We start from the raw sequence: 113,334 nt of genomic DNA, 5'->3' as shown, positions 1-113,334 counted from the left end.
GACCATCGGCCACAGCACCAGTGCAGCGGAGGAAATCGCCAAGGCGCTGCCAGGTGTGGAGCTGGTCAAGGGCTTCAACACCCTGTTCGCCCAAGTGCTGGCCAGCGGTCCCACATTTGCCAACGAGCAGCAAGGCAGCGTGTTCCTGGCCAGCGATAGCGCACGAGCCAAACAAACCGCCGTTGCTCTTGCGCAAAGCCTGGGTTGGAAAACCGTGGATGCCGGCGGTTTGGTAAACGCGCGTTATCTGGAAGCGTTGGCCGGGTTGAACATCTACCTCGGCTATGGCGCAGGGCTCGGCACGCAGATCGCGCCGGTCTGGCTCAATCGTTAATTCCCACTTACCCAATGCCTGGCGCCACGGCCGAAACAGCTGTGGCCCCGGGCAACCCACACTCCCCGTATTGGAAAACACCCATGACCGCCGCTAGCCGCACCCTCCCCTATGCCGCCCTGGTACTACGCCTAATCCTTGGCGTGATGTTTCTCGCTCATGGCCTGACCAAGCTGCTGGTGTTCACCCCGGCCGGCACAGCAGGTTTCTTTGAGTCCGTTGGCTTCTCCGGCTTTCTTGCCTATCCGGTCATTGCCTTTGAAGTGGTCGGCGGCCTGTTCCTGATCCTTGGTGTACTCGCTCGCTGGGTAGCGGCCCTAGCCACCGTGCAACTGCTGGTGGCAGCAAGCGTGCACTTCGGTAATGGCTGGAGCTTCACCAACGCCAATGGTGGCTGGGAATACCCGGTCTTTCTGGCATTCACTGCACTGGCCTTGGCGCTGCTGGATGACGGAGCCTTCGCCTTGAAACGTTCAGCACGTAACTAACCGCTCGCTGCTTTCGGCCAGGTTGCCTTTGCCGGGTTCTCGCCAAACTTGGCAAGGGTAAAATCCAGAAAGCTTTTCAGCCTTGGTGTCATGCCCCGGTCCGGCGTACGCAGCACATGAAAGGGTCGAGTGGGCATGGGATATCGAGGCAGTTGGACGATCTATCCGCTTGGCTTTCAAGTCTTAAATAAACAAGGTAATCCCCCGGCTTAGCCGAGGGACTCCTTGAGGTTGACCGTGTGATGCGGTCATCAGGAACCTTCTATCTCGACCAAGAGATAGGGGTACCCAATGAGAGATTACCAAAGCCTTGCTCACACGAAGTGGGACTGTAAGTACCACGTTGTATTCATCCCGAAGAGGCGTAAGAAGGCGATCTTCGGAGCGATCCGCAAGCACCTGGGGGGAGGTGCTACATGAGTTGGCGAGGCAGCGTGAGTGCCGGATCGTGGAGGGTCACTTGATGCCAGAGCCGAGCCCGAACGATAATTTCAAGATGGAGCCGGACTAATGCGACGCGTCGTTCAGCCGACGCGTATCCGGACTTTCAATCCGTAATTCACTAACCCACCGACTTCAGTCGGTGGTTGTTTAGTGCTACCACCGGCGTAGACGAACTGATGATTGATGCGCGCATCTACGACCCGACGGCGCGTTGCCGTTCGTATCAACTGGCAGCGGAATCGATTGGAGATCTGCTCACTCACTGACAGCGTGCGCGCCGGTGACCTTCAGGTCACCCGTGCGGAACACACGTGCCAGGTAGTCAAGGGTTCAGAGGATATCGTCCACCACGCCGCCATCGACCCGCAGCGCAGCGCCGCTGGTGGCTGACGCCTGGGTGGAGCAGATATAGACGACCATATTGGCGACCTCATCGACCGTGGCCGCACGTTGAATCAACGAGGTGGGACGGTGGGTCATGACGAATTCGGCAGCGACGGCCTCCAAGGATTTGCCGGAGCGGGCAGACTCTCCTTTGAGCAGCTCAGCCAAGCCATCAGACAGTGTCGGGCCTGGCAGCACGCTGTTAACGGTTACGCCGCTGCCGGCCACACGTTTGGCCAAGCCACGCGACAACGCCAGTTGCGCCGTCTTGGTTACGCCGTAATGAACCATATCGGCCGGGATATTTCGGGCTGACTCCGAGGAGATAAACACCACCCTACCCCAACCTCGTTGGACCATGGCTGGAACCAACGCGCGGCTCAGGCGAACACCGGACATTACGTTAGTTTGCCAATAGTCTTCCCAGCAGTCGTCATCGGCCTCGAAGAAATCGGCCAAACCATAGATGCCGGCGTTGTTGACCAGAATGTCGATGGTGGGAAGCGCAGCTGTAAGAACGCCAACGCCGTCGGCATTGCCCAGATCAGCCGCGACTCCGCTGAAGGTGGCCTGCGGTACCGCTTCGCTCAAACGTGCCAGGGCTTTTTCGACCGAGCTGTCACTCCGCCCGTTGATGATCACGATAGCGCCGGTGAGCGCCAGGCCATGGGCAATGGCGAAGCCGATGCCGCCTGTGGAGGCAGTAACCAAAGCGGTCTTGCCGGCAAGATTGATGTGCATGCGTATTGACCCTCTAGCGCCAGGTAGTACCCGGCAGGTTAGATCGGTTGCTGAATAGTCAGCGGTCTTGTCCGCCGGCTACTGACTGGCGGTGTCAGGTCCGGGTAAACCCATCAAACGGATTCATGTACACCGCGCCAAAGGCATCCAGGTGCTTGCGCGTCGGCGCGTCTGGGTTGCCATAAACTAGCAGGCTGGTGATTTTCACCAGCTCGAGAAACTTTTCGCCGAACGGCGCGAAGGTTTCTTCAATATGGTTAACGACAGCATCGGCACGGTAACGCTCGATAATGTGCACCTCAGTGCGAGCCTCGTTGACGCTGTATTCGTACATCAAGGTGCCAGGCTCTTCGCTCGTAGCGGCGACAATCTTGGCAACCAGCGTTTTAAATTCAGGGAAGTCTTCCGGAGCCAGGCTTAGGGTAAAAATGCTGATGACTTCGTCTTTCATGGGGCGTCCTCACAGAAGTAAATGACCAACCCCATGCGATAGATGCAGAGGGTTGCTGAGTCAGCAGCCATGCTAAGGTAGAGCAGCAAGCTGATAAACAACCTTGAAATCACAGATAGGTAGCGTAATTTGCTACCAACTCTTGCGCCTAGGAAAACGGCAATGACCTCCGAAGATTCCTTCAGCGGCATCCATATTTTTCTCGCCACCGCCCGCTCTGCGACCTTCACAGAGGCAGCCGAGCGCCTGGGGCTGTCCAAGTCGGCCGTAGGTAAGGCGATTGCACGGCTGGAGGCACGGGTGGGTACCAGCCTGTTTTATCGCTCGACCCGCCGCTTGTCCCTGTCTCCGGATGGCGAGGCCTACTTCACCGTGTGGTCCAATGCGCTGGAGGAGATCAAGGCCACCGAGAGCAACCTCGGCAACAAGTTAGGCGTGCCCACAGGGCGCTTGCGGGTGGACATGCCGGTCGCGTTCGGTAAACAGGTGGTACTGCCGGTGCTACTGGAGATGAGCAAACGCTTCCCGCAGTTGCAACTGACCTTGACCTTTAGCGACCAACTGGTGGACCTGACGGAAGAAGGTATCGACCTGGCCATTCGTTTTGGCAGCGTCGACAACGTCCCCGGCCTGGTGGCCAGACGCCTGACGTCACACCGCTGGGTAACCTGTGCAGCGCCGGGTTATCTGGAAGAATATGGTACGCCGTTGACGCTCGAGGACATGGGCCAGCACCGCAGCATCGTCGGCTATCGCCGCGGCAGCCTAATGCCCTGGAAAATGGCCCAGGCCGGGCAATCCTTGAAGTTCTCGCCACCACCGACCTATCAGTTTGACGATGCCGAAGCGATGATTGAAGCCACGCGAGCCGGCCTCGGTATTTGCCAGATGCCGCTCTGTCTATTTGAAAAGGACATCGCCCAGCAGGTTGTTGTTACGGTACTCGAGCCCTTTGAACCGGCGCCTGTCGAGGTCCACGCACTATGGTCGAAGAGCAATCATCTGCGGCCCAAAATTCGTTACCTGGTCGACGAGTTATTGAAGCTGTATGGCCACAGCTAACGGCAGAACGGACAGCTACTGCGCGACCTTGGCGCGGGGTTGATCAACGCCAGCCCCATTAACTCAGGGTGCCACTCAGCAGCCATAGCGATGAGCGCGGACTGATCTGTAACAAAGCCAGGGAGCCCCCAAATACTAGAGCCCGCCGACCAGGGATCTACTCACCAACCTGCGTTCTGGCCAGGCGCAGGGGGCAATATTGGCACCTTGATGTGTAGCTCAGCGCTCCGGCTGGCAGCGGCCTGAAGAGTCGACAAGTGACCGCCAATTATCCCGGTTTTCGAGATAGTTATTCACCAATATCTGAGTTTATCTCCAAAATCGAATCTATAAACTTTGAGCCATCCCCAGCCAATCAGTGCGCTGTGGGTAGGCAGGTCAGTGAGCGGCGCACACGCTTTGCAACGCCGATCAGTCCACCTCTTGCTGCTGCGGCCCCAATATCTAAGCAGGATTTCAACCATGAGTCTGGCCTATCCAGTGTTGTTCGTGTCCCACGGAGCACCAACCTTTGCCATCGAACCCGGCCAGGCCGGGGCACGCCTGGCTGAGCTAGGCCGAGCGCTGCCACGGCCTAGCGCCATCGTAATCGTCTCTCCTCACTGGATGACCCGTGGGAGCGTGCGTGTAGGCAGCAGCAAGGCGCCGGAAACCATTCACGACTTCGGAGGCTTTCCGCAAGCACTGTATCGCCTGCAATACCCTGCAACCGGCAATCCTGCATTGGCCGAGCAAATCTGCAACCTGCTTTCCCGCAATGGGATTGCCGCAACTACCGAATCGAATCGAGGCCTGGACCACGGCGCCTGGGTGCCGTTGCTGCACCTATTGCCCACTGCGGATATCCCGGTGGTCCAAGTGTCCATGCCCCACCCGCTCAATCCATTGGGTGCCTGGCAGCTTGGCCAGGCACTCAAGCCGCTGCGCGATCAGGGCGTGCTGATCATTGGCTCCGGCAGTCTGACCCATAACCTTTATGAGTTCCGTAGCAACTACGGCGACCCGGCTGAGTACGTAGCGCGTTTTTCCGACTGGATCCGTGACGCCCTGCAAGCCGGTGACCTGCCAGCGCTGCTCGCCTACCGCCGCAATGCCCCGGAGGCCGAGCGTGCGCACCCCAGTGAAGAACATTTGTTGCCGCTATTTCTGGCGCTCGGTGCCGCAGGCGAGCACTACGCCGTGGATGTGCTAGAGGGCGGTGTCGCCGACGGCGTACTGGCTATGGACAGCTACCTGTTCAAAAGCCCAACCGCCACTCAGGAGATTACTCAAGCATGAACCTGCCACTAGCCATTTCAGAACTGCAGCAAGAACCGCAATCCGGCCTTGTCTATCGTCGGGTAATCCGTGCTGCTGCCCCTCGTGCACGTCTCCTGCTATTGCATGGTGTAGGCGGTAATGAAACCAATCTGGCAGGCCTTTCCGGCTTTATCCCAGAAGGAATTGAAATATTGCTGGTACGCAGCCGCCTGCAAATCGCAGCTGAGGGCTTTGCCTGGTTTCAGGTAAATTTCACCAACGAAGGCCCGGTGATCGTTGAAGAGCAAGCGGAAACCAGCCGCCAGAAACTAGTGGAGCTTGTAACTGCCTTACCACAAATGCCTACAGTGATAGCTGGCTTTAGCCAGGGCGGTATTCTCAGTGCAAGCGTCGGGCTTAGCGCCCCTCATTGCGTGCTAGGCTTTGGCTTGTTCAGCGGCAGAATTCTCCCTGAGCTGGCACCACACATTGCCAGCGCTCAAGCATTGAGTTCGCTATCGGCGTTTATTGCTCATGGCTATGGTGATAACAAGCTCCCCGTGTCTTGGGCACAAAAAGCGGATGCCTGGTTGCACCAACTGAACGTGCATCATGAAACATACCTGTACGACATGGGCCACGAAATCACCAATGAAGAAGTGGAAGATTTCATTCAGTGGCTGAAGCCTGTATTGAACATCGCCTGAGCGACCTTGATGGTGAACTCCCGCAGTAAACTTACGGAAGTGGATCTACTTCTTAAAGCGTTAGCCAGCCCCCAGCGCCGGTTGATCCTTGAGTGGCTCCGTGACCCAGAGAAACACTTTCCGCAGCAGGAACATGCATTCCTGCTCGGTGTGTGTGCCGGCCAGATTGAGCGCAAGTGCAAGTTGGCCCAATCGACCGTGTCCGATCACTTGCGCACGCTGCATCGCACAGGATTGATTACTTGCCAAAAGCTCGGCCCGATCCATTTTTTTCAAACGCTGCGAATACACCATCGAAATGCTGGTGAAAACATTGAAAGCGATGCTGTAAAGGGGATTTGAGAGCTCTGCCATGACTATTCGCGAGGACACATTTGCATCCATCGATCTCAATTTATTGGTGGTTTTTATGTGTATTTACAAGGAACAAAGTATAACGTTAGCAGCCAAGAGTCTTGGCGTAACACAGCCAGCCGTAAGCAATTCGCTGGTCAAGCTACGTGACAAATTTAATGATCCGCTCTTTACTCGTTCGGGCAGGGGTATTGTGGCAACACCGAAAGCGAAAAAAATTGCTTCTGAATTATGTCCAGCGATGAGACTGATTACAGCCACACTAGCATCGAACTTTAGATAATCCTCTTTGCAGCAGAGCACTATTGGCCTGCTCTAACCTCTCATGACTGGCGGTGTCAGGTGGACTGACAGATGACTGGAGTCTATGTCGCTGGTGGCATCATGTTATGCCGACGCAAGCTGAACATTCCTGTCTGTAATTGAGCAATCATCTGATGGCGAACTCTCATGGTTTACCGTCGCCCTTTCGATACGTATCAATAACACCAGCCACATCAAGGCCAAAGCCCAGCATTGGGTGTAATTGCTCCGCGGAAACAAAGCAGCCATCACCGGAAGTGCTGAATGGCTTGAGGCGGTCAACTGCCCGGCAGTGCAATTGGACGAGGCAAACTCGACAAAGCCTCCGCCTCCAGGCCTGGCACCATCGGCCGCAGTTGCCCGGGGAAAAAGCCGGTGCTGTCCACATAGAGCAGTACCGACTTGGCATCGCGCCAACCGACATAGCCCATCAACGCCTTCTGGTCCCAGCCACTGCGCGTGGCCCAGGTGGCAAAGCCACGGCGTAGGGAGTGGCTGCTATACAACTCGGCGGGCAATCCGGCCGCTTTCAGTACCGCCCGCAGCAGCGGGATGACGCTGTGCGGGTGCAGGCCCTGCTCGCGCAGGTGACCCCAGCGGTCAATGCCGCGGAACACCGGACCGCGGGCGATGCCGGCGACACAGATCCAGTCGTTGTAGGCCTGCACCGGGCAGAGGCGGGCCAGCGCCGGCGCACTGTAGGTCTGTCCCTGGTTGTCACGGTCGCCCTTGCTCCACGGCAGGAACAGCTGCATGCCCTCCCCCGGCCGTACCTGGATGTGCTCGACCTGCAGGCGGCACAGTTCGTCGCTGCGAAAGGCGCGCCAGAAGCCGATCAGCAGCAATGCGCGATTACGCCAGCAGCGCAACAGCTGCGGCAGGTCGCCCTCGTCCAGTGCTTTCTCGCCCGCCCGCTCCAGCCACGCCACGCACTGCTCCAGTTCGCGCAGCTGCAGCGGTTCGGCCTGCTTCTCCGGCTTCGGGTGCAAGGTACGAATGCCCTTGAGGATCTGACGAACCAGCGGGGTCTTGGTCGGATCCGGGAAGCCCTGGCTGACATGCCACTGCGCCAAGGCCGCCAGGCGCAGCTTGAGGGTGTTGCTGGACAACGTGGCGGCGTGATCGACCAAGTAACGCACGATGGCATCGCTGGTCGCCGGCAGAAAGCCGCCCCAGGCGACCTCGAAGTGCTCGAGCGCTTGCCGGTAGCTGCGCCGGGTGTTGGGGCGGGTACCGGCCTGCAGGTACCGCTCGATCTCGTGGCTCATCGACGCACATCCCCTTGATGTACTGGTGAGCGACTGCCAAACGACGAAAAAATCGCCTCACCTTGGATAATTAAAGATTATCCGACCTTATTTATTGGATAGTGGAAATATAATACGTTGGACGTATCATATATTACTGATCAGATGCCGTTGATCGACGAGCCCACCCTAGACCCCAGTAGATTGGCGTTGAAGGCTCAGGAGGCGGCCGCAGGCTTTGTTGCCAGCGGCACCGCCGAAAACACGGTACGGAGCTATCGCAGCGCCCTCGCCTACTGGTCGGCTTGGCTGCACCTGCGCTACGGCGTTGCGATGGGCGATGCGCCTGTACAGTCGACTGTAGTCATTCAGTTCGTGGTGGATCACCTGGCGCGCCCACTGGCAAATGGTGCATGGACCTATCTGCTACCGCCGACCATCGATGCCGCGTTAGTCGCGGCACGTGTGAAGGCAAAGCCGGGACCTCTGAGCTACAACACGGTATGTCATCGGCTTTCGGCACTGGGCAGGTGGCATCGCTTCAACAACTGGGAAAGCCCAACTGAAGCACTGGCAGTGAAAACGCTGCTGCGAGATGCGCGAAAAGCCCAGGCGCGCCAGGGGGTAGTTGTCCGCAAAAAGACGGCAGCTGTGGTGGAGGCTCTGGAGGCCATGTTGGCGACCTGTACGGATGGCATTCGCGGTACTCGTGATAGCGCCCTCCTCCTGATGGCGTGGAGTGGCGGCGGGCGTCGTCGATCCGAGGTGACCGGCCTGCAGGTCGACGATGTGCGCAAACTGGATGAAGACACTTGGCTCTATACGCTGGGCGTCACCAAAACAGACACCACGGGATCCCGTCGCGAAAAACCTCTGCTGGGTCGCGCTGCACACGCGTTGACGGCTTGGCTCATCGCCGCGCCCGCCGATACCGGTCCGCTTTTTCGGCGCCTCTACAAGGGCGGCAAAGTCAGCCCGTTCGGACTATCGTCTGATCAGGTAGCACGGATCGTTCAGCGCCGCGCCAAATTGGCTGGCCTCGACGGCGACTGGGCCGCGCACAGCTTACGCTCGGGCTTTGTAACGGAAGCGGGTCGCCAGGGGGCCCCATTGGGTGAAGTGATGGCCATGACTGAACATCGCAGTGTCGAAACCGTTATGGGCTACTTCCAAGCCGGAGTGCTGCTGAGCAGCCGCGCCTCGATGTTGCTTCAACCCCTGCCCGCCCCATCAGGCCCAACCAACCAGCCTGACTAGCGGTCGACGCACCGCGTCGGAAAATGCCGCGCACGCGTGTCCTATTGAGAGGTGGAGCTCCTGGTTATGAGTCCATTGCACGGTAGCGGAATTGATGCGCAACCCCAGCTGGGCACTCGCAACTCCGGGTGTAACCAATACATGACCGCATGGCGACGCCCAAGCAGCCAGCATCTCAGCATGCTTCGTCTACTCGGGTAGTTAAGCAAACAGCTGGCGGCCCTGCGCTAGACAGCGAAGGCTCCGTCGCAGGGGCAAGATAGTCAAGTGCTTACCAGTCGCTGTGGCCTGCGCTCGCCTTATGAATACGCCTGGTCGGCAGGTGCGCTTCAAATACCCACACTGAAAGTCTTACCAGACTCGACCCTGTGCTTGCTGCACAAGTCGCGAAGCTTTTTTTCCGAACCGTCAGGATGAATTTGTACGAGCACGCCATCCTTCGCCATTATCAGTGAATGCCCTGCGGCAACCGCACGCAGATACGCAGCATTAGTGGCGACGGCGGCCAGCTTAGGAATCATTGCCTCTAGTCGGTCTATTTCATCATCACTGAGTTCGCTCATGCTCTGTTCTCTGTTCTCTGCTCCTGCCAGCCTGATGTCGATGCTGCCCGTAGAAAAGATATCCATGAGCGACCCTACGCCCCGATCACAGGTAAGTCGATCCCATTTTTGACGCACACAGTGAAGCCTCGACTTAGCCGCTCAGCACTCCACAGCGTACGTGCAAATTCGAGTCGATGTGACAGCAGCCTTGATGTGAACAAACCATCGTAGCCGTAGCAAGATGAGTGCATTCGCTTCTAAGCATCTGAGCCCTCTTCAGGTGGACAAAAAATGCCGTCAGCCCTTGGAAGGCTAGACCGCCAGCTGTCACCGGGCATGATCCGGCACATGTACAGATCGAACAGCGGCGCGGTAAAAGCGGCGCCGTTGTGGGGCGGCGACCAGATCATCCCTTTGCTAATCAGGGAGTTGCGAATTGAGGTGAGAGATCGGCTTGTACGGCCCAGGGATGCCGCAATGTCGCCCGAACGATGAGGCCCCTCCCCAAGCGAAGCCATGGCGCGCAAATAAATGTGTTCTGCCACGGTCATTCGGTCGAGTCTTACCCTAAAAAAACCTTCGTCCAGAGCAGCAATAACGTGCCCGGACGCCTTCTGGACGTCTGCAAGCGTGATGTGGTTATTCTGCCCTGCGTCCCAGACATGACTGCCCCACTCTTGAATGAAATAAGGGTAGCCGCGTGTGAGGTGAGCAACCATGTCGGCCGCTTCTGAGTCTACAGTCACGCCCTCGGCCTCCGCTGGTTTTACAAAGGCCAGACGCGTCTGGTGTGGCTCCAGCGAACCGACCTCTAGGTAGTCGAAGAGGCGCTTCGCGTGGTTTTTCACATGTCCAGCAGGGTGTCGGAGTTGTGGGAGGCCTGCACCGACGAGGGCAACCGGCAAGATCAATCGCGAGACGCGATGCAGCGCTGCGATAAGCGCGGCGAGCTGTTCTTCTGCTACGTTTTGCAGCTCATCCACGAAAATAACAAGGACGGTGTGAGCTGCTTTGGCGGCTTCACCGAGTTTAGTCAGCAGGGTTGTAAATTCCTCCTCGAGATCACCTTTGCCCGCCAGAGCTGCCTCGGCTTCGTAGTCAATACCGACCTTGAGATCGCTGAACTTCGGCTCCAAAGCCTTGGCAAAACCGGCTAAGGCTCGCAGTCCAGTTATCGCTGCGTTCTTGGCAGGTACGATACAGCTCAGCCGCAGCAAGGCGAGACGGAGCTGTGGCGCGAGTATCGCTGGCAGAGAGCGATACTCGGATGACTCAACGTAGACGGCGAGATTGCCCGAGGCTTCGGCATCTCGCAGCATCTGGTTCAACAGTACTGTTTTGCCGACACCCCGCACCCCAACCAGGATTACGCTTTTGGCAGGTCGGCCCACGCGAATTCCCCCGATCGACTGACGGACCCGCTCGCGCAGTTGATCGCGACCTGCCAGCTCAGGTGGAGGCGTACCAGCGCCAGGGGAGTACGGATTGCAGACGGGGTCCATATGCACCCGCGTTAATAGGAATAGCGAACAGCGGGAATGGGCCGATAAACAGCTAAATCCAAGCTTTTCACCCCGCCATCACCTGCATACCCGAGACTCGGCAAATGTTGGTCCAGCTGGAGTTACCTATCAAGCCAAGCTGCCTCCGTCATTGAAAAAAATCATCGCGAGCGACCCGTCCGAAATTGCCTAAGTCTTCGTCGACGTCGATGAACATGGTATTCACCATCCGCGCGCTCTTCAGGTCGGCCATTGTTCTGAAAAAAAGGGTTCGCAGAGATGGACCTCATAACGCTCACCATCATGAACCGAGCCGAATCCCCAACTGCCCTGAAGGGTCCCAAATTGCAACCCATATCCTTCAACACGCGTACTATCGCCGCAAACATCACAAAGGACGTCACTGACGCATTCGAACTGTTCCGCCGCTGTGATTTTCATTGAGAGGCTCCTTTGGGTCCAGTGAATCAGCTTGCTGCAGCGAGCCTGCGACCCGCCAGCATCACTCCGGTAACCGCCTGTACGGTCAGGCGTCGCCAACGCCTGGCACAGGCGGACCACAATGAGCCCGGATCCCGCCCTATCTCGCCATGCGTACCTTTCGGCATGGCCTGTTGTACGGTCGGCAGATCGAGTTAATGGCGGACGCCATTTTGTGCAGCATTTGCGGCGCAGATAAGACCGCACTTGGGGCAGTGCTGATCGGCGACAGACGATCCAAGCTATCCGTTCTGGACGAACTAGCAAATTGCATGTGCGCGATGCGCGCCACTGATGCCATGGCGCTGACGTGGGCGTCTTTAGCACTCCTTCAAGGCTTGCTCCAGTCAGCGACCCCTCCTTCAAACAAGACGCATCGAAGAGCAGTAAATTTGTTGCTTTGCTGCAGCCAAGGTGTGGCGGCAGTCTCTTTGAGAGTAGGTATGGCCCGAGGCCGTCTTAAAGTCGTAACCCATGACTCGCTCGTCCTGATCATAGACCCTAACGAGCTCTATGAGCATCTCCATCGTCCAATTACCGGATCCATTCAGCCGCGATGGCAACACCACCTGAACTGCCTCAATCAGTGTTCCTTCAGCGCGTTTCACTAGCATCTGCTCGAACTCATCCTCCGTTGGAATCAAGAGCATCGTCCTCCATGCGGCTGCCTTCTGGCGGCGGTTAATCATCACGTAAAACCAAGGGCGATGATCATCGAGCTCGACGAATCGCCACATCTGGGAGTCGTCTCCAAACAGCGCTGGATACATGATTTCAGCGCGCTTGTACGTAATAAACATCAGCACACCCTCTTTTAAGCTGTATATAGCATAGCTCCAGAAGCACTAAAAAGGCTTCATCGTTCCTTTTGCGAGACAGCAAATGGAACTGAATGAAGCGCTTGGTTTGGTGATCAGGAATCTACGTATTTCGAAGGATATGCCTCAGGAAGGGCTTGGGCCTAGTCAGAGCTATATCAGTGCGATCGAGCGCGGCAAATGGAAACCATCGATTGAAAAGGTTGAGCAGATTGCTGAGATCATTGGCATTCATCCCCTAACGCTTCTGTTCCTGGCTTATCAAAGGCAAACACCCGAACTAAAACCCGAAGACTTACTGAAAAAAATCCATCGAGAAATCACGAGCTTGAAGGGTTGCCTGAGACTTGAGTAGGTTCGACATGGAATCGAATCGGCAACCGATCCCAAAAAGCATTTGATCGCAACGTCGCCAGTTGCTCTGCTGCCCGGCGCGCGGGCTTTCTTGCTCGCAATCAACAGCGAGCATGAATTCAGTCGCGAATAGCCACTGCATGAATTCGAGTGATAGACCTCGCCCATCGCAACAAACATCGATGACACGTGCTTAGCGTGACGCAAGCCTTGAAGAGTCACGCCTCCACTGATCCGGCAAGGCTACTCCCCAAGGGACCTTCGGCAGGCGTTCCATGCTGTTCCGGAGGGCCTGTGCACATGCGATGTCTAACCCTTCGAGGGCGCCTGAGATAGCGACACGCCGACCATCTGCTCTTGATATGGGAAGTGTTCGGTACCGCCGTTCTGAATGGTAAGGTGTGATGTCGGCCATTTTGCCGCAGGGAACAGGGTATTGAACGGAACATTCTTTCCCGATTGCGGCGGGTGCTCCAGCAGGCAGATCTGCCCAAGGGACGCTCTGACGCCTACGAACACTTTTCACCGTAACAGTGATCCTACTGTCGGGCTAAATACCTCTAGCTTCCGCAAACGGCCAGAAGCGGACGGTACAACCCGGATTGCGACTTCAACACAGTTCCTGCCAGAATGTCGTTCGGCTCGACCTGCATCGCGTCTAGCGCCTTTAAACGTTGGGGGCGGGTGTTAGCCGGAAACGAACCGAGGTCAGCCAACTGTTGCCGACGCTAGAGCGCAAATACGTTGGTAAGAGTTCGCGTCGCTCGATCCTGCAAGCATCCCACAACGAGGTGACATGGGATGGTCGGCGTATCCAGTGTGAACAAGCTCGCCCGGTTTGAGGTGAGCAGTACGATCGGATCAACCACAATGTTGCAGATACAGAAGCCGCGCACTCTTATCGAGTGCGCAGAAATAACGGGCAAAACAGGCGCAGCAGCCCCAGCCGGTAGCTCAGCGTTATGGCCGTTGCTACGGCGGCGACCGGCAACAGGGTGAGCCAGACCAGCACCGCCATCGACGGATGGTCAGCCTTGAAGCAGCACACAGCCGATACCATCAGCGCCAGCCAGCCCAGGCTGCGTAGATAGTCCGGCGCAACCTCGTCGGCGCTGAACACCTGGCGCCAGTGCGCCGGCAGGGACAACGCCAACCAACTGGTCGCCAAGCCCATGCTGGCGGCGGCACCCAGCAACCACAGACCTGCATTACTCATAGGCCACCCCACCGATGCGAGTCCGGTCCGCGACCTCAACCGGCCTTGCCAGACGACGCGCGGTGAGTAGCGCTATCAGCGCGCAGGCCAACAGGCTCAGATCGACGCCGGCCACGGCCCAGTAGGGTTCAAGCAGCATCCTTTTGACCAGGTGGTCCCCCGTGGTGATCCAGTTGAGCAGCACCGCAGCGACGCAGAGCAGCGCCAGGCCGGATTGTGCCGCGCCTGGGCCACTGGTGCACTACGCAACAGCGCATGCAGCAAACTCAGCAGCCAGGCACCCCAGAACACCCACTTTTCCCATTCGCCACGGCCAGGCATGGGCTCAGGCAGCAGCCGGTTGGCCGCCAGCATGGCGACCGCTGCCAGCAGCATGCCGGTAACCGTGGTGACTGCCATGGCGTCAACCAACCGACAGCCCTGCAGCCCGAGTCGGGCGTGCTCCTGCTTGCGTATCTCGACGAAGAACACAAAACCGCTGGCGATGCACACACAGCCGAGCAGACCGCCCGCCACGTACAGCCAGCGCAGCGCCCAGTGTTCGAAGTGCTGCAGGTGCAAGCCGGTGAGAAATTGATTGACGGAACCAACCGGGTCACTCGGCGGGTCGTTGCGCAGTAGCTCGCCGGTACTGGCCTTGAAGTGAATGCCCTCCCCGACCAGCGCCACACGATCACTGCCGGCGCGGTAGATGCTGACGTAGCCGTTGGCGTCATTTAGATGCTCGATAGTCAGCAGCCCGACCTCTCCCGGCATATCGCGCGTAGCCCAGATGCGCTTGGCCTCGGCCACCATGGCATTGGCGGAGGCCATCTTCGCGGGCACACCGGCCTCATCATGGGGCAAGCCGGTATGCGCCGCCTCGATCACCTCATGCCGATTATGCAGCGGTTTGAGCAAGGTCCCGGAGACCGGGAAGTAGTACATCGACGCGAAGATCACCAACCGGTGAAGGCAAAAAAGAAGTGGAACGGCAACGCCACCACGCCAGTCATGTTATGCAGGTCCAGCGCGCTGCGCTGGGTCCGCTTGCGCGGACGGAAGGTGAAAAACTCCTTGAAGATCTTACGATTGATCATCCGCTGGGTCCTTTGGCTGGTTGGGGATACCAAACTCGCCACCAATGCTCAGCACGGGATCTCGGTGGGTGGTGTAGGCATAGAGCGAGACCATGGGCATGGTTTCCGGCGCCGGCAGGTCGCCGATTACCCGCCCTTTGGTTGCCGCCATATCCACCGGATGCGGTTTGAGATCGGCAAATACCTGTTTCAGCAGGTTGTTGTAGGACGGCATAGGCTGCGGCTCGAAGCGCGTATCGGGGATCGCCCAACGATCGATCTCGCGGTCGAACACCGACAGTGCACCGAAAAAGAAGACGACCATCAGCACGAAGCCCAGCACCAAACCGAACCAGGTGTGTACCCAGGCCATGGATTGGCGAAAGTTGTTCAGCATGGCTCTGCTCCTATCCGATGATCATGCGCTGCAGCTGCCAGGCAACAGCCAGCATCAAGACGCTGCCGAGCGCCAGTACCATCGAGACCCGCCACAGACTGGCTGCGGAAACAGCGCGAGATACAGGACGAAGGCCAGCATCATCATCGCCTGCTCGGCGGCATGGTAATCGACCCCAACCCCATTCAGCGCCGCCACGCCCTAGACGAATGCATAGCAGCCGAAGATCGCGGCCAGAACACGAGATACCACCACAACAGGAGCCATTACTGACAGGCTCACCAGCTGTAGCTCAGCTTGGCGGTGAGTTCTCGGCCCGGATTGTAGTAATCCGCAGTTCCGGAGCCCACGACATGCTGCTCATCCAAAAGATTACTGACATTGACCGCCAGATCCGTGTCCTTGGCAATCTGGTAATTGAAGGCTGCATCAAACAAGGTCGTCGCCTCGCTCTCGCCGGTGTCATTGAAATACCTTGAACTGAACCGTCAGCCCAAGCGAAAGAGCAGGATTGCGCTGTTCTGGAAATCCAGCCAAGCTCTTCTGAGGAAACGAATAGCTGCGGAGTCGTGGGTATGCCGTTCTCTCCAAAGCAGCCATCGCTTAGCACCCAAGCATGCAAAAAGATCAGCATAGACGCTCGCAGGTATGACGCAGGAGGGGCAAGGCGCAAATATATAAACTGCTTTATATCAATAATATACAGGTCTTATGTCCTGATTTTCCTTAATCTCGGCATAATCCTTACATTAACTAGCAGGAAATTAAATGTTAAAAGCCCTGCGTGCATCTAGCATGTGGAGTTTTTCTCCTTGCAGCCAGCCGGCAACGATAGGCATGCGCATTTAATAGCTCATTGTGAGTATCCGAATAGACGCTTGCCAAGGACACCATCTTGAACATACGAATGTTCTTGAAGTTGAAGATGGCGATCTAGCAACGGAAAATCTTTCCTAGGGAAACCCCCTAAAAAACGGTACAAGGTTTCATAGCCTGCCCTGTTGATATATGGAAAAATCGCTGCCTTATGCAGGTCTCTTGGGATCAGCATCCCGCCCCTTCTTTTCTCACACAGTTTAGTAAATATCAAAAACCTTGAGTAGGGGATAATCTCCAGTAGTGATGCGGTTAAGACCAAACTACCAAATCTACTTGATGGATCGGCCGTGGACGCCCCCAATAATATACTCTGCTCAAAAGAGCTTGCGTCGGGTGCTCGTGCATCTTTCCTCGTTTGCAAGTGGATTCTAGCGATTCCGCCTCTACTACCACGAAAGGGACATTGAAGGAAAATATTGAATAGCCTATAAAATAAATCGTGCAATGTAGGTTGTTGATTGTCTCTACTGATCAGAGCATGCTCAATCTTTGTGAAGGTACTTGAGCAAAAACGAAAGAATAGAGTTTCCTCTATGGAGGCATTGTTTGATATCGAATTGCAGCTTTGGACAAACGCATCCCATGCCCTTGAGTAACGCGGTGTATCAACTAGTCTCACCAACTCTCGATCATGGGCAGCGCAGACACAAGAATAAATGTAACACCAGTCCTTCCGCCATATAGGCAAACGACCATTCGCCACATCATCGCGTAAGCAATCAGGGCAAAAAAAACGGCGATACCTCCATTCGACTAATTTATCGCCTCGAAGGCAAAAAAAATTTCGTAATAGTTCAGGGGTAATGTCCCCGGCTACACAACTTAATCGCTGGCTGGCGGATAAGAATTCTGAGTCTGGGTCCGAATATTTGATCTCCACACCCTCCCACCAATACGCTGGGCGTTCTGTTGATGATAATCGAGGGAAGCCAGCGGCGTTTGGATTAATGCTGCATCGAAACAACCAAGATGAAAGTGTTTCTTCAGAACTTGGTGTTGGCAAGCCAGAGAAACTCACTACTAATAGCCCCAAGGATTCTTGTTTGCTCGCCGCAGCATATCAACATCCACCTTCTCCCCCCCCATTTTTATGGCATAACAGGCAGCCGCCCTTATCAATTCGAGTGTTTTGTCCATGCGCCCATTCGACATAGATAAAATAGTGCCTACCATCTCCTCAGAGTACAAATGTGATGGCTGTTTTAGCGGTAGGGACTCCTCTACCTCCAAGAGGAATGACCTGAACTCCTCACTCTCTATCCAGTCATCAAGAGCAACTTCGTGAAAACGTCTCTTAAATTCATAATTGGATTTAAGTGCGTTGCGCGCACTAGCAGTGCCAAAGCAAAATAGTTTCAATCCATATTCAGGGCCGAGCAGCTTTTTAAGAATAGACATGTTAAAACGCTGCTCTTGCTTCGAGCGTAGCAGTGCATCATGAAACTCGTCGATCACCAGCCCCCAAATTTGCCTCAGCCTAATAACCTCTCTAATCTCGCTTGGCAGGTCAGAGCTACTTCGGCGACTTGAGCCAGAGCCAACTGGTATTCCGAGCGCTAAAGCTATCTCATCTTTAAGGCTTTTTTTGGTATCTATTTCTGGGGATGCAGCCAAGGAGACAAAAATCAACCCTGCACTCCTTTTTACATGGTTTGGAATCTTAGATATTATAGCCGTCTTTCCAGAGCCACCTGGGCCAACCACAAGCAAAGCAGGCGCACTCATACGATCTGGTACATCCGCGATATTATTCATCATGCGAAAAACAGCTGCACTAGAGTTATTGTTCACCCATATTTCTTGATGAATTAAGGCTATTCGCGTATCAATATTAGAAGACAAATATTTTCTGATGTCCGACCGGACGTGCTCATCACTCATGACTCATCCCCAGGTCGAAATTTTTTTGGAGAGGCTGAATAATTTGGCTTGATATGTTCCCTGTCAGCGTTAAAGCTACTACTTCTAGGATTTGGATTTGCCTCAGTATAGACTTTTTCAGCGGCCTCTCGGCGTCTTTCCTTCTGCGTTAACTTTTTACTTTCCTCTTCAATTTTTTGCTTCCCTCTGTAGGCTTTTAACCCGCCATCACTATCTATGGCTCCGATGCGGACTGGGTGACGATAGAGCTTGCCGGCACGATATTCCTCATAGGTAGGAGCCTCAACGGTTACGTCAGACAGGTGTATTGGGCAAAATTGGCCATCCAATTTCACCCATACAACATTCATATCGTACGGGTCATATTTGACTATGACATTTCTAGTCCCCACATGAGACCCCAATATAGGATCCCAATAAACTTGGCCATGCAAATTAATGCCACCAGGATTAATTTTTCGGTCTTCTTGAGGCATGAACCAAATCTTTAATTGCTCGGAATTCAAGCCTGCCGGGGGGTAAGGAAGCCCTCCGTTGGGCGCGAAATAGTTTGTCCACGCTTGTCGCGGGCTACACTTTAATGCGCTATGAACTGTTGAGTGATAGACAACTACTTCGCGAGAGAACCAGCGAAAAAAATCAGAGAAGGTCATGGTTGCATTTCTTTCGCTGTTAAGTCCTCTGCGCGCAACAGAATTTGACATTGTAGTCCCCGGCAAGAAATGCACCTTAGTAGTCATGAACGTGCCTATCAGCCGTTCAACATGACCGCCAAAATGTTTTCTTCCTACAGGTCGGTATTCGGGGGAAATCCCAAAAGATTCACACCCTACTTTAAATTTTGGGCTGGTGAACTCTGCGGCATTGTCCATATGAAGGACTTCAGGCTTTCCATAGTAGGGGTAGTCTTCTGGATCCAAGCCAACACTTGCCGAAAAGTTTACTTTAGGAAGGACAGAATGACTAAGAGCGCAAGCCACTGAAACAGTAGACGGGACGTAAAGGCTAAGATAGTAACCAAGAATAACCCTGGTATAGACATCAATTACAATTGTCAGCCACGGGCGTCCAATAATATTTATGCGATCATCAGCCAACAGAATTATATCGACGAGGGTGTGATCCATCTGTACCCATTGCAGCGGCCTTTCAAGATTTTTTTTACCCGGGCGAGCTGAAAATTCTTGCGTCGCGGCATCAGGACCTTCTTTAATTCTCATTCTTGTTTTTTCTGAGAGGATTAAGCGTACACGCCTCAATACCGTATCTTTGGAAGGGCATGAAAAACCTTGCTCCTTACATGCAACATCCACCTCGCTCCACACTTTGCTGTAGCTGGCTCCTTTCGACTTGAATTTTTTAGCAGCCTTGAAAATTATGACCTCAACCGACTCATCCAGTCTCGTAACGCCTTTCTTGACACCCCGTGTCTGCGCAATTAAAGATAGTGGGCCTACGTCAGCGTCAAAAATTTTAGCCAAACGATAGAAGTAACTCTTTGATACACCCAGTAAAGAACAGTACTTAGTGACTACCCCTCCCTCAACCTTCCACTTTCTGATAATTTCAAAACGCTCAGCTGCCAATGAAAGTTGATCAACGGTGTAATCATTGACATTCAAACCCTCCCCATGATCACTACCATTAATTGCCGTAACACTAGGGATTCGCTGAATGTCGCGCGCCGACACCAGTATTACTTCACCAGAGTCGACAATTGTTACCCTTATCGTTTTGTCACTAAATACCTGTTTGACTTTCGCAACTTTTCCCTTGGCGACAATGAGTTCCCCAGGGGTTAGCTGATTTGCCATGGATGTACTCTCCACAACGCTAATCTAGGCGAAGTCTGCCGAGCGGCGACTTACATCAGTCTCTATCAACGATCGAAATTGGCTGCCGAACACGATACGACGTCACGTTCAAAAAATAGACTATTGCTAGCTTTTCTGCCGCGTCAGTCTATTTTTTAAAAGTTAATCAAGGTATGTGATTGATTATTAGAGATAAATGATATTCTTTTTTTTGATCGGGCATCACACGTAATTGTCGATGGCACGACGTCGTTCGTTTTCATCACGCACGTCATAGTTCGCAGTGGTTTGAATGTTCGTGTGGTGCGCGAGCTTTTGCGCCAGGGATAGATCGTGCTCTTCGATGACCCGGGTAATAAATGAGCGGCGAAAATCATGCGGCATGATCTTCACGCCGACTTGCAGGCCGCGTTGCTGGGCTATGTAGTAGATCGCGTGCTTGCTGATGCGCTCACGGGTTATGTGGCTGCCACGACGAATCCGGTTAAACAGAAACGTATCGTCATTCTGACCGACAGGCAGTTGCGAACGCCTCAGTGCCAGCCAAGCATTGAGCTTGTCGAATGCCCAACTGGGGGCGTACTTGACCAGTTCCTTGTTGCCTTTACCTAGCACACGCAGGCTGCGTTCAGCGAAATCGATCTGGTTCAGGTCGAGGTTCACTGATTCAGACTTACGCATGCCAGAGCCATAGAGAATCGCAATAATGGCTGCATCCCGCTGGCCCTGTGGCCTGGGGTCAGCAGTACAGACATCCATTATTTCGCGAATCAGACTGCGCTTAAGGTTACGCCCTTGGATCATGCGGGTGCCGCTGCTGGGTTTAACCGAGCGGATTTTCAATAGCTGATCCTGGTCGATCAAGCTCAATCGCCAGGCCTCGTTCATCACCCCGCGTAAGGCATTGACGTACAAGGATGATGTGTTCGGTGCGTAACCATCTTCACGTAGCGCTGCTACCAGTGCGGTTATATGCCCAGGCTGGAGCAGATGCCATGGGACCTGACGAAGGTCTAGCTCGTCGAAGCCCAAGCGGTATATGGCATCCTGCAGCACATACTTCATGGTCAATTGGCTGGAAGGGGCGAGCCTGGCGAGGTATTGAATCAGAGGATTATTCAGGTCGGCCAGGGCATCCCCTGCCCCATTTATAGGCTCTACAACAGGTTCAACTGACGATTGTGGCGCTGACGGTGTTGCGCTATCGCGGTGATCAACCAATCTAAAATAGTCCTGAATTAATTTAACTCAACTAAATAGTCATTTAGTTGAGTTATTTTCAACATGCGCAGTGAAATTGTCAGTCGCCCCGCTTCAGTCGCGATCCAACAAGTGAAAGCTTGGCAAGGCGATGTGCCAGCGAATAGCCGCCAAGCGAGTGAGCAACACGGTAAGCATGGCGACGCTGGTATCCAGCCAGTGTGGTGTGCCGAGTTCGCGCATGATGATAAACACCAGCGCGCCGGCAATGCAGGCGGTGGCGTAGATTTCCTTCTGGAAGATCAGCGGAATCTCATTGCAGATCACATCACGCATAACCCCGCCGGCCACCCCAGTCATCACGCCCATGATGATCGCCGTGCTATGGGGGACGCCGTGCTGCATGGCGACTTCGGTACCGATCACGGTAAACACCGCCAGCCCAAAGGCATCGGCTAACAACAGGCCTTTTTCGTGGATCGGCTGGGTCAGGCGCACCCAGATGACAGTGCCAACCGCCGCCAGCGAAGCGACGACTATATACAGGTCATTACGAATCCAGCTGACGGGATGATTATCCAGGATCAAGTCACGCAAAGTGCCGCCACCCAGGGCGGTGATGACGGCAATCACCAATACGCCAAACAGGTCCATGGACTTGCGCCCTGCCATCAATGCACCGGTGATGGCGAATACGGCGACACCAAACAAATCAGCCAGGTAAAACAATTGCGCCATGCTGACCTCAGGACAATACGGGAGTACGCATGGTGACGAACTCCTCGGCTGCAGTTGGGTGCACACCGATGGTGTCATCAAAGATTTGCTTGGTGGCACCGGCTTTTAGCGCTACCGCCAGGCCCTGGACAATTTCACCTGCCTCCGGGCCGACCATATGGCAGCCGAGTACGCGGTCTGTTTGTGCATCGACCACCAGTTTCATCAGCGTGCGTTCCTGGCTTTCGGTCAGGGTCAGTTTCATCGGCCGGAAACGGCTCTCGAAAACCTGGACGCTGTAGCCCTCCTCCTTCGCCTGCTCTTCGCTCAGCCCGACCGTGCCAATGTTTGGAAGGCTGAATACCGCAGTCGGGATCGTCTGATAATCAACCTTGCGGTACTCCTCGGGTTTGAACAAGCGTCTGGCTACCGCCATACCTTCGGCCAGAGCAACTGGCGTGAGCTGAACGCGACCAATCACATCGCCGATGGCGAGGATCGATGGCGTGCTGCTCTGGTACTGCTCATCCACCTTGATATAGCCACGTTTATCGAGTTCAACATGGGTGTTTTCCAAACCCAGGTTATCCAGCATGGGACGGCGGCCGGTGGCGTAGAAAATACAATCAGCCTCGAGAACGCGACCATCTTTGAGCGTAGCCAGCAGACTGCCATCGGCTTGTTTGTCGATCCGTGCGATATCGCTGTTGAACTGCAGATCTACCCCGCTCTTGCTCAGTTCCTCCTGCAGGTGGTTACGCACGGCCATGTCGAACCCGCGCAGGAACAAGTCCCCGCGATAAAGCAGTGACGTCTGTGCGCCGAGGCCGTTGAAGATAGACGCGAACTCCACGGCAATGTAGCCACCGCCGATGACCAGCACGCGCTTGGGCAACTGCTCCAGAAAGAACGCTTCATTCGAGCCGATCGCATGCTCATGCCCAGGCACTTCGGGAATATGCGGCCAACCGCCGGTGGCGATCAGGATGTGCTTGGTGCTGTAACGCTTACCGTCCAACTCGACAGTGTGGTCGTCAATAATCCGCGCATGGCCTTCAAGCAAGGTCACGCCACTGTTTACCAGCAGGTTACGGTAGATGCCATTAAGCCGATCAATTTCGCGGTTCTTATTGCTGATCAGCGTGGGCCAGTCAAATTTGGCCTCTCCGAGCGACCAACCAAAACCCTGTGCCTGCTCGAAGTCATCGGCAAAATGGGCCCCATAGACCAGCAGCTTTTTGGGCACGCAGCCGACGTTGACGCAGGTACCACCGAGATAGCGGCTTTCTGCAACGGCCACACGTGCGCCGTAACCGGCAGAAAATCGCGCTGCACGCACACCACCGGAACCGGCACCAATCACAAACAAGTCGAAGTCATAGGTCATTTCAGCCTCCAAAGCAGGCGCTAAGCATACCCCAAGCGGCGCGAGCGCCTAAACTTGAAGGGTGTGAACAAGAGGAGAACAGTGATGCGCCCTACGCTTACCCATGTGGCGTTACATGTGCCTGACTTGGACGCCTGTGTGGCCTTTTATGAGCAGTTCTGCGCGATGCGGGTTATTCATCGCCGCGCGGGGAAAGGCGCATCGATTGTCTGGATGGCCGAGCCAGGCAAGGAACACAGTTTTATTTTCGTGATTATGCCGGGGGGGCATGACCGTCAACTGGCGGCCGATGATTACAGCCATTTTGGCTTTGCCCTAGAAAGTCGCGCCCAGGTCGATCGCATTGCTGAGCAGGCACGACTCGCCGGGTGTTTGGTCTGGGAGCCGCGTGATGAGCCCTACCCCGTTGGCTATTACTGCGGCGTGCGTGATCCTGCGGGGCATTACGTGGAATTCAGTTACGGCCAGCCTTTGGGACCAGGTTCCGAGGATATGCCACTGGCCTGAACGCACACAGCCACCCGAAGGTGGCTGTGGAGCAACGGCGGCAGGCGTGAATCAGTAAGCCTTACCGGTTTTGTAGAGGTTCTCGAAGCAAAAGTTGGTCGCGTCGATGTAGCCTTCTGCACCGCCGCAATCGAAGCGCTTGCCCTTGAACTTATAGGCGATCACGCACCCGTTCTGGGCCTGCTTCATCAGCGCGTCGGTGATTTGAATCTCCCCGCCTTTGCCTGGCTCGGTCTGCTCAATCAGCTCGAAGATATCCGGAGTAAGGATATAGCGACCAATGATCGCCAGGTTCGACGGCGCATCTTCCGGCTTGGGCTTCTCGACCATGCTGTTAACCCGGTAGATGTCATCGCGAATCATCTCGCCGGAAATCACGCCATATTTATGGGTTTCTTCGGGCGGTACTTCCTGGATGGCGACAATCGAGCAGCGGAACTGCTTGTACAGCTTAACCATCTGGGTCAGCACCGCATCGCCGTCCAAGTTCAGGCACAGGTCATCGGCGAGCACCACCGCGAAAGGTTCATCACCGATCAGCGGGCGACCACAAAGAATGGCATGGCCCAGGCCTTTCATCTCCACCTGACGGGTGTAAGAGAAGCTGCATTCGTCGATCAGACGACGGATGCCGACTAGGTATTTCTCTTTGTCGGTGTCGCGAATCTGGTGTTCGAGTTCGTAGCTGATATCAAAGTGATCTTCCAGCGCGCGCTTACCGCGGCCAGTAATCATGGCAATTTCCGTCAAGCCGGCTTCCAGCGCCTCTTCAACGCCATACTGGATCAACGGTTTGTTCACGATCGGCAGCATTTCCTTGGGCATAGCCTTGGTGGCTGGCAGAAAACGGGTGCCGTAACCGGCTGCTGGGAACAAACATTTCTTGATCATGGGGAACCTTGAGCAATGATGTGAAAAGTGCGCACGCAGTCTATCAGGCTGCACTGACCTTACAATGCCCCTGCGCAAGCCTCTCACACGTGACAAGGTTTAACCTGAATGCCAGGCAGAAAAGCCAGCGACCACTACTGCTTGAGTCGCCCCGAGTTTGGTAAACCCGTTAAACAACGGCTTGCGACGGTCAGTCACTGCCAGCGGCCTGGCTGACCGTAGCTTCCTGAACCATGGCCATGGCAACCTGGGAAGTAGCCGCGCCAATCGGCACGCAGAGGCCCTGTTCATTCGGCGGCACGCTGATGCGCTGGGTCATGCGGTACAAGGCGAAGAGGCCGATACACGCATGCACGACTGTCAAATACCAGAAGAAGCCATTAGGCCCCAGCAGGCCCATAACGGCGGCGGCCAGGCTAGGCCCAAGCGCGGCGCCAACCCCATAAGTCAGCACCAGGTTACTACTGGCCGCAACCATTTGCTGGGGCTCAAGCGCATCATTGGTATGGGCTACACACAGGGAATACATGGGCAAGGCCAGGCCGCCGAACACGAACACAACGGCCAACAGCCCTGGCACCGAAAGCCTTGCCACGGCGACTGCCAGCAAGGCGGTAAGTGCGGCTAAGAATGTAACTACGAAGAGGACTTTGCGCCGGTCAAACGTGTCGGACAGTTTGCCGATTGGCCACTGCAGGCTTACGCCACCAATGAATATAAGCCCCATAAACAAAGAAATACGGCTTAGCTCAAGGCCTATTTGCTGGGCATAGATCACTCCCATTCCGAGCATCGCCCCCGTCGACATGCCCGTGCCAAAGCAACCAAGAATACCCAAGGGTGAACTGCGATAGAGGCGCAACAGGCTCATGTGCTCCGGCGCAGCAAAACTAGGTGCAGGGGTAGCGCTAAGCAAAATAGGCAGCAGCGCTAAGGAAACCAGCACTGAAATCAGAATGAATAGTTCAAACCCAGCAGGGTCGGCCAGGTTAAGTAGCAGTTGACCACAGGCCATGGCGCCTGTGGTGATGACCATATACAGCGACAGCAGCTGACCGCGAGTGGCATTGCTCGCGCTGTCATTGAGCCAACTCTCAGCAACAATAAATAAACCAGCGATACAGAAGCCCGTAACCAGGCGCATGACGAACCACGACCACGCTTCAATGAGTACCGGGTGAATTAACACCATGCTCGATGCAAGCGATGCCAGCGCAGCAAATACGCGGATGTGCCCAACCTGCGCGACAATTCTTGGGGTTAGCATTGAGCCAACGAGGAATCCGACAAAATAGCCCGTCATCAGGATCCCGGTGAGCTGCGTAGAAAACCCCTCTAACGAGGCGCGCAAGCTGATCAGCGAGCTTTGCAGACCGTTTCCCAGCATCAACAAACCCATGCTGAACAGCAGTGCTCCTGTTGTCCTGATCGTTGCACTCATCACTCGCCTCCCCTGGTCTAATCCGCTACAGCCTTACAAAAACGTCATAAACCCGGTTGTAAAGCGTCGAGCTGTCGCCCCGTCTACATCCACTGGCAACTGCAAGGCAGCGTGAGGTCGCTCAGGCCAGATTGATCCTGAAAGGTGCCCGACGACTTGGCCCACAAGTGCGCTCGCCATTGCTCTGCAAGGTACTCGCACAGTTCTGCGACCAAGTAATCGAGCTATCCATCACAGCCGGCCGGTTTAACGCTCAGACCTGTCAGCTGTAATGCAGTCTGTGAGGGTTTAAGACTGTTGCGCCAACGGATAGAGAAACTCGTCAAACTGGCTTAAGCGTGGGAACTCAATAGGCTGGTCCTGGCCGATCGTCTCTAACCGCTGTTGATAGGCGCTTAGAAATTTCTGGCGCTCCTCGTGGCTGATATAAGGCACGTGCCAGGCTACGAATGGTTGCAGCACATCCATGCCCACATAGGCCAATGTGCCGCGTAACAGCGGGCGCAACATGTCCTCTAGAGGGCCGTGAATGGCACCATCGCCAAACATGTGCTCGCGGCCGCCCAAGGTCAGGCTGACCAGCACCCGCTTGCCACTCAGGCCGCCCTGATCGTAGAAGCGCTTGCCGCCGTAACAGACGCCGGACACCAGTACTCGGTCAATCCAGCCTTTAAGAATGGCCGGCACCGAGAACCAATACAGTGGAAAGTTGAGAATCAGCGTATCGGCCCACAACAGCTTATCTAGCTCGCTCTGGATATCCGCAGCCAGGCAGCCTTTCTTGACGCCCAGACGTTGCTCTAGGGCATACACCAGGTAGTCCGAATTCTCACGCTCGACGAAGTCAGCGGCGCTGGCAACCGGATTCCAGTTCATCGCATAGAGGTCGGATACCTGCACCTCATGCCCCTGCCCTTGCAGGGTTTCCAGCGCCAGGTCACGCATGGCCGTGGTGAAGGATTGTGGCTCGGGGTGGGCGTGAACGATCAGTACTTTCATAACAATTCCTAGGGTAACTAAAGCTGTGGTTCAAGCGGCTTATTCGCGCCGCGCTGGTGGAGCAGGCGGTCCAGCCAGTCGGGGTCCATTTCCGGCTCGGATGAGAACAGCAGGCCGGTGTAGTCCTGATGCGGCGGGGTGAAGATGGCGTCGCGCAGACCAGCATCGACCACCCTGCCGCGTTGCATCACCAGCACCTCGTCGGCGATGGCTCTGACCGTGGCGACATCATGGGTAATAAACAGGTAGGAAACCCCCAACTGGCGCTGAACGCGGTCCAGCAGCTTGAGGATGCCTTCGGCCACCAACTGATCCAGCGCCGAGGTCACTTCGTCGCAGATGATCAGTTGCGGCTCAGCCGCTAGTGCGCGGGCGATGCAGATACGTTGTTTCTGCCCGCCTGACAGTTCGGTTGGCCGGCGCTGCATGTAAACGTCGGGATCCAGCTCGATCATCTCCAGCAACTCGGCCACACGTTGGCGCAGGGCCTTGCCCTTGAGGCCAAGGTAGAACGCCAAAGGCCGACCAATGATGTCGACAATCCGTTGTTTCGGGTTCAGCGCCGTATCGGGGATCTGGTAGATCATCTGAATACTGCGCAATTGCTCCTTACTGCGCTGCTGGAAACTGCGCGGCAACTCGGCACCATCAAGCAGCACTGAGCCTGCTGTAGGCGTCAACAGCCCGGTAATCAAGCGTGCCGTGGTGCTTTTGCCACTGCCCGATTCGCCGATCACCGCCAGCGTCTGCCCGCGATACAGGCTCAATGACACATCATTCAGCACCGGCTGCTGGCCATAGCTGGCCGAGGCGTTACGCACCTCCAGCAAAGGCGTTTGATTTTCGGGACGCGCCTTGGGCTCGGTGCGAAAACAGCGAACTGCCCACAGCGACTTGGTGTAATCCTGCTGTGGCTCGGCGAGCATTTTCCGCGTCGCGCCTTCCTCCACCAACTTGCCGTGGCGCAGCACCATGATGCGGTCAGCCATCTGTGCGACCACCGCCAGATCGTGGGTGATATAGATGGCCGCCGTACCGAAATGCGCCACCGCGTTGCGAATTGCTGCCAGCACCTCGATTTGCGTGGTGACATCGAGCGCCGTGGTCGGCTCATCGAAAATGATCAAATCCGGATGGCAGGCCATCGCCATAGCGGTCATCGCCCGCTGCAGCTGACCACCGGAAACCTGATGCGGATAACTGCGGGCAATCCGCTGCGGGTCTGGCAGCCCCAGTACACGGTACAACTCCAGTGCTTCGGCTTCGGCTTGCGCAGGCTTAATCCCGCCGTTTTTAACCGCCGTTTCGACATGCTGATCAATCAGCCGTTGCGCCGGATTAAACGAGGCGGCGGCACTTTGCGCGACGTAGGCGATGCGCAGGCCGCGCAACGTGCGCAACTGCTCGGCCGAGCTCTTCACCAGGTCCTGACCGTCGAAGTGAATCGAGCCACGGCTGATGCGGCAACCATCACGGGTATAGCCCATAGCGGCCAAGCCAAGGGTCGATTTACCCGCGCCCGACTCACCAATCAGCCCCAGCACCTCACCCCGGTGCAGGCTCAGGTCGATACCCTGAACCAAGGGCAGCCAGCCTTCGTCGCACTGCGCTTCGATGTGTAGATCGCGTATGTCCAGCAGCAACTCGCCGGTTGGTTTATTTAGGCTCATATCCATCATCCTTTGAGTCCGCTGGATTTGTGCAGCATCCAATCGACAACGAAATTGACCCCGACCGTCAGCACTGCAACCGCCAGTGCGGGCAACAGCGGCGTGACATTGCCAAAGGTGATGAGCACCGCGTTATCGCGGACCATGCTGCCCCAGTCGGCCGTCGGCGGTTGAATGCCCAGGCCGAGGAAGGACAAGGCGCTGATGAACAAGAAGACAAAGCAAAAACGCAGACCAAATTCGGCGATCAGCGGCGCCGCGGTATTCGGCAAGACCTCGCGGGTCGCCAACCACCACAGGCCCTCACCACGCAACCGCGCAGCCTCGACGAAATCCTGAACCACCACGTTCATTGCCACCGCACGGGTCAACCGGAACACCCGAGTGGCGTCCAGCAAGGCAATCACCAGCACCAAGGAGGTGGCGGTGGTACCCACCACACTGAGGATCAGCAAGGCAAAGATCAGTTGCGGAATGGCCATCAGAATGTCCACCAGGCGCGACAATCCCTGGTCCACCCAACCGCTTTTCAGCGCCGCGACCAACCCTGCCAGGCCGCCGATCAAGAAGGCCAACAGCGTGGCCGCGAAGGCAATGCCCACGGTGTTGCGCGCCCCGTAGATCAGTCGGCTAAACATGTCCCGACCAAGGTTGTCGGTGCCCAGGAGAAATTGCCCGCCCCACGGAGCGAAGCCATCGCCGACGATCTCGGTTTCGCCGTACGGCGCCAGCAGCGGTGCCAGAACAGCCAGCAGCACGTAGACGACTATTACAAGAAAACCGAATTGCGCACTCAGTGGCGCTCGGTACAGCTCTTTGAACAAACGCGTCATGTCCTACCCCTTTGGATGCATCAGGCGAGGGTTGCTCGCAATGGCAAGCACATCGGCCAGCGTATTGAGTACTACGTAGGTCGCCGCAAAAATCAGACTGCAGGCCTGAACCACGGGGATATCGCGCTTGGCGACCGAGTCCACCAGCAACTGACCGAGCCCCGGGTAGACGAAGACCACTTCCACCACCACTACCCCCACCACCAGGTAAGCCAGGTTCAGCGCCACCACGTTGACTATCGGTGCAAGTGCGTTGGGCAAGGCGTGGCGAAAGATGATCCGCGCCTGGCTGATACCTTTGAGCCGCGCCATCTCGATATAGGGGCTGGCTAGCAAGTTGATTAGCGCCGCGCGGGTCATGCGCATCATCTGCGCAATCACCACCAGGCTCAGGGTCGCCACCGGCAGCACCGATCGTTCGAACACCTCAGCGAAGGACGCATCCGGTGCCAGGTTGGAGATACTTGGGAACCAGCCGAGCTTCACCGAAAAAATCATAATGAGGATGTAAGCGACGAAGAACTCGGGGAAGGACACCGCACTCAAGGCTGAGGTATTCAGCGCGCGATCGAACCAGGAGTTGCGGTACAACGCCGCGAGCATGCCGAGCAGCAGCGCCAGCGGCACCGAGACCAGTGCGGCCAGGGCTGCGAGGGTTAGGGTATTGCCCAGGCGTGCGCCGACCAGCTCGGATATTGGCCGCTGGTTGGCCAGGGAAACACCCAAGTCCCCTTGCAGGAAGTTGCCAATCCATTGCATGAAGCGCATCAACGGCGGTTGATCCAACCCCAGTTGTGCGCGGAAGGCCGCGACAGTTTCATCCGTGGCTGCCTGGCCGAGCATAGCCTGGGCAATATCCCCAGGGAGCAAGCCAACCGCCAGAAAGATGATTACCGATACTGCGAACAGCGACAGCAAGCCCAAAGCCAGGCGCTGCACTAGCAGCAATAAAATACTTTTCACCACATCAATCCTCTGCAAACGTTGTGGCTGCAAGCGGCCTGCGTGGTGAGCGTAATGAATCGTTATTGGGGTGCACTGATAGCGCATTAGCGCTTTTCAGTCTCTCCAACGAGTTCATCAGCAACCCCACAGACCGCTAGATGCAGCAGACGTACAGCGTTTAGGCCTGCCACCAACGCTCGATCAGCCGCAGCCCGTCCAGCTCACCGTACGGCGCGGTTTCAGGACCGTGGGCAACTCGCTTGGAGCGCGCCGCCACCGAGTTGGCGAACAATGGGATCAAGGCACCGCCCTCATCCCTGCAAAGCTGCTGCATCTCGTTGTACATCTCACGGCGCAGCGGCTCGTTGAGCTCGCCCCGGGCGCTATTCAACAATTCATTGAAACGCTCGTGTTCCCAATGGGTTTCGTTCCAGCTGGCGCCCTTGGCATAGCCGATGCTGAACATACGGTCGGCGGTCAGGCTGCTGTACCAAAAGGAAGTGGTGAAGGGTTGCTTGTTCCACACGTTGGAGAAGAAGCCGTCGGCCGGTTCGCGCGCCACATCGATGTTGATGCCGGCCGCCCGGGCCTGCTCTTTAAACAGCACCGAAGCGTCCACCGCGCCTGAATAAGCGGCATCGGAAGCTTGCAAGCGTACGTTGAGGGATTCCATGCCAGCCTTGCGCAGGTAGAAACGCGCTTTATCTGGGTCGTATGTGCGCTGCTCCAGCGTGGTATTCAGGAATCGATGACCGGGCTGCAGCGGGTGGTCATTACCGACCGAGCCGTAGCCACGCAACACGGAGCCGAGCATGGCTTCACGGTCGATGGCGTGCTTCATCGCCATGCGAATATTGTTGTCACCAAACTCCTTGCTGTCGCACAGCATCGGGAAGGTGTAATGCTGGGCACCCTTGGTTTCCTCAATCACCATATTGGGATTGAGTTTGAGCAAGTTGATGGTCTTCAGGTCGACCTTGTTGATTACATCAACTTCACCGGTAATCAGCGCGTTGATCCGCGCGGCGCCATCGGAAATACTGATCAGTTCGGCACTGTCGAAATGCGCGCGGCCCGGCTTCCAGTAGCCCGGGTTACGCTCCAGGGCCATGCGCACACCTGGCTCAAACGACTTGATTCGATAGCCGCCGGTACCGCTGCCGGCGCGCCAGTCGGCAACCCCGTCTTGGCTCGGCATGATGACCAGGTGATAGTCCGCCATCACGAAAGGGAAATCAGCGTTGCCCGAGCGCAGCTCAAACTCCACGCTGTTGCTGTCTTGTGCCTTAACCGCGAGAACATCGCCGAGCACGGTTTTTGCCGCCGAAGTCGACTTATCACCCAGGTGGTGTTGAACCGACGCCACTACGTCTTCGGCAGTCAGGGTCTTGCCGTTATGAAACTGCACGCCCTGGCGCAACTTGAACGTCCACACGCGCGCATCCGGGGACGCCTCCCAGCTCTCTGCCAGCTCAGGGATAGCATTGCCGTCCACCCCGATCTCCACCAGGCTGTTGTACACCGCGGAGAAGCCAACAAAGGTAAAGGTGTCACTCCATGAGCCAGGATCCATGGAATCCGAGGTGCTACCACCGGCCAAACCGAGCCGCAACACGCCACCAGGCTTGGGGGTGCCCTCCTGCGCCCAGGCATTCAGGGGGAAGCCAAAAGACAATGCCGCGCCGGCTATGCCTGCCATGCCAGCCAACTTGAGAAAGTCGCGGCGCGGCAGGTGGCCGTCGATAATTGTTTGAGTCAGATTATTTTTCTTATTGTTCATGGCGTTGCCCCTTTCAAGGATTGGAAACTTTCAGCCGGTATGTGCACAGCGCTTCAGTGGGAAATGCTTACCCTTTAAATGTTAGCGTAACGATCACATTAACAATTTTATAACGCAAAAATTGCCCACATGCCAATGCTTTTCAGAGGTCGAAAATTTTTCCTGGGTTGAGGATTCCGCGAGGATCCAGAGTGCGCTTGAGTAAACGCATCAGATCAAGTTCAGCCGGCTGCCGACTAATCGGTAACCAGGCTTTTTTCTCCAAGCCGATACCATGCTCGGCGGATACTGCACCGGCGAAGGCTTGCACGCAGGTATAAACCACCCGTTCTACCTCGGCGTGGCTCGGCCCAGGCTCATGCATGCCCACGGTCAGGTGCAAATTGCCATCTGCCAGATGCCCGAAGACCAAAAGTGTCGCCCGCTCATCCAACTCGGCCAGATCAACCTTCAAGCGGCAGACAAAGGCTTCCATATCGCGGATGGCCAAACTGACATCGAAGCCCTGGGTCCGGTCGAAAAATAATTCCTCTGGCTCGCTTGCCTCACGGATCGCCCAGAGCGCTTCACGCTCATTCAGCGACTGGGCGATGACCGCGTCGGTTAGCAGGTCATCATCGAAAGCAACAGCCAGCGCCTGCTCGAAGCGCTCGCGCAAATCGTGCTCATCACGTCCCTGCCACTCCACCAACAAATAGAAGGGCCACGCCTCGGCGAAAGGCGAACGATGCGCGGAATGCCCCCCGGTATTGAGCGCGAAGAACTCACTCCACATCACCTCAAACGCGCAAAGTGCGCCGTTGGCCGCGCGATCCAGGTGCTTTAACAAGGCCGTTACCTGAGCAAAATCGCGCACGGCGATCATCGCGCAGGTTCGCGCCGTCGGCAGCTCTTCCAGGCGCAACACCGCACGCGTGATCACCCCCAACGTGCCTTCGCTGCCGACAAATAACTGCTTGAGGTCATAGCCGGTGTTGTTCTTCAAGTAACCGCCGAGGGAGGAAATTACTGTGCCGTCGGCCAGCACCGCCTCCAACCCCAGCACGCGCTCGCGCATCATGCCGTAGCGCAACACGCTGAAGCCGCCGGCATTGGTCGCCAGCATGCCTCCAATGCTGCAACTGCCTCTGGCCCCCAGGTCCACGGGAAATAACAGCCCCGACTCGACCGCCCGCTCCTGAACCGTCTGCAAGATGGCGCCCGCTTCCACGGTCATGCTCCGGCCAACCTCATCCACCGCCTCAATCCGCTGCATGCGCTCCAGCGACAGCATCATGTGCTCCGCAGTGCTAGCGGTCGCTTCTGCCAAGCCCGTATTACCGCCCAACGGGATAACTGGTTGACCGGCCGCATGACACAGGCGCAGGCAGGCTGAAAGCTCAGCCACAGTTGCCGGGCGCAATATGGCTTGCGCCTGCATGGGCTGACGATGCCAGTAGCTACTCTGCCGACTACGCACAGCCTCGCCCTGCAGAACACCCTGCTCACCCACTATTACGCGTAACGAATTCAACAGGTCAGTCATTACCAGAGCCTCGTTAAATGGCTGCATTGATTTTTATAAGGGCTACTCGTACAAAGCGTTTACTAATTGTTACTTGGATATTAACCATTTATCTGTTCAGCTTGACCGATCGTACGGCACGCTCAGCCCAACCGTTTGGACGCTGTTTCTGCGCCGACTTCCACCCATTACGGAGCTCGCCATGAGCCAGTCCACCCGGCTGATCACTGCTTCTTACATCCTCTCTTTCGTTGCGGCCAACGCACCACAGAAGCTGCGCACCGAGACCATCGCAAAATGGGTAAAGACCCATCCAACTCGCGTACGCAATCTGGTTGCACTGATGGTCAAGGCCAACATTCTCAAGTCTTACCGGGGTGCCCGTGGCGGACTGACCCTGGCTCGGCCGCCGCAGGAAATAACCCTCAGCGAGGTCTACGATGCGGTACAAGAAAGCTCGCTGATTGCCGAGAAAATCGACAACCCATTTTCTGGTATGGAAGACCACTGCAAAGTCCATTCGGTATTCCTCAACCTTTTTGCATTGATGGAAAACAACATCCGTCAGGACCTGCAGGGAATCACCGCTGATCAACTATTTGTCGCTTTCGACCCGCCCCTTGAGGCCAGAGACTGATCTTTACTCGTCGAGCTCAAACGGTTGAAGCCAAGTGAAGTCGCTAGCGAGCGCGACTTCACTTGGCAAGCCGCACTAAAGCAGCTCAACGGTATGCGGTATTCCAGACTTTTTAACCCTCTCTCAGCACTGCACGGCCTTGATCTCGACGAACTCGGCCAGCCCCTCTTCGCCCCACTCGCGACCATTACCCGACTGTTTGTAGCCACCGAAGGGCGCGTGGTAGTTGAAGGCGGCGCCGTTGATGAAACATTGGCCCGCACGCAACTGCCGCGCCAGACCCAAGGCACGCGCTGGGGTACCGGCCCAGACACCGCTGGACAGGCCGAACGGAGAGTCATTGGCCAGCTGCACCGCTTGCGCTTCGTCCGCATAGGGGATTAGGCAGAGCACCGGACCGAAGATTTCTTCCTGGGCGATGCGCATGCGGTTGTCGACATCGGCGAACAGCGTCGGCAGCTGATAAAAGCCGCGTTCGAAGCCACTCGGCACGGCGCTGCCACCATGGAGCAGCCGCGCGCCTTCCTCCTGGCCGATACGGATGTAGTCGCGCACCGTGCGCAACTGACCGGCCGAGCACATCGGCCCGAGGAAGCTCTGCGGGTCCAGCGGGTCGCCCAGGCGCAAGGCCTCGGTTTCGGCCACGGCCAGTTCCAGGGCCTCGGCGTAGCGGCTGGCTGGCAGCAACATGCGCGTCAGCGCGGTGCAGGTCTGCCCGGAGTTGATCATCACGTCCTGTACACCGTGGCGCACGGCGGCGGCCAGGTCCGCGTCCTCGGCGATCAGCAGCGGCGACTTGCCGCCCAATTCCAGACACACGCGCTTAACCGACGGCGCGGCGGCCTGGGCCACGCGTACACCCGCACCGGTGGAGCCGGTGAACGACACCATGTCCACTTCAGGGTGCTTGGCCAATGCCTCGCCGACCTTGGAGCCAGGGCCGCTGACCAGGTTGAACACCCCTGCCGGCAAGCCGATGGACTGAATGATCTGCGCCAGCAGGAAGGCGTGCAGCGGCGTCTCCTGACTGGGCTTGACCACCACGGTGCAGCCAGCCGCCAGCGCTGGCGCGAGCTTGCCGATCAATTGATGCAGCGGGTAGTTCCAGGGGTTGATAAAGGCACACACGCCCACTGGCTCACGCATCACCAAGGAGTTGCCGACCTCACGCACCTCATCCATCAAGGCCGCGACTTCGACGTAGTGGCGCAAGCCGTCGAGGGGGCCGTCGACCTGGATCGACCGGCACCATTGCACCGGCATGCCCAGTTCGCTGGTAATCAATGCCGCCATCTCATCGCCGCGGGCTTCGAGCTGATCGGCCAGGGACTGGATATAACCGGCACGCACCGTGGACGGGGTCGCCGCCCAAGCTGGGAAGGCTCGGCGCGCAGCCTGCACCGCACGCTCAACATCACGTTCATCACCCAGCGGCACCAGGCCGGCTACCTGCTCGGTCGCCGGGTTGAGCACTTCAGCCAAACCACTACCTGCAGGCGCCACCCAGGCACCATCGATAAACAACTGCGTGTGCTTATGCATGGCACGGCTCCTCAAGCTGTTGCTCGATCAGTTCACCAGCGCAACGGGCAATGCGCCCACAGGCGTCCTGCAGCGCCGCACTGCCGAGCACCAGGCCCAGACGGATATGCCCAGCGGCGCTAGGGCCGAAGGCTTCACCGGCGAGCACCGAAACGCCATGACGGTCGAGCAGGCGGTCGGCGAAGGCCTGGGCAGACAAACCAGTGGCGCGGATATCGACCATCACGAACATGCCGCCGTCGGGCTTCAGGGCGCGCAGCCCGGGTTTGCCGGCAAGGCATTCGCAGACCAGATCGCGACGCTGCCGATAGGCTTCACGCATCGCTTCCAGCTCGGGCATTTGCGCCTCCAGGGCGACGCAGGCGGCATCCTGAATAAAGTCCGGTGAGCCATACAGCATGCACAGCGCCAGGTTGCCGAGGTGCTCAGCCAATGCTGGCGGCGCCACCACCCAACCCACCCGCCAGCCGGTCATGGCGTGGGACTTGGACAGGCTGTTGATGGTTGCGGTGCGTTCGGCCATGCCCGGCAGGCTGCCGGGGCTGACATGCTCACCCTCATAGAGCAACTCGCTGTAGACCTCATCGGAGATCAGCCACAGGTCGTGCTTGACGCACAGCTCGGCCAAGGCCTCCCAGGTGGCACGCGGGATGCTCGCCCCGGACGGGTTGTGCGGGCTGTTCAGTACCAGGGCGCGGGTGCGCGGGGTGATGGCTGCGGCAACATCCTCGGCCTGCACGCGAAAGCCGTTCTCCGGACGCACGGGTAGCGGAATGACCTTGGCGCCACAGGCACCAAACACGGCCTCGTAGGTCACGTACATCGGCTCGGCGACTATTACTTCATCGCCGGCTTCGAGCACACACTGGGCCACAGAAAACAGCGCGCACTGGCCTCCGGCCAGCACCACCACCTGGTCGGCGTCGACCGCCTGACCGCTGCGCAGGCTGTGGCGCTTGGCGATGCTCTCGCGCAGAGCACGCTTACCGGTGACCTCGCTGTAGTGGGTATTGCCGGCCAGCAGGCTGTCGATGGCGGCCTGCACCACCGACTGCGGGGTGTCAAAATCGGGATCACCGACCGACAGCAGCAGCACGTCCTCACCACGCGCCTGGCGAGCCAGGGCGCGGTAGTGGATATCCCAGGCGGCAGCGCCGTCACCGGCGATACGTTGAGTCAGGTTGGAAAAGCGCATAGAAATCTCCTTGCCCGCCTTATTGGGCGCAGGCGTGCTTGAGCTCGATCAGGGTCACGCCGGGATGGCTAAAGCCTGCCGCCAGCTGTTCTTGCAGCTGATCCAGGCTTTGCGGCTGGCGCACCTGGCAACCGAAGGCACCGGCCAGGGCGGCGAAGTCCGGGTTACGCGGCAATACGCCGATCGGTTCGATGTCCAGATCGAGCATGTCGTCGCGAATCTGCCCCAGGGCATCGTTGTTCCACAGCAGCACCACCAGCGGGGTGTCCAACTCTTCCACAGCGGTGGCCAGTTCCTGCGCGGTGTAGAGGAAGCCGCCATCACCGACCAGCACCAGGCCCGGACGCTCGGGAGCGCCCAGCTTGGCACCGATACCGGCTGGCAGGCCGTAGCCGAGGGTGCCGTAACCGGTGGGGTGCAACCAGCTGCGCGGCGCACGGCTGGCAAACAGGTAGTTACCGCTGTAGGCCAGCTGGGTCATATCGGTGCTGATCACCGCGTTATCCGGCAGCACGGCAGCGATGCGCGCCAGAATCGCCTGATGGATGCGCTGCAACGGCCCCTGGCCGTCCTCGACGGCAGCCCGTAGCCCGGCCACGGCGGCAATCGCCTGAGCCGGGTCGCGCGCCTGCTGCGGCAAGCCTGCCAGCAGCGCCTCGACGGTCTGCCGCGCATCGCCCTTGAGCGCCACGCTGCACGGGTAGAAGTCGTTGAACTTACGCGGATCGATATCCACCCGCAGCAGCTCGCCAGTCAGCGGCAGGCGCTCGCGCCAAAAATCGGTGTCGGCCATTTCCGTACCGACGGCCAACACCACGTCGGCTTGCTCGATCAGCTGCCAACCGGGCTCGACACATAGGGTTGCGCCGGCATGCAGCGGCGCTTGCGGAGGCAACAGACCCTTGCCGGCGACACTGGTAAACAACGGCGCCGCCAGGCGCTCGCTGAGTGCGGCCAGTGCGGCCCCCGCTTCCAGGGCACCGCCACCGGCGATGATCATCGGCCGTTTGGCACCCGCCAGTTTAGCGGCGGCCTGTTGCAGCGCCTCGGCGCTCGGCAGACCGCGACCTGGACGGCGCACCACCTCGGCACTCCAATCGCGGGCGATTGGTTCGGCGAGGACATCCAGCGGCACCGAAATGTGCACCGGGCGCGGGCGTTCGCTGTCGAACACCGCGAAGGCGCGGGCGATCAGTTGTGGCAGGTCCTCGGCGCTGGTGGCCACGGCCGAGAAGGCGGTGATCGGCGCAGTCATCGCACGCTGGTCCTGGGTTTCGTGCAGGCACCCCCAGCCCTTGCCGAGGCTGGCGCTGTGGTTGACGCTGGAAATTACCAACATCGGGATCGAGTCGGCATGGGCCTGGCCAATCGCGGTGGCGGCGTTGGTCACGCCGGGACCGGTGATGACGAAGCACACACCGGGCTTGCCGGTCACTCGTGCATAGCCGTCAGCCATAAAGCCGGCGCCCTGCTCGTGACGGGTCAGTACGTGACGAATGCCGCTACCCGGCAGGCCGCGATAGAGTTCCAGGGTGTGTACCCCGGGAATACCGAATACGGTGTCGACGCCGTAATTGGCCAGCAGGCGCACCAGCGCCTGGCCACCGGTCAAAGCTTTGGTTGTGGTCATGGGGTGTTCCTTAACAATTAGCGGCGGGTTGGCCGAGGCGAATCAGTGCATCCACGGCAACCGCGCCCTGGGCATTCACCAACAATGGGTTGACGTCCAGCTCCAGCAGCTGTTCGGCGTGCTCGCAGGCGTAATCCGCAACCGCGCGAATCGCTTGCACCAGAGCATCCAGATCGACCGCCGGGCGGCCGCGGAAACCTTGCAGCAGCGGTGCGCTACGCAGGCTCAGCAACGCCTCGCGGATCGCCGCATCGGTGGTCGGCAGCAACAGGCTGCGGCTGTCCTTGAGCAGCTCGACGAGAATCCCGCCGGCACCAAGCACCAGGGCCAAACCGAAGCCATTCTCGCGCTTGATGCCGACAATCAGCTCGGCCAACGGTGCCGGCGCCATACGTTCCAGCAGCACTTGCTCAAAGGCCACATCGGGGGCATAACGCTTCACGCTGTCACGCATGCGATCGAGCGCGGTTTGCAGCGCCTCGGCGCTGCCCAGATTAAGCGCTACGCCACCGGCCTCGGTCTTGTGCGGCAAATCGGCGCTGACCACCTTGAGCACCAGCGGATAACCCAATGCCTGCGCCGTTTCCACGGCCTGCTGCGGGGTGCTCAACTGGCCCTGCGGCAACGGCAGACCAAAGGCGCTCAAGGCCTGTTTGGCTTGCCACTCGTCGAGTAACTGGCCGTTGTCGGACAAGGCCTGCGGGCAGATCGGCGTCAGCGCCGACTCACCGCGCGCCAGCAAGGCCGTGCGGCGCTGCTGGTAATGGGCGATACGGCCCCAGGCTGCGAGGCCATCTTCGACCCCTTGCAGCGCCGCCACGCCCTGCGCATGCAGGCGCTCACGGGCACTGGCCGGAAGTAGCTCGGGAAAGGCCGAGGCGACAAAACCGCTCTTGCCGTGGCGCGCCAGTGCGGCGCAATACAGCTCTAGTAACAGGTCGCACTGCGGGCGTTCACCCGAGGCTTCATCGGGGTAATCAAGCACTAACAGGGCGGCATCGGCCGGGCTGCGCAAGACGCTGTCAAGCATGCTGTCGAGGGCTTCACGATCACCCCAGATGGCGGTGGTGAAATCCAGCGGATTGACGATGTTGGCGTAGTTCGGCAGCACCTGTACCAGCTCACTGCGCTGCTGGTCGTCCAACGGCGGCAGGCTCAGGCCGTTGCGTTCGGCGTAGTCGGCGATCAGCCCGGCATCACCACCGGAACAGGCCAGCGCGGCCAGGCTTGACCCGCTCGGCAACTGGCCACAGGCCGCCGCTTTTAGGGTTTCAACGAAGCTTACCGGGCCGCTGACGCGGATCACCCCAAGGCGCTCGAACAACGCGTCATACAGCGCATCGGAGCCGGCCAGGGAGCTGGTGTGGCTGAGGGCCAACTCGGCACCGATCTGCGACACACCGGTCTTCAGGGCGATGATTGGGATGCCTTTTTCCAGGGCTTTGTGCGCCGCCTGGGCGAAACCGGGGACGTTTTTCAGCCCTTCCAGGTGCAGACCGATAGCGGTGACGCGCGGCTCGTCGAGCAGCACGTCCATCAACTCGGCAACACCGATTTGCGCCTGATTGCCCACCGAGGCCATATAGGCGACTGGCAGTGAACGGTCGCTCATCGACAGGTTGTAGGCGAAGTTGCCGCTCTGGGTCAGCACCGCGACGCCCTTCTCCACCAACTGGCCGCCATGGGCCACTGGCCACAGCGCCGCGCCGTGCAGGTAGTCGAGCAGGCCATAGCAGTTTGGCCCGAGCAGGGCCATGTCACCGGCAGCCTCGAGCAACTGGACTTGCAGCGCTTCACCTTCGGCGCCGGTTTCAGCAAAGCCGGAGGCGTAACAGATCGCGCCGCCGGCACCCTTGGCGGCCAGCTCGGCCACGGCCTGTACGGTCAATTCCTTGTTGGTGGCGATAAATACCGCATCCGGGCCACAGGGCAGCTCGGCGATGCTGGCCACACAGGGCACGCCTTCGAGTTCGGCGTGCTGCGGGTTGACCAGCCACAACTCACCGACATAGCCGCCTTCGGCGCAGCGCTTGAGCGCGCGGGCCATGCTGCGGCCGCCGATAAAGGCCAGATGGCGCGGCGCCAGCAGGCGTTTGAGGTTATCTCTTTGGCTCATGACGACCTCCTTAGCGCAGCAGCGGCCGCAACAGTTCACGGGAAATGATGTGACGCTGGATCTCCGAGGTGCCTTCCCAGACGCGCTCGATCCGCGCATTGCGCCAGATGCGCTCCACTGGGCCCTCATCCATCAACCCCATACCGCCGAAGATCTGTACTGCTTCGTCGGCCACCTTGCCCAGCACTTCGCTGGCAAACAACTTGGCCATGCCGGCGTCGGCATCGGTCATGCTGCCCTGATCCATCTTCCAGGCGACATTCAGCGCCAACAACTCTGCAGCGCGAATCTGCGTGGCCATATCAGCCAACTTGAACGACACGCCCTGATAGGTGCCGATCGGCTTGCCGAACTGCTGGCGGTCGGCTGCCCATTGCAGCGACAGGTCCATGGCGCGCTGGGCCTGGCCAACACAGTTGGCGGCGACCATCACGCGGCCGGCCGTGAGCCAGGCGTTGGCCACTTCCCAGCCCTTGTCGACTTCACCGAGAACCTTGCTCGCCGGTACGCGGCAGTCATCGAAGAAAATCTCATAGGTGTGATAACCGCGGTTGCTCACGCACTTTGGCCCACGGCGAATGGTCATCCCGGGGGTGTCGCGGTCGACCAGGAAGGAGGTCACGGCGTTACGCTTCTTGCCGTTTTTCTCGTAGCTGTCAGTGACCGCGAAGACGATCGCATAGTCAGCGTGGCCGGCGTGGCTGATGAAGTGCTTGCTGCCATTCAGGACGAAGTCATCACCGTCGCGCAGCGCACGGGTCTTGATCGCATTGGCATCGGAGCCGGCACCTGGCTCGGTGAGGGCGAAGCAATCGATCTTCTCGCCGCGCACGGTGGGCAGCAGGTAGTCCTCGATCTGCTGGCCCTTGCACGCCATGAGAATTTTCGACGGGCGCGCAACGAATACATGCAGCGCCCATGAGCACTTGGACAATTCACGCTCGATCAACGCCTGGGAGAAATAGTCGAGGCCGCCGCCGCCCACTTCCTCAGGCATGTTAAAGGCATACAGACCGGCCTCGATCGCCTTGTTGCGAATCTGCGCGGCCAACTCGGGGGAGACTGCATCGGCGCGGTCTACCGCTTCCTCATGGGGCAGCAATTCTTTTTCGACGAAGCTGCGCGCGGTGTCGATCAGCATTTCGTGTTCGTGGGTCAGTTGAAAATTCATGATGATGTCCTGTGACGAAAGGCGGCTGAATCAGCGGCCAACAAAGAGGGGGGCACGTTTCTCGATGGCGGCGCGCAAGGCTTCATCACCATCTTCACTGCGACCGCAGAGCAGGCCGGCTTGGCGCTCGGCTTCGAGCTGCTCGGGCAGGCTGCGCTGGGCGCCGGCCTCGATCAGGATCTTGGTCTGGGTGAAGGCGAAGGTCGGCCCGCTGGCCAAGCGTGCTGCCAGCTCACCGGCCGCTGCCTGCAACTGCTCATCGGCACACACTTCACCGACCAGGCCGACAGCCAGGGCACGCTCGGCGCCCCACAGTTCGTCGAGGAACAACAGACGTTTGGCCTGCTCGCTGCCGATCAAGCGTGGCAGGTGCCAGCTGGCCCCGGCATCGGGGGCGTAGGCCATGCTGGTGTAGCCGGCTTTAAAGCGCGCGGACTGTGCGGCCAGGCGGAAATCACAGCACAGGGTCAGGTCCATGCCGGCCCCAACGGCAGTGCCGTTAACGGCGGCAATGGTCGGCTTGGGAAAAGCATGCAGGCGAGTCATCAGGGCGTGGGCGGCTTCGGTCCAGCCGTAGCTCTCCAGATCGCCACGTGCCTCGGCCGCGGCCCACTCGGCCAGATCAGCGCCGGCACAGAAGCTTCTGCCGCTGCCGGTCAACAGCAGCACGCGCACGGCGCTGTCAGCGCTGAGCTCATCGAGCAGTGCGTGCAGGGCCTTGAGCGTGGGGATGTCCAACGCGTTGCGTTGCTCGGGGCGATTCAAGGTGATGAAGGCGATACCACCTTCCACGTGGGTCAACAGGCTCGATGCAGTACTCATGAAAATCCTCGGTTTTTATTCTGGCGAGAAATGCGGAAAGGTCTTCCTCTGCGGCCCCAATACTAAACACTTGTTCAGTAGCCTGGCAATCGACATCGCGGATATCAAAAAATACCTAACTATATGAATTTAAAGACTTTATTTTTTCTATTCGCGGTGCGTTACAACTTTGCACAAGCCTTTACAGCAAAAAAGGCCTGACCGTTGCCGGTCAGGCCTTTGCGGTAGTGCTTTACCAAACGCGGGCTTAGCTAGCGGCACCCACCAGAGGCTTGTCGGAGGCTAGCGGCGTCTCCTGCTCAGACTCTTGGTTGACCAGTGGCAAGATCTTGATGCAGAAGATGCCGTAGATCAGCGCAATGATCGGGTTGATCCAGTTGAACAGTGCAAACGGCGCATACGATAGGGTGGCGACCCCCAGTGTCGCGGCCATGTACACGGCGCAGGCGTTCCAGGGGATCAACGCAGAGGTCACGGTACCGCCATCTTCGATAGTGCGTGACAGGTTGACCGCAGCCAGGCCACGCAGACGGTACTCTTCTTTCCACATCTGCCCAGGCAGAACCAGGGACAGGTATTGGTCACCGGTCAGCACGTTAACGCCGATGCTGGTGGCCAACGTTGCGCCAATCAACGCGCCGACCGAGTGCACGCCGCGCACGATCAGGCTCAGCAGGAAGCGGATAAAGCCGATGCGCTCAAGCACGGCGGTCATCATCATCGAGCAGAACACCAGGAAGGCCATAAACACCATGCCGGCCATGCCGCCACGGCTCAGCAGGCTGTCGACCACCTCGTTGCCGCTGTTGGAAACGAAGCCGGTGGCCATCACAGTCCACAGTGCTTTAACCACCATCAACGCGCCGGTCTGGCCGCTATCAGCCATAAAGCGCTCGATCACCGGAGCCTGGAACAGCACCGCAAACACACAGGCCAGGATGCTGCACAGCATGATCGCCGGGAAAGCCGGCGCTTTACGTACCGACAAGACCAGCAAGGCGACTAATGGAATCAGGTTGTACCAGGCGATATTGAACGAGCTGGCCAATTGCGCCTTGAGTGCGCCGACATTCGACACCGCTTCGCCTTGCAAATCGGCGTTCAGTGCCAGGATGGAAAACACCACCAGGGCGATCATAAAGCTCGGCACTGAGACCCAGGCCATGTGGCGAATATGCGCGAACAGATCGGTACCCACCACGGCTGGAGCCAGGTTGGTGGTTTCCGAGAGCGGCGACATCTTGTCACCAAAGTAAGCACCGGCCACCACTGCACCGGCGGTAATTTCCGCCGACAGACCAAAGCCATGAGCCGTGCCCATCAGGCCAACGCCGATGGTAGCGGCGGTGGTCCAGGAGGAGCCGATGCACAGCGAAACGATGGCGCAAATCAGGCACGCCATCGGATAGAAGAATCCCGGTGACAGCAGGCTAAGGCCGGCATACAACAGGGTTGGCACAGTGCCGGCGATGATAAAGGAGCCGATCAATACGCCGATCGACAGGAAGATAAAGATGGCACCTACCGTCTTGGCGTTGGTGGCGACGATCTCGCGTTCCAGCTCTTCCCAGGTGACACCATTTTTCATGCCGACCAACGCGGCGAAGCAGCCAACCATGATCAGGGCGAGTTGCAGTGGGCCGGACATCGGATCGTCGAACAGGCTCAGCGAGCCGGCGATTAACGCCAGCAGGACGGCGCCGACCAGCAGCGCGTCGAGGGCGGATAGTTTGCGGAGCTTCATTATTGTTGTCTCCCAGTAACCAAAGTTTGACCAGGTCAGCGCCCGGTCCCCACTCGATTATTGGCAAGCGATGTAAGCTTCCGTTGAACATAGGGAAAGATCATGTAAAAAGTAGTAACAGCGCTGTTACAGCTCTACCAACAGGTGGTGCAACGCCTGTTGAGTTGCACTGAGAAGCTCACGCAGCGGTGCCAACTGCTCCTGACATAGTTGTTGCGCCTGCGCATCAGCGGTCTGTTCGAGGCGATGCAGCAAGGCCGCCAGTGAGCGCCCACCGAGTGATTCGCAGGCACCGGCCAGACGATGGGCCAAGCCCGAAATTTCCGGATAATCCAACGCCTGCATGGCCTCCAACAGCAGCGGCCCCTGTTGCTCCAAACTCGTTTGCAGCAGGCGTAGCAGCTGGCTGAGCTTACTCGCGCCCAAGGCTTCACGGTGGGCGTGCAGAATATGCGCATCGAACAACAGTGCCTCGTCTGTTATTGCTGGTGCATTCCTCTGCGGCACGCCGGCCAAGGCTTGGCGCAAGGCCGGCAGTTGAATCGGTTTGGCAATGACCCCTTGCATGCCGGCATCTAGGTAGCGCTGCACCATGGCGGGTTGCAAGCTGGCGGTGAAGGCGAATATCGGCGTTTGCCGGTTGGCCCCCTGAGGATCCAGACGGATGCGCCGACAGAGTTCCACGCCGCCCATCCCCGGCAACTGCACATCGAGCAGGATAAGATCGAAACGCGTCGTCTGGCATTGCTGCAGCGCCGGCGCGGCATCCTCGGCCAGGCTCACCCGATGCCCCTCACGCAGCAGCAGGCCTTGAGCCACCTCGCGGTTTAGCTCAACGTCCTCGACCACCAGCACATGGCTCGGCTTAACCACAGCACTAGGGACTGCCGCGCTAACACGCGCACCCGACGGCTGCGCCTGTTGCAGCCAGATATCAAACCAGAAGCGACTGCCCTGCTCTTCACGGCTGTACAGCTGGATCTCGCCGCCCATCGCCTGAACCAGGCGTTTGCAGATCGACAAACCAAGCCCGGCTCCGCCGTAACGTCGCGACACCGACTCATCAGCTTGCACGAAACGTTCGAAAATTCGCGCCTGCACGCTTTCAGGAATGCCGATGCCGTCATCCTGCACCTCGATGCGCAGGCTCTGATGACCTTCAGACTGCTGCAACAGCGCCACGCGCAACTCGACAGTGCCGTCTTGGGTGAACTTGATGGCATTGGCCAAGAGGTTGGTCAGCACCTGACGTAAAAACTGCTCAGGCCCGTAAAAGTGCTCGCCGAGCTGTGGATCCAGTCGCTGCAACAGGAGCGTGGCATTCGCCTGCGCGCGGGGCTCAAGCAGCGTAAGCACCTCGCCGATCAGTTGCCGCAGGGAAAAATTCACCATTTCGGCCCTGGCTTCACCCTCCTCCAGCTTGGCGAAGTCGAGAAGATCATTGAGCAATGCCAGTAGGCCATCGCCCGCTCGATGCAGCGCATGCAAGCGCCGCCGGGACATTTCGTCCAGTGGCGCATCGCCGAGCAACTCAGCCATGCCGAGAATGCCGTTGAGTGGCGTGCGTAACTCATGGCTCATGGTGGCCAGGAAACGCGACTTGGCCAGGTTCGCCGCTTCCGCCTCCTCCTTGGCGCTGTACAAACTGGCGGTGCGCCGCTCGACCATTTTTTGCAGCTCATCCTTCTTGTCTTCCAGCACCAGACGGTCGGCCTCGCGCTGACGCATATCCGCAACAATTGCCTGACGCATCTCGTCCAGGGCGTGGGCCACCGCATCCAACTCGTCCTCCGGGGCGCCGGGGCGCTTTTCCAAGCGCAGGGGCACCGTCCACTCACCACCGGCGAGGCGCTGCGAGAACCCCGCCATCGCCAGTAGATGACGGGTCACCAGGCGGTGAAACAACCAGGACAGGGTTATCGCCAAGCCGCAGATGAATAAGCCCATCCACAACAAGTTAGACAAGCCACTGGCATACAGGCGGCGGTGCACCGCCGCCAGATCGACGCCTACCTCAAGGTAGCCGAGCGCACGCTGCTCGGCGTCTGCCAAGTGGTAAGCAAGATCAAAGCGCTGAATTCGCGCGGCCTCGGCAGGCAGTTGTTGGCCGTGCAGCAGGTCAAAATCAGCGCTGCGCAGGCGTACCCAGGCGATGTCGGGGAAATCCACCAGCCCGCGCAGTTGCACGTCCAGCTGCGGCTGATTCAAATCCCATAGATTGCGCTCGATGCTCGCCAGGTAGCCGCGCTGAATCAGCTCAAGGCGCGAGGTGATGCCCTGCATTTCGCGGCGGTATTCGAAGTACAGTTGCAGCGCGCTGGCCAACAAGGTGAAGCACAGGCTGAAGAGCAAAATAAAACGCAGCAAACGCCGCGACAATTCGCCCGATTGAGCCACCTTCCATGACTTCATGGTTGCTTATCCGCCTGTGCCTGCGAGGCGCGATAGGCCTGCTCGCTTTCGTGCAACCAGCGCTCGACGCTATTCGCCGATTTCAAACGCTGCAACTGCAGGTCTATATCGGCCATGCGCGTGACCAGTGGCGAGCGTTTCGACACGGCGAAATACAGATGATCCACGGCCAGGGTCAGCGGCAGCACATCAATATCGGCAGCGCCGGGCAGGTATTCGAGAAACAACTTGCCGGTGCGCGGCTCATGGGCGATGAAGTCAATCCGCCCACGGATCAGCTTGCCGAAGTTCTGCTGATTGCTCGCCACCCACTCGATATTGCCTTTGTCCGCCACAAAACGGTCGAAGGCCTGCCCGTAACTTTCACCGAACAGCAAGCCGCCACGGTAGCGCGCCAAGTCTTCTAGACGGGTCACTGCAAGGGGCTTGCGGCGGTTGTAAAACACCGAGACTTCTTCACGCAACAACGGCACCGTGCTGAACACCAGGCTACGTTCGCGCTCTGCCGAACGGTAAGCAATCACCAGGTCGACTCGGCCCTCAGCCGCATCCGTCAGACAGCGATTCCAGTTGCCCAGCACCACCATTTGTAATGGCAAGCCAAGCGCGCCGATGACCTCGCGTACCGCCCGCGGTGCGACGCCCTGTATCTCACCGTTGGCATCGCTCCAGGAAATCGGCGGGTACACCGGGTAGTCGCAATAACGCACAGCAACAGGCGCTGCCAGACCAGCCGCCACTAAACTCAGCCCGGCACACAACACCAGGATTTGCCCTATCAGACGCATGGCCGGCTACTGACCACGGTACTAAACAGGTAACCGACGCCATGGATGGTGATAATCAGCTGCGGGTCGGCCGGGTCGTCGTGTAGCTTGCGCCGTAAACGGCCGACGAGCACGTCGATCGAGCGGTCATTCGGCAGCCATTCACGGTTACGGATTTGATCCATTAACTGGTCACGGCTGAGGGTATGCCCGGCGTTGCGCAGCAGCACGTTGAGTAGCTGGAATTCACCTTGGGTCAGGAGGCACTCGCCTCCGTCTTCGGCGATTAATCGACGGCGGTCAATGTCCAGCACCCAGCCGGCAAAATACTTCAACTGCCGGGTTTCCGCCTGCGCCGTTGTCGCCTGAACGTGGCGCACACGGCGCACCAGATTCTTAGCCTTCGACACCAGCTCACGCGGGTTGAACGGTTTGACCACATAATCGTCGGCACCGCACTCCAGCCCGACGATACGGTCAATTTCATCATCGCGGCCGGTGATCAGGATAATTCCGACCTCGGAGCGCACGCGTAACTCGCGCGTCAGCGTCAAGCCATCCTTGCCCGGCAAGCGAATGTCCAGCATGACCAGGTCTACCGGGTACTCCAGCAGCATGGTCTCTGCCTGCTCTGCCGTCTCGGCACTGTGTACCTGATAACCATCACGCAGCAGATAGGAAGTCAGTAATTCGCGGATCACTGGATCGTCATCGACGATCAGCACACAGGGTGTTGCCGTCATTACAGCGCCCTCACCACGCCATGGGCGCAGCCAACTCTTGTATTTATATGGGGTGAAACGGTTACTGGTTTTGCAGGCCAATGTAGCTACTACTGAACAGATGATCAATAGAGCGTAATGGGTTAGCTCACGCGGCGAAATCCGTTGACCTGCAGGCCATCGACCCAGGCCTCACAGATCTGCACACCTTGAGCGGCAGTAAAGGTCGTGGAGTTGAGGCCGTACTCCAGCCAGAGCCCATCAAGCAACGCGCTGAGACCGATGGCCGCAAGATCAGCATCGAAGTCCTGCCAGCCCTCACTTTCAGCCAGCTCGGATAAAACTTGGCCGAGTATGGCCCGGTATTCACCGTAGGACTGCTCATGCGCCAAATTAATCACCTCGGACGTACGCACCGCCCCCCAGAACGCCAACCAGGCGTCCAGCAGTTCTGGGGCCAGCACTTCTGGGGAAAATGACGCGCTAAAAAAGGCAGACAAGCGCGCCCTGGGGTTGACCGCGCTGGCCTCAATGGCATCGCGCAACAAACGCATCACCCGCCCTGTGACCGTCAAATAGGCTTCGGCCACCAGTTCTTCCTTGCCCTGATAGTGGTGATTGATCAGGCCAACCGACACTCCCGCCTCGGCACATATTTTACGAACCGAGGCCCCCTGAAAACCGTGGCGCTTAAGGCACACCAGCGTCGCCTCGACTAAGTTGGCCTTGCGCTGTTCAGGTTCCAGGCGAGAGAAACGTGTTCCCAAGGTCATGCCGACGACTCCATTTTTGACTTAGGTAGTGTTGAACGAATGTACAGCAAGATCGATGACTTACCTACCCGATCGGGGTATGGCGATGCGCAAGCCAGGCTTGGATAGTGGAGCCAGCCCTCACGACGGGTCTGACAATAACAATAAAGGTGGAACTGATATGCATATACCTCTGGCAGCAGTACTCAGTGCGGCTATGGCCGTGGTGCCGCTGACTCAGGCCGCTGAGCCGGATGGCAGCGACACCCTGCGGGTATACAACTGGTCGGATTATATTGGCGAGAATACCCTCGCCGAGTTTCAAAAAGACACTGGCATCCGGGTGATCTACGACACCTTCGACTCCTACGAAACGGTGCAGGGCAAGCTGCTGTCGGGGCGTTCGGGTTACGACCTGGTGTTGCTAAACGCCGCCCTAGTGCCGCCTTTAATCCAAGCCGGGGTCTTCCAGGTGCTGGATAAGGATCAACTGCCAAACTGGAAAAACCTCGACCAGAGCGTGCTGAAAAGTATCCAGGCCTACGACGCTGGCGTGCAGTATTCGGCGCCCTACACCTGGGGCAGCAACGGCATCACCTACAACGTCAAGATGATTCGCGAGCGCATGCCCGACGCACCGATCGGTTCGCTGGCGATGATTTTCGACCCTCAGATCGTTTCGCGCTTCGCCGATTGCGGGGTCACCCTGCCTGACGCGCCGACTGAAGTGATTCCGCTGGTGCTCACCTACCTCGGCCGCGACCCCAATAGCGCCAAGCCAGAAGACCTAAAGGCGGCCGAAGCGCAGTTGCTCGCGGTGCGTCCGTATATCAAGAAATTCGACTCGGTAGGCTACCTCAGCGCCTTGCCCAACGGTAATCAGTGCATGGCCATGACCTGGTCCGGCGATTACGCCACTGCTAAGGCAAGGGCCGAGGAAGCCGGGATCGACATCGAGTTGGACTACTTCATTCCCGATGAAGGCTCATTGATCTGGTTCGACAACTTTTATATCCCCAGCGATGCGCCGCAGGTGAATAACGCGCACCGATTTATCGAGTACCTGCTGCAACCCAAGGTAGCAGCCAAGATCACCGACTACGTGAATTTCGCCAACAGCAATCAGGCCGCCACCGCCTTGGTAAGAGCTGAGATTCGCGACGACCCGGCGATCTATCCGAACGCCACGACGCGCGAACGGCTATTCGCGCAGAAGAGCCAGCCAATGAAAAGCATGCGTTTGATCAGCCGCACGTGGAACACGGTGAAGACTGGCAAATAGCCTGCGGCCCTGGTGCCCAATCTCGCCCGCGCAGCGGTTAACTGCCGTGGGCGCAACCATGACTGAATAAACGCTTTACAGATAGGAATGAGCCATGAGCACTCCCACCCCGACTTTTTTTGCGCAGTTCGATGAGCAACAGCTGGTCGCGGCCGACAAGGCCCACTACATGCACGGCTATCACGTGTTCGACGAGCACCGCGAGCAGGGTTCGTTGAATATTGCCGCCGGCGAAGGTGCCTACATCTACGATACGGCCGGCAACCGTTACCTGGACGCAGTGGGCGGCATGTGGTGCACCAATATCGGCCTGGGCCGCGAGGAAATGGCCCAGGCCATCGCCGATCAGGTACGCCAGCTGGCCTACTCAAACCCCTTCTCCGACATGGCCAGCACCCCCGCCATTCGCCTGTGCGAGAAACTCGCCAGCCTGGCCCCCGGCGACCTCGACCATGTGTTTCTCACCACCGGCGGCTCCACTGCGGTGGACACTGCCTACCGGCTGATCCAGTTCTACCAGAACAGCCGCGGCAAGCCGGAGAAGAAACATGTGATATCGCGGGTCAACGCCTACCACGGCTCCACCTACCTGACCATGTCGATCGGCAACAAAGCTGCCGACCGCGCGCCGGAGTTCGACTTCCTTGGCGTCGCCGACAAAATCCACCACATTTCCAATCCCAACCCCTACCGTGCCCCCGATGGCATGAACGAAGAGCAGTTCTTGGAGTTTTTGCTAACTGAATTCGAAGACAAGATTCTCAGCATCGGCGCCGACAAGGTAGCGGCCTTCTTCGCCGAACCGATCATGGGTTCGGGCGGTGTGATCATCCCGCCGCGAGGCTACCTGCGTGGCATGTCGGCGATCTGCAAACGCTACGACGTGCTTTATGTCTCGGATGAAGTGGTCACCTCGTTCGGCCGACTGGGCAAGTTCTTCGCGTCCGAGGAACTCTTCGGTGTGCAGCCGGACATCATCACCACCGCCAAGGGCCTGACTTCCGGCTACCTGCCGCTGGGCGCCTGCATTTTTTCCGAACGCATCTGGCAGGTGATCGGCGAGCCGGGCAGCGGCCGCTGCTTCACCCATGGCTTTACTTACAGCGGCCATCCAGTGAGCTGTATTGCCGCGCTAAAGAACATCGAAATCATCGAGCGCGAAGGATTGCTGGCCCGTGTTGAGGACGTCGGTGCCTACCTGGAGCAGCGCCTGCAAAGCCTTGCCGAGCTGCCGCTAGTCGGCAATGTTCGCTGCATGCGGCTGATGGCCTGCGTCGAATTTGTTGCCAACAAACAAACCAAGGCGCTGTTTCCCGAGGCGCTGAACATCGGTGAGAAAATCCACTTACGCGCGCAACGCAAGGGCCTACTGGTACGGCCTATTGTGCACCTCAACGTGATGTCGCCGCCGCTGACCATCAGTTATGCCCAGGTCGATGAAATAGTCGAGACCCTGCGCAGCTGTATTCTCGAGACCGCCGCTGAGTTGCAGAGCAACGGTCAGTACGACGGCCGTTGATGCTGGCCAGCAACCCATCCTAGGTGCGCGCGCAGGATTTTGCGTGTACCTGGCACGGCCCGTAAACTGGCCGCCATGAACTCATCGCCCTGCTCTACTCATTTGTCGCTAAGCGCCCTACACGCCTGGCATTCCGGACTGGCACGTGCCTTCGCCAGCGCCCGCGAAACCGCACTGATGCCGCACCTGGCTGAGGCGTTGAATGAGTTGACCCCCATCGAGTCGATGCTCTTTATTCTCGAACGCAAGGGGCAGCCTCCGCATCTGTTGTACCAGCGCGGCATCCCCGCGCAGTACCGCGAAACGCTGCTCGAGCGTTACTTCGCGCGCGGCTACATGCTGGACCCCTTTTGCCTGGCAATAGACAACGGCCTCGCCGAAGGCTTCTACCACCTCTCAGAGATAGCCCCGGACGACTTTTTCAACAGCGCCTATTACAAAACCTACTACCTGAAGAACGGCGCGCTGGAGGACAGCTACTACATCGTCGACCTTGATGCGCAGCGCAAGATTTCCCTAAGCCTTTACCAGGGTTGCAGTGGAACGCGTTTTAGCCCTGAACAACTGCAACTACTGCGCGCCGTGCAACCCTTGGTACGCGAGCTGATGCTGCAGTTCGCCAGCGCCGGGGGACTCGACCGCACCCTCGATGAAGACGTCGCCGCCCCACCACCAGCGCCCCCCTTGAACCTGCACATCCAAGCGGCGTTTGCCAGCTTCGGCAGTGAACAACTGACCGAACGTGAGCGCGAGATCGCCCACCTGATCCTGCGTGGTCACTCGGTCAAGTCCACCGCGCGCGAGTTGAACATCTCCCCGGAAACCGTACGCATGCACCGCAAGAACCTGTACATGAAATTGCAAATCGGCTCCCAGGCGGAACTGTTTTCCCTGTTTATCAGCTGGCTTGGCGACTGCACCGGCCAGGGACAGCCCCCAGCAACTTAGTTAATCGCCCTTAGCTTGGCTCATCGGCACCATCGCCGGTCCACTGTTCGTAAAACGCGGGCAGCTCTGACGCCTTACCGGTGAAGTTAGGTGCGCGCTTGTCGAGAAAGGCTGCCACACCTTCTTTACCGTCACCGATGCTGGTGTAAAACATTGCCAGTGACTCGATGCGATGGGCCTCAAACGGGTCGGTCTGAGCACTGTTGCGGTAGAGCATCTGCCGGCTAAGTGCGATGGCAACGGGCGAGCGCCCCTGGACCAGGCGCCGAGCAAATACCTCAGCCTCTTGCAGCAGTGTGTCGGCGCTGTGAATCGAGCGAACCAGGCCACCACGCAGGGCTTCATTAGCGTCAAATATGTCGGCGGTGTAGATCCACTCCAGCGCCTGCTGCAAGCCAACGATGCGCGGTAGAAACCAGCTTGAACAAGCTTCTGGGACGATCCCAAGACGCCCGAAAACGAAACCAAAGCGCGCTTTTTCCGAGGCCAGACGAAAATCCATCGCCAGGCTCATAGTCGCCCCGATACCCACGGCGGGGCCGTTGATCGCGCCGACCACGGGCTTGCGACAGGCGCGAATGGCCAAGGTCACTTGACCGCCGGTATCGCGAACCCCGTTTTGAATTTCCGCCGATTCCATACGTTCATGCATATCGCGCAGGCTGGGCGAGAGGCTTTCATCCAGGCCAAACACATTGCCCTCTACCGAGAGGTCCATGCCGGCGCAAAAAGCCCGCCCCGCCCCCGTCACCAACACCACGCGCACCTCATCATCCAAGCTCGCGCGCTTAAAGGCATGCTCCAACTCATTCGCCATCTCGACGGTAAACGCATTCATTAGTTCAGGGCGGTTGAGTGTCAGCTTCAACAAACCGTCGTCGACCTGCCAGTCCAGCGTTGCATAGTTCATCGAATCATCCTTTGCTCGGCGTTAAGCGTAACGCCCTGTAGGTGTGGGCATGCCTCAAGCAACGAGGCAGCACGTCATCCGGCTGCGCCATGAGCCGCCAAGGCAACCGTGGCTGGACTGGCAGCCTGCAGTGGTTGTTTGATCACGCCGGCGAGCATGCCAAAAACCATGCCCTCGATCAGCGCTTGCTTTTCCGCAGGCTCCAAGGCGGCTTGTGATAACCAGCTCGGCAGATTATTGAGCCACGCGATCACTCCCTGCACCGCTGGCCTGAGCAGCCGAGTCGGGCCCGTGGGTTCCACTTCAAGCACGCGTGCCAAGAGGCTGTCCTCATAGCGTTGGCGCATCTGCTGGATCTGCTCATGGTGTGGCGCGCCAAGGCAACGCAACTCCTGCTCGGCCAGCAAAAATTGCAAACCGCGGCGCTCATGCAAGGCGATGTGCGCACTCAGTAAACCCCGCAAACGCTCGGCGGCACTGCCCCGAGACGTGCTAAAGACCGCTTCCAGCAGATCGTCATACAGCTCTTCGATCAGCTCGAAGAGCAGACGCTCTTTGCTTTCAAAGTGGTGATACAGGGAACCGCAGCCAATCTCCACGTGCAGAGCCAACTCGCGCATGCTGACCCGGGAAAAGCCGCGCTCGGCAAACAGCTCAAGCGCTTTGTAGCGAATCTGCTCAAGCCGCGTCAGCGCAGATTCACGGGTGGATGGCCGCAATGCCACGGAGGCGTTGCTGCCTAGGTGCCGGCTATTCATTACAGCCCTGTCTCGCTTTAAACCTGTGGCACGCTCGGCAGCCATCAAACGCGCTCGAAGATTGCGGCAATGCCCTGCCCGCCGCCGATGCACATGGTCGCCAAGGCATAGCGGCCCTGGGTGCGATGCAGCTCATGGATGGCCTTGGTGACGATGATCGCACCGGTGGCGCCCACCGGATGACCGAGGGAGATGCCGGAGCCGTTGGGGTTGACCTTGGCCGGATCGAACTCAAGTTCGCGGGCCACTGCACAGGCCTGGGCGGCAAACGCTTCATTGGACTCAATTACATCCAGATCGGCGATGCTCAGCCCGGCCCGCTTAAGCGCCAGGCGCGTCGCCGGGATTGGACCCAAGCCCATAAACTCTGGCTCGACACCGGCATGCGCATAACTGACCAGACGCGCCAGTGGGCGCAGATTATCGCTTTGCAGCGCCGCACCTGTGGCCAACAGCAACGCCGCCGCGCCGTCATTCAGCCCAGAGGCGTTGCCCGCCGTCACGCTGCCGCCTTCCTTGAAGGCAGGTTTCATACGCGTCAGTTGTTCAAGTGAAAAGTCATTGCGCACATGCTCATCAACTTCGAACACCTGAGTGCCTTTGCGGGTTTTGATTTCAAGCGGCACGATCTGACCGAGGAAATGCCCCTGAGCGATCGCCTGGGTGGCACGCCGCTGGCTCTCAAGGGCCAAGCTGTCCTGCGCCTCACGGCTGATACCGTAGCGTTCGGCAACATTTTCCGCGGTGATGCCCATATGAATGCGGTGCAAGGGGTCATGCAGAATGCCCAACATGTAATCAACGGCCTGCATATCGCCAAGGCGCCCACCCCAGCGAGCGCCGGGCAGCAGGTAGGGGCCGCGACTCATGCTTTCAACACCGCCGGCAACGGCGATATCAGTTTCGCCCAACAGCAGGCTTTGGGCCGCCGAGATGATCGCCTGCAAACCCGAGCCACACAGGCGATTGACGTTGAACGCGGGGGTTTCCTGTGGGATGCCGGCGTTAAGGGCGGCAACACGCGAGATGTAACTGTCCTGCGGCTCGCTCGGAATCACGTTGCCCATCACCACATGACCAACGCGCTCGGCTGCGCAACCGCTTCTCTGCAAGGCAGCCCGCACCGCCGTTGTGGCCAGCACGGACAGCGGAGTGTCTTTAAGCGTACCGCCGAAGGAGCCGATTGCGGTTCTGACGGCACTGACGATGTAAACTTCGGGGTTGGGCATGGGGCACTCCGGCAGCATGGTCGCGCCCAGCGCGGCCACATTCGACTAACAAACCACGACCAGGAACAGCTCGGCATCGAGCCGCCCTGGCGTAAACAGCCCGTTAGTCTAAAGAGGCGTCCCGTGTGGGCCTATGCCAAAAATAGCCGATGTGGCTGACGTTTTTTGCCACCCCGCATGGGTGGAATCGCAACGGATCAAGGCCATGCAAGAGAAAGATTCGGTGTCTGTTTATTTCGTCCAGGCGGCGCTGTACAGCCTGCGCGATCAACCCGCGCGCATGGATGCGCTCTTGGCGCAGGCCGGGATCCCCAAACGATTGCTAGCCGAGCGTGCGGCGCGGGTACCGGCTACGGCATTTGCCAAGTTGTGGCTGATCGTCATCGAGGAGCTGGACGATGAGTTCTTCGGCTACGACTCCCACGGTATGCCCGTCGGCAGTTTTGCCTTGATCTGCCGCGGCCTGATCCAGGCCTCAACCATTGGCCAGGCGCTGCACCAATGCCTGGCCAGCTGGCGGCTGTTTCTTAGGGATATCCAAGGCAGCCTGTCGCTGCGCGGCAATAACGCGGTGATCACCCTGCACAATCGCCAAGAGGCTCCATTCCTGCGCAGCATCATCGAAGAAACCTTCCTGACGGTGGTCATCAGCCTCATGTGCTGGCTGGCCGGGCGACGCATACCGATTAGCCGCGCGCAATTCGGCCACCCTCGCCCCGGCCATGATGACGATCACCTACTCTGGGGGCCGGACCTGACATTCGAGGCCGGGCAAACCGAAATCGAGTTCGATGCCGACTACCTGAAACTGCCCGTCATGCAGAACCTGGACTCACTAAAAACCTTCCTGCGTACGGCCCCGCAATGGGTGATCATCCGTTTCAGTAATCGCCAAGGCCTAAGCGCACAGGTGCATAGACGCCTGCATAACTGCCATTACCCGCAATGGCCGAGCCTGGTCGAGCTGGCTCGCGAAGATAACCTGAGCGTCACCAGCTTTCGTCGCCAACTGCAGCGGGAAGGCTTTTCCTTTCAAGGAATCAAAGATGAAGTGCGTCGCAGCATCGCCTTTGACTGCTTGCGTAATACTGACCTGAGCATCGCCGCAATTGCCGAGAAGGTTGGCTTCAGGGAAACAAGTGCATTTCACCGAGCGTTCAAACAGTGGACTGGCGAAAGCCCAGGCGCCTATCGCTTGAAGCAGCGTCCGGGCAAGTAAACATCCGCCGAAGCGAAATATATCTACATCACAGCCAGAGCCTCGCCAGACGACAGCCCCGCGGAACACGCGGGCACAAAAAAACCGGCGACGAGGCCGGTTTTTCTGTGTTTCGGGTTAACTCGGGTAACCCCAGTTAACGTTATTGGTGCCCGAAGCCGGAATCGAACCGGCACGAGGTTACCCTCGAGGGATTTTAAGTCCCTTGCGTCTACCGATTTCGCCATTCGGGCGGTAGCGCTGCGTTGTGAGGCTTGGACTATATACAGCCCTTAAGCGCCTCGCAAGGCTTCAAACTTAAATGAAAAAGCCTCGTAAATCAGTGATCTACGAGGCTCTTCTAATTGGAGGCTGAGGTCGGAATCGAACCGGCGTTCACGGATTTGCAATCCGGTGCATAACCACTCTGCTACTCAGCCTTGAAACTAAACGAATCGTATTAAACGTTTCGTGGAAAACTGGAGCGGGAAACGAGACTCGAACTCGCGACCCCGACCTTGGCAAGGTCGTGCTCTACCAACTGAGCTATTCCCGCTTGTCGTACTGACGGGCGACATTCTATAGCTTCGCAGCTTGCCGTCAACCCCTTGATTCAAAAAAGCTTATTTCTTTTCGGAGGTGATTCGCAGGTGTGGCCACGCAGCCAGTAAGTACTGCGCCATCGACCAGAGGGTCAGTACGGCTGAAATGAACAGCAGCACATAGCCCAGCACGACCCAGGCGGTAAATGCCGGCGGATTGGCCAGCAGTATCACCAGTGCCAGCATCTGCGCAGCCGTTTTCCATTTAGCCAGATTGGATACCGCCACATGTGCCCGGGCGCCCAGTTCTGCCATCCATTCACGCAACGCCGACACCACGATTTCACGGCCGATAATAATCGCCGCCGGTAACGTCAGCCAAAGGTTGGAGTGCTCATCTACCAGCAAAACCAGGGCCACCGCGACCATTAGCTTGTCGGCAACCGGATCAAGAAACGCACCAAACGGCGTGCTCTGCTCCCAGCGGCGGGCCAGGTAGCCGTCTAACCAATCGGTGACTGCCGCTATTGAGAACACCGCACTGGCCGCCCAGTAGCTCCAGCTGAAAGGCAGGTAAAACAACACAATAAATACCGGTATTAGCAATACGCGGAGCACGGTAAGCAGGTTAGGGATATTCATTGGCACAACTTAGCGGTAAAGAGAGCCGGCATTCTACTCACTGTGCAGTGCGGCATAAATCGACTCGGCGAGTTTTTTACTGATTCCAGGTGCTTTGGCGATTTCTTCGATGCTGGCGCGGGACAATTCCTGCAAACCGCCAAAGTGATTGAGCAGCTCGCGGCGGCGCTTGGGCCCTACCCCGGCAACCCCCTCAAGGGTTGACGTGCGCCGAGTTTTATCGCGGCGGGCGCGGTGCCCGGTAATGGCAAAGCGGTGCGACTCATCGCGAATCTGCTGAATCAGATGCAGAGCCGGCGAGTTGCCGGGCAATGTGAATTCATGCGCCGCATCATTTAAATACAGGGTTTCCAGGCCTGGCTTACGGGTCGTGCCCTTGGCTACGCCAAGTAGAATCAGCTCAGGCACGGCCAGCTCTTCAAGCACCTCGCGGGCCATGGCTAGCTGCCCCTTACCACCGTCAACCAACAGGATGTCTGGCAACTTGCCCTCGCCCTCCTTGATCTTGCTGAAACGCCGAGTCAGCGCCTGGTGCATGGCAGCGTAGTCATCACCAGGCGTCACGCCTTCGATGTTGTAACGGCGATAATCGGATTTCAGCGGGCCTTCCGGGCCGAACACCACGCAGGAGGCAACGGTTGCTTCGCCGCTGGAATGACTGATATCGAAGCACTCCAAGCGCTGCGGCACCTCATCCATGTCCAGCGCCTGGGCCAAAGCATCAAAGCGCGCAGCCACATGTTGTCGGTTGGCCAGGCGCGCCGCCAGGGCTTGCTCGGCATTGGTCACAGCCAGCTGCTGCCAGCGTGCACGCGTACCGCGCACGCGATAGCTGATGCTCAGTTCGCGGCCGCGCAGCTCATCAATGGCGGCGATCAGCGTGGGGAAGTCTTCGTGCTGAGCATTGACGATCAATTCGCTCGGTAGATCGCGCTCCTGGCTGCTCAGGTAGTACTGTGCGAGGAACGCCAGCAACACGCTACTGCCCTCCTCCTCGATAGCCACCTGCGGAAAGAAGTTTTTGCTGCCAAGCACCCGACCGCCACGCACACTGATTAGATGCACGCATGCGCCGCCTGGGTTGACCATGGCCGCAACGACGTCAACATCGCCCGTGCCGCCTTCCATGCTCTGCTGATCCTGCACCCGGCGTAGTAGCGAAATTTGGTCACGCAAATCGGCAGCGCGCTCAAAGTCGAGGGCCGTGGCGGCAGCTTGCATGCCGCTGGACAACTCATCGGTCAGGGCATTGCTGCGCCCTTCCAGAAACATCACCGAGTGGCGAACGTCATCGGCGTATTCGGCAGGCTCTACGAGGCCAACACAGGGGCCTTTGCAGCGCTTGATCTGGTACTGCAGACAAGGCCGGGTACGATTTTTGTAGAAGCTGTCTTCGCATTGACGCACAAGAAAGGTCTTCTGCAGCAGATTGAGACTTTCGCGAATAGCCCCGGCACTGGGATAAGGGCCAAAGTAGCGGCCCTTCTGCTTTTTCGCGCCACGGTGAATGCTCAGCCGCGGGAAGTCACCATCAGAAAGAAACACATAAGGATAGGACTTATCGTCGCGCAGCAGAATGTTGTACGGCGGCCGCCATTCCTTGATCAGGGTCTGCTCAAGCAGAAGCGCTTCGGTCTCGTTGGCGGTGATGGTGGTTTCGATTTGCGCAATTTTACCCACCAGCGCGGCAGTTTTCGGCGCTAAGCCGCTCTGCCGAAAGTAGCTGGCGAGGCGTTTTTTTAGGTTCTTGGCCTTGCCCACATAAAGCAGCTTGGCGTCCACGTCGAACATGCGGTACACGCCAGGGCGACCGCTGCAGGTGGAAAGAAATGCGCTGGAGTCGAAGGTCGCGCCCGTGCCGTCAGTTACTGGCATCAATCATGCCGTGGCGCACGGCCAGCAGGGCCAGCTCTACATCGCTGGTGATCGACAGTTTTTCGAAGATGCGATAACGGTAGGTGTTCACGGTTTTCGGCGACAGGCACAGCTTGTCAGAGATCACCTGAACCTTCTGGCAGCCGGCAATCATCAGCGCAATCTGAATCTCGCGCTCGGACAACAGATCAAACGGCGAGTTACTGCTCTGCGGCTGGAACGACTTGAGCGCCAGTTGCTGGGCAATCTGCGGGCTTATGTAGCGCTGACCACCGAAGACCATGCGAATGGCCTGAACCATCTCTTCGAGTGCGGCGCCCTTGGTCAGGTAGCCCGCAGCGCCGGCTTGCAGTAACCGCGTGGGGAACGGGTCTTCTTCGCAGGCCGTGACAGCAACAATTTTAAGATCGGGATGGCTACGAATCAGCTTGCGCGTGGCTTCAAGACCACCAATACCCGGCATCTTGATGTCCATCAGGACAACGTCTGGCTTGAGCTCGCGGGTTTTTTTCAGGGATTCTTCGCCGGACTCGGCTTGCCCCACCACGTGCAAGCCATCGATATCAGCCAGCATGCGGGTGATACCGGTACGCACCAGGTCGTGGTCATCAACAACGAGTACCCTGATCAAGCGTCACCCCAGTCGTACCAGCTGCTAATACAGCAGGCTAAGTTGGAAAACAGGTCGTTTACTAAAACGCAGCTTGGCGCATAACCGTCAAAATGCAAGCGTCAACATGGTCGGCGCATGTAGATCCATTTGCCGCTTGGCAACGGTATCGCCAGCCCTAGAACCCACGCAATACTACTGGAGTGCATCTAGCCAGAGCCAGCATACCCTGCTAACCCCGGAAGTAGACCCAAGCTCTACGGCAATCCGGAGAACGCGTTAACGCATGCTTGACCAGAGTGGCCAGGCAAAAAAAAGAGCCTAGGTTTGGCCTAGGCTCTTTTTCACTGATTTGGTGGAGGGCCAGGGATTCGAACCCTGGGAACGCTACTAACGTTCGCCGGTTTTCAAGACCGGTGCATTCAACCACTCTGCCAACCCTCCAATACTGCACCGAATGTGAGCGCCTTTATATGATGACTAGGAGAAGAGTCTCCCCATCAACTGATCATCAAAGATCCCCTATTCAGTCGCAAACACCATGTTTCTGACATTTGCGGGCGGCATCTTACCCGAACGCAACACGCTGTCAAACTCTGTGTGTTGGCGCATGGCATCGCTCTGCTATGATCGGGGCTGACTTTGGTCCCGGACCATCAGCCATTTAAGGAGTGTCGCCATGAACGAACACAATTATGCACTTGACCACACACAGGTTGAGCAGCAAGAAGTTAGCCGCGTCCTGCGCAACACTTACGGGCTGCTGGCCATTACCTTGGCTTTCAGTGGGCTGGTGGCTTACGTCGCCCAGCGCGCCAATGTGCCTTACCCGAATATCTTCGTGGTACTGATCGGCTTTTACGGCCTGTTCTTCCTCACTGCAAAACTGCGTAACTCAGCCTGGGGCCTGGTTTCGACGCTCGCCTTGACCGGCTTTATGGGCTACACCCTTGGGCCGATTCTTAATCGCTACATGGGCATGGCCAATGGCGCGGAAGTCGTCAGTTCTGCCTTCTCCATGACCGCGCTCGTATTCTGCGGCTTGTCGGCGTATGTGCTGACTACGCGCAAGGACATGAGCTTCCTCAGCGGCTTTATCACTGCCGGTTTCTTTGTATTGCTGGGGGCGATGGTTGCTGGCTTCTTCTTTCAGATCAGCGGCCTGCAGTTGGCGATCAGCGCTGGTTTCGTGCTGTTTTCTTCGGCCTGCATCCTGTTCCAGACCAGCGCGATCATTCATGGTGGCGAGCGTAACTACATTATGGCGACCATCAGCCTGTATGTATCGATCTACAACCTGTTCATCAGTTTGCTGCAGATTTTCGGCATCATGGGCGACGATTAATCCCTAAAGCTGTGAAAAGCCCGCCCCGGCGGGCTTTTTTATGCCTGTAACGCGCATCTTGGCGGCCCAGGCTTTATCATTTCGAAAACTGCTTTCTCAGGTTTGCCATGAAGTTCGCCATCGCCCTCTTCTCACCGCCTCACGCCCCGTCTTCACGTCGCGCCTTGCGCTTTGCTCAGGCGGCTTTGGCGGGCGGGCATGAGATTGTGCGTTTGTTTTTCTATCAGGACGGCGTACACAGCGCCTCGAGCAATGTGGTCTGCGCGCAGGATGAAGTGGACCTGCCGCGTGAGTGGCGTGAGTTCGTGCAAACGCAGCAGCTGGATGGCGTGGTGTGTATCGCTGCAGCCCTGCGCCGTGGCGTACTCAACGCCGATGAAGCACAGCGTTACTCGCGCTCAGCGGCCAATCTGGACGCGCCGTGGGAGCTTTCCGGCCTGGGTCAATTGCACGAGGCGACGCAATTATCCGATCGTTTAGTGTGTTTCGGAGGGCCATAAGATGAGTAAGTCACTGTTGATCATCAGCCGTCAGGCGCCCTGGTCTGGCCCCTCCGCTCGCGAAGCACTGGATATAGCGTTGGCCGGCGGTGCCTTCGACCTGCCCATTGGCATGCTGTTTCTCGATGATGGGGTGTTCCAACTGAGCGGCGCGCAACAATCTGCCCGTTTGCAGCAAAAAGACCTCAGCGCCAACTTGCAGGCGTTGCCGATGTTTGGCGTGGAAGCGCTGTATGTTTCGCAGCGCTGCTTAGCCGAGCGCGGCTTACAAGCACCATCCAGCAATCTTGCCGTCGCTCCCCTTAACGATGCCGAACTAAGCACCTTGATTGACCGTTACGACCAGGTGATTACGCTCTGATGGCTACCTTGCATGTACTCTCGCACTCTCCTTTCACTGATAACCGACTGAGCAGCTGCCTGCGCCTGCTCGGCAGCCAGGATGCACTGCTGCTATGTGGTGACGCGGTATACGCCCTACAAGCGGGCAGCGCGCAGCGCCAAGCGCTTGAACTGATGCCTGAGGCCATTACCCTGTATGCCCTGGATGAAGACGTGCAAGCCCGCGCCATTGATCGGCCTGCACGCCTTAGCCTGGTTGACTATCCAGGCTTCGTGGCACTCAGCTGCCAGTACGACAAGGTCAACACCTGGCTATGAGCTCATTGACTATTGAGGGCCGCAGCCTAGCGCTGGACAAAGACGGCTACCTGATCGAACTGGCCGATTGGTCCGAAACCACAGCTGAGGCGCTGGCACAGCGCGAGGGCATTACGCTGAGCGCCGAACACTGGGAAATCTTGCGGCTGGTGCGCAGTTTTTACGCCGAGTTCCAGCTATCACCCGCCAATCGCCCACTGGTGAAATTTATTGCCAGCAAACTCGGCCCCGAGAAAGGCAATAGCCTCAACCTTAACCGCCTGTTCAATGGCGCTCCTGCCAAACTCGCCGCCAAGCTGGCGGGCCTGCCCAAACCGACCAATTGCCTATGAACCTCGTGACCCCGCCAGAACACCCCTTCGCCCAATTCGTACGCATCCTCGGTAAAGGCAAACGCGGCGCACGCAACCTGACCCGCGAGGAAGCCCGTGAAGCCATGGGGATGCTGCTCGATGGCCAGGCTGAAGAAAGCCAGCTGGGTGCCTTTCTGATGCTGCTGCGGCACAAGGAAGAGAGCGCCGAGGAAATGGCCGGCTTTGCCGAAGCCGTGCGTGCGCGCCTACAAGCGCCGGCAATCCAGGTCGACCTCGATTGGCCGAGCTACGCCGGCAAGAAACGTCATTTGCCTTGGTTTTTGCTGGCCGCTAAAGCCCTGGCAGGCAGCGGTATACGCATTCTGTTGCATGGCGGCGGCCCACACACCAGCGGCCGCCTGTACAGCGAACAACTGCTCGAAACCTTACGCATCCCGCTGTGTCGCAATTGGAGCAGCGTCGAGCAGGCGCTGAATCAGCAGCAGCTGGCGTTTATTCCTCTAGGCGACTGGATGCCACAGCTGCAGCGGATGATTGACCTGCGCAATACCCTCGGCCTGCGCTCACCGATTCACTCCCTGGCGCGCATCCTCAACCCGCTGGGTGCACGCTGCGGCCTACAGAGCATCTTCCACCCGGGGTATCAGGCGGTGCATCGCCAGGCCAGCCAGTTACTGGGCGATACGGCCATAGTAATTAAAGGTGAAGGCGGTGAAATCGAGATAAACCCGGACGCCGCCAGCCACCTATACGGCACGGCCAATGGTGAGATCTGGGATGAAGAATGGCCCGCCATGTCGGCGCAGCGCCACGTCAAGCCAGGGTCGCTGGAGCCGGCTCACCTGGGCGCATTCTGGCGCGGCGAAGTAACCGATGATTACGGCCTGCTGACGGTCATCAGCACCATGGCCCTGGCTTTACGCGCACAGGGTGAGCCGCGCGAAGCGGCATTCAGGCGTGCCGAACAGCTGTGGGCAGCGCGAGATCAGCACCTGCTTTGAGCGTCTTCAAACCAGGCCAGTTTCTCGCGTAGCTGCACCACTTCGCCGACTATCACCAGAGTCGGCGCATGCACTTCATGCTCCGCTACCAGTTCAGCCAGGTTGGCCAAGGTGCCGGTAAATACCCGCTGGTTCTGTGTCGTACCCTGCTGGATCAGCGCCGCAGGCGTTGTTGCGGCGCGGCCGTGCGCGATCAGTTGCTGGCAAATCGTCGGCAGCCCGACCAGGCCCATATAGAACACCAAGGTCTGGCTGGATGCGGTGAGCTCGGCCCAAGGCAAATTACTGCTACCGTCTTTCAGATGACCCGTCACAAAGCGCACTGACTGCGCGTGATCACGGTGGGTCAGCGGAATCCCGGCATAGGCAGCGCAGCCCGAAGCCGCCGTGATACCCGGCACCACCTGAAACGGAATACCGTGAGCGGCCAGCTCTTCGATTTCTTCACCGCCGCGCCCGAAAATAAACGGATCACCGCCCTTCAAGCGCAGCACCCGCTTACCTTCTTTAGCCAAGGTGACTAGGCGTTGGTTGATTTGCTCCTGGGGCACGGCATGCTCGGCGCGCTGTTTACCGACATAGATGCGCTCGGCATCACGGCGACACAGTTCGAGAATCGCCGGAGCGACCAGGCGGTCGTAAAGCACCACGTCGGCTTGCTGCATCAGTCGTAAGGCACGGAAGGTCAGCAGGTCCGGATCACCCGGGCCCGCCCCCACCAGGTACACCTCGCCCAATGTGCGCGGCGCAATCCCGGCAATCTTCTCTTCCAACAAGCGTTGCCCTTCCTGCATTTTGCCGGCAAACACACTCTCGGCTACCTGGCCCTGGAACACATCCTCCCAGAACACGCGGCGTTGCTGTACATCAGGGAACAACCCTTTGACCTGGGCGCGGAAACGCTTGGCCAAACCGGCCAGCTGACCATAAGTGGCAGGAATCCACGTCTCAATCTTGGCGCGGATCAAACGCGCTAGAACTGGGGCATCGCCACCACTGGTGATCGCCACGATCAAGGGCGAACGGTCAACGATGGCCGGAAAAATCACACTGCAGAGCTTCGGAGCGTCCACCACGTTAACGGGAATACCCAGGGCCTGGGCCTGCTGGGATATATCAGCGTTCAGCGGCTCATCATCGGTGGCCGCGATGATCAACGCCACCCCTTGCAGGTCAATCGACTGATAGTCGCGCAGTAACACTTCGCCATGGCTGGCCACGGCCATTTCACGCAACTCTTCACGAATATCGGGCGCTACCACCCGCAGTTTGGCACCGGCATCGCTGAGCAAGCGCGCCTTGCGCAGCGCGACTTCGCCGCCGCCGACCACCAGTACCAGGCGATCCTGTAATTTGTGGAACAGGGGCAGAAAATCCATCACGCTCGCTCTCGATCGGGTAAACAAAACGGGGCGGCATTGGCCACCCCGTTACGTGCAACTGAAGCCGGCTTAGCCGATAACTTCGATGCCGCCCATATAGGGCTTCAATACGTCCGGCACGCGGATGCTGCCGTCGGCCTGCTGATAGTTTTCCAACACCGCCACCAGGGTGCGACCCACTGCCAGGCCTGAACCATTGAGGGTGTGTAGCAGTTCTGGCTTGCCGGTTTCCGGGTTGCGATAGCGCGCCTGCATGCGCCGCGCCTGGAAGTCACCACAGTTGGAGCAGGAAGAAATCTCGCGGTATTTGTCCTGGCTTGGCACCCAGACTTCCAGGTCGTAGGTTTTCACCGCGCTGAAGCCCATGTCGCCGGTGCACAGCGCCAATTTACGGTAAGGCAGTTCAAGCAACTGCAACACGCGCTCGGCGTTGGCAGTCAGGCTTTCCAACGCATCGAAAGACTGGCTCGGCTCGACGATCTGCACCATCTCGACCTTGTCGAACTGATGCTGGCGGATCATCCCACGGGTATCACGGCCGGATGCGCCGGCCTCACTGCGAAAACAAGGTGTGTGGGCCACGAGCTTCAGCGGCAGCTGCTTGGGGTCGAGAATCTCGCCGGCGACGATATTGGTCAGCGACACTTCCGCAGTTGGGATCAGGTACAGATCCGCCTCGCCTTCACGGCTGATCTTAAACAGGTCTTCTTCGAACTTCGGCAGCTGTCCCGTGCCTTGCAGTGCCGGAGCCTGCACCAGATACGGCGTATAGGCTTCTTCATAGCCATGCTCGCTGGTGTGCAGGTTGATCATAAATTGCGCCAGGGCACGGTGCATGCGGGCAATTGGCCCACGTAGCAAGGCAAAGCGCGCACCGGAGAGCTTGGCGGCGGTTTCAAAATCCAACCAGCCGTGTTGCTCGCCCAAGGCGACGTGATCCTGAACCGGGAAATCGAAGCTGCGCGGCGTGCCCCAGCGCGAGACCTCAACGTTACCCTCTTCATCGGCACCGACCGGCACCGACTCATGTGGCAGGTTTGGAATGTTCAGCAACAGGCTGTCCAGTTCACTCTGAATCGTGTCGAGCTCGCGCTTGCCCTGCTCCAGATCGCTGCCCATCTGGTCCACTTCCGCCAACAACGGCGCAATGTCTTCGCCGCGTTGCTTGGCTTGGCCAATCGACTTGGAGCGACTGTTGCGCTCAGCCTGCAGCTGCTCAGTGCGGGTTTGCACGGTCTTACGCTGCGCTTCGAGCGCTTCGAAGCGCGCCACATCGAGGACAAAACCACGAGCAGCCAGGCGCTCGGCCACTTCATGGAGCTGGGTACGAACGAGTTTGGAATCAAGCATGTTCTGGTCTCAATACATCACAAGGGTTTGCATGGCCGTGGCCATGGCGCGCAATGCCGCGCAGTTTAAGGCTTTAACAGGGTTGCGTGCCACACCGCGCGTTAGCGGGCCTGGCTACTGGTAGAGGCGGGCCAGGCCAAATCCGGCCCAAACTGCGGCGACACCACCAAGGACACTGCATAACAGGTAGGCAAAGGCTTCATTGTGGCGACCGCCCTCAAACAGCTTGAGCACCTCTAGGCTGAATGACGAAAAGGTGGTGAAACCACCGAGCACGCCGATAATCAAACCGCTGCGTAACTCCAGTGGTAGATCGCTGCGCAACAGCAATAACCCCGAGAGCAGGCCGATCAGCAGGCAACCAATAACATTGACGGTAAAGGTGCCCAGGTAAAAGTGCCGCGGCCAATGCGCCGCGACCCAGCTGGCGGTTAGAAAGCGGAGAACGGAACCCGCCGCGCCACCTAGCGCCACAGCCAACGCCACACGAATCATGGTTTCCTCCGCTGTCGGGGGCTGTTGCGGTCCTGGTTCTGCAAATGCTGCAGTTTGTCGCGGATTTTCAGTTCCAGACCACGGGGTACCGGTTGATAGTAGTTACGGGGCTCGAAGGCTTCGGGAAAGTAATCCTCCCCCGCTGCATAGGCATCGGGCTCATCGTGGGCATAGCGGTATTCGTCGCCGTAGCCCAGTTGTTTCATCAGTTTGGTTGGCGCATTACGCAGGTGCAGCGGAACTTCTTGCGAGCCATGCTCGGCGGCGTCACGCATGGCGGCATTAAAGGCGTTGTACACCGCGTTGCTCTTCGGCGCGCAGGCCAGGTAGGTAATTGCCTGAGCCACGGCCAACTCACCCTCAGGGCTGCCCAGGCGCTCTTGAACATCCCAGGCGTTCAGGCACAGGGTTAAGGCGCGCGGGTCGGCGTTGCCGATATCTTCACTGGCCATACGCACCACGCGCCGGGCGATATACAGTGGGTCACAACCGCCATCGAGCATGCGCGCGAACCAGTACAGCGCGCCGTCGGGGCTGGAACCGCGCACGGACTTGTGCAGCGCCGATATCTGGTCATAAAAGGCTTCGCCGCCCTTGTCGAAGCGCCGACGGGTATCACCGAGCAGATCGAGCAATAACTCGCTGCCGATTTCACTGCCGTCTTCGGCCAAATCCGCTGAGTTCTCCAGAAAATTCAGCAGACGCCGACCATCACCATCGGCAGCCGCCTGGAGGATTTTAAAGCTCTCCTCGGGCAGACTTAGCTGGCGCTCGCCCAGGCCTTTAGGGTCGCTCAAGGCGCGCTCAACCAGCTTGCGCAGCGCGCTTTCATCGAGGCTTTTCAGCACATACACGCGAGCGCGTGAAAGCAGGGCGTTGTTCAGCTCAAACGAGGGGTTTTCCGTGGTAGCGCCGATAAAAATCAGCGTGCCGTCTTCCACGTAGGGCAGGAAAGCATCCTGCTGCGACTTGTTGAAGCGATGGACTTCATCGACAAACAGGATGGTCTGCCGGCCATATTGCGCCGCATGCTGCTGCGCCACCTCCACGGCCTGGCGAATTTCCTTAACCCCGGACAGCACGGCGGAAATCGTTTCGAAATGCGCGTCGGAAACTTGGGCCAATAGCCGCGCCAGGGTGGTTTTACCCACGCCAGGCGGCCCCCAGAAGATCATCGAATGCAGTGCGCCCTGCTCCAGCGCTTCACGCAGGGGTTTGCCGCGGGCGAGCAAATGCTCCTGGCCGACGTACTCATCCAGGCTGGCCGCACGCAAACGGGCAGCCAGGGGTTGGGCGACGGGAGCCTTGCGAAACAGATCCATGATCGGGGGTTAACGCCTCTTGCTCTTAAACTTTCTACTCTTGAATCACGTCCACGCCGGCCGGGATCTCGAAGATAAATTGCGCGTCGTCTTGCGGCTCATTCATTTTCACGCTGAGGAAAAGAATGTTGGTGCGCTGACCAATGCTATCAATCAGCTGCATGTCGTTGAGCACGCTGTTGCGAAACGACAGGCGCAGGCTGTCGAACAGGGTGTCTTTGGATTTCGGTTTGAGGATGAAATCGACCACATTGCCGCCTTCTTTGTGGCTGATATCGAAGTTCTCACGAATCTTCGAGACATCACCGGACAGCAGCAGCGCCGGGGTATGGGTCAAGCGCTGATCGAGGGTCTGGATGGTGACTTGCAGCAAATCCGGGTCATACAACCAGACTTTTTCACCATTGGAGACCAGCAGCTGCTCCATCGGTGCATCAGTGTGCCAACGGAACAGCCCTGGGCGCTTGAGCACGAGCTGGCCGGCGGTTTCCTGCAGCTGAGTGCCACTGCCATCCAGTGTCAGCTGGGAAAAGCGTGCAGTAATGGTCTGCGCCTGGTTGAGCAGTTCGGTCAAACGCTGCACGGCGACCTCATCGTCAGCCACGGCAGCAACGCTGGTAATACTCAGTACGGTCAGCAACAGCATGCGAATCAGGCGCATGGGATTCCTTATCAATTCAGGGCGATGCATTAATCGCGAACAGGGCTTGGTGCTATGACCTCACGAGAGCCATTTGTGTTCATTGAGGTGACGACGCCGGCCATTTCCATGGCTTCGATCATCCGGGCAGCACGGTTGTAGCCGATTTTCAGTTTGCGCTGCACCGCAGAGATTGAAGCGCGGCGACTCTCAAGGACGAAATTGACCGCCTCATCGTAAAGCGCATCCGTCTCGCTGCCCTCGCCGCCCTCGCCACTGCCGCCATCAAAGCCGCTGCCGGCCTCTTCAGCACCGTTGAGGATGTCATCGATATAGTCTGGCGTGCCGCGTTGCTTCCAGGCTTCTACGACCCGGTGGACCTCTTCATCGGAAACAAAAGCGCCATGCACACGGATCGGCAAGCTGGTGCCGGGCGGCATATACAGCATGTCACCGTGGCCGAGCAGCTGTTCGGCACCGCCTTGATCAAGGATGGTGCGCGAGTCGATCTTGCTCGATACCTGAAACGCCATCCGCGTCGGAATGTTGGCCTTGATCAGGCCGGTGATCACATCCACGGAAGGCCGCTGGGTAGCGAGAATCAGGTGAATGCCTGCCGCACGAGCTTTTTGCGCAATACGGGCAATCAGTTCTTCGACCTTCTTACCGACAATCATCATCATGTCGGCGAATTCATCGACCACCACCACGATGGTTGGCAGCGGCTTCAGCAACGGTGCTTCGTCGTGCATGCTTTCGCGCTTATACAGCGGGTCAGACAGCGGCTCACCGGCATCAATGGCGTCCTTGACCTTGCGGTTAAAGCCGGCCAGGTTGCGCACGCCCATTTTCGACATCAGCTTGTAACGGCGCTCCATCTCAGCGACCGACCAGCGCAACGCGTTGGCAGCCTCTTTCATGTCGGTGACCACGGGGCAGAGCAGGTGTGGAATGCCTTCGTAGATCGACAGCTCAAGCATCTTCGGGTCGATCATGATCAAGCGCGCCTCTTCTGGCGTGGACTTGAACAGAATTGACAGAATCATCGCGTTGACCCCGACCGACTTACCCGAGCCGGTGGTGCCGGCCACCAACAGGTGAGGCATCTTGGCCAGATCGGTGATCACCGGCTTGCCGCCGATGTCATGGCCGAGGGCCAGGGTAACCGGCGACTTGGCTTCATCGTACTCAGGCGACGACAGCACTTCAGAGAAGCGCACGATCTGCCGGTCTTCGTTGGGAATTTCAATACCAACGGTGGTTTTGCCAGGAATGACTTCCACAACCCGCACGCTGATGATCGCCATCGAGCGCGCCAAGTCTTTGGCCAAGCCGGAAATACGGCTGACCTTGATCCCCGCAGCAGGCTGGATTTCGAAGCGGGTAATCACTGGGCCTGGATGAACCGACTCGACGATGACCTCAACGCCAAACTCCTTGAGTTTGATTTCCAGCAGGCGTGACATGGCCTCGAGATACTCAGGCGAGTACTTCTTCTGCACTTTTTCCGCCACATCGAGGATCGAAATGGGCGGCAGACTGCCGGCCACAGCACTGTCTTCGAACAGGTTGACCTGTTTTTCCTTGAGTACACGTTTACTGGGCTCAGTTTCTTTCGGCGCAGCTGCCGGCGCGATCACTGGAGCCGCGCGAGTAGCACGCTCACTCATATGCTTGTTCAGCGACTCTTCGCGCTGAATAAGGCGTTCTTTGACTTTGGCCTGCTCGCGCCGATCCAGCACTATGGGGGCAGACACTTCATCGACCCGCTCATCAACCTCGCGCAGCTGCGCGACCAACTGTTTACGCTCAAGCCGGGCATTCCACCAGCGATTGGCCAGGCTCTGAATGAGCTCGATAAGGTCTAGGGTGATTTTGCCGGTCAGGTCCATCACCTTGAACCAAGACAGGTCAGCAAACACGGTCAAACCGAACAGAAACAGGGCAATCAACAGCAGCGTACTGCCCTGTACATTCAACCCTTCAATGGCCAGCTGGCCGAGGCTTTCACCCAGCGCGCCGCCAGCAGAAGCTGGCATGCTCGAACTGGAATTGAAGTGGATAAATGCCAGCGCTGCCCCGGACAACACCAGAAACATCAGGCCAATCAATCGCCACGTGAACAGCCAGCCACTCCACTGCCAAGGCTGGTGGCGGGCGCGGAACACCTGCAGGGTTTTGATCGCCAGCAGCAGCGGGAATAAGTAGGCGAAATAGCCCAGGGCCATAAACAGGATGTCAGCAAACCAGGCACCGGCTCGACCTGCTGAGTTCTGTACCTGCTCAACATTGCTGGTGTGGGTCCAGCCCGGATCGGCGGCATCGTAAGTCAGCAGCGCCATCCACAGATACAGGCAAAGTGCGCCCAAGCCAATCAGTGCGCCTTCTTTCAGTCGATAAGGCAACTGCTGACGCCAGAGAGGGATTTGTGTGGTTGGGCTAGATTTCTTCAAAACGCGTGTGTTCCTGCGCAAGAGGCGCCGAATAATGGATTAACGACAAAATATGCAGCGATTGTACGGGTTTAACCAAGCGATGCCAGGCTCGACCGCTCGCTTGCACGGGCTGCAGCGGTTGACTCCCGCTCGTTGCCCGCTTCGGTGTAGCATATTGGCCAATATCTTCCGTGCGGCTCAATTGGAGCATGCATTCTCTTTTGTGACAAAGGCTTATGAGGTGTTTTTATGAGCGAAGTCAAGCATTCACGCTTGATCATCCTGGGCTCCGGCCCTGCCGGTTATAGCGCTGCCGTTTACGCTGCCCGCGCCAACCTCAAGCCGGTGATCATTACTGGTATTCAACCCGGTGGTCAGCTGACCACTACGACTGAAGTGGATAACTGGCCTGGCGATGTTGAGGGTCTTACCGGCCCAGCACTGATGGAGCGCATGCAAAAGCATGCCGAGCGCTTTGACACGGAGATCGTCTACGACCACATCCATACCGCAGAGTTGCAGTCGCGGCCCTTCACCCTGAAAGGTGATAGCGGCACGTACACCTGTGACGCACTGATTATTGCCACCGGCGCGTCGGCGCAATACCTAGGCCTGCCATCGGAAGAAGCATTTGCTGGCAAGGGCGTATCAGCCTGCGCGACCTGCGACGGTTTCTTCTATCGCAACCAAGTGGTTGCGGTAATTGGTGGCGGTAACACCGCGGTCGAAGAAGCCCTGTACCTGTCAAATATCGCCAAAGAAGTTCACCTGGTGCACCGGCGCGACAAGCTGCGCGCGGAGAAAATCCTGCAAGACAAACTGTTCGACAAGGCCGCCAACGGCAATGTGGTACTGCATTGGAACCATGCACTGGAAGAAGTACTGGGCGATAACACCGGCGTTACCGGCGCACGCCTGAAGGATACGCAAACCGGCCTTACAAGCGACCTGCCGCTTGCGGGCGTATTTATCGCCATCGGCCACAAACCCAATACCGACCTATTCCATGGTCAACTGGAAATGCGTGATGGCTACCTGCTGATCAAAGGCGGCAATGAAGGCAACGCCACCGCAACCAGCATTGAAGGGGTATTTGCTGCCGGCGACGTGGCCGACCACGTTTACCGCCAGGCCATCACCTCAGCAGGTGCCGGTTGCATGGCAGCGCTGGATGTCGAGAAATTCCTCGACGACAATTGATCCACCTCAGGGCGGGTGCACATCCGCCCTGCCCTACCCCTGGCTTTGCACATGCTGACGTGGCTGCAACGCGACTCCCTGGTTTTCCCGCCCCTCAACAAAGCCCTAAGCGAGCCCAACGGCCTGCTGGCCGCTGGCGGCGACCTGCAACCCGAGCGCCTGATTCAGGCTTATCGGCATGGCTGCTTCCCCTGGTTTCAGGATGGCCAGCCGATTCTCTGGTGGTCGCCAGACCCGCGTACCGTTCTACTGCCTGACAAGCTTCACACCTCGCGCAGCTTGGCCAAGGCGCTGCGTCAAGAGCGCTACCGAGTGACCCTTGACCAGGCGTTCTCTGAGGTCATTCGGGCCTGCGCAGGCCCTCGCAGCTATGCGATAGAAACATGGATCACGAGCCCCATGCAGGATGCTTACCTTGAGCTGCATAAGCGGGGTGTGGCGCACTCGGTAGAAGTCTGGCGTGATCAAGAGCTGGTAGGCGGACTATACGGCCTGGCCATGGGCCAGCTATTTTTTGGCGAGTCGATGTTCAGCCGCGCAGATAACGCCTCCAAGGTCGGCTTCGTCACGCTGGTTGAACGCCTGAAAAGCTGGGGCTTTGTCCTTATCGATTGCCAAATGCCCACCGAGCACCTGCTTAGCCTTGGTGCTCAATCGATTTCACGCGCTGAGTTTGCCCACTACCTAAGCACCTATCTTGACCAACCCAGCCGTGCAGACTGGCTCGCCTAGGCGAGTTCCCCCAGCTGGCTTACACTTGTTTGAAGACCGCCCCGAGAGCCGATCATGACTGAGCTGGCCCGCCTAAAGTTTTACGCCACTCAACCGCATACCTGCAGCTACCTGCCCGACGAACAGGCCACAACACTGTTCCTCGACCCCAGTCAGCCGATGGATGTGGAGGTTTACGCTGAGCTTTCAGAAATGGGTTTTCGTCGCAGTGGCGCCCACCTCTACCGCCCGCACTGCCAGGGATGCACGGCCTGCGTCCCGGCACGCATTCCTGCGGCGCAGTTCAGCCCGAACCGCCAGCAACGCCGTATATTCAAGCGCAATCAGGATATCCAGGTACACTCCGTACGCCCGACGTTTACCGAAGAATATTACGCACTGTACGTCCGTTACATTGAGCAACGGCATGCTGATGGCGATATGTATCCGCCCAACCGCGAACAATTTTCGACCTTTCTGGTGCGCGATTTAGCGTTCTCACGCTTCTATGAGTTCCGCCTGGACAACCGGCTGCTGGCAATTGCCGTAACCGATGTGCTGCCCAACGGGCTTTCGGCTGTGTACACCTTTTATGAGCCGAGTGAGGAACGGCGCAGCCTCGGGCGTTTTGCCATCCTCTGGCAAATTGCCGAAGCGGCCCGTCTTGGGCTGCATGCAGTCTATTTAGGCTACTGGATCAAAAGCTGTCGAAAGATGAGTTACAAGACCCAGTACCGCCCCATTGAGCTGTTCGTCAACCAACGCTGGACCTGCCTTAACTGAAGCCCTTGGCGTAAACCCCAAATTTCGGGCACAATGCACGCCGCTTTTGCCTGGCGCCAGTTGCACCGGGCCATTCATTGGATACCGAGGGCTTTACTGCATGTCGAAAGAAGACAGCTTCGAAATGGAAGGCACTGTCGTCGACACCCTGCCCAACACCATGTTCCGTGTGGAGTTGGAAAATGGGCACGTCGTTACTGCGCACATCTCCGGAAAGATGCGCAAAAACTACATCCGCATTCTGACTGGCGACAAAGTTCGCGTTGAACTTACGCCTTATGACTTGAGCAAGGGCCGTATTACTTACCGCGCCCGTTAACAGGCCACTGAAAACTTAGTTTTCTGGCATCTGTTACACCAAGCTCCAGTAAAAACGCCCGGCATAGCCGGGCGTTTTTGTGCGCGTAAGAAAACTACGCCTAGGCCATTTCAGCCGTGGTTTCGAAGTCGAAGGTCAACTCGCCACCTTCCAAGTCGATATGCACCACACCACCGTGATCAGCAAGCTCACCAAACAGTATTTCTTCGGCCAGCGGGCGCTTGATCTTGTCCTGAATCAAGCGCGCCATTGGGCGAGCCCCCATTTGCACGTCGTAACCACTCTCAGCCAACCAGCTACGTGCAGTGCTACTGACTTCCAGGGTGACTCGCTTGCCCTCAAGCTGCGCCTGCAATTCGGTAAGGAACTTGTCGACGATGCTTTTGATCACCTCGTGACTCAAGCGACCGAACTGAATGATGGTATCCAGGCGATTGCGGAATTCCGGCGTGAAGCTCTTCTTGATCACTTCCATGGCATCAGATGAGTGGTCCTGATGGGTAAAGCCAATGGAGGCCCGCGCAGCTGTTTCAGCCCCGGCGTTAGTGGTCATGATCACAATCACGTTGCGGAAGTCAGCCTTGCGGCCGTTGTTGTCGGTCAGGGTTCCGTGATCCATGACCTGCAGTAACAGGTTAAAGACCTCTGGGTGAGCCTTCTCGATTTCATCAAGCAGCAGCACGCAATGCGGCGTTTTGGTGATCGCCTCGGTTAACAATCCGCCCTGATCAAAACCGACATAGCCAGGCGGCGCACCGATCAGTCGCGATACGGTGTGGCGCTCCATGTACTCGGACATGTCGAAGCGAACCAGCTCGACCCCCAGGGCCTTGGCCAGCTGACGCGCCGCCTCGGTCTTACCAACCCCGGTGGGGCCAGCAAACAAGAACGAGCCAACTGGCTTGTCAGGTGCTTTAAGGCCTGCACGCGAGAGCTTGATAGCCGTCGACAGTGAGTCAATCGCAGCGTCCTGACCAAACACCGTGAGCTTCAGGTCGCGTTCAAGGTTACGCAGCAGTTCTTTATCGGAGCTGCTGACGTGCTTAGGCGGAATGCGGGCAATTTTCGCCACGATGTCTTCAACCTGAGCCACATCGATACGGGTCAAGCGTTTATCCAAAGGCTGCAAGCGCTGGTAGGCACCGGCCTCATCGATTACATCGATGGCCTTGTCCGGCATGTGGCGATCATTGATATAGCGCGATGCCAGCTCGGCCGCCGCTCGTAACGCCTCATCGCTGTACTCGATGCTGTGGTGCTGCTCGAAGCGGCCTTTCAGGCCACGCAGGATGCCGATAGTGTCCTCAACCGAGGGCTCAACCACATCGACTTTCTGAAAGCGTCGCGCCAGGGCGCGGTCTTTCTCGAAGATGCCGCGGAACTCTTGGAATGTCGTCGAGCCGATGCAGCGAATTTCGCCCGATGACAACATTGGCTTGAGCAGGTTGGATGCATCCATCACCCCGCCGGACGCCGCTCCGGCACCGATAATGGTGTGGATTTCATCAATAAACAGAATCGCATGCGGGCGCTTGCGCAACTCATTGAGCAACGCCTTTAAGCGCTTCTCGAAGTCACCGCGGTATTTGGTGCCGGCCAGCAGAGCGCCGAGATCCAGCGAGTAGACCACGCTTTCAGCCAGCAGATCAGGCACCTGGTTATCGACGATACGCTTAGCCAGACCCTCGGCGATGGCTGTTTTGCCGACACCCGCCTCGCCAACCAGCAACGGATTGTTCTTGCGACGCCGCGCAAGAATCTGCGCCACACGCTCAACTTCCATCTCACGACCGACCAGCGGATCAATCCGCCCCTGGCGAGCCAGTTCGTTCAAGTTACTGGCATAGGCATCTAGAGGGTTACTAGAGCCGACGGACTCACCACCCTCTTCGTCCTGCATTTCCTGTTCAGTGTCCGCATGGCCGCCGTGGCCTGGCACCTTGGAGATGCCATGAGCAATAAAGTTGACCACATCAATACGCGCAACACTCTGCTGCTTGAGCAGAAATACGGCTTGGCTTTCCTGCTCACTGAAAATCGCAACCAGAACATTGGCACCGGTAACCTCACGCTTTCCGGAGCTCTGCACATGGAAAACCGCACGCTGCAGAACACGCTGAAAGCCCAGTGTAGGCTGGGTTTCGCGCTCTTCGTCATGCTGAGGAATTAGCGGTGTAGTGGAGTCGATAAACTCCTGCAGATCATGCCGCAGCTTGTCTAGGTTGGCACCGCAGGCCCGCAATACGCTGGCGGCGGCCTCGTTATCTAGGAGTGCTAGCAGTAAATGCTCAACCGTCATAAATTCATGACGTTTGGTACGAGCCTCCTTGAAAGCCAGATTGAGGGTGACTTCGAGCTCTCGATTTAACATAGCTTCACCTCATACCCAAGTGGCCGGCGTTAACCGTCCTTCTCTATTTCACAGAGTAGCGGATGCTGGCTCTCTCTCGCATATTGATTCACCTGTGTCGCTTTGGTTTCAGCAATATCGCGGGTAAACACACCACACACTGCCCGTCCTTCTGTATGGACGGCCAGCATGATTCTGGTCGCTTGTTCTCTATTCAGGCTGAAAAACACCTCGAGGATTTCAACCACAAAATCCATCGGGGTGTAGTCATCGTTAAACAAGATCACCTTGTACATCGGTGGAGCCTGCAGTGCGGGCTTGGCCTCCTGTACGGCTAAACCGTAGGAGTCATCCTCGTGCTCGGCGGGCTCGTCTTGGTTGGATGTTAGTCGAATCTGGCTACGTGCATGCATGCTGAATAGCTTCGTTGATGGGCGGATAGTCTGTACAGGACAGAGTTTGAACGGCTTCTCAGCCAGTGACAGCATTGCCTTGACTATCGGCAAAACGGTGTTACAAACAATGAATACCCTATGCGGGTATTCAGGAGTCACAGCTTTGCTTGCGCATGTCAAGCAAGACGTGAAATTGAAGTGGATGATACTCCAGTCGTGGAGTCCTTTGCAGAGGGATATCAGCATGGTTAGCGGTAAGGTCAAGTGGTTCAACAACGCCAAAGGTTACGGTTTCATCGTCGCCGACGGTCGAGATGAGGACCTGTTCGCCCACTACTCGGCCATCCAAATGGACGGCTATAAAACCCTGAAGGCTGGCCAGCCGGTAAGCTTCGATATTATTCAAGGCCCAAAGGGACTCCACGCCGTGAACATCAGCGCGGCCACCACTAATGAAGCACCTGCGGCAATTAAGCAGACCCACGCCTCAACAGCAGAGGTCTGATTTGCTACCTGGGCAAATAGTTGCCCATAAAAAAGGCCGATCATTGACCGGCCTTTTTTGCAGCTGATTGGCTTACATGTGCGAAATCAGCGCGTCACCGAATGCCGAGCACGACAGCAGCTTGGCACCGTCCATCAGGCGCTCGAAATCATATGTCACGGTCTTGGCCGAGATAGCGCCATTAGTGCCCTTGATAATCAAGTCGGCTGCTTCGATCCAGCCCATGTGGCGCAGCATCATTTCAGCAGACAGGATCAGCGAACCGGGGTTCACCTGGTCTTTGCCCGCGTACTTCGGCGCCGTACCGTGTGTAGCCTCGAACATTGCAATGGTGTCAGACAGGTTGGCACCTGGGGCGATACCGATACCACCCACTTCTGCGGCTAGAGCATCGGAGAGGTAGTCGCCATTGAGGTTCAAGGTGGCAATTACATCGTACTCGGCCGGACGCAACAGAATCTGCTGCAGCATAGCGTCGGCAATAGCGTCCTTAACAATGACGTTCTTGCCGGTTTTAGGGTTCTTGAACTGCATCCAAGGACCGCCATCGAGCAGGGTTGCGCCGAACTCTTCAGCAGCAATTTCGTAAGCCCACTCTTTGAAGGCGCCCTCGGTGAACTTCATGATGTTGCCTTTGTGCACGATGGTCAGCGAGTCGCGGTCGTTATCGACCACATACTGCAACGCTTTGCGCGCGAGACGCTTGGTCCCCTGCATGGACACAGGTTTAACGCCGATACCGCAATCTTGGTCAAAGCGAATCTTGGTAACACCCATTTCCTCCTTGAGGAACTTGATCACCTTGGTCGCTTCCGGCGAACCGGCTTTCCACTCGATACCGGCATAAATGTCTTCAGAGTTTTCACGGAAGATGGTCATGTCGACGTCGCCTGGCTTCTTCACCGGGCTTGGTACGCCTTCAAACCAGCGCACTGGGCGCAGGCAGACGTACAGATCGAGTTGCTGACGCAGGGCAACGTTCAGGGAGCGAATGCCACCACCAACCGGAGTCGTCAGCGGGCCCTTGATGGACACAACGTAATCCTTGACTGCATCCAGGGTTTCCTGAGGCAACCAGGTGTCCTGGTCGTAAACCTGGGTGGCTTTCTCGCCGGCATACACCTCCATCCAGGAGATCTTGCGCTCGCCGCCGTAGGCTTTCTGCACGGCAGCATCAACGACTTTGATCATCACTGGGCTGATATCGACACCAATGCCATCACCTTCGATATACGGGATAATTGGATTGTTCGGTACGTTCAGGGATGTATCGGCATTAACGGTGATTTTGTCACCGGTTGCTGGCACCTGGATCTTTTGGTATCCCATGCTGGACTCCGTCTTGTGGTTAAACAATCAGATCACCCGAGAGTAACCCACTTGAATCGGGCGAAACCATATGTTCATTGGTCTTATGCACCAAGGCATTCTGCGCCGTACGGTCGCGGTGATATACTGCCCACCTGACCAACAGGTCATAAGGCGTAGGTACCCCGAATAAGTGGCTCGCGTCTTGAAGCCGTCGAACTGCTACAGCGACTCAACGGCTCGAAATGCTCAACACTCTACTGGTGCATCCAACATCACCGCGGCACACCTCGACTTCAGGCCCACTCATCATGGGCCTTGGCGTTTACCTACGCATGTCGAGTGCCTGTGTACGCTCAGCAAAGAAGAGAGTTAACTCTAAATGTCCACCACTTCGAAGATCATTTATACCTTCACTGACGAAGCCCCAGCCCTTGCGACCTACTCGCTCCTACCCATTGTAGAAGCCTTCGCAGCATCTGCTGGAATTGCCGTCGAAACCCGCGACATCTCTCTTGCAGCGCGTATCCTCGCCAGCTTTGCTGACCAACTGGATGCCGACAAGCAGATCGATGATGACCTGGCCAAGCTGGCCATTCTGGCGACCTCGCCAGAAGCCAACATCATCAAGCTGCCTAACATCAGTGCCTCGGTGCCACAGCTGAAAGGCGCCATCGCCGAGCTGCAGGCGCAGGGCTATAACATCCCGGATTTCCCTGAAGACCCGCAAACTGATGCGGAAAAAGAAGCCCGCGCACGCTACAGCAAAGTGCTTGGCAGTGCGGTGAACCCGGTGCTGCGTGAAGGCAACTCCGATCGTCGTGCGCCGGCTGCAGTAAAAGCATTTGTGCGCAAACACCCGCACTCAATGGGTGAGTGGAGCATGGCTTCGCAGTCCCACGCCGACTACATGCGCGGCGGCGACTTCTTCTCCAGCGAACAATCGATCACCATGGCCAAGGCCGGTGACGTGCGTATCGAGTTTGTGGGCAAAAACGGCAAGGTCGAAGTCAAGAAACAACTCACTCTGCAGGAAGGCGAAGTCTTCGACAGCATGTACATGAGCTGCCGCAAGCTGCGTGACTTCTTCGAGAAGACCCTGCAAGACTGCAAGGACACCGGCGTAATGTGGTCCCTGCACGTCAAGGCGACCATGATGAAGGTCTCCCACCCGATCGTCTTTGGTCACGCGGTCAGCGTCTACTACAAAGGCGTTTTTGATAAGTACGCCAGCTTGTTTGACGAACTGGGCGTCAACCCCAATAACGGCATCAGCAGCGTCTACGACAAAATCAAGTCGCTGCCGGCGTCTCTGCAGGAAGAAATCCTCGACGACATCCACGCCTGCTACAGCGGTCGCCCAGAGATGGCTATGGTTGATTCCGTCAAGGGCATCACCAACCTGCACATCCCGAGTGACGTGATCGTCGACGCCTCGATGCCGGCGATGATCCGCAGTTCCGGAAAGATGTGGGGCAAGGACGGCAAGCTCAAGGACACCAAAGCGGTGATGCCGGAAAGCACCTACGCCCGCATCTACCAGGAAATGATCAATTTCTGCAAAACCAACGGTGCGTTTGACCCCACCACCATGGGCAGCGTACCGAACGTTGGCCTGATGGCGCAGAAGGCTGAAGAATACGGCTCCCACGACAAAACCTTCGAGATGACCGTCGATGGCAGCATGCGTGTAGTGCTGGAAGACGGCACACTACTGATGCAGCACGAAGTTGAAGCCGGCGACATCTGGCGCGCCTGCCAGACCAAAGACGCGCCGATCCGTGACTGGGTCAAGCTGGCTGTCACCCGCGCCCGCCAATCCAACACTCCAGCAATCTTCTGGCTCGACCCAGAGCGTGCTCACGACCGCGAACTGCAGAAGAAAGTTGAAGCCTACCTGCAGGATCACGACACCACTGGCCTGGACATCCGCATGATGGATTACAACCAGGCCATCCGCGTGAGCATGGAGCGTTTGATCCGTGGCCTGGACACCATCTCGGTCACCGGCAACGTACTGCGCGACTACCTGACCGACCTGTTCCCGATCATGGAACTGGGCACCTCGGCGAAAATGCTCTCCATCGTTCCACTGATGGCGGGCGGCGGCATGTACGAAACCGGCGCGGGCGGCTCTGCACCCAAGCACGTACAACAGCTGATTGAAGAAAACCACCTGCGCTGGGATTCGCTGGGCGAATTCCTGGCACTGGCTGTGTCTCTGGAAGAAACCGGGATCAAGACCAACAACCCGAAAGCCAAGCTTCTAGGCACCACCCTGGACGCGGCGACCGGTAAGTTGCTCGACAGCAACAAGTCGCCATCGCGCAAAACCGGCGAGTTGGATAACCGTGGCAGCCATTTCTACCTGGCGCTCTACTGGGCACAGGAGCTGGCTGCCCAGACCGAAGATCTTGAGCTGCAGGCGCAGTTCGCGCCGCTGGCGAAAAGCCTGAGCGAGAATGAAGCTGCCATCGTTGCCGAACTCGGCGCGGTGCAAGGCAAGCCTGTGGATATTGGCGGTTACTACCGCTCCAACCCACAACTGACCAGCCAGGTTATGCGCCCCAGCGCGACGTTTAACGCAGCCCTCGCTGCGCTTGCGTAAAGCCTAACGCCTTGCATTAAAGATGTTGTAACAACAGCAGCCCTGGCCTTGTGCCGGGGCTGCTGCGTTTTGCACGGGTAGAATCAGGCTATGATCGATTTTTTCTTAGCAGGTTAAAGTGAACATGGATTGGCAGCCGCATATCACCGTCGCCACAGTCATTGAAGACCAGGGCCGTTTCCTTCTTGTCGAGGAAATGGCCGAAGGTCGAGCCGTATTCAATCAACCCGCCGGACACCTGGACGCCAACGAAAGCCTGTTGCAAGCGGCGATCCGCGAAACACTTGAAGAAACCGGCTGGGATGTCGAGCTGACCAGCGTAACGGGAATCTACCTGTACACCGCACCCAGCAATGGCGTGACCTATCAACGCGTGTGTTTTGCCGGCAAAGCGCTGCGCCACCACCCTGACTACACGCTGGATGACGGCATCATTGGCCCACGCTGGCTAAGCCGTGACGAACTGGCTGCCCAACCCGAGCGCTGGCGCAGCGAACTGGTATTGCGCTGCATCGATGACTACCTGAGCGGGGACTGTTTTCCGCTGTCACTCATCCGCGATTAACGGCCGGGCTTCGCGGCCTGCTAGAATCGCGCTCTTTTTCTAAAGCCGTGTCCAGTATTCCCATGCAAGAGCCAAGCACCCAGCGCGTCATCGTCGGCATGTCCGGCGGCGTAGACTCCTCCGTATCCGCCCTGCTTCTGCTTGAACAGGGTTATCAGGTCGAAGGCCTGTTCATGAAGAACTGGGACGAAGACGACGGCACCGACTACTGCACCGCCATGGACGACCTGGCGGATGCGCAGGCGGTCTGCGACAAAATTGGCATCAAGCTGCACACCGCCAATTTTGCCGCCGAATACTGGGACAACGTGTTCGAGCACTTCCTGGCTGAATACAAGGCTGGGCGCACGCCCAACCCGGACATCCTGTGTAACCGCGAAATCAAGTTCAAAGCCTTCCTCGACTACGCCCTGATGCTTGGTGCCGACTTGATCGCCACCGGCCATTACGTGCGCCGTCGTGATATCGACGCACGCACTGAGCTGCTCAAGGGCCTGGACCCTAACAAGGACCAGAGCTACTTCCTGCATGCCGTTGGCGGTGAGCAGATTGCCAAGACCCTGTTCCCGGTCGGCGAACTGGAAAAGCCTGCGGTGCGTGCCATTGCCGAAAAATACCAGTTGGCCACGGCGAAAAAGAAAGACTCCACCGGCATCTGCTTTATTGGTGAGCGGCGTTTCAGTGACTTCCTCAAGCAGTACCTGCCCGCACAGCCTGGCAATATCGAAACTACCGATGGCGACGTCATCGGCCGCCACCACGGCCTGATGTACCACACCATCGGCCAGCGCCAGGGTCTGGGCATTGGCGGTTTGAAGGATGCCAGTGACGAGCCGTGGTATGTCTTGCGCAAAGACCTGACACGTAATGTGTTGGTGGTCGGCCAGGGCAATAATCATCCCTGGCTGTTCAGTCGCGCCCTGCTCGCCTCGGAGATCTACTGGGTCAACCCGGTTGATTTAACGACGCCACGCCAGCTGACTGCCAAGGTGCGCTATCGCCAGGCCGATCAGGCCTGCACGCTGGAACAAACCGCCAGCGGCTACCGCGCGACATTTGACGAACCACAGCGCGCGGTAACCCCAGGCCAATCCGTGGTGTTTTACGACGGTGAGATCTGCTTGGGCGGCGGCGTGATTGAAGTCGCCGAGCCTTGGACTACACCGGAGCCGCAGGCATGAACCCGATCCGCGAACAACTGATCGCCCTCGGCGCGGTATTTGAATCCGCTGTACTGGTCGACACGCTGGCGCGTACCGGCCAGGTCAGCGAACCTGCCGTGGCGTGTTTGATTAACAGCCTGCTGGTGCGCGACCCAAAGAGCACGCTAGACGTGTATGGCGGCGATGATCTTAATTTGCGCGAGGGTTACCGCGCCTTGGTGGGGGCACTGGAACGTGACCCAGCCAGCCTGCAGCGCGAACCGCTGCGCTACGCACTGGCCTTGACCTCGCTGGAGCGGCAACTGAATAAGCGCGGCGATATGCTGCAAGTAATGGGCAGTCGCCTCGACCAAGTCCAACAGCAGGTCGAGCACTTCGGTCCGACCCATGAAAATGTCATCGCCAACTGCGGCGCCCTGTACCAGGACACCATCAGCACCTTCCGCCAGCGGATTCAGGTGCAAGGTGACATGCGCCACCTGCAGCAAGCCAACAATGCCGCGAAAATCCGCGCCCTGCTCCTCGCCGGCATTCGCTCTGCACGGCTGTGGCGTCAACTGGGCGGTCATCGCTGGCAGATGGTGTTCAGCCGCAGCAAGTTGCTCAAAGAGCTCTACCCTCTGCTGCGCGGCTGAACATGACTACGCGTTCGGTCAAGCCGCTACAGGGCGCGGTATTGCTGGCACTTTCTGCGCTGCTGTTCTCGCTAATGGGGGTCGGTGTTCGCGAAGTATCCGTCAGCGTCAACAACGAGTCGGTGGTGTTCTTTCGCAACCTGATTGGCGTGCTGTTTTTTCTACCGCTGGTGCTGCTAAAGGGTGTCCGGCCGCTTAAAACCACACGGTTAAAGTCTCACCTGTGGCGCACTACGTACGGCTTGGCAGCGATGTACTGCTTCTTCTACGCGATTGCCCACCTACCGCTGGCTGACGCCATGCTCTTCACCTACTCGGCCCCGCTATTCACCCCGCTGATTGCCTGGTGGTGGCTCAAGGAGCCGCTGACTAAACGCATGCTGGTGACGACGGGGATTGGCCTCGTTGGCGTGTTGCTGGTAGCCAAACCCTCTGCCGCACTACTCGATAGCCAGACGTTGATCGGCATGGCCGCCAGCGTGCTGGCAGCCTTTGCCTTTGTCTCGATCCGCGAGATGAGCGACACCGAACCGGCATTTCGTATCGTCTTCTATTTTTCGCTGTTCAGCGCCGTGATCTCAGCCATCCCACTGGCGTGGGCCTGGCAGCCAATGACCCAGCATGAGCTGCTGCTGTTACTGGTGATTGGCCTGCTGGCGACGGCCAGTCAAATCATTATGTCCAAGGCTTACGGCCTGGCTCCACCTGGTCTGATCGGCCCCTTTGCCTATTTGGCGATCGTATTTGCCGGGGCGATTGCCTGGTGGCGCTGGGGTGAAACACCTGACTTAACCTCATGGATTGGTGCCGCCCTGATTTTCAGTGCCAGCCTGTTATCCATTACTCGACGCAAACGCAGCTGAACGGTAGCAAGCAAGCGCAATTTAGCTGCCGATTTCATGTATGATACGCGCCCTTTTCAATGCCCGATTGTCCGAGAACGCCTCCCATGCAGCTTTCCTCGCTCACCGCGGTTTCCCCCGTTGATGGCCGCTACGCCGGCAAAACCAGCGCACTGCGCCCAATTTTCAGTGAATACGGCCTGATCCGTTTCCGTGTAATGGTTGAGGTGCGCTGGCTACAACGCCTCGCCGCCCATGAAGGGGTGACCGAGGTTGCGCCCTTCTCCGCCGAAGCACAGGCCATCCTCAACGACCTGGCGGAAAACTTCGCCGTTGAGCACGCCGAACGCGTGAAAGAAATCGAGCGCACCACCAACCACGACGTCAAAGCCGTGGAGTACCTGCTCAAGGAACAAGCCGCCAAGCTGCCTGAGTTGGACAAGGTCAGTGAGTTCATCCACTTCGCCTGCACCAGTGAAGACATCAACAACCTGTCCCACGCGCTGATGCTGCGCGCCGGCCGTGATGACGTGCTGCTGCCGCTGATGCGCCAGACCGCCGAAGCGATCCGCGAGCTGGCGGTGAAGTTTGCCGATGTCCCCATGCTCTCGCGCACCCACGGCCAGCCGGCCTCGCCGACCACCCTGGGTAAAGAGTTGGCCAACGTGGTGTATCGCCTGGAGCGGCAGATCACCCAAGTGGCCGCCGTGCCATTGCTGGGCAAGATCAACGGTGCCGTGGGCAACTACAACGCCCACCTGTCTGCCTACCCGCAGATCGACTGGGAGGCCAACGCCAAGCAGTTCATCGAAGGTGACCTGGGCCTGCAGTTCAACCCCTACACCACGCAGATCGAGCCGCATGACTATATCGCCGAGCTGTTCGATGGCATCGCGCGCTTCAACACCATCCTGATCGACTTCGACCGGGATATCTGGGGCTATATATCCCTGGGCTATTTCAAACAGCGCACCATCGCCGGTGAAATCGGCTCCTCGACCATGCCGCACAAGGTCAACCCGATCGACTTCGAGAACTCCGAAGGCAATCTGGGTATCGCTAACGCGCTGTTCCAGCACCTGGCCAGCAAGCTGCCGATCTCGCGCTGGCAGCGTGACCTGACCGACTCCACGGTGCTGCGCAACCTCGGTGTGGGCTTCGCTCATAGCGTGATTGCTTACGAAGCCAGCCTCAAAGGAATCAGTAAGTTGGAGCTCAATGCTCAACGTATTGCTGACGATTTGGATGCCTGCTGGGAAGTGCTCGCCGAGCCGATCCAGACCGTGATGCGCCGCTATGCCATCGAAAACCCCTATGAGAAGCTCAAAGAGCTGACCCGTGGCAAAGGCATCAGCCCAGAAGCCCTGCAGACGTTCATCGACGGCCTGGACATGCCTGCCGAAGCCAAGGCCGAGCTGAAGTTACTGACCCCTGCCAGCTACATCGGCAACGCGGTCGCTCAGGCCAAGCGCATCTAAACGGCAATAGCCACCCAGACGCCCGGCTGCGCCGGGCGTTTTTATTTATGGGTATCCACTTAATTCAAGGGCTTAGCGATGAATCCTGATATTCCTCTTCAACTGCTGGGCGGGCTGACTGCGCGCGAGTTCATGCGCGACTACTGGCAAAAGAAGCCCTTGCTGGTGCGCCAGGCTGTTCCTGGCTTTGAGAGCCCGATCTCTCCAGATGAGCTGGCCGGCCTGGCCCTTGAAGAAGAAATCGAATCGCGCCTGGTCATCGAGCATGGCGAGCGCCCGTGGGAGTTGCGTCGCGGCCCCTTTGCCGAAGACGCCTTCGCCGAGCTACCTGAGCGCGACTGGACGTTGCTGGTGCAGGCTGTTGATCAGTTCGTTCCGGAAGTGGCTGAGCTGCTGGAAGAATTCAAGTTTCTGCCGAAGTGGCGCATTGACGATGTGATGGTCAGCTTCGCCGCACCCGGCGGTGGCGTCGGCCCGCATTTCGATAATTACGATGTATTTCTGCTGCAAGGCTTTGGTTCGCGTCGCTGGCAGGTTGGCCAGACGTGCGATTCCGACAGCCCGATGTTGCAACACGCGGATCTGAAGATCCTTGCTGAATTCGTTAAAACTGAAGAATGGGTTCTGGAACCCGGCGACATGCTCTATCTGCCGCCGCTTCTGGCCCACTGTGGTACCGCTGAGGATGACTGTATGACGTATTCCGTAGGCTTCCGTGCGCCAAGCGCGGCTGAAGTCCTGACCCATTTCACCGACTTTCTTGGCCAGTTCCTGCCCGATGAAGAGCGCTACAGCGACGCCGACGCGCAGCCAACCAGCGACCCGACACAAATTCAACGCGACGCCCTCGATCGCCTCAAAGCCTTGCTCGCCGAGCATATGAGCGATGAGCGCCTGCTGATGACTTGGTTCGGCCAATTCATGACCGAGCCGCGTTACCCGGAACTGATCGCCGGTATTGAAATCGACGAAGAAGCCTTCCTCGCCAGCCTGGAAGATGGCGCCGTGATGATCCGCAACCCCAGTGCACGTATGGCCTGGTCGGAAGTTGGTGAAGACTTGGTGCTGTTCGCCAGCGGCCAGAGCCGCCTGTTCTCGGCCGACCTGCGTGAATTGCTGAAGCTGGTATGCGCTGCCGACGCCCTGCATATCGACAACCTCGGCCCGTGGCTGGCCGATGACGAAGGGCGTAACCTGCTGGTTGAACTGGTCAAGCAAGGCAGCCTGGAGTTTGCTGATGAGTGAGATACACGTTCGCCTGGCCGACTGGCAAAAGGACAACGCTGACCTGCGGCGCATTCGTGACACCGTGTTTGTCGCGGAACAAGCAGTGCCGCCAGAGCTCGAATGGGATGCCGAAGATGCCGAAGCCGTGCACTTTCTTGCCTTGGAAGGCGACTACCCTATCGGTACAGCGCGGCTGTTGCCCGACGGGCATATAGGTCGTGTTTCGGTGCTCAAGGACTGGCGCGGGCTGAACGTTGGCGTGGCACTGATTCAAGCAGTGATCGAAGAAGCAGAACAACGTGGCCTGACCCAGCAAATGCTCAGCGCCCAGGTGCATGCCACTGCCTTCTATGAAAAGCTCGGGTTTGCCATCGTCAGCGGTGAATATCTGGAAGCTGGCATCCCCCACGTGGACATGGTGCGTAGCAGCGCCTGAGAGGCCTAAATGAACGACGAAAACGTCCCGAGTGAAGCAACCGAGCGTCCAGAGCCAGTAGAGCTCCCCGCCATCGAGTTTCAATCACCGGGGCGTTTTGCTGTGCATAATCCGTCCAGTCCCGGCCCGGACAGCCCGCGCGCAGAGCCCGCGCCATTTATTCTGGGCGCACACCTGGCGCTTGAGCGCTTCAGTCTGCCCGAACACGGCCGCGCCCATGCACTCGCCATGCTCCAGCAAGCCCAGCGCAGCCTGTGTATCTACAGCCATGACCTGGAACCCTGGTTGTATCACCACAGCAGCATTCAGGACGCCTGCACTCGCTTTCTTTTAGCCAGCCCGCGCAATCAACTGCGCATCCTGCTGCGCGATCCCAGCCGCGCCGTCAAGGAAGGCCATCGCCTACTCGGCCTTGCGCGGCGATTACCGAGCAACCTGCAGATCCGCAAACTGCACCCAGATTACCCAAATGAGGCGCTGGTGTTTCTCCTGGCCGATGACCGTGGCGTGCTGCTATTGCCCGAAATTGGCCAAACCAGCGGCTATGCCCTGTACCAAGACCCAGGGCGCAATCGCCAGCGCCGTGCACAGTTTGATCAAGCCTGGGACACCAGTATTACCGACGCTGATTTACGGAGTTTTCTGCTATGAAGGTTCGTGCCCTGCTTGTCGCCGCGCTGCTGAGCTGCAGTTTGTCTGTCAATGCCGCCACAGAAGTCATTCCGCTGAACTACCGTACGGCCGATGAGGTGCTGAGCGTGCTGCAATCGGTGCTCGGTCAGGAGGGCAAGGTCAACGCTTACGGCAACCAGCTGATCGTCAATGCCGAACCGGCGAAAATTGCCGAGGTGCGCGCGCTGCTGCAGCAACTCGACACCGAGCCGCGGCGCTTGCTGATCAGTGTCGACAGCAACGAGTCTGGCTTTCACAGCGACCGGGGTTATCAGGCGGATGGCTCTATCAGCGCCGGCAATGCTGAAATCCAGATCGGTCAGGGCGAAGTCAATGGTCGCGACCAGGTGCGCATCATTCGCCGCAGCACCGATAGCCGCAGCGGCGGCACCCAACAGGTGCAAGCAACCGAAGGTTATCCAGCACTGATTCAAGTCGGCCAAAGCGTGCCACTGACCACCCGCGGCCGGGATGTGTATGGCCAGCCCTACAGCCACACGCAATACCGCGATGTCACCCGTGGCTTCTACGTCACCGCCAGCCTCAGCGGTGAACGGGTGCATATCACCATCAGCAGCAACCGTGACCGTCTCAGCCAGTCGCAGCCCGGCGCTATCGATGTGCAAAGCACCGATACGCGAGTCAGCGGCCGGCTGGGTGAATGGATCAACATTGGTAGCGTCAGCGAGCAGAACCAAGGCGAGCAGAGCGATTTTCTCCAGCACCGTTCAACTCAAGGACGTGAAGACATGAACATTCGCGTCAAAGTCGACGTAGCCAACTAAGCCTCACAACCCAGCGACTACACCGCTCATCGCTTAACCTCAGCAGGCGGCCGCACAGGCGCCGCCGCTAGCCCCTGCGGCCGCCGAGCCATCCCCCACAATCCGCCGAATAGAGCCATACAGGCTGACTCATCGGTCGCATTCCGATTTATGTAGTAGTCATACGAAAACCACTACAAAATAATTGACGAACCCATTTTGCAGAGGCATGATGGCCCCGCTCCCGCTAATCAGAGGTGCTGAAAAGCCCTCCGAATCGCGCTCCAACTTACCGTCAGAGCCGATTTGCGTTGTAAAGCCCACAAGGCCGTTCGATGAGGTTGCGACTGGAACGAAGTTGTCCTGAGGGACGGGGAAGCGTTTAACAACAGTGCGCATTACGCCACAGCAGGTTGAGTCGTCCGACGGCATCTTTGAGCCGCCAGACGCCAAATGACCCAGTCATTTGCAGCCACTGCAGCCAGCAAACTGTTGAGCTCGTCACCCTCCTCCCGGATCAAGTCCGTCTCCCGTCAATGTCTCGACGTTCTGCAGTTGGCTGCAACAACCTCCAGCAACACCAGTTTCAGTGGGGGAAGTCGGTGCTCAACCAAACACATACTTTGAAGGATTGACCATGTCAGCTTATCAAAACGACATCAAAGCCGTTGCCGCCCTTAAAGCCGCTGCTGGCAGCAGCTGGAGCGCCATTGACCCTGAGTCCGTGGCCCGTATGCGCGCCCAGAACCGCTTCAAAACCGGTCTGGAAATCGCTCAGTACACTGCTGACATCATGCGCAAAGACATGGTCGAGTACGATGCTGACTCCTCCGTTTACACCCAGTCGCTGGGTTGCTGGCATGGTTTCATCGGTCAGCAGAAGCTGATTTCGATCAAGAAGCACCTGAAGACCACCAACAAGCGCTACCTCTACCTGTCGGGCTGGATGGTTGCTGCTCTGCGTTCGGATTTCGGTCCGCTGCCAGACCAGTCCATGCACGAGAAAACCTCGGTTTCCGGCCTGATCGAAGAGCTGTACACCTTCCTGCGCCAGGCTGATGCCCGCGAGCTGGACCTGCTGTTCTCCGCTCTGGACGCTGCCCGCGCCGCTGGCGACAACGCCAAAGCTGCTGACCTGCAGAACCAGATCGACAACTACGAAACTCACGTAGTGCCAATCATCGCCGACATCGACGCTGGTTTCGGTAACCCAGAAGCCACCTACCTGTTGGCCAAGCGCATGATCGAAGCAGGCGCTTGCTGCATCCAGATCGAAAACCAGGTCTCTGACGAGAAGCAGTGCGGTCACCAGGACGGTAAAGTAACCGTTCCTCACGCCGACTTTATCGCCAAGATCAACGCCGTTCGTTACGCGTTCCTCGAGCTGGGCATCGACAACGGCGTAATCGTTGCACGTACCGACTCCCTGGGTGCTGGCCTGACCAAGCAAATCGCTGTGACCAAAGAGCCGGGCGACCTGGGCGACCAGTACAACTCCTTCCTCGATTGCGAAGAAGTGTCTCCTGCCGAACTGGGCAATGGCGACGTGGTAATCAACCGCGGCGGCAAACTGCTGCGTCCTAAGCGCCTGCCTTCCAACCTGTTCCAGTTCCGCGCTGGCACCGGTGAAGCACGCTGCGTACTGGACAGCATCACCTCGCTGCAGAACGGCGCAGACATGCTGTGGATCGAAACCGAGAAGCCACACGTCGGCCAGATCGCAGAAATGGTTAACGAAATCCGTAAAACCATCCCGAACGCCAAGCTGGTCTACAACAACAGCCCATCGTTCAACTGGACCCTGAACTTCCGTCAGCAGGCATACGATGCCATGGTTGCTGAAGGCAAGGACGTTTCCGCCTACGACCGCGCCAAGCTGATGAGTGTTGATTACGACACCACCGAGCTGGCTCAGATCGCTGACGAACGCATCCGCACCTTCCAGCGCGACGCTTCTGCTCAGGCGGGTATTTTCCACCACCTGATCACTCTGCCGACCTACCACACCGCTGCGCTGTCCACCGACAACCTGGCCAAAGGGTACTTCGCAGAACAGGGCATGCTGGCCTACGTGAAAGGCGTTCAGCGCGAGGAGATCCGTCAGGGCATCGCCTGCGTTAAGCACCAGAACATGTCCGGTTCCGACCTGGGCGATGCGCACAAAGAGTACTTCGCTGGCGAAGCGGCTCTGAAGGCAGGCGGTAAAGACAACACCATGAACCAGTTCAGCTAAGAACCGGTTCACTCAACCGAGGCCACGATCAAGGTTGAGTGTGTTGAAAAGAACCCCAGCAGAGATGCTGGGGTTTTTTATGTGCGCGCCCCACCCTTACAGCCCACCTAAACTCAACAACACACATTGATTAACCCGAGGCTCAACATGCCCAGTAATCGCTTGAGCCGCATTGTCGGCAAAATCCAGGCACTGCCAAGCGGCCTGCAAAGCCCGGCATTGACGCTGCTGTTTGGCTCACAAGTAAAATTCGCCGGCACGGCCAAGGTGCGCGTGCATTCGCTGACCCAGCAGCAGGCGGTGATGAGCATCGCCAACAAGCGCAAGGTGCAGAACCACATCAAAGGCGTTCATGCCGCCGCCATGGCGTTGCTGGCTGAATCCGCCACGGGCTTTCTAGTCGGCATGAATGTGCCGGATGACAAGCTGCCGCTGATCAAAAGCCTCAAGGTTGATTACCTCAAACGCGCCACCGGTAATCTGCGCGCAGAAGCCAGCCTGACGCCTGAGCAGATTCAGGCGATCCACACTCAGGACAAAGGCGAAGTGCTGGTTGCCGTGACGGTCACCGATGACGCCGGTATCCAACCAATCCAGTGCGAGATGCTCTGGGCCTGGGTTAGCAAGAAACGCTGAGTGCGTAACTCTTGGTCTTGAGCACCCAATTGCATTTGGCTTGACCAATACACGGCAAATTGACGACAGGCAGAGATCGACCAGCGTCTACGAGTTTAGGGCCGATTAACGCCGGTTTTCCGACCCGTTGCGCCAGCGTTGAGCGAGCGATTGCCATGCCGGCACGGCCGAAGATTTTCTCTTGCCGATACAGCTGTAAATATTTGGCGAATTTGACCACCTTCGCGTGAGCAAGCAAGCCCGTCTTCGGGATGCCCTTGTCGATCTCCAGGGCGGGTACCGATGCCCGAATCAGTGTTTCGCACTGGTGACAGGCCCAATTCCCACGCACGTGCTGTTCGACGATGAACACGCTCGGAGTGTAATCCAGCTTTTCGCGACTTTTTCTCCGATTCGCTGGAGCTGGCAGCCGCACGCGCCCTGAGTGCTTGCCAACTCGTGACGAATCACGGTACACGGGAACTGCGCCGGCAACGCTGCACGCTTACCAACAGAGCCGCCGCGATGTTTGAGCTGCATACGTTGTGCAGCTCAAACATCCTAGGTTACTTAGCCGACTCGATTTCACCAGGACGCCAGGTTTTATCAAACCACGGATCTAATGGACCATAGAGGCGCAGGATCGGGTACCAGCCCTTGTTCGCTACCGTTTGAATCCAGTTATTCTTATTTTCTTCAGGCGCTTTCGGGCCAAAATAAAGCGTGACCGATCCATCCGGGTTCACACCCAGTTCGTCGCGTTTGTTGTTTTTGCTCGGGAAAGGCTGACCTGTCTGCAGTTCGGAGCGTGTCTGTGGATCGTAGATAACCACCGACCAAAAGTCCTTCACAGGAACGTTAGCGGGGATGGTCAACGTATAGGTTTTGCTGCCGTCCAGATAGTTGCCGTCTTTGTCGGTTGTTATGTAGGCATACTGCGAACCCTTGCCAACCATCTTCATCGCCATGGCTGGCGTGTTCACCGTCGCTTGATAGAAAAAGAGCGTGCGAGCATCGAGGTTACGGCCACCTTTTCCGCCATTTTTCAGCCATTGGTAGTCTCCGTCGACGAAAGCGGTCATCCAGCCTCTATCCGCGTAGTACTTAACCCCTTCCAAGCGAGGTTTAAAAACAATTGCTCGCGCTGTGGCATTGCCGATGGCTACGGCCTCAGTGAGTATCTGCTTTTGTTTTTGCGATGGTGCGAAGGGCTTACCTTTCTCGATGCCAGCCGAGGCGAACACCCCCAGTAACTCAGGACTGAGAAGCGAGGATGGCTCACGCTGAATGACCGTATTCAGCTCCTCATAGAAATGGTAATCGTTGGCATGGATGGTGTTGAAGACCTGCTTTGATCCGTTGATGAACTTCATTTTTGGCTGAGTCTTCGCTTTCGCCAGCGGATATATTTTCAGCCCAGTTTCGAACATTTCACGCGCCGCATCCGGTTTCCCGTCAACCAGAAACCCACGAATAATCACCCAATTCACATAGCTCGGTGACTTCGAGACGTAGTAAGTCTCGCCATCGATTTCGGTCTGTTTGCTGCCTATAGGACCGTCAAGCTCGCCTTCATAATCCGGCGGCAGAATGAGGTATTTCCCCCCCTTGCCTGCGTCAGGACCGGGGATACCCATGTCGGTGACGAATCTAAAATAGGCATCGTTGACAGTGCCGGGGCCAGACTTGGCCGGTACCTCGACCACTGTTGGTCCGTCTTTTTTTAAGTCCAGAAAACCGGATGCATAGACGGTATCGGTATTGCCGGTGAGAAAAAGTGGAGTCGAATCGAGAAGCTCTCCCATAACGACGACCTCATTCGACTCGTCAGCGCCGAGTTCGAGCATCCCTAGACGTAAGCCTTCAATAGATGTTGCAGGGATGCCGCTCAGAAAGGTCTCTACTCCACGGTTGAGTAGGAGATTGTCATAGACTTTTTCCACGGTTGCGTCATTCGGCATGCCATCGAAAAACTCCAGGGTTCCGATACGCGTCTCGACTCGGTCGGGCGTCATTATTTGTGCAGGAATCTTGTGATTGTAACCAGGCGTAGGCTCTTGCGCATGGGCGGCGGAGAGCACAACAGTGGAGAGCGCTGCGCTGAGGAAAATGGCTTTGATGTGCGCCTTCTTCATCTTGGGCACGTCCTGCGTCGCTGCAACGCAGGACGTCAGCGCGGTGGCCAGCACAGGCGTGGTTTTCATCGTGATGTTCATGATTCGTTCCTTCCTCCAATTAGTTCGGATAACTTTTCAGTCATGCACTGCCCCCTGCAAAGCGGATTGTTTAGTGACAAAGCGCTAGAGCAAAGAAGTGCTACAAGGGTCTATCGAGATGAAATAAGCCAGAAATTCATGGCTATTTCAGTCCCTAAGGGGCGACTAACCTCTGTCGTGATCCCCCTTCGCCTGCCTGGTAAAACACACCAAAGTAGCGTCAGAGCTGTCGCTCACTTAAAGGTCAACACGTCCTGGGTTAAGTCATCGATCACCGATTTCAGATCATCTGCGGAGATGGTTTGCTTGTCGTTGCTCAGGGTTTTACCGAAGCCCTTACGCACCACGCGCAGCACGGTTTTACCTGTTGAGGTGTCGATGAATTCAGCCTCCAGATACAGCTCAGTGTTCTGATCACGCTCACCGGCAGCGGTCATAGCCCCAGCAAACACCAACGCAACCGGAATGATTTCATACGGCTTGAGACCCTCGGTGCTGGCATTGACGCCGGTAATCGCGCCACGGAACTCCAACGTACCCGGGCCTGCGCCGAAGCCGACCGGCTTCAAACGACTGAACATGGCAGCGGATATACGACTATTGGTGTAAGTCAGCAGGTCTTGCAGAGTCTTCTGGCTGAGGCGATCAGTCGGCTGCGGCTCGGGATAAAAACGCACGGGTTGGAAGATTACCTTTTGATAGCTGGACACATCGAACGCGGGATCGACCCAACGCATCACGGTAGTACCACCGGCCGTCTTGGTAGAGTTCAAGCCTTCATAGCTGGACAAAAAACCGGAGTACTGCGACTGACTGACGGTCTTAGTTGTACAACCACCAAGCGCCACAACCGCTGTCAGTAGACCGCCCAACATCATTTTTTTTGTTTTCATCGATAAAGCTCCATGGGTATGAACAGACGTCTTTTGCAGAAGGAGAATCTGTGGATGGCCGCATCAAGTGTTGGCTGCGGTCATACCGACACGGCATTAACGCGGGAACAACAAGGTGACAGCCGCACGGAAGCCCCATCCATCCGCACCGTTTTCCGTACTGTCGACCCAGTAGCGTGGGCCCACCTGAATACTCAAAGGCTGGTCACCGAGCTTGAGTAACTGTGTCACGGTCAGGTTAACCGGCACCGACCACTCTTTGGCCCGCCAGTCATAAGAGGACTCGGTGTTAAGGCCGAACGTGGTGTAGGTGGAGGTGGTGTAAGACAGGAACGGCTGGAGGAAACTGGCGTTGATCTTTTCCCGGCCATCAGCCGGACTGCCCTCTAAGGACCACAGATGGTTTGCTAGGGCGCCGTAGGTCCAACCGTTAGATTGTTTTAACGCCACCGCCGTAGGGCCAGCCGCCCACTGATCGTTGGTCAATAAATCATCACTGCCTGTCGGCATTAGAAAGACAGGGCCGGCGCCCCAAATCCAACCGTTGTCGGTTTTCGCTTTGGGGGAGAAAAACAGGCTCTGCGTGACGTCACCCACGCCAGACTTATCCGCCAGGCCGTTAGGCACTAGGCTGCGCTGGTCAATCACTGGCAGGATGGTGCGAGAGATCAGGTTCCATTCTTGATTGATGGAAAACGGTAATACCGGTTGGATATTAGTTACCGTTTGAATGCCGTCATTGCTTGGCCCCACGTGCTGGTTCCAGTTGTATTGGATGGGCAGGCTGTAGAGTGCGGCGATCGGGTTTTGGGTTTTCTTCGCAAGTTCTGCCGTGTCATCAGCCAGCCCTGCGCTGACCCATAGGCAGAGGCATGCCCCCACAAGTTGTTTAGACTTCACTGTCCCTATTCCTTCTTATGATTCGTTTGCCGGTTCTGGCAAGCGCTGATGTCGTTCAGCTTGAGAGAATCAAAAACGCCACGTCGCGTTGACGCTCACTGCCTGGATCCAGGCATCTTCAATCTCGCCGGAAACGCGTTTGGGGTCGTTAAGCGGCAGTTGCTTCTCTTGGTCGATTTTCATATCGCCCATCCAGACCAAGGCATAGCTCAGGTTCAGGTCGGTTTGCTGATCCAAGGCATAGGTCAGGCCTGTGCCGAAACGCCATGTTGAGCCCAGTGGCATGCTAAAGGTGCGGTCTGAATCACTGACCGGGGAGCTGTCATAAGCCACGCCCAGGTTCCACAGCAGTTGTTGGCTAGCCTGATACTGGGTGCCGATGGAGAGGTGCCAGGTGTCTTTGAAATTGGCATCTGCGGTGCCCGACATGGGATTGCCGCTGTCTATCTGCACGCCCACCTGGCCAAAGTTCGACCAGTCTTGCCAGTTCGCGCTAGCGAGCACGGCCCAGCGTTCATCAAGGGTTTGATACAGGCTAAGGGTCAGGGTCTGCGGTACATTCATCGTTAGCTTGGTTTCTGCGCCGAGAATGCCGGCCGCTTGCAGCCGGTTAGTCACGAGTGGGCCGAGGCCTTCTGGCGAGAACGCATCCTCGAACTCCAGCTCGATTTCACTGGCGTAATTCAGTCCGATACGGGTGCCTTGCCAGGGCTGATAGATGACCCCAAGGTTGGCACCAAAGCCCCAGTCGTGGCTTTTATACGTCATCGAGCCATCGGCGTTGCTGCGAATGTCGAGGGGCGTGTTGTCGATGGCGAGTTGCGCGTCGAGCATCGCGTACATCGCGCGCAGCCCTAAACCCAGCGACCATTGATCGTTAAAGCGATAGGCCACGCTGGGCTGTAAGGTCAAACCCAGCAGCTCGTCGTTCTGGATGAAGTAGCGCCCTGACCATTCATTCTCATAATCGAGACCTAAACCAAAGTCGCCATAGCTGGCAAAGCCCACATGCCAGTTCTCGTCGAGTTGCTGGGTAATGAACAGGCTTGCGCCAGGCATCCATTCCATCAGTGTGCCGCTGTCGCGCCCGGCTACATTGCTGTTGGCGTCCTGGCTGAACTCCAAGTTGCTGTGCAGCAATTGCATGCCGCCACTAATCTGAGTGCCCGGCAGGTAGCTCATGCCGGCTACGTTACTGGCCAGGGTGCCGGGGTTCTGCGCCCGCGCCGCCGCGCCGGCATTGGCCAACCCGGCGTTGTCGTTAGCCACTTCGTACATAAATAGGCCGCTGGCCATGGTCGGTGCGCTGGCCAAGGCTGCGGCGAGAATGCCGAGCTGTGCGCCGCGGACGAATATCGTGTGCATTTCAGAGTTCCTTTCAGCATGCTGCTTGGTGTCAACTTCGTCGTTTATTGCTAGCGGAGTGCATGGCTTCGCGTGGCAATGGTTGCTGGGAATACACGTACGGGCCATTTCCGATTGGAGTAAACCGAGGGGTTAAGCACCAGAACTAACCCTCCGGCGAATAATTGAGAGAGCAGTATCAGATGTGCCGCGCCAAGGCTAAGTGATGACATGCGCTAATCTTTAAGTTGACGCCTACGAGCTCCAGCACAACCCAACTATCCGGCAGAGTATTGGAGCTGATGCGCCTCAAGATTGAGCCTTGATGACAGGCATGCTCACGGGCAAGTTTCCTTCATGTTACGGCCTTCCTCTGAAATACAGCTTGCAATTTCGGACAAGTCGGCAAAAATCCATGACATTGGTGTTACCCAAAAATAGCCAGACAAGGAAGGCAAACCAATGCGATCAAAAAATGCTACCCATTTAGTGAGGAGGCATAAGATCGCCACTTCTGACGAAGACAGGAACAAAGCAGCCTTCCAGGTCAAGTCGTCACTTCAGAGCCCCCCTCTTATACTCAGCAATCCAGGTGAGATGCCTACCGGCCCGATACAAAGCCTCCCACGTGTCATCACCGAACTGGGCGGAAACCCACAGCGCGTATTCAGGGCTGCAGGCATAAACTTGGATACGTTCGTCAATGACCCCGGACAACGCCTCGGCTACGGCGAAACTGCCCGGTTACTCAATACCGCTATTCGACATACGAAATGTTCTAGCCTCGGGATTCTGGTTGGACGATGCTTCAGCCTAAAAGACTTGGGAATGATCGGCCGGTTAATGCTTGCAGCCGACACGGTGGAAGATGCCTTGCATGATCTGGTCATTCACTCGAAGCTGCATGACCGCGGCGGCGCGCCATTGCTGCTGCCCTTGACAGAACAGGTCTGCCTGCTCGGTTACGTGATACACCACCAAGATCTGACCGACCCAAGGTCACTCATTGATACTTTGATCATGATTGGCTTCCAGACTTTTAGGGAGTTACTTGGCCCGGACTGGACACCCATCCGAGTGCAGCTGGCCTACCACCGCCCCTCCGATTCAGCTACCTATGCCCGGGCATTCCGCTGCCCAGTGCAGTTCAATGCGAGTGTTTCCGGTCTTGTGGTCAGCACCACAAAGCTGGACCAGAAATTGGAGACAGCCGACCCCGGTCTGCATCAATTGCTTCAAGAGGCCATCTCAGCGGCCACAGCCAACTTGAGAACTTCGGAACTACTCACCTACCAACTTCCCTCCATGTTGCTTGCGGGCGAGGCCAAAGCCGAGCTGGTTGCTAACCGGATGGGGCTGCACATACGTACCCTGCACCGTCGACTCAATGCCGACGGCACCAACCTGCAGAAAATTGTTAACGAGTCACGAAAAAGCTTAGCAACCCAAATGCTGAAGAACACAGACTTGCCGATTTCAGTTATCGCTCAAGCTTTGCAGTATCAGGATCCAAACGCATTTTCACGCGCGTTCAGGGCCTGGATAGGACGCGCTCCGGGACATTGGAGAGCGCATCCAATTTGCGAGGAGCCGTAAATAACCTAGGCAGTTTGAATCGCACTAGGTTTCCCAGGCTCATCGAAGGTCTGCTACTGGCCGATTCTGTTGAAAAAGTCAGGGGCGTTTCAGGTCAGAAAAGTACGCATCTGAGCTTGAAATCCAGAATCGGCGCAGAGCTATTTGGACTCGAATTTCACGTGGCAGTGCACAAAAAGACGCTTTCACCGATCAGTATTCTGGCAGTTTGAGAAAATCGACTTTTCAACAGAATCGGCCGATTTCGGCCCGTCAGCACAGGTATCTGTGGGTCGGGTTCTGCCGATCTTCGCAACAAGTCGAGTTGAACGTATCTGACTCAGATGACCGGCAGGTCGGATGCGAATAGCTGGGCAAGTACAATGCAAACGGGTGGTCAGTTGAGTGCCATTACGCACGCTGAGTAGCAACACGGCTAAGCAGCGAACTGAGCCCTCCACCTAGCTCCGTACGTCTGAGCACGCGCGACATATAGCGATGCTCAGTTCTAGCGCCATCAGCCGCTGGCCGAAACCGAAAATATTTAAAACAGCCGGCCAGCTCCGCTAAGCGTCTGGCGGAACGAAAGAGGGGCTACCGATTTATCGGTAGCCCCGCTTAAAGGCCAAGCAGCTGCTGCTAAAACTCAGCCGCTGAGCAATGCCCGGTCAAAGCACCATCGCGGCAGCCCAGCCGAACGCCAGCAAGGGTAGGTTGTAGTGCAGGAAGGTCGGCACCACGCTGTCCCAGATGTGGTTGTGCTGACCGTCAACGTTGAGGCCTGCCGTTGGCCCCAGTGTCGAATCGGAGGCTGGCGAGCCGGCATCACCCAGCGCACCGGCGGTGCCGACAATGCACAGAATGGCCAGCGGGCTGAAGCCCAGCTGCAGGCCCAACGGCACGAAAATCGCCGCGATTATCGGGATGGTGGAGAACGATGAGCCGATGCCCATGGTCACCAGCAGACCGACCAGCAGCATCAGCAGCGCGCCGAGGGCTTTATCGTGACCAATCAGCTCAGCCGCGCTTTCGACCAGGCTTTTCACTTCGCCAGTGGCTTTCATCACTTCGGCAAAGCCGGCTGCGGCGATCATGATGAAGCCGATCATGGCCATCATCTTCATGCCTTCGGTAAACAGTCCATCAGCCTCTTTCCAGCGCACCACACCTGATACCGAAAAGATAATAAAGCCGACTAGCGCGCCGATGATCATCGAGTCCAGCCACAGCTGTATAACAAAGGCTGCGGCAATCGCCGCACCCGCGACCAACAGGCTCAGCGGGTTATAGGCCACATCCACGCGCTCGGCCTGCTCAATCTTACTCAGGTCGTACACGCGCTTTTTGCGGTAGCTGAACAGCACGGCGACCAGAAGCCCAAAGAGCATCCCTAGGGCCGGAATCGCCATGGCCTGGGTCACGTTCAAATTGCTGGTATCAACTCCGCCACTGGCCACATTGGCCAGCAAAATGTCTTTCAGGAAAATCCCGCCAAAGCCCACCGGCAAAAACATATAGGGCGTGATCAAGCCAAAAGTCAGCACACAGGCGATCAAACGACGGTCGAGCTTCAGCTTGCTCAATACATACAGCAGCGGCGGTACCAGCAGCGGGATAAAGGCAATGTGAATCGGCAGGATGTTCTGCGAAGAAATCGCCACCACCAGCAGCAATGCGAGCAGCAGCCACTTAAGCAGCCCTGCGCCCTTACTGTCCTGCTGACCGACCATAGCCAACGCCTTGTCCGCCAACGCGTGGGCCAAACCGGATTTGGCAATCGCCACGGCAAATGCACCCAGCAACGCGTAGGACAAAGCAACCTTCGCGCCGCCGCCTAGGCCATTGTGAAAGGCCGTCAGCGAGCCTTCAAGGCCCAAACCGCCGAGCAAGCCACCGGCTAATGCACCGACTATTAGGGCTACAACCACATGCACGCGGCACAAGCTGAGAATCAGCATGATCCCCACTGCCGCAACGACTGCGTTCATCGATTTACTCCCGCAATTAAATAGGTCCGCGAAGGTTTCAAGCTTCTGTGGATGCTGCGCCGGTCCGGCGAAGGGCGCGTACTCTGCACAAACCTGAACGAGCTGTCAAAACAGCTGTAAATTATTTTATACATAGCGTCGCTAATTTCGATTACCCTGCCCTTTAAAGGCTCTTCCTGCCCGTAACTTGCCGCGCTTTACGCACCCTAAAACTTAAAGAAAAGTGCCTAAGCGCCGATAGGTGCTGTAAGCCACAGTCATAAAAAGGTCCTGATAATGCTGTTCAGCCGACTCTCCATCCAGTTGAAGATCACCCTGCTGGCAGGCTTGTGCTTGCTGGCCGTTGTTGCCGTTCTCGTTTCGGCTTCGGTCATTCAGGCCTCGCGCAGTGCCGAACTGGTCAAGCAGGCCAGCTCGTCGATGCTGCAAGAGTCAGCGCAATTGCGCATGACTGCCCGTGGTGAGTCACAGGCCCTGCAAATGCAGCGTTACTTTATGGATGCCTATCAATACGGGCGGAGTGCGGCTTCTCAGGTGTTGTTTATTCGTGAGCAAGCGGAAAAGCGTTTTCTTGATGCCTTCGACCTGCGTGAAGACCTGACTCGACAAGTGCACAGTGCTCTGGAAGCCAACCCAAGTTTGTTGGGCATCTACGTAGCCTTTGAGCCGAACGCCCTGGACGGTAAGGACGAACTGTTCGTCGATCAGGCAAGCCTGGGCAGTAATGACAAAGGCCGCTTCTCGATCTACTGGTCGCAAGGCAAGAGCGGGGATCTGGTTTCCGAAAGCTTGACCGAAGAAAACCTCGCCGACGCAACCCCGGGTCTCAGCGGTGCGCCTTACAACGCCTGGTACAGCTGCCCGCTTGAGAAAAACAAAGTGTGCCTGCTCGACCCCTATATCGATGACGCCGACGGGGTGAAAACCCTGATGACCAGTATTGCCTTCCCCCTCGAACAGGCCGGCAAAGTTATTGGCGTTCTCGGCGTGGATATCAGCCTGGCCAGCCTGCAAGAGCTTAGTAACGCGGCGCATAAAGACCTGTTTGATGGCGCCGGGCATGTCAGCATTATCAGCCCGGCCGGTTTAATGGCCGCGCACAGCCGTGACAGCAGCCTGCTCGGCGACAAGCTGGAGAAGGCCTTTAGCGAACAGCATGGCGATATGCTGCGCATGGTGGCCAACAATCGCCCAGAGGTGCTGCACCACAACGGCACCCTGCAGGTGCTGCAGCCGATATTGCCGACTCCTGAATCGCAGCCCTGGGGCGTGTTGATGGAAGTACCCGAGGAGGTGCTGCTCGCGCGGGCAACTCAGCTAGAAGCCGAGATGGATAAGATGAACACGCACAGCAGCGCCATCGCCTTAGGCGTGGGTCTTGCTGCCGGGGTCGTGGGCATCCTGCTTATTTGGCTGACGGCCTTGGGCGTAACCCGGCCGATTCTGGGCGTCGCGGCGATGCTCAAAGATATTGCCAGCGGTGAAGGTGACCTGACCCGCCGCCTGGACTATGCCAAGCAGGATGAACTGGGCGAACTGGCCAGTTGGTTCAACCGCTTCCTCGACAAACTTCAGCCGATCATTGCCGACGTCAAACGCAGCGTGCAGGACGCCCGCAGCACCGCAGACCAATCGGCGCTGATCGCCAGCCAGACCAGCGATGGCATGCAGCAGCAATACCGTGAGGTCGATCAGGTGGCCACTGCGTTCCAAGAAATGAGCGCCACTGCGCAAGATGTTGCGCACAGCGCCGCTCAGGCTGCCGAGGCTGCTCGCACGGCAGACCAGGCCAGCAACGAAGGGATGAATGTCATCGGTAAGACCACCTCGAGCATTGAACTGCTGGCCAACGAAATGAACGTGGCCATGCAGGAAGTCGAAGGCCTGGCTGAGAGCAGCGAGAAAATCGGCTCGGTACTCGAAGTGATCCGCTCGATTGCCGAGCAAACCAACTTGCTGGCCCTCAACGCGGCGATCGAAGCCGCCCGCGCCGGTGAAGCCGGACGCGGCTTTGCCGTGGTAGCCGATGAAGTGCGCAACCTGGCCAAACGCACGCAGGACTCGGTCGAGGAAATTCGCCAGGTCATCGAAGGCCTGCAGAGCGGCACCAAAGAAGTGGTCAGCACCATGCACAGCAGCCATCGCCAAGCCCAAGGCAGCGTCGAGCAGGTTGAACAGGCGGTGGCCGTGCTGCAACGCATCAGCCAGGCCGTCAGCGTAATCACCGACATGAACCTGCAGATTGCCAGCGCTGCCGAAGAGCAGAGCTCGGTGGCCGAGGAGATCAACCGCAACGTGGCCTCAATCCGTGATGTTACCGAGTCGATCTCCTCCCAGGCCGACGAGTCGGCGAAAATCAGCCAGGGCCTGAACAAGCTGGCCAACCACCAGCAAAGTCTGATGGATCAGTTCCGCGTTTAACCGTCAGGCTTGGCACCATCGGACCGCCACTCTGGCGGTCGCGCCCTTGTGACGCAGGCCAGCATTCGCTAGCCTGCGTTTTCTTTATTAAAGAGGTGAACGATGCTCAATATCGCTCTGGTGGCCGGCTCCGGCCGTTCTAACAGCCAGTCGGGCAAAGTAGCCCGCTTCTTGCGCCAACGTCTGATTCAGCTCGGCCACACCGATGCGGCGCAGAGCCACGTAATTGACCTGGGCCTTGCCCCTCTCCCGCTCTGGCCTGCAGAAGACGCAGGCCCTTGGGGGCTCTACAGCAAACAACTGGCAGCGGCCGATGCCGTGGTGATCATTTCCCCCGAGTGGAATGGCATGGCCTGCCCGGCGATCAAGAACTTCTTTATCTACGCCAGCAAAGCCGAGCTGGCGCACAAGCCTGGGCTGTTGGTGGGGGTATCGTCGGGTGTTGGCGGCGCGTACCCAATCAGCGAGTTACGTGCCTCCAGCTATAAGAACTGCCGCCTGTGTTACCTGCCCGAGCACTTGATCGTGCGCGGCGTCGAGAAGGTGCTGAACACACCAGAGCCAAGCAGTGAGGACGATCAGCGCCTGCATGCGCGCATCGATTATGAACTGGATATTCTGGCCAAGTATGCACACGCTCTGCTGCCGGTACGTGCCACCATCGACATGAGTAACCCGGCCTTTGCCAACGGTATGTAAGCGTTGCAGTGCGCGCACCGGCTGAGCTCAGGTGCGCTTCTCGGGCAGCACCAGCGTAACGCGCAACCCACCCAACGGACTATCGTCCAGCCGCAACTGCCCAGCCCAGACCTCGACGATATCGCGCACGATACCCAAGCCCAGGCCATGCCCCGCGACCTGCTGATCCAGCCGGCTGCCACGACTGAGCACCTCGTCGCGCTGTGCGGCGGCGATGCCTGGGCCATCATCATCAATCAGTAATTGATAACCGCCAGCCTGCCGGCTGATGTGCAGCTGCACTTGGCTATTTGCCCATTTGCAAGCGTTATCCAACAGATTGCCGAGCAGCTCCAACAGGTCCTCACGGTCCCAAGGCAGGCGCAATCCAGGCTCGGCCTGCCAGGCCAGCTCTAGGTGATTACCATGGATCATGACCAAAGTTGAAAACAGCTCAGGTAGCTCGCTGGCGCAGTCGAAGTGCGCGCCCGGCAGGGCTTCGCCGGCTAACCGCGCACGAGCCAATTCACGCGCGATACGCTGTTCAATCTGTTGCAGCTGCGCATTTAGGTTTTCACGCAATTGCGGCAACTGCTTCAGCTCTTCACGGCTGGCCAGGCTAACCAGCACAGCCAAAGGCGTTTTCAATGCATGGCCAAGATTACCCAAGGCATTGCGTGAGCGTTTGAGGGTGTCTTCGGTATGCCTCAGCAGGTGATTGATCTGTGCTACAAGTGGCTCCAGCTCCTGCGGTACGTGCTGATCCAGCTGAGTCCGTTGGCCCTGCTGCAGCTGCATGATTTGTTGGCGAGTCTGCTCCAGCGGCCGCAGCGCGCGACCGACAATCAGTCGCTGCAGCAACAGAATCAGCACGAGAGCGACAACCCCCAGGCCCAAGACAACTCTTTGCACCTGACGGAAGCTGTAAAGCATCGGCGTGTAGTCGCGTGCCACGTGAATTACGATCGCCTGGCCATAACGCTGATAGTCAGCGCGGTACACCAGCCACTGCTGACCTTGCGGCCCATCACTCAGGGCACTCTGCAATCCAGCGCGTTCAGCCGGTTGCATTTCACTGTCCCAAAGCGAGCGCGAACGCCAGCTGTGCGCCGCCAGATCAATGCGAAAATACAAGCCCGAATACGGCCGTTTGTAAGCCGCGCTCAGGCGTCGTTCATCCAATTGTAAACCGTTGGGGCCACGAACCACCGCGCCCAGCAACGTTTGCGTTTCATCCTGCAGGGTTGTCTGCAAATAACTGCGCAGGCTGTGATCAAACAGCCATAGGCTACTTTGCGCCAGCAGCAGACCAATAATCAGCAGTACGCTGATCAGCCCCAGGCTCAAACGCCGCTGAATCGATCTCAAGCAACATCCCCGCTGAAGCGATAACCCTGACCGCGTCGGGTTTCAATGATCTCGCGGCCCAGCTTGCGCCGCAGGTGGTTGACGTGCACTTCAATCACATTCGAGTCGCGCTCGCTCTCACCGTCATACAGGTGTTCGGCAAGGTGACTTTTGGGGAGCAACTGCCCGGCATGCAGCATGAAGTAGCGCAGCAAGCGAAACTCGGCAGCGGTCAGTTGCACCTCTTCATCCTGGCGTTTAACGGTTTGCCGGCTTTCGTCCAGCTGCAGACCTGCCGCTTCCAGTTGCGGTTGGTTGGCCAGACCATGGGCGCGGCGCAACAGTGACTGGATACGCAGCTGCAGCTCTTCCGGGTGAAATGGTTTGCTCAGGTAATCATCCGCTCCAGCTTTAAGCCCCTCTATGCGCTCGGCCCACGAGCTGCGAGCGGTGAGGATCAATACCGGTGTAGCAAGGCCGCCGGCGCGCCACTCCTGCAGCACTTGCAATCCCGGCTTGCCTGGCAAGCCGAGGTCGAGAATGATCAGGTCATATGGCTCGGAGACACCTTGGTAAGCAGCGTCCCGGCCATCGGCTAGCCAATCAACGGCATAACCTTTGCGGGTTAAGCTGACCAGCAGCTCGTCGGCCAGCGGTACATGGTCTTCAACCAGCAATAGGCGCATCTCAGTCTTCCACCTCATCCTTGAGCACTTCGCCGGTGCTGGCGTGCAGTTCTAACTCGCGCACAATACCTTGCTCGGTGATCAATTCGACTTCGTAAACCAATACGCCGTCCTCTTCTTCCAACTCGACTTCCAGTAGAACGGCACCGGGATGGCTTTGCATAGCCATCTGCAGCACCTGTTCCAGTGGCAGGATTTGCCCCTCGCGACGTAGCCGTAATGCTTCATCCTGATCGAGCTCACGCGCACTGCTGCTGAATGCTAACGCCAGCAGCAGCCCGGTTAGACATATGCGTGTACACCAAGGGCTGGGGGGCATCAGTCGTCTCGCTGGTTTTTCAGAACTTGAGCGTTAGTGGCGTCCAGTTCAACATCCCATTGCACTCCTTGGGCGTCACGCACTTCGACCTGGTAAACGTAACGGCCGTATTCTTCTTCCAGTTCAGTGTCTTCAGCCTTACTGCCAGGGTGTAGCGCCAGGGCAGTAGCATTGAGTTTTTCGAAGGGCTGGATGGTGCCGGCGTCACGCAGTTTCAGCGTTTCATCCGGGCCTAAGTCACGAGCTTGTGCCAAACCGACAGTCAGGCTCAGGGCAGCAGTGGCAAAAACAGCAGTCAATGTATTCATCTTTAAGTTCCTTATGGCGTTGGCTTTCTAAGAAGTCCAGGTTACTCAACACGACTTAATTCAAGCTGAATGCGCTGAAGCCTCTTATAGCGCCACCTGACTCTCCCAGGCATGCCTACTCATTCATATGCTGAAGTCGCTTGGCCTCAGTGGCAGGCGCTCTATAATCGCAGCCTGCGCGATAGAGGCCCACATGAGTGCGATAGTAATCAAGTCCCCTGCTCTGACTATTAAAGCCGGCAAACGCGCCCTCGCCCGCATTCGCGAGCAGGGGCTACAGCCGGCCGACGTCGGTATTCTGCCAGGAGCCGCTGGCGGGCCGAAGGCGCTGGGTATTCAAGGGCTGGACCTGGCACTGTTTGGTGATTGGCTGCAACGTGCGCCCCGTGAACGCTCGCTGATTGGTGCGTCCATCGGCTCCTGGCGTTTCGCCAGTGCTTGCTTGCCAGATGCAGCTGCCGGCCTGCGCCGCCTTGGCGAGCTGTATACCTCGCAGCGCTTTGCCAAAGGCGTGAGCATGGCGCAGGTGTCGAGCAGCTGTAGCCTGATGCTCGAACAGCTACTCGGCAACGACGAGGCAAGCATTCTTAGCAACCCCCACTACCGCCTGAATATAGTTGTGGTGAAAAGCCATGGCCTGCTGCAGCACGATCATCGTGGCGCGCTCGGCCTGGGTTTGTCTTCGGTAATTGGCAGTAACCTGCTGGGCCGCCCGCGCCTGGGCAAACACTTTGAACGGGTGATTTTGCATGATGCGCGCCTGGCGCCGCCATTGGCCGCGCTGAATGACTTTCCTTCACGCTACTTGCAACTCGATAGCGGCAACTTGCGTCATGCGCTGCTGGCCTCGGGTTCGATCCCGATGATCATGCAAGGGGTGCGCGATATACCGGGTGCCGGCCCCGGCACCTACCGCGATGGCGGCCTGCTCGATTACCACCTCGACCTGCCTTACAGCGGCGATGACATCGTGCTCTACCCTCATTTCACCGACAAGGTCATCCCCGGCTGGTTCGACAAAAGCATGCCCTGGCGGCGCGGCGATGCTGGTCGTCTACAGGATGTGCTGTTACTCGCCCCCTCACGTGACTACCTGGCACGCCTGCCCCACGGCAAACTCCCAGACCGCAAGGATTTCAGCCGTTACCTGGACGATGATGCCGGTCGCGAACGCTATTGGCGCACAGCCATGAGCGAGAGCCAGCGACTGGGCGATGAGTTTCTCGAACTGGTCGAAACCGGCCGACTGGGCGAGTGCCTACAAGCACTTTGACAATCCGTGGCTGCGATCAGGTCAATCATCCAGGCATGGTCGCGGCTGCCAAGATGCAGCGCGTATTCACCCTTCCCTACTCGTTGATCCGACAAGCGTGTTAGTTATCGGACAATTACGTGCATTTTTTGGCCAACATGTGACTTCTTAGTCAACTTCGTTCATCAACAGCTATGACTGGCAAGCGTGAGTCAAGCGCTTGCTCTTGTGTATTTGGGATCACCTCGGAGAAACCGACCCCATGAACGCACCGCTGCGTTTTAACGAAGCTTTGCTGATTGCCGACCGCGCCTTTCAACCTTTCCAATGCGTGGCCTGGGCCCCGCAAGATGGTACTGGCAACCTCAGCCTGAGTGTAATCGACCGTACCAGCACCCGACTGCTCGGCCGCACTCAGCTGTCCAGCAACATTTACAGCGATCCTGTGCAGTTTGCCGACCTGCTCAAGCAGTCCCGTGAACAACTTAGTCAGCAAGGCTTCAGCTTGGAGCCGTGGAGCATGCCGGAGTAATCCGCGCCCCTCGCAAGGGCTCTGTACGGCCTATCGGCCCTTTCTTAAGCAGAGCCCTTAACCTCCCTTATTGCGCACTGCATGTGCCCATAGTCGCATCGAAGCATTTTCTGCACTTGAGCAAGAGCGTTTATGCTCAGCAGGCTGAGCCTTTACTAGGAGCCTGCCATGCTGCAATTGCGCCCCAACTGTGAAAACTGTGACCGTGACCTTCCCGCGGATTCAACCGATGCGCTGATCTGCTCATTCGAGTGCACTTTTTGCCGAGCATGTGCCCACACCCTACAAGGCACCTGTCCGAATTGTGCCGGTGAGTTACTGCAACGACCGCGTCGACCGTCAAGCAAATTAGTGCAATACCCGGCATCCACCGAGCGCATCAACAAGCCTGAAGCCTAGCCTTAGCAGCGCTAGCAGCTAAGCTGTGTGCACAGGAGGACTGCATGATGGACGATGAACAAGACAAACCGTTGACGCTTTGGGAAATGCTGCAAAGCGTATTAAGTGCCGCGCTCGGGGTGCAGAGCGGGAAGAACCGTAGCCGTGATTTTTCACGTGGCAAACCGAGTCACTTCATCATCCTCGGCGTGCTGTTCACCGTCGTGTTTGTGCTGGTGATCTTCGCTGTAGTCAAACTGGTGCTGCACCTGGCGGGCGTTTGATTCACGGCAACAGCGGTTTGATGAAACCCCCATAAACCTTGAGCGCTGCTCGGTAACCCCACTGAATTGCCGAACGGCCCGCCCGTAGCTTGGCACATTGCCACGCTGTCGCTAGCACTTTGCCGTCTAAGCGCACCTCTAGCACCTTTGCCATCCGGCCGGCATACGCCGCTTTGCAGCCAAGACGTCACGCGTGACAGTCGCTACAATCGCCGGCTGTTTATAGCTGTTTAATCGGTGCACTGTGTCGACTCTAGAACTTATCGCTTCAGCCCTTGGCGTATGGGCCGTCTGGCTAACCGTACGACAGAACCGCTGGTGTTGGCCACTGGGCCTAGTGATGGTGTTGATGTACGCCTGGATTTTTTATGACGGCAAACTGTACTCGAACATGTTGCTGCAGGGCGTGTATGCCGTTCTACAAGGCTACGGCTGGTGGCAATGGACACGAGGCGGCAGCAGTCATAGCGGTGTACAGGTCAGCCGACTAAGCCAGCAAGGCATACTGGCTAGTCTTGCGATCGGCGCCGTCGCGGCACTTATTCTCGGTTACCTGATGGCCACGTTCACCGACGCTTCAGCGCCGTGGCAGGATGCGGCACTCAGCGCGTTCAGCCTGGTGGCCCAAGTATGGATGGCTCAGAAACGGGTCGAATGCTGGCCCCTGTGGATCATTCTGGACCTGCTGTTTGTTGCCCTGTTTGTGCAACAGGGTCTTTACCCGACGGCGGCGCTGTATGGGGTATTCACCTTGCTGGCAGTTAATGGCTGGCTGACCTGGCGCCGTGATCGCGCCCTGGCCTGCGCATGAAGGTGCTGGTTCTGACAGGGCCGGAGTCCAGCGGCAAAAGCTGGTTGGCCGGGCAAATCCAGGCAACCTTTGGCGGGCAACTGGTGGGCGAATACGTGCGCCACTTTATCGAGCGCGAGCAGCGTGATACCTGTTACGCCGATATCACTGCCATTGCTCAAGGCCAATTAGCCTGGGAAGACCAGGCTAGAGCGGCGCGCCCCGAACTGCTGATTCTCGACACCCACTTGCTGAGTAATCTGCTCTGGAGCCAGACGCTGTTTGGCGACTGCCCGGCCTGGATCGAGCAAGCCTTGCTTGAGCGCGACTACCACCTGCATTTGCTACTCGACCCTCTCGATGTACCTTGGGTCGATGATGGCCAACGCTGCCAGCCGGAACTGGCGCAACGGCTGGCCTTCTATCAGCAGTGCGAGCACTGGTTGCGCTTACACCAACAGCCACTGCTGAGTGTTAAGGGCAACTGGGTACAACGTCGCGAACAAACCCTGAGTGCCGTGGCAGTCTGGCTCAGCTCAACGCAGCAGCACACTGGCCCACGCCAATAGCAGGCTCAGGCACACGATAATCGTCAGGGGGCGGCGCAGGCCGATGTACCAGTGCGGAGCCAGGCCCAGTTTAACTGCCCGCAAATCAGCGGCATATAGGCCGCCGAACGCCAGCAAGCATAAGGGCAAGGCCAAATCGATGGGCAAGCCGCCACTGATCGCCAACCAACCCAGCAAGGGCGGTATTACGGACAAGCCTAATTGCATCTGCGCCGGCTCGCTGGCAACTTCTGCGCGCATGGCCAGGCCCCAGTGGATCGCCCCCATAAACGCCAGAATCACCGCCGCATAATCCAGCAGTGCCGCCAGCACCAACACCCGCCAGCCCTCCGGGGTGACCCAAATACCCAAAGCCCCGCTTACAAAAGGCACCAGGCCCATATAGCCCAGCAGCAACGCCAATTTCGGTGGCTGCGGCGCGTCAAATGGATGCATGGCCCTGCTCCTGTCAATCAATCCTGAATACACCGTACTTTAAAGCCATCTTCGGCGGAACTCGAAGGGAATCCCGCATGAGCTCAACAATGGTTGCTTGCCATGCGCGGCTGCAGTTGGCATAAAACGTACAAACAATAAGAGTCACAAGGACGTATCAATGCACATTCTCCGCCGAACGCTGTATGGGCTTCTAGGGTTGCTGGTTGCTGGGCTACTGATCGCCCTGTATTTCATCGCTAACCCCAATCTGCCGGTTTATCAACAGCCCGACACGTTGCACTACCTTGATCAGTGGTCGGCAGAGAAGCGCCAGACCTACTACTACACGCCCCAGGGCACTCAGGTGAAAGGCCTGCGCTACGAATGGTTCAGCGCTCTGGAGCTGCCCCTCAGCACCGACAAATTCGCCGCACCGGATTACCTCGCCCGTTTCGGCTTCCTCATCGACCCCGCCCAGCAAGCCACGCCGCTCAACCCGGGCAACCTGCCGGTTGGTTTTGCTCGGCACGCCGACGCCGAAACAGGCGAGCATTACCTGGATATCAGCTGCGCAGCGTGCCACACCGGCGAGCTGCGCTATAAAGGCCAGGCCGTGCGGATTGACGGCGGCGCAGCACTGCACTCGCTGGCGTCCACCGTACCCACCCTGCGTGGCGGCAGCTTTGGCCAGGCACTCGGCATGAGCATGGTGTTCACCTATTACAACCCGCTGAAATTCCGCCGTTTCGCCAAACAGGTGTTAGGTGATGAATACAGCAGCCATAAGGCACAACTGCGCCGCGACTACAAAATAGTGCTCGACCGCCTACTGGGCACAGCCTTCAATGACTGGCACCGTGGCCTCTATCCCACCGAAGAAGGCTTTGGCCGTACCGATGCTTTCGGGCGTATCGCCAACAGCGTGTTTGGCGACGCCATCGACCCGAGCAATTACCGGGTGGCCAATGCGCCGGTAAGTTACCCGCAGCTCTGGGATATCTGGAAATTCGACTGGGTGCAGTGGAACGGCTCAGCCATGCAGCCCATGGCGCGCAATGTCGGCGAAGCGCTGGGGGTCGGCGCCACCCTGCGTCTATTCAATCCTGATGGCCACCCCGTTGCAGAAGCTGAGCGCTACAGCTCAAGCGTGCGCCTGCGCGACTTGCGCACCCTGGAAAAAAACCTCAAGCAACTGCAGCCACCCGCCTGGCCGGAAGACGTATTCGGCAAGGTCGACTTGGCGCTGGCCAGCCGTGGCCGCGCCCTGTACACCGAGAACTGTGCGTATTGCCACGCGCCTGACCCGAAAAAAACCGATGACAGCTTTGCCCC

The 113,334-nt window shown here is 57.8% G+C and carries 105 protein-coding genes, 4 tRNA genes and 6 pseudogenes (2 of these 115 cut by a window edge); 49 read left to right on the top strand and 66 right to left on the bottom strand.

The features are described 5' to 3' along the window. The 3 genes and pseudogenes from Q0V31_RS15855 to Q0V31_RS15845 all read left to right on the top strand — a co-directional run. Nucleotides 1-334, top strand: a pseudogene (locus Q0V31_RS15855) (NAD(P)-binding domain-containing protein) (its annotated part extends 311 nt beyond the left edge of the window); the annotation flags it as partial. Nucleotides 335-417: 83 nt separating this feature from the next. After that, nucleotides 418-822 (top strand): DoxX family protein, encoded by a 405-nt coding sequence (locus Q0V31_RS15850; protein WP_023048084.1) that lies wholly within the window; start codon nt 418-420, stop codon nt 820-822. 291 nt (nt 823-1,113) lie between these two features. Continuing rightward, nucleotides 1,114-1,288, top strand: a pseudogene (locus Q0V31_RS15845) (transposase); the annotation flags it as partial. Between the two features lie 308 nt (nt 1,289-1,596). Here the strand turns inward: Q0V31_RS15845 and Q0V31_RS15840 are convergent. Then, nucleotides 1,597-2,391 carry an SDR family NAD(P)-dependent oxidoreductase gene (locus Q0V31_RS15840; RefSeq protein WP_023628975.1) on the bottom strand — a complete coding sequence of 265 codons (795 nt, stop codon included), beginning with the start codon at nt 2,389-2,391 and terminating at the stop codon, nt 1,597-1,599. Nucleotides 2,392-2,485: 94 nt separating this feature from the next. Beyond that, nucleotides 2,486-2,842: an antibiotic biosynthesis monooxygenase gene (locus tag Q0V31_RS15835; RefSeq protein WP_023048080.1), complete on the bottom strand. Its 357-nt coding sequence runs from the start codon at nt 2,840-2,842 to the stop codon at nt 2,486-2,488. Between the two features lie 162 nt (nt 2,843-3,004). Between Q0V31_RS15835 and Q0V31_RS15830 the strand changes: the two genes are divergently transcribed. The 5 genes from Q0V31_RS15830 to Q0V31_RS15810 all read left to right on the top strand — a co-directional run bounded on the left by Q0V31_RS15830 (nt 3,005) and on the right by Q0V31_RS15810 (nt 6,487). After that, nucleotides 3,005-3,904 (top strand): LysR substrate-binding domain-containing protein, encoded by a 900-nt coding sequence (locus Q0V31_RS15830; RefSeq protein ID WP_023048079.1) that lies wholly within the window; start codon nt 3,005-3,007, stop codon nt 3,902-3,904. 462 nt (nt 3,905-4,366) lie between these two features. Beyond that, entirely contained in the window at nt 4,367-5,182 is an 816-nt protein-coding gene (locus Q0V31_RS15825; RefSeq protein WP_023048078.1) for a class III extradiol ring-cleavage dioxygenase, read from the top strand. Continuing rightward, on the top strand, nt 5,179-5,850 hold the full coding sequence (locus Q0V31_RS15820) for an alpha/beta hydrolase (protein ID WP_023048077.1): 672 nt from the start codon (nt 5,179-5,181) through the stop codon (nt 5,848-5,850). Before Q0V31_RS15825 ends, Q0V31_RS15820 begins: the two co-directional genes overlap by 4 nt. Nucleotides 5,851-5,859: 9 nt before the next feature. Further along, nucleotides 5,860-6,192, top strand: coding sequence for an ArsR family transcriptional regulator (locus Q0V31_RS15815; protein ID WP_223194054.1), 333 nt, complete (start codon nt 5,860-5,862; stop codon nt 6,190-6,192). A 10-nt stretch (nt 6,193-6,202) separates the two neighbouring features. Then, nucleotides 6,203-6,487 carry a LysR family transcriptional regulator gene (locus Q0V31_RS15810; RefSeq protein WP_071576115.1) on the top strand — a complete coding sequence of 95 codons (285 nt, stop codon included), beginning with the start codon at nt 6,203-6,205 and terminating at the stop codon, nt 6,485-6,487. 298 nt (nt 6,488-6,785) lie between these two features. On the opposite strand, the gene Q0V31_RS15805 is transcribed toward Q0V31_RS15810, so the two are convergent. Further along, on the bottom strand, nt 6,786-7,775 hold the full coding sequence (locus Q0V31_RS15805; protein ID WP_023628979.1) for a tyrosine-type recombinase/integrase: 990 nt from the start codon (nt 7,773-7,775) through the stop codon (nt 6,786-6,788). Nucleotides 7,776-7,892: 117 nt separating this feature from the next. Here Q0V31_RS15805 and Q0V31_RS15800 point away from each other — a divergent pair, with 117 nt between their 5' ends. Continuing rightward, nucleotides 7,893-9,011 (top strand): site-specific integrase, encoded by a 1,119-nt coding sequence (locus tag Q0V31_RS15800; protein WP_028688847.1) that lies wholly within the window; start codon nt 7,893-7,895, stop codon nt 9,009-9,011. A gap of 329 nt (nt 9,012-9,340) precedes the next feature. Here Q0V31_RS15800 and Q0V31_RS15795 read toward each other — a convergent pair whose 3' ends face one another. The 4 genes and pseudogenes from Q0V31_RS15795 to Q0V31_RS15780 all read right to left on the bottom strand — a co-directional run bounded on the left by Q0V31_RS15795 (nt 9,341) and on the right by Q0V31_RS15780 (nt 12,338). Continuing rightward, nucleotides 9,341-9,640: a hypothetical protein gene (locus Q0V31_RS15795; protein WP_298189142.1), complete on the bottom strand. Its 300-nt coding sequence runs from the start codon at nt 9,638-9,640 to the stop codon at nt 9,341-9,343. Nucleotides 9,641-9,813: 173 nt separating this feature from the next. Then, the gene (locus Q0V31_RS15790) at nt 9,814-11,058 is read right to left on the bottom strand and encodes an ATP-binding protein (RefSeq protein WP_023628980.1); all 1,245 of its coding nucleotides are present in this window, start codon (nt 11,056-11,058) and stop codon (nt 9,814-9,816) included. Between the two features lie 148 nt (nt 11,059-11,206). Beyond that, nucleotides 11,207-11,499 (bottom strand): annotated as a pseudogene (locus tag Q0V31_RS15785) (hypothetical protein). A gap of 401 nt (nt 11,500-11,900) precedes the next feature. Continuing rightward, nucleotides 11,901-12,338 carry a hypothetical protein gene (locus Q0V31_RS15780; protein ID WP_023628983.1) on the bottom strand — a complete coding sequence of 146 codons (438 nt, stop codon included), beginning with the start codon at nt 12,336-12,338 and terminating at the stop codon, nt 11,901-11,903. Between the two features lie 82 nt (nt 12,339-12,420). On the opposite strand from Q0V31_RS15780, the gene Q0V31_RS15775 reads away from it, so the two are divergent. After that, nucleotides 12,421-12,711 (top strand): helix-turn-helix transcriptional regulator, encoded by a 291-nt coding sequence (locus Q0V31_RS15775; protein WP_023628984.1) that lies wholly within the window; start codon nt 12,421-12,423, stop codon nt 12,709-12,711. 897 nt (nt 12,712-13,608) lie between these two features. On the opposite strand, the gene Q0V31_RS15770 is transcribed toward Q0V31_RS15775, so the two are convergent. The 10 genes and pseudogenes from Q0V31_RS15770 to gorA form a co-directional block, all read right to left on the bottom strand. Continuing rightward, the gene (locus Q0V31_RS15770; protein WP_024075430.1) at nt 13,609-13,926 is read right to left on the bottom strand and encodes a DUF3325 family protein; all 318 of its coding nucleotides are present in this window, start codon (nt 13,924-13,926) and stop codon (nt 13,609-13,611) included. A 96-nt stretch (nt 13,927-14,022) separates the two neighbouring features. Continuing rightward, a complete protein-coding gene (locus Q0V31_RS15765) occupies nt 14,023-14,853 on the bottom strand; it encodes a PepSY-associated TM helix domain-containing protein (RefSeq protein WP_196448527.1) in 831 nt (276 codons plus the stop codon). Between the two features lie 38 nt (nt 14,854-14,891). After that, nucleotides 14,892-14,999 (bottom strand): annotated as a pseudogene (locus Q0V31_RS15760) (PepSY-associated TM helix domain-containing protein); the annotation flags it as partial. Then, nucleotides 14,992-15,357 (bottom strand): PepSY-associated TM helix domain-containing protein, encoded by a 366-nt coding sequence (locus Q0V31_RS15755; protein WP_223194063.1) that lies wholly within the window; start codon nt 15,355-15,357, stop codon nt 14,992-14,994. The pseudogene Q0V31_RS15760 and the gene Q0V31_RS15755, both read right to left, overlap by 8 nt. A 302-nt stretch (nt 15,358-15,659) precedes the next feature. Further along, nucleotides 15,660-15,836, bottom strand: a pseudogene (locus Q0V31_RS15750) (TonB-dependent receptor); the annotation flags it as partial. Nucleotides 15,837-17,280: 1,444 nt separating this feature from the next. Next, entirely contained in the window at nt 17,281-18,141 is an 861-nt protein-coding gene (locus tag Q0V31_RS15745) for a TniB family NTP-binding protein (protein ID WP_024075431.1), read from the bottom strand. Beyond that, nucleotides 18,138-19,955 carry a Mu transposase C-terminal domain-containing protein gene (locus Q0V31_RS15740; protein ID WP_024075432.1) on the bottom strand — a complete coding sequence of 606 codons (1,818 nt, stop codon included), beginning with the start codon at nt 19,953-19,955 and terminating at the stop codon, nt 18,138-18,140. Before Q0V31_RS15740 ends, Q0V31_RS15745 begins: the two co-directional genes overlap by 4 nt. A 222-nt stretch (nt 19,956-20,177) precedes the next feature. Then, entirely contained in the window at nt 20,178-21,086 is a 909-nt protein-coding gene (locus tag Q0V31_RS15735; RefSeq protein ID WP_366915231.1) for a tyrosine-type recombinase/integrase, read from the bottom strand. Nucleotides 21,087-21,269: 183 nt separating this feature from the next. After that, nucleotides 21,270-21,893: a trimeric intracellular cation channel family protein gene (locus tag Q0V31_RS15730; RefSeq protein WP_298189114.1), complete on the bottom strand. Its 624-nt coding sequence runs from the start codon at nt 21,891-21,893 to the stop codon at nt 21,270-21,272. A 7-nt stretch (nt 21,894-21,900) separates the two neighbouring features. Then, nucleotides 21,901-23,259: a glutathione-disulfide reductase gene (gene gorA / locus Q0V31_RS15725; protein WP_298189111.1), complete on the bottom strand. Its 1,359-nt coding sequence runs from the start codon at nt 23,257-23,259 to the stop codon at nt 21,901-21,903. Nucleotides 23,260-23,343: 84 nt separating this feature from the next. Between gorA and Q0V31_RS15720 the strand changes: the two genes are divergently transcribed. Next, entirely contained in the window at nt 23,344-23,766 is a 423-nt protein-coding gene (locus tag Q0V31_RS15720; protein WP_298189108.1) for a VOC family protein, read from the top strand. Between the two features lie 51 nt (nt 23,767-23,817). Here the strand turns inward: Q0V31_RS15720 and galU are convergent, their stop codons facing one another. The 8 genes from galU to Q0V31_RS15680 form a co-directional block, all read right to left on the bottom strand. Continuing rightward, nucleotides 23,818-24,657, bottom strand: coding sequence for a UTP--glucose-1-phosphate uridylyltransferase GalU (gene galU / locus Q0V31_RS15715; protein ID WP_298189105.1), 840 nt, complete (start codon nt 24,655-24,657; stop codon nt 23,818-23,820). A 190-nt stretch (nt 24,658-24,847) separates the two neighbouring features. Further along, entirely contained in the window at nt 24,848-26,098 is a 1,251-nt protein-coding gene (locus Q0V31_RS15710) for an MFS transporter (protein WP_298189103.1), read from the bottom strand. A gap of 288 nt (nt 26,099-26,386) precedes the next feature. After that, the gene (locus Q0V31_RS15705; protein WP_298189100.1) at nt 26,387-27,097 is read right to left on the bottom strand and encodes an NAD(P)H-dependent oxidoreductase; all 711 of its coding nucleotides are present in this window, start codon (nt 27,095-27,097) and stop codon (nt 26,387-26,389) included. A gap of 17 nt (nt 27,098-27,114) precedes the next feature. Continuing rightward, nucleotides 27,115-28,767 (bottom strand): ABC transporter ATP-binding protein, encoded by a 1,653-nt coding sequence (locus Q0V31_RS15700; RefSeq protein WP_298189097.1) that lies wholly within the window; start codon nt 28,765-28,767, stop codon nt 27,115-27,117. Nucleotides 28,768-28,772: 5 nt separating this feature from the next. Next, complete coding sequence (locus tag Q0V31_RS15695; protein WP_298189094.1) at nt 28,773-29,600, bottom strand: ABC transporter permease; 828 nt, start codon at nt 29,598-29,600, stop codon at nt 28,773-28,775. A 3-nt stretch (nt 29,601-29,603) separates the two neighbouring features. Then, a complete protein-coding gene (locus Q0V31_RS15690) occupies nt 29,604-30,563 on the bottom strand; it encodes an ABC transporter permease (protein ID WP_298189089.1) in 960 nt (319 codons plus the stop codon). A gap of 160 nt (nt 30,564-30,723) precedes the next feature. Continuing rightward, entirely contained in the window at nt 30,724-32,325 is a 1,602-nt protein-coding gene (locus tag Q0V31_RS15685) for an ABC transporter substrate-binding protein (RefSeq protein ID WP_298189087.1), read from the bottom strand. Nucleotides 32,326-32,467: 142 nt separating this feature from the next. After that, a complete protein-coding gene (locus tag Q0V31_RS15680; protein ID WP_298189082.1) occupies nt 32,468-33,850 on the bottom strand; it encodes an FAD-binding oxidoreductase in 1,383 nt (460 codons plus the stop codon). Between the two features lie 181 nt (nt 33,851-34,031). On the opposite strand from Q0V31_RS15680, the gene Q0V31_RS15675 reads away from it, so the two are divergent. Next, nucleotides 34,032-34,466, top strand: coding sequence for an Rrf2 family transcriptional regulator (locus Q0V31_RS15675; protein ID WP_298189079.1), 435 nt, complete (start codon nt 34,032-34,034; stop codon nt 34,464-34,466). Between the two features lie 123 nt (nt 34,467-34,589). Here the strand turns inward: Q0V31_RS15675 and Q0V31_RS15670 are convergent, their stop codons facing one another. The 11 genes from Q0V31_RS15670 to Q0V31_RS15620 all read right to left on the bottom strand — a co-directional run bounded on the left by Q0V31_RS15670 (nt 34,590) and on the right by Q0V31_RS15620 (nt 49,360). After that, nucleotides 34,590-36,008 carry an aldehyde dehydrogenase family protein gene (locus Q0V31_RS15670; protein WP_298189076.1) on the bottom strand — a complete coding sequence of 473 codons (1,419 nt, stop codon included), beginning with the start codon at nt 36,006-36,008 and terminating at the stop codon, nt 34,590-34,592. Then, a complete protein-coding gene (locus tag Q0V31_RS15665; RefSeq protein ID WP_298189073.1) occupies nt 36,001-37,203 on the bottom strand; it encodes an aminotransferase class I/II-fold pyridoxal phosphate-dependent enzyme in 1,203 nt (400 codons plus the stop codon). Before Q0V31_RS15665 ends, Q0V31_RS15670 begins: the two co-directional genes overlap by 8 nt. A gap of 19 nt (nt 37,204-37,222) precedes the next feature. Next, nucleotides 37,223-38,833, bottom strand: coding sequence for a 5-guanidino-2-oxopentanoate decarboxylase (locus tag Q0V31_RS15660; protein WP_298189070.1), 1,611 nt, complete (start codon nt 38,831-38,833; stop codon nt 37,223-37,225). 10 nt (nt 38,834-38,843) lie between these two features. Beyond that, nucleotides 38,844-40,949: an acetate--CoA ligase family protein gene (locus tag Q0V31_RS15655; protein ID WP_298189067.1), complete on the bottom strand. Its 2,106-nt coding sequence runs from the start codon at nt 40,947-40,949 to the stop codon at nt 38,844-38,846. Nucleotides 40,950-40,959: 10 nt separating this feature from the next. Continuing rightward, nucleotides 40,960-42,120: an acyl-CoA dehydrogenase family protein gene (locus Q0V31_RS15650; protein WP_298189064.1), complete on the bottom strand. Its 1,161-nt coding sequence runs from the start codon at nt 42,118-42,120 to the stop codon at nt 40,960-40,962. 30 nt (nt 42,121-42,150) lie between these two features. Next, a complete protein-coding gene (locus Q0V31_RS15645; RefSeq protein WP_298189061.1) occupies nt 42,151-42,942 on the bottom strand; it encodes an enoyl-CoA hydratase-related protein in 792 nt (263 codons plus the stop codon). Between the two features lie 247 nt (nt 42,943-43,189). Further along, nucleotides 43,190-44,686 carry a Na+/H+ antiporter NhaC gene (gene nhaC, locus Q0V31_RS15640; protein ID WP_298189058.1) on the bottom strand — a complete coding sequence of 499 codons (1,497 nt, stop codon included), beginning with the start codon at nt 44,684-44,686 and terminating at the stop codon, nt 43,190-43,192. A 126-nt stretch (nt 44,687-44,812) separates the two neighbouring features. Next, the gene (locus tag Q0V31_RS15635) at nt 44,813-47,098 is read right to left on the bottom strand and encodes an ATP-binding protein (protein ID WP_298189055.1); all 2,286 of its coding nucleotides are present in this window, start codon (nt 47,096-47,098) and stop codon (nt 44,813-44,815) included. After that, nucleotides 47,095-47,886, bottom strand: a complete 792-nt coding sequence (locus Q0V31_RS15630; RefSeq protein WP_298189053.1) for a transporter substrate-binding domain-containing protein — start codon at nt 47,884-47,886, stop codon at nt 47,095-47,097. Before Q0V31_RS15630 ends, Q0V31_RS15635 begins: the two co-directional genes overlap by 4 nt. Beyond that, the gene (locus Q0V31_RS15625) at nt 47,877-48,608 is read right to left on the bottom strand and encodes a response regulator (protein ID WP_298189050.1); all 732 of its coding nucleotides are present in this window, start codon (nt 48,606-48,608) and stop codon (nt 47,877-47,879) included. Before Q0V31_RS15625 ends, Q0V31_RS15630 begins: the two co-directional genes overlap by 10 nt. 122 nt (nt 48,609-48,730) lie before the next feature. After that, nucleotides 48,731-49,360 (bottom strand): TetR family transcriptional regulator C-terminal domain-containing protein, encoded by a 630-nt coding sequence (locus Q0V31_RS15620; RefSeq protein WP_298189046.1) that lies wholly within the window; start codon nt 49,358-49,360, stop codon nt 48,731-48,733. A gap of 196 nt (nt 49,361-49,556) precedes the next feature. Between Q0V31_RS15620 and Q0V31_RS15615 the strand changes: the two genes are divergently transcribed. The 3 genes from Q0V31_RS15615 to Q0V31_RS15605 all read left to right on the top strand — a co-directional run bounded on the left by Q0V31_RS15615 (nt 49,557) and on the right by Q0V31_RS15605 (nt 53,088). After that, nucleotides 49,557-50,621 (top strand): polyamine ABC transporter substrate-binding protein, encoded by a 1,065-nt coding sequence (locus Q0V31_RS15615; RefSeq protein WP_298191103.1) that lies wholly within the window; start codon nt 49,557-49,559, stop codon nt 50,619-50,621. Between the two features lie 94 nt (nt 50,622-50,715). Then, entirely contained in the window at nt 50,716-52,140 is a 1,425-nt protein-coding gene (locus Q0V31_RS15610; protein ID WP_298189042.1) for an aminotransferase, read from the top strand. A 75-nt stretch (nt 52,141-52,215) separates the two neighbouring features. Further along, a complete protein-coding gene (locus tag Q0V31_RS15605; protein ID WP_298189039.1) occupies nt 52,216-53,088 on the top strand; it encodes a helix-turn-helix transcriptional regulator in 873 nt (290 codons plus the stop codon). A 10-nt stretch (nt 53,089-53,098) separates the two neighbouring features. On the opposite strand, the gene Q0V31_RS15600 is transcribed toward Q0V31_RS15605, so the two are convergent. From Q0V31_RS15600 to Q0V31_RS15590, 3 genes are all read right to left on the bottom strand, one after another. Continuing rightward, a complete protein-coding gene (locus Q0V31_RS15600; RefSeq protein WP_298189034.1) occupies nt 53,099-53,998 on the bottom strand; it encodes a crotonase/enoyl-CoA hydratase family protein in 900 nt (299 codons plus the stop codon). Nucleotides 53,999-54,072: 74 nt separating this feature from the next. Further along, a complete protein-coding gene (locus Q0V31_RS15595) occupies nt 54,073-54,723 on the bottom strand; it encodes a TetR/AcrR family transcriptional regulator (protein ID WP_298189031.1) in 651 nt (216 codons plus the stop codon). A 77-nt stretch (nt 54,724-54,800) separates the two neighbouring features. After that, nucleotides 54,801-55,985, bottom strand: coding sequence for an acetyl-CoA C-acyltransferase family protein (locus Q0V31_RS15590; protein WP_298189029.1), 1,185 nt, complete (start codon nt 55,983-55,985; stop codon nt 54,801-54,803). Nucleotides 55,986-56,190: 205 nt separating this feature from the next. On the opposite strand from Q0V31_RS15590, the gene Q0V31_RS15585 reads away from it, so the two are divergent. Further along, on the top strand, nt 56,191-57,204 hold the full coding sequence (locus tag Q0V31_RS15585) for an AraC family transcriptional regulator (RefSeq protein WP_298189026.1): 1,014 nt from the start codon (nt 56,191-56,193) through the stop codon (nt 57,202-57,204). A gap of 146 nt (nt 57,205-57,350) precedes the next feature. Here Q0V31_RS15585 and Q0V31_RS15580 read toward each other — a convergent pair. The 7 genes from Q0V31_RS15580 to Q0V31_RS15550 form a co-directional block, all read right to left on the bottom strand. Continuing rightward, nucleotides 57,351-57,437: transfer RNA gene (locus Q0V31_RS15580), tRNA-Leu, on the bottom strand. A 112-nt stretch (nt 57,438-57,549) separates the two neighbouring features. Further along, nucleotides 57,550-57,623: transfer RNA gene (locus Q0V31_RS15575), tRNA-Cys, on the bottom strand. 40 nt (nt 57,624-57,663) lie between these two features. Beyond that, nucleotides 57,664-57,739 (bottom strand) — tRNA-Gly (locus Q0V31_RS15570). A gap of 67 nt (nt 57,740-57,806) precedes the next feature. Next, nucleotides 57,807-58,367, bottom strand: a complete 561-nt coding sequence (gene pgsA / locus Q0V31_RS15565; RefSeq protein ID WP_298189024.1) for a CDP-diacylglycerol--glycerol-3-phosphate 3-phosphatidyltransferase — start codon at nt 58,365-58,367, stop codon at nt 57,807-57,809. 33 nt (nt 58,368-58,400) lie between these two features. Next, on the bottom strand, nt 58,401-60,242 hold the full coding sequence (gene uvrC / locus Q0V31_RS15560; RefSeq protein WP_298189021.1) for an excinuclease ABC subunit UvrC: 1,842 nt from the start codon (nt 60,240-60,242) through the stop codon (nt 58,401-58,403). Beyond that, nucleotides 60,229-60,873, bottom strand: coding sequence for a UvrY/SirA/GacA family response regulator transcription factor (gene uvrY / locus Q0V31_RS15555; protein ID WP_298189018.1), 645 nt, complete (start codon nt 60,871-60,873; stop codon nt 60,229-60,231). Before uvrY ends, uvrC begins: the two co-directional genes overlap by 14 nt. A gap of 332 nt (nt 60,874-61,205) precedes the next feature. Further along, a tRNA-Ser gene (locus Q0V31_RS15550) sits at nt 61,206-61,296 on the bottom strand. Nucleotides 61,297-61,531: 235 nt separating this feature from the next. Between Q0V31_RS15550 and Q0V31_RS15545 the strand changes: the two genes are divergently transcribed. From Q0V31_RS15545 to Q0V31_RS15520, 6 genes are all read left to right on the top strand, one after another. Beyond that, complete coding sequence (locus Q0V31_RS15545) at nt 61,532-62,197, top strand: Bax inhibitor-1/YccA family protein (protein ID WP_298189015.1); 666 nt, start codon at nt 61,532-61,534, stop codon at nt 62,195-62,197. A gap of 107 nt (nt 62,198-62,304) precedes the next feature. Then, on the top strand, nt 62,305-62,697 hold the full coding sequence (tusD, locus tag Q0V31_RS15540) for a sulfurtransferase complex subunit TusD (RefSeq protein ID WP_298189013.1): 393 nt from the start codon (nt 62,305-62,307) through the stop codon (nt 62,695-62,697). Between the two features lies 1 nt (nt 62,698). Further along, nucleotides 62,699-63,058, top strand: coding sequence for a sulfurtransferase complex subunit TusC (gene tusC, locus Q0V31_RS15535; protein WP_298189011.1), 360 nt, complete (start codon nt 62,699-62,701; stop codon nt 63,056-63,058). Beyond that, nucleotides 63,058-63,357, top strand: coding sequence for a sulfurtransferase complex subunit TusB (tusB, locus tag Q0V31_RS15530; RefSeq protein WP_298189009.1), 300 nt, complete (start codon nt 63,058-63,060; stop codon nt 63,355-63,357). Before tusC ends, tusB begins: the two co-directional genes overlap by 1 nt. Beyond that, the gene (locus tag Q0V31_RS15525) at nt 63,354-63,689 is read left to right on the top strand and encodes a TusE/DsrC/DsvC family sulfur relay protein (protein WP_298189006.1); all 336 of its coding nucleotides are present in this window, start codon (nt 63,354-63,356) and stop codon (nt 63,687-63,689) included. The genes tusB and Q0V31_RS15525 overlap by 4 nt, the downstream gene beginning before the upstream one ends. Next, entirely contained in the window at nt 63,686-64,672 is a 987-nt protein-coding gene (locus Q0V31_RS15520) for a glycosyl transferase family protein (protein WP_298189003.1), read from the top strand. Before Q0V31_RS15525 ends, Q0V31_RS15520 begins: the two co-directional genes overlap by 4 nt. On the opposite strand, the gene cysG is transcribed toward Q0V31_RS15520, so the two are convergent. From cysG to ftsK, 6 genes are all read right to left on the bottom strand, one after another. Beyond that, nucleotides 64,657-66,051 (bottom strand): siroheme synthase CysG, encoded by a 1,395-nt coding sequence (gene cysG / locus Q0V31_RS15515; protein ID WP_298189000.1) that lies wholly within the window; start codon nt 66,049-66,051, stop codon nt 64,657-64,659. The genes Q0V31_RS15520 and cysG overlap by 16 nt on opposite strands. 72 nt (nt 66,052-66,123) lie before the next feature. Continuing rightward, nucleotides 66,124-67,404, bottom strand: coding sequence for a serine--tRNA ligase (gene serS / locus Q0V31_RS15510; protein ID WP_298188997.1), 1,281 nt, complete (start codon nt 67,402-67,404; stop codon nt 66,124-66,126). A gap of 114 nt (nt 67,405-67,518) precedes the next feature. Then, nucleotides 67,519-67,899 carry a fluoride efflux transporter CrcB gene (gene crcB / locus Q0V31_RS15505; RefSeq protein WP_298188994.1) on the bottom strand — a complete coding sequence of 127 codons (381 nt, stop codon included), beginning with the start codon at nt 67,897-67,899 and terminating at the stop codon, nt 67,519-67,521. Then, complete coding sequence (locus Q0V31_RS15500) at nt 67,896-69,221, bottom strand: replication-associated recombination protein A (RefSeq protein WP_298188992.1); 1,326 nt, start codon at nt 69,219-69,221, stop codon at nt 67,896-67,898. The genes crcB and Q0V31_RS15500 overlap by 4 nt, the downstream gene beginning before the upstream one ends. A gap of 34 nt (nt 69,222-69,255) precedes the next feature. Further along, entirely contained in the window at nt 69,256-69,882 is a 627-nt protein-coding gene (lolA, locus tag Q0V31_RS15495; protein WP_298188989.1) for an outer membrane lipoprotein chaperone LolA, read from the bottom strand. 29 nt (nt 69,883-69,911) lie between these two features. After that, a complete protein-coding gene (gene ftsK / locus Q0V31_RS15490; RefSeq protein WP_298188986.1) occupies nt 69,912-72,314 on the bottom strand; it encodes a DNA translocase FtsK in 2,403 nt (800 codons plus the stop codon). A gap of 231 nt (nt 72,315-72,545) precedes the next feature. Here ftsK and trxB point away from each other — a divergent pair, with 231 nt between their 5' ends. From trxB to infA, 4 genes are all read left to right on the top strand, one after another. Beyond that, on the top strand, nt 72,546-73,496 hold the full coding sequence (gene trxB, locus Q0V31_RS15485) for a thioredoxin-disulfide reductase (RefSeq protein ID WP_298188984.1): 951 nt from the start codon (nt 72,546-72,548) through the stop codon (nt 73,494-73,496). Nucleotides 73,497-73,547: 51 nt separating this feature from the next. Beyond that, nucleotides 73,548-74,228 carry a leucyl/phenylalanyl-tRNA--protein transferase gene (gene aat, locus Q0V31_RS15480; RefSeq protein WP_298188981.1) on the top strand — a complete coding sequence of 227 codons (681 nt, stop codon included), beginning with the start codon at nt 73,548-73,550 and terminating at the stop codon, nt 74,226-74,228. A 54-nt stretch (nt 74,229-74,282) separates the two neighbouring features. Next, the gene (locus tag Q0V31_RS15475; protein WP_298188978.1) at nt 74,283-74,990 is read left to right on the top strand and encodes an arginyltransferase; all 708 of its coding nucleotides are present in this window, start codon (nt 74,283-74,285) and stop codon (nt 74,988-74,990) included. Nucleotides 74,991-75,090: 100 nt separating this feature from the next. Further along, nucleotides 75,091-75,309: a translation initiation factor IF-1 gene (infA, locus tag Q0V31_RS15470; RefSeq protein ID WP_002553999.1), complete on the top strand. Its 219-nt coding sequence runs from the start codon at nt 75,091-75,093 to the stop codon at nt 75,307-75,309. A gap of 100 nt (nt 75,310-75,409) precedes the next feature. Here the strand turns inward: infA and clpA are convergent, their stop codons facing one another. Further along, on the bottom strand, nt 75,410-77,680 hold the full coding sequence (gene clpA / locus Q0V31_RS15465) for an ATP-dependent Clp protease ATP-binding subunit ClpA (protein WP_298188974.1): 2,271 nt from the start codon (nt 77,678-77,680) through the stop codon (nt 75,410-75,412). Nucleotides 77,681-77,709: 29 nt separating this feature from the next. Continuing rightward, nucleotides 77,710-78,072: an ATP-dependent Clp protease adapter ClpS gene (clpS, locus tag Q0V31_RS15460; protein WP_298188971.1), complete on the bottom strand. Its 363-nt coding sequence runs from the start codon at nt 78,070-78,072 to the stop codon at nt 77,710-77,712. Between the two features lie 226 nt (nt 78,073-78,298). On the opposite strand from clpS, the gene cspD reads away from it, so the two are divergent. Further along, nucleotides 78,299-78,559: a cold shock domain-containing protein CspD gene (cspD, locus tag Q0V31_RS15455; RefSeq protein WP_298191101.1), complete on the top strand. Its 261-nt coding sequence runs from the start codon at nt 78,299-78,301 to the stop codon at nt 78,557-78,559. 72 nt (nt 78,560-78,631) lie between these two features. Here cspD and icd read toward each other — a convergent pair whose 3' ends face one another. Then, nucleotides 78,632-79,888: an NADP-dependent isocitrate dehydrogenase gene (icd, locus tag Q0V31_RS15450; protein WP_298188969.1), complete on the bottom strand. Its 1,257-nt coding sequence runs from the start codon at nt 79,886-79,888 to the stop codon at nt 78,632-78,634. A 361-nt stretch (nt 79,889-80,249) separates the two neighbouring features. Between icd and Q0V31_RS15445 the strand changes: the two genes are divergently transcribed. The 12 genes from Q0V31_RS15445 to Q0V31_RS15390 all read left to right on the top strand — a co-directional run bounded on the left by Q0V31_RS15445 (nt 80,250) and on the right by Q0V31_RS15390 (nt 93,126). Then, entirely contained in the window at nt 80,250-82,475 is a 2,226-nt protein-coding gene (locus Q0V31_RS15445; protein WP_298188966.1) for an NADP-dependent isocitrate dehydrogenase, read from the top strand. Between the two features lie 124 nt (nt 82,476-82,599). Continuing rightward, the gene (locus Q0V31_RS15440; RefSeq protein WP_298188963.1) at nt 82,600-83,040 is read left to right on the top strand and encodes an NUDIX hydrolase; all 441 of its coding nucleotides are present in this window, start codon (nt 82,600-82,602) and stop codon (nt 83,038-83,040) included. A 62-nt stretch (nt 83,041-83,102) separates the two neighbouring features. Continuing rightward, nucleotides 83,103-84,221: a tRNA 2-thiouridine(34) synthase MnmA gene (mnmA, locus tag Q0V31_RS15435; protein WP_298188961.1), complete on the top strand. Its 1,119-nt coding sequence runs from the start codon at nt 83,103-83,105 to the stop codon at nt 84,219-84,221. Then, nucleotides 84,218-84,838, top strand: a complete 621-nt coding sequence (gene hflD, locus Q0V31_RS15430) for a high frequency lysogenization protein HflD (RefSeq protein WP_298188959.1) — start codon at nt 84,218-84,220, stop codon at nt 84,836-84,838. Before mnmA ends, hflD begins: the two co-directional genes overlap by 4 nt. 2 nt (nt 84,839-84,840) lie before the next feature. Beyond that, nucleotides 84,841-85,701: a DMT family transporter gene (locus tag Q0V31_RS15425; protein ID WP_298188957.1), complete on the top strand. Its 861-nt coding sequence runs from the start codon at nt 84,841-84,843 to the stop codon at nt 85,699-85,701. A gap of 86 nt (nt 85,702-85,787) precedes the next feature. Next, nucleotides 85,788-87,158, top strand: coding sequence for an adenylosuccinate lyase (purB, locus tag Q0V31_RS15420; protein WP_298188956.1), 1,371 nt, complete (start codon nt 85,788-85,790; stop codon nt 87,156-87,158). A gap of 78 nt (nt 87,159-87,236) precedes the next feature. Next, entirely contained in the window at nt 87,237-88,403 is a 1,167-nt protein-coding gene (locus Q0V31_RS15415; protein WP_298188953.1) for a cupin domain-containing protein, read from the top strand. After that, nucleotides 88,396-88,821: a GNAT family N-acetyltransferase gene (locus tag Q0V31_RS15410; RefSeq protein ID WP_298188951.1), complete on the top strand. Its 426-nt coding sequence runs from the start codon at nt 88,396-88,398 to the stop codon at nt 88,819-88,821. The genes Q0V31_RS15415 and Q0V31_RS15410 overlap by 8 nt, the downstream gene beginning before the upstream one ends. Nucleotides 88,822-88,830: 9 nt before the next feature. Continuing rightward, nucleotides 88,831-89,472, top strand: coding sequence for a histone acetyltransferase HPA2 (locus Q0V31_RS15405; protein WP_298188947.1), 642 nt, complete (start codon nt 88,831-88,833; stop codon nt 89,470-89,472). After that, the gene (locus Q0V31_RS15400) at nt 89,469-90,278 is read left to right on the top strand and encodes a secretin N-terminal domain-containing protein (RefSeq protein ID WP_298188945.1); all 810 of its coding nucleotides are present in this window, start codon (nt 89,469-89,471) and stop codon (nt 90,276-90,278) included. Before Q0V31_RS15405 ends, Q0V31_RS15400 begins: the two co-directional genes overlap by 4 nt. Before the next feature lie 616 nt (nt 90,279-90,894). Then, a complete protein-coding gene (locus Q0V31_RS15395) occupies nt 90,895-92,490 on the top strand; it encodes an isocitrate lyase (RefSeq protein WP_298188942.1) in 1,596 nt (531 codons plus the stop codon). A gap of 147 nt (nt 92,491-92,637) precedes the next feature. Next, a complete protein-coding gene (locus Q0V31_RS15390) occupies nt 92,638-93,126 on the top strand; it encodes a DUF4442 domain-containing protein (protein WP_298188940.1) in 489 nt (162 codons plus the stop codon). 115 nt (nt 93,127-93,241) lie between these two features. Here Q0V31_RS15390 and Q0V31_RS15385 read toward each other — a convergent pair. The 5 genes and pseudogenes from Q0V31_RS15385 to Q0V31_RS15365 form a co-directional block, all read right to left on the bottom strand. Beyond that, nucleotides 93,242-93,612 (bottom strand): annotated as a pseudogene (locus Q0V31_RS15385) (IS66 family transposase zinc-finger binding domain-containing protein); the annotation flags it as partial. Between the two features lie 59 nt (nt 93,613-93,671). Beyond that, complete coding sequence (locus Q0V31_RS15380) at nt 93,672-95,321, bottom strand: DUF1254 domain-containing protein (RefSeq protein ID WP_298188939.1); 1,650 nt, start codon at nt 95,319-95,321, stop codon at nt 93,672-93,674. 233 nt (nt 95,322-95,554) lie between these two features. Further along, nucleotides 95,555-96,214, bottom strand: coding sequence for a DUF3313 domain-containing protein (locus Q0V31_RS15375; protein ID WP_298188937.1), 660 nt, complete (start codon nt 96,212-96,214; stop codon nt 95,555-95,557). Between the two features lie 96 nt (nt 96,215-96,310). Continuing rightward, nucleotides 96,311-97,114 carry a transporter gene (locus Q0V31_RS15370; RefSeq protein WP_298188934.1) on the bottom strand — a complete coding sequence of 268 codons (804 nt, stop codon included), beginning with the start codon at nt 97,112-97,114 and terminating at the stop codon, nt 96,311-96,313. A 69-nt stretch (nt 97,115-97,183) separates the two neighbouring features. Then, the gene (locus tag Q0V31_RS15365) at nt 97,184-98,479 is read right to left on the bottom strand and encodes an outer membrane protein transport protein (RefSeq protein ID WP_298188930.1); all 1,296 of its coding nucleotides are present in this window, start codon (nt 98,477-98,479) and stop codon (nt 97,184-97,186) included. Nucleotides 98,480-98,920: 441 nt separating this feature from the next. Here Q0V31_RS15365 and Q0V31_RS15360 point away from each other — a divergent pair, with 441 nt between their 5' ends. Further along, nucleotides 98,921-100,054, top strand: coding sequence for an AraC family transcriptional regulator (locus tag Q0V31_RS15360; RefSeq protein ID WP_366915225.1), 1,134 nt, complete (start codon nt 98,921-98,923; stop codon nt 100,052-100,054). A 647-nt stretch (nt 100,055-100,701) separates the two neighbouring features. Here the strand turns inward: Q0V31_RS15360 and Q0V31_RS15355 are convergent. Next, a complete protein-coding gene (locus tag Q0V31_RS15355) occupies nt 100,702-102,021 on the bottom strand; it encodes a Na+/H+ antiporter NhaC family protein (RefSeq protein WP_298188927.1) in 1,320 nt (439 codons plus the stop codon). Nucleotides 102,022-102,297: 276 nt separating this feature from the next. Between Q0V31_RS15355 and Q0V31_RS15350 the strand changes: the two genes are divergently transcribed. Both Q0V31_RS15350 and Q0V31_RS15345 read left to right on the top strand, forming a co-directional pair. Beyond that, nucleotides 102,298-104,442, top strand: a complete 2,145-nt coding sequence (locus tag Q0V31_RS15350; RefSeq protein ID WP_298188924.1) for a methyl-accepting chemotaxis protein — start codon at nt 102,298-102,300, stop codon at nt 104,440-104,442. Between the two features lie 102 nt (nt 104,443-104,544). Next, the gene (locus Q0V31_RS15345; protein WP_298188922.1) at nt 104,545-105,141 is read left to right on the top strand and encodes an NAD(P)H-dependent oxidoreductase; all 597 of its coding nucleotides are present in this window, start codon (nt 104,545-104,547) and stop codon (nt 105,139-105,141) included. Between the two features lie 27 nt (nt 105,142-105,168). Here the strand turns inward: Q0V31_RS15345 and Q0V31_RS15340 are convergent, their stop codons facing one another. From Q0V31_RS15340 to Q0V31_RS15325, 4 genes are read right to left on the bottom strand one after another with little or no spacing between them, the layout of a single operon-like run. After that, nucleotides 105,169-106,488, bottom strand: coding sequence for a sensor histidine kinase (locus tag Q0V31_RS15340; protein ID WP_298188918.1), 1,320 nt, complete (start codon nt 106,486-106,488; stop codon nt 105,169-105,171). Then, nucleotides 106,485-107,153 (bottom strand): response regulator transcription factor, encoded by a 669-nt coding sequence (locus tag Q0V31_RS15335; protein ID WP_298188915.1) that lies wholly within the window; start codon nt 107,151-107,153, stop codon nt 106,485-106,487. Before Q0V31_RS15335 ends, Q0V31_RS15340 begins: the two co-directional genes overlap by 4 nt. Nucleotide 107,154: 1 nt before the next feature. Then, the gene (locus tag Q0V31_RS15330) at nt 107,155-107,472 is read right to left on the bottom strand and encodes a PepSY domain-containing protein (RefSeq protein WP_298188913.1); all 318 of its coding nucleotides are present in this window, start codon (nt 107,470-107,472) and stop codon (nt 107,155-107,157) included. After that, nucleotides 107,472-107,780, bottom strand: a complete 309-nt coding sequence (locus tag Q0V31_RS15325) for a PepSY domain-containing protein (protein ID WP_298188911.1) — start codon at nt 107,778-107,780, stop codon at nt 107,472-107,474. Before Q0V31_RS15325 ends, Q0V31_RS15330 begins: the two co-directional genes overlap by 1 nt. A gap of 193 nt (nt 107,781-107,973) precedes the next feature. Here Q0V31_RS15325 and Q0V31_RS15320 point away from each other — a divergent pair, with 193 nt between their 5' ends. From Q0V31_RS15320 to Q0V31_RS15295, 6 genes are all read left to right on the top strand, one after another. Next, a complete protein-coding gene (locus tag Q0V31_RS15320) occupies nt 107,974-109,053 on the top strand; it encodes a patatin-like phospholipase family protein (RefSeq protein ID WP_298188909.1) in 1,080 nt (359 codons plus the stop codon). 241 nt (nt 109,054-109,294) lie between these two features. After that, complete coding sequence (locus Q0V31_RS15315) at nt 109,295-109,564, top strand: hypothetical protein (RefSeq protein WP_298188907.1); 270 nt, start codon at nt 109,295-109,297, stop codon at nt 109,562-109,564. 168 nt (nt 109,565-109,732) lie between these two features. Further along, complete coding sequence (locus Q0V31_RS15310; RefSeq protein ID WP_298188905.1) at nt 109,733-109,963, top strand: DUF1272 domain-containing protein; 231 nt, start codon at nt 109,733-109,735, stop codon at nt 109,961-109,963. Between the two features lie 47 nt (nt 109,964-110,010). Next, complete coding sequence (locus tag Q0V31_RS15305; protein WP_298191094.1) at nt 110,011-110,226, top strand: DUF2970 domain-containing protein; 216 nt, start codon at nt 110,011-110,013, stop codon at nt 110,224-110,226. Between the two features lie 244 nt (nt 110,227-110,470). After that, the gene (gene pnuC / locus Q0V31_RS15300) at nt 110,471-111,037 is read left to right on the top strand and encodes a nicotinamide riboside transporter PnuC (protein WP_298188904.1); all 567 of its coding nucleotides are present in this window, start codon (nt 110,471-110,473) and stop codon (nt 111,035-111,037) included. Further along, entirely contained in the window at nt 111,034-111,585 is a 552-nt protein-coding gene (locus Q0V31_RS15295; RefSeq protein WP_298188902.1) for an AAA family ATPase, read from the top strand. The genes pnuC and Q0V31_RS15295 overlap by 4 nt, the downstream gene beginning before the upstream one ends. Here the strand turns inward: Q0V31_RS15295 and Q0V31_RS15290 are convergent. Further along, the gene (locus tag Q0V31_RS15290) at nt 111,553-112,020 is read right to left on the bottom strand and encodes a DUF3429 domain-containing protein (protein WP_298188900.1); all 468 of its coding nucleotides are present in this window, start codon (nt 112,018-112,020) and stop codon (nt 111,553-111,555) included. The genes Q0V31_RS15295 and Q0V31_RS15290 overlap by 33 nt on opposite strands. A gap of 160 nt (nt 112,021-112,180) precedes the next feature. On the opposite strand from Q0V31_RS15290, the gene Q0V31_RS15285 reads away from it, so the two are divergent. Beyond that, on the top strand, nt 112,181-113,334 hold the 5' portion of the coding sequence (locus tag Q0V31_RS15285; RefSeq protein ID WP_298188898.1) for a cytochrome c. Its footprint extends 721 nt past the window's final position; the window shows 1,154 of its 1,875 coding nt (coding positions 1-1,154); it begins with the start codon at nt 112,181-112,183; its stop codon lies beyond the right edge, outside the window.

Source organism: uncultured Pseudomonas sp. (assembly GCF_943846705.1).
Classification (GTDB): Bacteria; Pseudomonadota; Gammaproteobacteria; order Pseudomonadales; family Pseudomonadaceae; genus Aquipseudomonas.
Note: the sequence above shows the minus strand (reverse complement) of the source record. Positions and strands in the feature narration are given on the sequence as shown.

What these genes read in the sequence shown, in the direction of transcription:
- Q0V31_RS15850 (WP_023048084.1), top strand. Translation starts at nt 418, where the DNA reads ATGACCGCCGCTAGCCGCACCCTCCCCTATGCCGCCCTGGTACTACGC.
- Q0V31_RS15840 (WP_023628975.1), bottom strand. Translation starts at nt 2,391, where the DNA reads ATGCACATCAATCTTGCCGGCAAGACCGCTTTGGTTACTGCCTCCACA.
- Q0V31_RS15835 (WP_023048080.1), bottom strand. Translation starts at nt 2,842, where the DNA reads ATGAAAGACGAAGTCATCAGCATTTTTACCCTAAGCCTGGCTCCGGAA.
- Q0V31_RS15830 (WP_023048079.1), top strand. Translation starts at nt 3,005, where the DNA reads ATGACCTCCGAAGATTCCTTCAGCGGCATCCATATTTTTCTCGCCACC.
- Q0V31_RS15825 (WP_023048078.1), top strand. Translation starts at nt 4,367, where the DNA reads ATGAGTCTGGCCTATCCAGTGTTGTTCGTGTCCCACGGAGCACCAACC.
- Q0V31_RS15820 (WP_023048077.1), top strand. Translation starts at nt 5,179, where the DNA reads ATGAACCTGCCACTAGCCATTTCAGAACTGCAGCAAGAACCGCAATCC.
- Q0V31_RS15815 (WP_223194054.1), top strand. Translation starts at nt 5,860, where the DNA reads ATGGTGAACTCCCGCAGTAAACTTACGGAAGTGGATCTACTTCTTAAA.
- Q0V31_RS15810 (WP_071576115.1), top strand. Translation starts at nt 6,203, where the DNA reads ATGACTATTCGCGAGGACACATTTGCATCCATCGATCTCAATTTATTG.
- Q0V31_RS15805 (WP_023628979.1), bottom strand. Translation starts at nt 7,775, where the DNA reads ATGAGCCACGAGATCGAGCGGTACCTGCAGGCCGGTACCCGCCCCAAC.
- Q0V31_RS15795 (WP_298189142.1), bottom strand. Translation starts at nt 9,640, where the DNA reads ATGGATATCTTTTCTACGGGCAGCATCGACATCAGGCTGGCAGGAGCA.
- Q0V31_RS15790 (WP_023628980.1), bottom strand. Translation starts at nt 11,058, where the DNA reads ATGGACCCCGTCTGCAATCCGTACTCCCCTGGCGCTGGTACGCCTCCA.
- Q0V31_RS15780 (WP_023628983.1), bottom strand. Translation starts at nt 12,338, where the DNA reads ATGTTTATTACGTACAAGCGCGCTGAAATCATGTATCCAGCGCTGTTT.
- Q0V31_RS15775 (WP_023628984.1), top strand. Translation starts at nt 12,421, where the DNA reads ATGGAACTGAATGAAGCGCTTGGTTTGGTGATCAGGAATCTACGTATT.
- Q0V31_RS15770 (WP_024075430.1), bottom strand. Translation starts at nt 13,926, where the DNA reads ATGAGTAATGCAGGTCTGTGGTTGCTGGGTGCCGCCGCCAGCATGGGC.
- Q0V31_RS15765 (WP_196448527.1), bottom strand. Translation starts at nt 14,853, where the DNA reads ATGTACTACTTCCCGGTCTCCGGGACCTTGCTCAAACCGCTGCATAAT.
- Q0V31_RS15755 (WP_223194063.1), bottom strand. Translation starts at nt 15,357, where the DNA reads ATGGCCTGGGTACACACCTGGTTCGGTTTGGTGCTGGGCTTCGTGCTG.
- Q0V31_RS15745 (WP_024075431.1), bottom strand. Translation starts at nt 18,141, where the DNA reads ATGAGTGATGAGCACGTCCGGTCGGACATCAGAAAATATTTGTCTTCT.
- Q0V31_RS15740 (WP_024075432.1), bottom strand. Translation starts at nt 19,955, where the DNA reads ATGGCAAATCAGCTAACCCCTGGGGAACTCATTGTCGCCAAGGGAAAA.
- Q0V31_RS15730 (WP_298189114.1), bottom strand. Translation starts at nt 21,893, where the DNA reads ATGGCGCAATTGTTTTACCTGGCTGATTTGTTTGGTGTCGCCGTATTC.
- gorA (WP_298189111.1), bottom strand. Translation starts at nt 23,259, where the DNA reads ATGACCTATGACTTCGACTTGTTTGTGATTGGTGCCGGTTCCGGTGGT.
- Q0V31_RS15720 (WP_298189108.1), top strand. Translation starts at nt 23,344, where the DNA reads ATGCGCCCTACGCTTACCCATGTGGCGTTACATGTGCCTGACTTGGAC.
- galU (WP_298189105.1), bottom strand. Translation starts at nt 24,657, where the DNA reads ATGATCAAGAAATGTTTGTTCCCAGCAGCCGGTTACGGCACCCGTTTT.
- Q0V31_RS15710 (WP_298189103.1), bottom strand. Translation starts at nt 26,098, where the DNA reads ATGAGTGCAACGATCAGGACAACAGGAGCACTGCTGTTCAGCATGGGT.
- Q0V31_RS15705 (WP_298189100.1), bottom strand. Translation starts at nt 27,097, where the DNA reads ATGAAAGTACTGATCGTTCACGCCCACCCCGAGCCACAATCCTTCACC.
- Q0V31_RS15700 (WP_298189097.1), bottom strand. Translation starts at nt 28,767, where the DNA reads ATGAGCCTAAATAAACCAACCGGCGAGTTGCTGCTGGACATACGCGAT.
- Q0V31_RS15695 (WP_298189094.1), bottom strand. Translation starts at nt 29,600, where the DNA reads ATGACGCGTTTGTTCAAAGAGCTGTACCGAGCGCCACTGAGTGCGCAA.
- Q0V31_RS15685 (WP_298189087.1), bottom strand. Translation starts at nt 32,325, where the DNA reads ATGAACAATAAGAAAAATAATCTGACTCAAACAATTATCGACGGCCAC.
- Q0V31_RS15680 (WP_298189082.1), bottom strand. Translation starts at nt 33,850, where the DNA reads ATGACTGACCTGTTGAATTCGTTACGCGTAATAGTGGGTGAGCAGGGT.
- Q0V31_RS15675 (WP_298189079.1), top strand. Translation starts at nt 34,032, where the DNA reads ATGAGCCAGTCCACCCGGCTGATCACTGCTTCTTACATCCTCTCTTTC.
- Q0V31_RS15670 (WP_298189076.1), bottom strand. Translation starts at nt 36,008, where the DNA reads ATGCATAAGCACACGCAGTTGTTTATCGATGGTGCCTGGGTGGCGCCT.
- Q0V31_RS15665 (WP_298189073.1), bottom strand. Translation starts at nt 37,203, where the DNA reads ATGCGCTTTTCCAACCTGACTCAACGTATCGCCGGTGACGGCGCTGCC.
- Q0V31_RS15660 (WP_298189070.1), bottom strand. Translation starts at nt 38,833, where the DNA reads ATGACCACAACCAAAGCTTTGACCGGTGGCCAGGCGCTGGTGCGCCTG.
- Q0V31_RS15655 (WP_298189067.1), bottom strand. Translation starts at nt 40,949, where the DNA reads ATGAGCCAAAGAGATAACCTCAAACGCCTGCTGGCGCCGCGCCATCTG.
- Q0V31_RS15650 (WP_298189064.1), bottom strand. Translation starts at nt 42,120, where the DNA reads ATGAATTTTCAACTGACCCACGAACACGAAATGCTGATCGACACCGCG.
- Q0V31_RS15645 (WP_298189061.1), bottom strand. Translation starts at nt 42,942, where the DNA reads ATGAGTACTGCATCGAGCCTGTTGACCCACGTGGAAGGTGGTATCGCC.
- nhaC (WP_298189058.1), bottom strand. Translation starts at nt 44,686, where the DNA reads ATGAAGCTCCGCAAACTATCCGCCCTCGACGCGCTGCTGGTCGGCGCC.
- Q0V31_RS15635 (WP_298189055.1), bottom strand. Translation starts at nt 47,098, where the DNA reads ATGAAGTCATGGAAGGTGGCTCAATCGGGCGAATTGTCGCGGCGTTTG.
- Q0V31_RS15630 (WP_298189053.1), bottom strand. Translation starts at nt 47,886, where the DNA reads ATGCGTCTGATAGGGCAAATCCTGGTGTTGTGTGCCGGGCTGAGTTTA.
- Q0V31_RS15625 (WP_298189050.1), bottom strand. Translation starts at nt 48,608, where the DNA reads ATGACGGCAACACCCTGTGTGCTGATCGTCGATGACGATCCAGTGATC.
- Q0V31_RS15620 (WP_298189046.1), bottom strand. Translation starts at nt 49,360, where the DNA reads ATGACCTTGGGAACACGTTTCTCTCGCCTGGAACCTGAACAGCGCAAG.
- Q0V31_RS15615 (WP_298191103.1), top strand. Translation starts at nt 49,557, where the DNA reads ATGGCCGTGGTGCCGCTGACTCAGGCCGCTGAGCCGGATGGCAGCGAC.
- Q0V31_RS15610 (WP_298189042.1), top strand. Translation starts at nt 50,716, where the DNA reads ATGAGCACTCCCACCCCGACTTTTTTTGCGCAGTTCGATGAGCAACAG.
- Q0V31_RS15605 (WP_298189039.1), top strand. Translation starts at nt 52,216, where the DNA reads ATGAACTCATCGCCCTGCTCTACTCATTTGTCGCTAAGCGCCCTACAC.
- Q0V31_RS15600 (WP_298189034.1), bottom strand. Translation starts at nt 53,998, where the DNA reads ATGAACTATGCAACGCTGGACTGGCAGGTCGACGACGGTTTGTTGAAG.
- Q0V31_RS15590 (WP_298189029.1), bottom strand. Translation starts at nt 55,985, where the DNA reads ATGCCCAACCCCGAAGTTTACATCGTCAGTGCCGTCAGAACCGCAATC.
- Q0V31_RS15585 (WP_298189026.1), top strand. Translation starts at nt 56,191, where the DNA reads ATGCAAGAGAAAGATTCGGTGTCTGTTTATTTCGTCCAGGCGGCGCTG.
- pgsA (WP_298189024.1), bottom strand. Translation starts at nt 58,367, where the DNA reads ATGAATATCCCTAACCTGCTTACCGTGCTCCGCGTATTGCTAATACCG.
- uvrC (WP_298189021.1), bottom strand. Translation starts at nt 60,242, where the DNA reads ATGCCAGTAACTGACGGCACGGGCGCGACCTTCGACTCCAGCGCATTT.
- Q0V31_RS15545 (WP_298189015.1), top strand. Translation starts at nt 61,532, where the DNA reads ATGAACGAACACAATTATGCACTTGACCACACACAGGTTGAGCAGCAA.
- tusD (WP_298189013.1), top strand. Translation starts at nt 62,305, where the DNA reads ATGAAGTTCGCCATCGCCCTCTTCTCACCGCCTCACGCCCCGTCTTCA.
- tusC (WP_298189011.1), top strand. Translation starts at nt 62,699, where the DNA reads ATGAGTAAGTCACTGTTGATCATCAGCCGTCAGGCGCCCTGGTCTGGC.
- tusB (WP_298189009.1), top strand. Translation starts at nt 63,058, where the DNA reads ATGGCTACCTTGCATGTACTCTCGCACTCTCCTTTCACTGATAACCGA.
- Q0V31_RS15525 (WP_298189006.1), top strand. Translation starts at nt 63,354, where the DNA reads ATGAGCTCATTGACTATTGAGGGCCGCAGCCTAGCGCTGGACAAAGAC.
- Q0V31_RS15520 (WP_298189003.1), top strand. Translation starts at nt 63,686, where the DNA reads ATGAACCTCGTGACCCCGCCAGAACACCCCTTCGCCCAATTCGTACGC.
- cysG (WP_298189000.1), bottom strand. Translation starts at nt 66,051, where the DNA reads ATGGATTTTCTGCCCCTGTTCCACAAATTACAGGATCGCCTGGTACTG.
- serS (WP_298188997.1), bottom strand. Translation starts at nt 67,404, where the DNA reads ATGCTTGATTCCAAACTCGTTCGTACCCAGCTCCATGAAGTGGCCGAG.
- crcB (WP_298188994.1), bottom strand. Translation starts at nt 67,899, where the DNA reads ATGATTCGTGTGGCGTTGGCTGTGGCGCTAGGTGGCGCGGCGGGTTCC.
- Q0V31_RS15500 (WP_298188992.1), bottom strand. Translation starts at nt 69,221, where the DNA reads ATGGATCTGTTTCGCAAGGCTCCCGTCGCCCAACCCCTGGCTGCCCGT.
- lolA (WP_298188989.1), bottom strand. Translation starts at nt 69,882, where the DNA reads ATGCGCCTGATTCGCATGCTGTTGCTGACCGTACTGAGTATTACCAGC.
- trxB (WP_298188984.1), top strand. Translation starts at nt 72,546, where the DNA reads ATGAGCGAAGTCAAGCATTCACGCTTGATCATCCTGGGCTCCGGCCCT.
- aat (WP_298188981.1), top strand. Translation starts at nt 73,548, where the DNA reads ATGCTGACGTGGCTGCAACGCGACTCCCTGGTTTTCCCGCCCCTCAAC.
- Q0V31_RS15475 (WP_298188978.1), top strand. Translation starts at nt 74,283, where the DNA reads ATGACTGAGCTGGCCCGCCTAAAGTTTTACGCCACTCAACCGCATACC.
- infA (WP_002553999.1), top strand. Translation starts at nt 75,091, where the DNA reads ATGTCGAAAGAAGACAGCTTCGAAATGGAAGGCACTGTCGTCGACACC.
- clpA (WP_298188974.1), bottom strand. Translation starts at nt 77,680, where the DNA reads ATGTTAAATCGAGAGCTCGAAGTCACCCTCAATCTGGCTTTCAAGGAG.
- clpS (WP_298188971.1), bottom strand. Translation starts at nt 78,072, where the DNA reads ATGCATGCACGTAGCCAGATTCGACTAACATCCAACCAAGACGAGCCC.
- cspD (WP_298191101.1), top strand. Translation starts at nt 78,299, where the DNA reads ATGGTTAGCGGTAAGGTCAAGTGGTTCAACAACGCCAAAGGTTACGGT.
- icd (WP_298188969.1), bottom strand. Translation starts at nt 79,888, where the DNA reads ATGGGATACCAAAAGATCCAGGTGCCAGCAACCGGTGACAAAATCACC.
- Q0V31_RS15445 (WP_298188966.1), top strand. Translation starts at nt 80,250, where the DNA reads ATGTCCACCACTTCGAAGATCATTTATACCTTCACTGACGAAGCCCCA.
- Q0V31_RS15440 (WP_298188963.1), top strand. Translation starts at nt 82,600, where the DNA reads ATGGATTGGCAGCCGCATATCACCGTCGCCACAGTCATTGAAGACCAG.
- mnmA (WP_298188961.1), top strand. Translation starts at nt 83,103, where the DNA reads ATGCAAGAGCCAAGCACCCAGCGCGTCATCGTCGGCATGTCCGGCGGC.
- hflD (WP_298188959.1), top strand. Translation starts at nt 84,218, where the DNA reads ATGAACCCGATCCGCGAACAACTGATCGCCCTCGGCGCGGTATTTGAA.
- Q0V31_RS15425 (WP_298188957.1), top strand. Translation starts at nt 84,841, where the DNA reads ATGACTACGCGTTCGGTCAAGCCGCTACAGGGCGCGGTATTGCTGGCA.
- purB (WP_298188956.1), top strand. Translation starts at nt 85,788, where the DNA reads ATGCAGCTTTCCTCGCTCACCGCGGTTTCCCCCGTTGATGGCCGCTAC.
- Q0V31_RS15415 (WP_298188953.1), top strand. Translation starts at nt 87,237, where the DNA reads ATGAATCCTGATATTCCTCTTCAACTGCTGGGCGGGCTGACTGCGCGC.
- Q0V31_RS15410 (WP_298188951.1), top strand. Translation starts at nt 88,396, where the DNA reads ATGAGTGAGATACACGTTCGCCTGGCCGACTGGCAAAAGGACAACGCT.
- Q0V31_RS15405 (WP_298188947.1), top strand. Translation starts at nt 88,831, where the DNA reads ATGAACGACGAAAACGTCCCGAGTGAAGCAACCGAGCGTCCAGAGCCA.
- Q0V31_RS15400 (WP_298188945.1), top strand. Translation starts at nt 89,469, where the DNA reads ATGAAGGTTCGTGCCCTGCTTGTCGCCGCGCTGCTGAGCTGCAGTTTG.
- Q0V31_RS15395 (WP_298188942.1), top strand. Translation starts at nt 90,895, where the DNA reads ATGTCAGCTTATCAAAACGACATCAAAGCCGTTGCCGCCCTTAAAGCC.
- Q0V31_RS15390 (WP_298188940.1), top strand. Translation starts at nt 92,638, where the DNA reads ATGCCCAGTAATCGCTTGAGCCGCATTGTCGGCAAAATCCAGGCACTG.
- Q0V31_RS15380 (WP_298188939.1), bottom strand. Translation starts at nt 95,321, where the DNA reads ATGAACATCACGATGAAAACCACGCCTGTGCTGGCCACCGCGCTGACG.
- Q0V31_RS15375 (WP_298188937.1), bottom strand. Translation starts at nt 96,214, where the DNA reads ATGAAAACAAAAAAAATGATGTTGGGCGGTCTACTGACAGCGGTTGTG.
- Q0V31_RS15365 (WP_298188930.1), bottom strand. Translation starts at nt 98,479, where the DNA reads ATGCACACGATATTCGTCCGCGGCGCACAGCTCGGCATTCTCGCCGCA.
- Q0V31_RS15360 (WP_366915225.1), top strand. Translation starts at nt 98,921, where the DNA reads ATGCGATCAAAAAATGCTACCCATTTAGTGAGGAGGCATAAGATCGCC.
- Q0V31_RS15355 (WP_298188927.1), bottom strand. Translation starts at nt 102,021, where the DNA reads ATGAACGCAGTCGTTGCGGCAGTGGGGATCATGCTGATTCTCAGCTTG.
- Q0V31_RS15350 (WP_298188924.1), top strand. Translation starts at nt 102,298, where the DNA reads ATGCTGTTCAGCCGACTCTCCATCCAGTTGAAGATCACCCTGCTGGCA.
- Q0V31_RS15345 (WP_298188922.1), top strand. Translation starts at nt 104,545, where the DNA reads ATGCTCAATATCGCTCTGGTGGCCGGCTCCGGCCGTTCTAACAGCCAG.
- Q0V31_RS15335 (WP_298188915.1), bottom strand. Translation starts at nt 107,153, where the DNA reads ATGCGCCTATTGCTGGTTGAAGACCATGTACCGCTGGCCGACGAGCTG.
- Q0V31_RS15330 (WP_298188913.1), bottom strand. Translation starts at nt 107,472, where the DNA reads ATGCCCCCCAGCCCTTGGTGTACACGCATATGTCTAACCGGGCTGCTG.
- Q0V31_RS15325 (WP_298188911.1), bottom strand. Translation starts at nt 107,780, where the DNA reads ATGAATACATTGACTGCTGTTTTTGCCACTGCTGCCCTGAGCCTGACT.
- Q0V31_RS15320 (WP_298188909.1), top strand. Translation starts at nt 107,974, where the DNA reads ATGAGTGCGATAGTAATCAAGTCCCCTGCTCTGACTATTAAAGCCGGC.
- Q0V31_RS15315 (WP_298188907.1), top strand. Translation starts at nt 109,295, where the DNA reads ATGAACGCACCGCTGCGTTTTAACGAAGCTTTGCTGATTGCCGACCGC.
- Q0V31_RS15310 (WP_298188905.1), top strand. Translation starts at nt 109,733, where the DNA reads ATGCTGCAATTGCGCCCCAACTGTGAAAACTGTGACCGTGACCTTCCC.
- Q0V31_RS15305 (WP_298191094.1), top strand. Translation starts at nt 110,011, where the DNA reads ATGGACGATGAACAAGACAAACCGTTGACGCTTTGGGAAATGCTGCAA.
- Q0V31_RS15295 (WP_298188902.1), top strand. Translation starts at nt 111,034, where the DNA reads ATGAAGGTGCTGGTTCTGACAGGGCCGGAGTCCAGCGGCAAAAGCTGG.
- Q0V31_RS15290 (WP_298188900.1), bottom strand. Translation starts at nt 112,020, where the DNA reads ATGCATCCATTTGACGCGCCGCAGCCACCGAAATTGGCGTTGCTGCTG.